94 protein-coding genes and 4 pseudogenes (2 of these 98 running past the window's edge) are annotated in these 115,343 nt (G+C 73.4%); 52 read left to right on the top strand and 46 right to left on the bottom strand.

The features are described from left to right. Positions 1-491 (top strand): annotated as a pseudogene (locus AB0946_RS14455) (SDR family oxidoreductase) (it extends 255 nt beyond the left edge of the window). Here AB0946_RS14455 and AB0946_RS14450 read toward each other — a convergent pair. The 4 genes from AB0946_RS14450 to AB0946_RS14435 form a co-directional block, all read right to left on the bottom strand. Next, positions 415-3,033 carry a SpoIIE family protein phosphatase gene (locus tag AB0946_RS14450; protein WP_366761094.1) on the bottom strand — a complete coding sequence of 873 codons (2,619 nt, stop codon included), beginning with the start codon at positions 3,031-3,033 and terminating at the stop codon, positions 415-417. The pseudogene AB0946_RS14455 and the gene AB0946_RS14450 overlap by 77 nt on opposite strands. 490 nt (positions 3,034-3,523) lie before the next feature. Beyond that, positions 3,524-5,800, bottom strand: coding sequence for a GMC family oxidoreductase N-terminal domain-containing protein (locus AB0946_RS14445; protein ID WP_366760901.1), 2,277 nt, complete (start codon positions 5,798-5,800; stop codon positions 3,524-3,526). Then, complete coding sequence (locus AB0946_RS14440; protein WP_366760900.1) at positions 5,797-7,284, bottom strand: hypothetical protein; 1,488 nt, start codon at positions 7,282-7,284, stop codon at positions 5,797-5,799. Before AB0946_RS14440 ends, AB0946_RS14445 begins: the two co-directional genes overlap by 4 nt. Beyond that, positions 7,281-7,997 (bottom strand): FCD domain-containing protein, encoded by a 717-nt coding sequence (locus tag AB0946_RS14435; protein ID WP_366760899.1) that lies wholly within the window; start codon positions 7,995-7,997, stop codon positions 7,281-7,283. Before AB0946_RS14435 ends, AB0946_RS14440 begins: the two co-directional genes overlap by 4 nt. A gap of 314 nt (positions 7,998-8,311) precedes the next feature. Between AB0946_RS14435 and AB0946_RS14430 the strand changes: the two genes are divergently transcribed. Further along, positions 8,312-9,385: a PP2C family protein-serine/threonine phosphatase gene (locus tag AB0946_RS14430; RefSeq protein ID WP_366760898.1), complete on the top strand. Its 1,074-nt coding sequence runs from the start codon at positions 8,312-8,314 to the stop codon at positions 9,383-9,385. Positions 9,386-9,395: 10 nt separating this feature from the next. Here the strand turns inward: AB0946_RS14430 and AB0946_RS14425 are convergent, their stop codons facing one another. From AB0946_RS14425 to AB0946_RS14415, 3 genes are all read right to left on the bottom strand, one after another. Continuing rightward, positions 9,396-10,205 carry a maleylpyruvate isomerase family mycothiol-dependent enzyme gene (locus tag AB0946_RS14425; RefSeq protein ID WP_366760897.1) on the bottom strand — a complete coding sequence of 270 codons (810 nt, stop codon included), beginning with the start codon at positions 10,203-10,205 and terminating at the stop codon, positions 9,396-9,398. A gap of 126 nt (positions 10,206-10,331) precedes the next feature. Further along, complete coding sequence (locus AB0946_RS14420; protein ID WP_366760896.1) at positions 10,332-11,120, bottom strand: SAM-dependent methyltransferase; 789 nt, start codon at positions 11,118-11,120, stop codon at positions 10,332-10,334. A gap of 459 nt (positions 11,121-11,579) precedes the next feature. Further along, positions 11,580-12,872: a ThuA domain-containing protein gene (locus tag AB0946_RS14415; protein WP_366760895.1), complete on the bottom strand. Its 1,293-nt coding sequence runs from the start codon at positions 12,870-12,872 to the stop codon at positions 11,580-11,582. Between the two features lie 422 nt (positions 12,873-13,294). On the opposite strand from AB0946_RS14415, the gene AB0946_RS14410 reads away from it, so the two are divergent. From AB0946_RS14410 to AB0946_RS14365, 10 genes are all read left to right on the top strand, one after another. Continuing rightward, the gene (locus tag AB0946_RS14410) at positions 13,295-13,585 is read left to right on the top strand and encodes a DUF6355 family natural product biosynthesis protein (protein ID WP_366760894.1); all 291 of its coding nucleotides are present in this window, start codon (positions 13,295-13,297) and stop codon (positions 13,583-13,585) included. Positions 13,586-13,907: 322 nt separating this feature from the next. Beyond that, complete coding sequence (locus tag AB0946_RS14405) at positions 13,908-15,161, top strand: helix-turn-helix domain-containing protein (protein WP_366760893.1); 1,254 nt, start codon at positions 13,908-13,910, stop codon at positions 15,159-15,161. Positions 15,162-15,371: 210 nt separating this feature from the next. Beyond that, positions 15,372-16,250, top strand: coding sequence for an alpha/beta hydrolase (locus AB0946_RS14400; protein ID WP_366760892.1), 879 nt, complete (start codon positions 15,372-15,374; stop codon positions 16,248-16,250). Between the two features lie 79 nt (positions 16,251-16,329). Continuing rightward, on the top strand, positions 16,330-17,145 hold the full coding sequence (locus tag AB0946_RS14395) for a helix-turn-helix domain-containing protein (protein WP_366760890.1): 816 nt from the start codon (positions 16,330-16,332) through the stop codon (positions 17,143-17,145). Between the two features lie 193 nt (positions 17,146-17,338). Further along, entirely contained in the window at positions 17,339-18,055 is a 717-nt protein-coding gene (locus tag AB0946_RS14390) for an alpha/beta hydrolase (protein ID WP_366760889.1), read from the top strand. Positions 18,056-18,125: 70 nt separating this feature from the next. Beyond that, complete coding sequence (locus AB0946_RS14385) at positions 18,126-18,389, top strand: WhiB family transcriptional regulator (protein ID WP_366760888.1); 264 nt, start codon at positions 18,126-18,128, stop codon at positions 18,387-18,389. 546 nt (positions 18,390-18,935) lie between these two features. Further along, complete coding sequence (locus AB0946_RS14380; RefSeq protein ID WP_366760887.1) at positions 18,936-19,508, top strand: DoxX family membrane protein; 573 nt, start codon at positions 18,936-18,938, stop codon at positions 19,506-19,508. Between the two features lie 158 nt (positions 19,509-19,666). Beyond that, positions 19,667-21,184: a hypothetical protein gene (locus tag AB0946_RS14375; RefSeq protein ID WP_366760886.1), complete on the top strand. Its 1,518-nt coding sequence runs from the start codon at positions 19,667-19,669 to the stop codon at positions 21,182-21,184. A gap of 128 nt (positions 21,185-21,312) precedes the next feature. Beyond that, positions 21,313-22,617 carry an AAA family ATPase gene (locus AB0946_RS14370; RefSeq protein WP_366760885.1) on the top strand — a complete coding sequence of 435 codons (1,305 nt, stop codon included), beginning with the start codon at positions 21,313-21,315 and terminating at the stop codon, positions 22,615-22,617. Further along, complete coding sequence (locus AB0946_RS14365; RefSeq protein ID WP_366760884.1) at positions 22,614-23,999, top strand: VWA-like domain-containing protein; 1,386 nt, start codon at positions 22,614-22,616, stop codon at positions 23,997-23,999. The genes AB0946_RS14370 and AB0946_RS14365 overlap by 4 nt, the downstream gene beginning before the upstream one ends. Before the next feature lie 9 nt (positions 24,000-24,008). Here the strand turns inward: AB0946_RS14365 and AB0946_RS14360 are convergent, their stop codons facing one another. The 4 genes from AB0946_RS14360 to AB0946_RS14345 form a co-directional block, all read right to left on the bottom strand. Beyond that, positions 24,009-24,905, bottom strand: a complete 897-nt coding sequence (locus AB0946_RS14360) for a LysR substrate-binding domain-containing protein (RefSeq protein ID WP_366760883.1) — start codon at positions 24,903-24,905, stop codon at positions 24,009-24,011. 140 nt (positions 24,906-25,045) lie between these two features. Continuing rightward, entirely contained in the window at positions 25,046-25,906 is an 861-nt protein-coding gene (locus AB0946_RS14355; protein ID WP_366761093.1) for an NAD-dependent epimerase/dehydratase family protein, read from the bottom strand. Between the two features lie 145 nt (positions 25,907-26,051). After that, positions 26,052-30,137: a discoidin domain-containing protein gene (locus AB0946_RS14350; protein ID WP_366760882.1), complete on the bottom strand. Its 4,086-nt coding sequence runs from the start codon at positions 30,135-30,137 to the stop codon at positions 26,052-26,054. 581 nt (positions 30,138-30,718) lie between these two features. Next, positions 30,719-31,603, bottom strand: a complete 885-nt coding sequence (locus tag AB0946_RS14345; protein ID WP_366760881.1) for a TIGR03619 family F420-dependent LLM class oxidoreductase — start codon at positions 31,601-31,603, stop codon at positions 30,719-30,721. Between the two features lie 228 nt (positions 31,604-31,831). Here AB0946_RS14345 and AB0946_RS14340 point away from each other — a divergent pair, with 228 nt between their 5' ends. Then, complete coding sequence (locus AB0946_RS14340) at positions 31,832-32,836, top strand: helix-turn-helix domain-containing protein (protein WP_366760880.1); 1,005 nt, start codon at positions 31,832-31,834, stop codon at positions 32,834-32,836. 171 nt (positions 32,837-33,007) lie between these two features. On the opposite strand, the gene AB0946_RS14335 is transcribed toward AB0946_RS14340, so the two are convergent. The 9 genes from AB0946_RS14335 to AB0946_RS14295 all read right to left on the bottom strand — a co-directional run bounded on the left by AB0946_RS14335 (position 33,008) and on the right by AB0946_RS14295 (position 43,120). Next, positions 33,008-36,838, bottom strand: a complete 3,831-nt coding sequence (locus AB0946_RS14335) for a S8 family serine peptidase (RefSeq protein ID WP_366760879.1) — start codon at positions 36,836-36,838, stop codon at positions 33,008-33,010. 165 nt (positions 36,839-37,003) lie between these two features. Beyond that, positions 37,004-37,276 carry a DUF6510 family protein gene (locus AB0946_RS14330; RefSeq protein WP_366760878.1) on the bottom strand — a complete coding sequence of 91 codons (273 nt, stop codon included), beginning with the start codon at positions 37,274-37,276 and terminating at the stop codon, positions 37,004-37,006. 29 nt (positions 37,277-37,305) lie between these two features. Further along, entirely contained in the window at positions 37,306-38,028 is a 723-nt protein-coding gene (locus AB0946_RS14325) for an FAD-binding oxidoreductase (RefSeq protein ID WP_366760877.1), read from the bottom strand. 2 nt (positions 38,029-38,030) lie between these two features. Beyond that, positions 38,031-38,630, bottom strand: coding sequence for a sulfite oxidase-like oxidoreductase (locus AB0946_RS14320; protein ID WP_366760876.1), 600 nt, complete (start codon positions 38,628-38,630; stop codon positions 38,031-38,033). A 275-nt stretch (positions 38,631-38,905) separates the two neighbouring features. Continuing rightward, positions 38,906-39,661: a class I SAM-dependent methyltransferase gene (locus AB0946_RS14315; protein WP_366760875.1), complete on the bottom strand. Its 756-nt coding sequence runs from the start codon at positions 39,659-39,661 to the stop codon at positions 38,906-38,908. Between the two features lie 86 nt (positions 39,662-39,747). Further along, positions 39,748-40,281 carry a DUF4863 family protein gene (locus AB0946_RS14310; protein ID WP_366760874.1) on the bottom strand — a complete coding sequence of 178 codons (534 nt, stop codon included), beginning with the start codon at positions 40,279-40,281 and terminating at the stop codon, positions 39,748-39,750. A 124-nt stretch (positions 40,282-40,405) separates the two neighbouring features. Continuing rightward, positions 40,406-41,092 carry a TetR/AcrR family transcriptional regulator gene (locus AB0946_RS14305; protein WP_366760873.1) on the bottom strand — a complete coding sequence of 229 codons (687 nt, stop codon included), beginning with the start codon at positions 41,090-41,092 and terminating at the stop codon, positions 40,406-40,408. A 230-nt stretch (positions 41,093-41,322) separates the two neighbouring features. After that, a complete protein-coding gene (wrbA, locus tag AB0946_RS14300) occupies positions 41,323-41,937 on the bottom strand; it encodes an NAD(P)H:quinone oxidoreductase (protein WP_366760872.1) in 615 nt (204 codons plus the stop codon). A gap of 208 nt (positions 41,938-42,145) precedes the next feature. Further along, on the bottom strand, positions 42,146-43,120 hold the full coding sequence (locus AB0946_RS14295; RefSeq protein ID WP_366760871.1) for a GlxA family transcriptional regulator: 975 nt from the start codon (positions 43,118-43,120) through the stop codon (positions 42,146-42,148). Between the two features lie 135 nt (positions 43,121-43,255). Here AB0946_RS14295 and AB0946_RS14290 point away from each other — a divergent pair, with 135 nt between their 5' ends. The 3 genes and pseudogenes from AB0946_RS14290 to AB0946_RS14280 all read left to right on the top strand — a co-directional run. Then, positions 43,256-43,894, top strand: a complete 639-nt coding sequence (locus AB0946_RS14290; protein WP_366760870.1) for an HD domain-containing protein — start codon at positions 43,256-43,258, stop codon at positions 43,892-43,894. After that, positions 43,875-45,173, top strand: a complete 1,299-nt coding sequence (locus tag AB0946_RS14285; RefSeq protein ID WP_366760869.1) for an MFS transporter — start codon at positions 43,875-43,877, stop codon at positions 45,171-45,173. Before AB0946_RS14290 ends, AB0946_RS14285 begins: the two co-directional genes overlap by 20 nt. A gap of 130 nt (positions 45,174-45,303) precedes the next feature. After that, positions 45,304-45,594, top strand: a pseudogene (locus AB0946_RS14280) (GNAT family N-acetyltransferase); the annotation flags it as partial. Positions 45,595-45,603: 9 nt separating this feature from the next. Here AB0946_RS14280 and AB0946_RS14275 read toward each other — a convergent pair. Then, a complete protein-coding gene (locus AB0946_RS14275; protein ID WP_366760868.1) occupies positions 45,604-46,413 on the bottom strand; it encodes a class I SAM-dependent methyltransferase in 810 nt (269 codons plus the stop codon). 63 nt (positions 46,414-46,476) lie between these two features. Here AB0946_RS14275 and AB0946_RS14270 point away from each other — a divergent pair, with 63 nt between their 5' ends. After that, positions 46,477-47,070, top strand: a complete 594-nt coding sequence (locus tag AB0946_RS14270) for a VOC family protein (RefSeq protein WP_366760867.1) — start codon at positions 46,477-46,479, stop codon at positions 47,068-47,070. Between the two features lie 12 nt (positions 47,071-47,082). Here AB0946_RS14270 and AB0946_RS14265 read toward each other — a convergent pair whose 3' ends face one another. From AB0946_RS14265 to AB0946_RS14255, 3 genes are all read right to left on the bottom strand, one after another. Beyond that, positions 47,083-47,655 (bottom strand): class F sortase, encoded by a 573-nt coding sequence (locus AB0946_RS14265; protein ID WP_366761092.1) that lies wholly within the window; start codon positions 47,653-47,655, stop codon positions 47,083-47,085. A gap of 166 nt (positions 47,656-47,821) precedes the next feature. Further along, the gene (locus AB0946_RS14260; protein WP_366760866.1) at positions 47,822-48,313 is read right to left on the bottom strand and encodes a sortase; all 492 of its coding nucleotides are present in this window, start codon (positions 48,311-48,313) and stop codon (positions 47,822-47,824) included. 275 nt (positions 48,314-48,588) lie between these two features. Then, entirely contained in the window at positions 48,589-49,494 is a 906-nt protein-coding gene (locus AB0946_RS14255) for an NAD-dependent protein deacetylase (RefSeq protein ID WP_366760865.1), read from the bottom strand. Between the two features lie 319 nt (positions 49,495-49,813). Here AB0946_RS14255 and AB0946_RS14250 point away from each other — a divergent pair, with 319 nt between their 5' ends. Then, the gene (locus tag AB0946_RS14250) at positions 49,814-50,701 is read left to right on the top strand and encodes an SDR family NAD(P)-dependent oxidoreductase (RefSeq protein ID WP_366760864.1); all 888 of its coding nucleotides are present in this window, start codon (positions 49,814-49,816) and stop codon (positions 50,699-50,701) included. A 182-nt stretch (positions 50,702-50,883) separates the two neighbouring features. On the opposite strand, the gene gap is transcribed toward AB0946_RS14250, so the two are convergent. The 5 genes from gap to AB0946_RS14225 form a co-directional block, all read right to left on the bottom strand. After that, complete coding sequence (gene gap, locus AB0946_RS14245) at positions 50,884-51,882, bottom strand: type I glyceraldehyde-3-phosphate dehydrogenase (protein WP_366760863.1); 999 nt, start codon at positions 51,880-51,882, stop codon at positions 50,884-50,886. A gap of 122 nt (positions 51,883-52,004) precedes the next feature. Next, on the bottom strand, positions 52,005-52,859 hold the full coding sequence (locus tag AB0946_RS14240) for a DJ-1/PfpI family protein (RefSeq protein ID WP_366760862.1): 855 nt from the start codon (positions 52,857-52,859) through the stop codon (positions 52,005-52,007). Positions 52,860-52,925: 66 nt separating this feature from the next. Next, on the bottom strand, positions 52,926-54,110 hold the full coding sequence (locus AB0946_RS14235; protein WP_366760861.1) for a cytochrome P450: 1,185 nt from the start codon (positions 54,108-54,110) through the stop codon (positions 52,926-52,928). A gap of 31 nt (positions 54,111-54,141) precedes the next feature. Next, a complete protein-coding gene (locus tag AB0946_RS14230) occupies positions 54,142-55,497 on the bottom strand; it encodes an FAD-dependent oxidoreductase (protein WP_366760860.1) in 1,356 nt (451 codons plus the stop codon). Further along, positions 55,487-55,696 carry a ferredoxin gene (locus AB0946_RS14225; protein ID WP_366760859.1) on the bottom strand — a complete coding sequence of 70 codons (210 nt, stop codon included), beginning with the start codon at positions 55,694-55,696 and terminating at the stop codon, positions 55,487-55,489. The genes AB0946_RS14230 and AB0946_RS14225 overlap by 11 nt, the downstream gene beginning before the upstream one ends. Positions 55,697-56,251: 555 nt before the next feature. Between AB0946_RS14225 and AB0946_RS14220 the strand changes: the two genes are divergently transcribed. Next, positions 56,252-58,636, top strand: coding sequence for a phosphoketolase family protein (locus AB0946_RS14220; protein ID WP_366760858.1), 2,385 nt, complete (start codon positions 56,252-56,254; stop codon positions 58,634-58,636). Positions 58,637-58,777: 141 nt separating this feature from the next. Continuing rightward, positions 58,778-59,653, top strand: coding sequence for a universal stress protein (locus AB0946_RS14215; protein ID WP_366760857.1), 876 nt, complete (start codon positions 58,778-58,780; stop codon positions 59,651-59,653). Positions 59,654-59,663: 10 nt separating this feature from the next. Here the strand turns inward: AB0946_RS14215 and AB0946_RS14210 are convergent, their stop codons facing one another. The 6 genes from AB0946_RS14210 to AB0946_RS14185 form a co-directional block, all read right to left on the bottom strand. After that, complete coding sequence (locus tag AB0946_RS14210) at positions 59,664-59,873, bottom strand: hypothetical protein (protein WP_366760856.1); 210 nt, start codon at positions 59,871-59,873, stop codon at positions 59,664-59,666. Between the two features lie 298 nt (positions 59,874-60,171). Further along, a complete protein-coding gene (arr, locus tag AB0946_RS14205) occupies positions 60,172-60,600 on the bottom strand; it encodes an NAD(+)--rifampin ADP-ribosyltransferase (protein ID WP_366760854.1) in 429 nt (142 codons plus the stop codon). A gap of 312 nt (positions 60,601-60,912) precedes the next feature. Continuing rightward, complete coding sequence (locus tag AB0946_RS14200) at positions 60,913-62,199, bottom strand: SGNH/GDSL hydrolase family protein (protein ID WP_366760853.1); 1,287 nt, start codon at positions 62,197-62,199, stop codon at positions 60,913-60,915. A 164-nt stretch (positions 62,200-62,363) separates the two neighbouring features. Continuing rightward, positions 62,364-64,781 carry a glycoside hydrolase N-terminal domain-containing protein gene (locus tag AB0946_RS14195; RefSeq protein WP_366760852.1) on the bottom strand — a complete coding sequence of 806 codons (2,418 nt, stop codon included), beginning with the start codon at positions 64,779-64,781 and terminating at the stop codon, positions 62,364-62,366. 110 nt (positions 64,782-64,891) lie between these two features. Further along, complete coding sequence (locus AB0946_RS14190) at positions 64,892-66,766, bottom strand: carbohydrate-binding protein (protein ID WP_366760851.1); 1,875 nt, start codon at positions 66,764-66,766, stop codon at positions 64,892-64,894. Between the two features lie 357 nt (positions 66,767-67,123). Next, positions 67,124-68,335, bottom strand: a complete 1,212-nt coding sequence (locus AB0946_RS14185) for an ROK family transcriptional regulator (RefSeq protein WP_366760849.1) — start codon at positions 68,333-68,335, stop codon at positions 67,124-67,126. Between the two features lie 613 nt (positions 68,336-68,948). Between AB0946_RS14185 and AB0946_RS14180 the strand changes: the two genes are divergently transcribed. Further along, complete coding sequence (locus AB0946_RS14180) at positions 68,949-70,172, top strand: PP2C family protein-serine/threonine phosphatase (protein WP_366760848.1); 1,224 nt, start codon at positions 68,949-68,951, stop codon at positions 70,170-70,172. A 28-nt stretch (positions 70,173-70,200) separates the two neighbouring features. Continuing rightward, positions 70,201-70,572, top strand: coding sequence for an STAS domain-containing protein (locus AB0946_RS14175; RefSeq protein WP_366760847.1), 372 nt, complete (start codon positions 70,201-70,203; stop codon positions 70,570-70,572). 21 nt (positions 70,573-70,593) lie between these two features. On the opposite strand, the gene AB0946_RS14170 is transcribed toward AB0946_RS14175, so the two are convergent. The 3 genes from AB0946_RS14170 to AB0946_RS14160 form a co-directional block, all read right to left on the bottom strand. Beyond that, the gene (locus AB0946_RS14170; protein ID WP_366760846.1) at positions 70,594-73,386 is read right to left on the bottom strand and encodes a SpoIIE family protein phosphatase; all 2,793 of its coding nucleotides are present in this window, start codon (positions 73,384-73,386) and stop codon (positions 70,594-70,596) included. 95 nt (positions 73,387-73,481) lie between these two features. After that, positions 73,482-74,000, bottom strand: a complete 519-nt coding sequence (locus AB0946_RS14165) for a DUF3291 domain-containing protein (protein WP_366760845.1) — start codon at positions 73,998-74,000, stop codon at positions 73,482-73,484. Between the two features lie 32 nt (positions 74,001-74,032). Next, a complete protein-coding gene (locus AB0946_RS14160; protein WP_366760844.1) occupies positions 74,033-74,749 on the bottom strand; it encodes a helix-turn-helix domain-containing protein in 717 nt (238 codons plus the stop codon). A 220-nt stretch (positions 74,750-74,969) separates the two neighbouring features. On the opposite strand from AB0946_RS14160, the gene AB0946_RS14155 reads away from it, so the two are divergent. After that, positions 74,970-76,427, top strand: a complete 1,458-nt coding sequence (locus AB0946_RS14155; protein ID WP_366760843.1) for a carboxylesterase family protein — start codon at positions 74,970-74,972, stop codon at positions 76,425-76,427. 123 nt (positions 76,428-76,550) lie between these two features. Here AB0946_RS14155 and AB0946_RS14150 read toward each other — a convergent pair whose 3' ends face one another. Beyond that, positions 76,551-76,778: a hypothetical protein gene (locus AB0946_RS14150; RefSeq protein WP_366761105.1), complete on the bottom strand. Its 228-nt coding sequence runs from the start codon at positions 76,776-76,778 to the stop codon at positions 76,551-76,553. Positions 76,779-77,035: 257 nt separating this feature from the next. On the opposite strand from AB0946_RS14150, the gene AB0946_RS14145 reads away from it, so the two are divergent. Both AB0946_RS14145 and AB0946_RS14140 read left to right on the top strand, forming a co-directional pair. Next, positions 77,036-77,179: a hypothetical protein gene (locus AB0946_RS14145; protein ID WP_366760842.1), complete on the top strand. Its 144-nt coding sequence runs from the start codon at positions 77,036-77,038 to the stop codon at positions 77,177-77,179. 149 nt (positions 77,180-77,328) lie between these two features. Then, positions 77,329-78,810: a protein kinase gene (locus AB0946_RS14140; protein WP_366760840.1), complete on the top strand. Its 1,482-nt coding sequence runs from the start codon at positions 77,329-77,331 to the stop codon at positions 78,808-78,810. Between the two features lie 137 nt (positions 78,811-78,947). Here the strand turns inward: AB0946_RS14140 and AB0946_RS14135 are convergent, their stop codons facing one another. Next, positions 78,948-79,553, bottom strand: coding sequence for an NAD(P)H-dependent oxidoreductase (locus AB0946_RS14135; RefSeq protein ID WP_366760839.1), 606 nt, complete (start codon positions 79,551-79,553; stop codon positions 78,948-78,950). 148 nt (positions 79,554-79,701) lie between these two features. Here AB0946_RS14135 and AB0946_RS14130 point away from each other — a divergent pair, with 148 nt between their 5' ends. The 23 genes and pseudogenes from AB0946_RS14130 (at position 79,702) to AB0946_RS14020 (ending at position 104,688) form a co-directional block, all read left to right on the top strand. Then, positions 79,702-80,550 carry a helix-turn-helix transcriptional regulator gene (locus AB0946_RS14130; protein ID WP_366760838.1) on the top strand — a complete coding sequence of 283 codons (849 nt, stop codon included), beginning with the start codon at positions 79,702-79,704 and terminating at the stop codon, positions 80,548-80,550. Between the two features lie 664 nt (positions 80,551-81,214). Next, entirely contained in the window at positions 81,215-81,544 is a 330-nt protein-coding gene (locus AB0946_RS14125) for a TcmI family type II polyketide cyclase (RefSeq protein ID WP_366760836.1), read from the top strand. Beyond that, positions 81,541-82,812, top strand: a complete 1,272-nt coding sequence (locus AB0946_RS14120; protein ID WP_366760835.1) for a beta-ketoacyl-[acyl-carrier-protein] synthase family protein — start codon at positions 81,541-81,543, stop codon at positions 82,810-82,812. Before AB0946_RS14125 ends, AB0946_RS14120 begins: the two co-directional genes overlap by 4 nt. Next, complete coding sequence (locus tag AB0946_RS14115; protein ID WP_366760833.1) at positions 82,809-84,026, top strand: ketosynthase chain-length factor; 1,218 nt, start codon at positions 82,809-82,811, stop codon at positions 84,024-84,026. Before AB0946_RS14120 ends, AB0946_RS14115 begins: the two co-directional genes overlap by 4 nt. Positions 84,027-84,116: 90 nt before the next feature. After that, positions 84,117-84,386, top strand: a complete 270-nt coding sequence (locus AB0946_RS14110) for an acyl carrier protein (protein WP_366760832.1) — start codon at positions 84,117-84,119, stop codon at positions 84,384-84,386. Positions 84,387-84,398: 12 nt separating this feature from the next. Next, positions 84,399-85,223 carry a 3-oxoacyl-ACP reductase FabG gene (gene fabG, locus AB0946_RS14105; RefSeq protein ID WP_366760831.1) on the top strand — a complete coding sequence of 275 codons (825 nt, stop codon included), beginning with the start codon at positions 84,399-84,401 and terminating at the stop codon, positions 85,221-85,223. An 83-nt stretch (positions 85,224-85,306) separates the two neighbouring features. Continuing rightward, positions 85,307-86,239, top strand: coding sequence for an aromatase/cyclase (locus AB0946_RS14100; protein ID WP_366760830.1), 933 nt, complete (start codon positions 85,307-85,309; stop codon positions 86,237-86,239). Positions 86,240-86,241: 2 nt separating this feature from the next. Beyond that, positions 86,242-87,678, top strand: a complete 1,437-nt coding sequence (locus AB0946_RS14095) for an FAD-dependent monooxygenase (protein ID WP_366760829.1) — start codon at positions 86,242-86,244, stop codon at positions 87,676-87,678. Further along, the gene (locus AB0946_RS14090) at positions 87,669-88,349 is read left to right on the top strand and encodes an antibiotic biosynthesis monooxygenase (protein WP_366760828.1); all 681 of its coding nucleotides are present in this window, start codon (positions 87,669-87,671) and stop codon (positions 88,347-88,349) included. The genes AB0946_RS14095 and AB0946_RS14090 overlap by 10 nt, the downstream gene beginning before the upstream one ends. Positions 88,350-88,362: 13 nt before the next feature. Then, positions 88,363-89,901 (top strand): FAD-dependent monooxygenase, encoded by a 1,539-nt coding sequence (locus AB0946_RS14085; RefSeq protein ID WP_366760827.1) that lies wholly within the window; start codon positions 88,363-88,365, stop codon positions 89,899-89,901. Beyond that, positions 89,901-91,115: a methionine adenosyltransferase gene (gene metK, locus AB0946_RS14080; RefSeq protein ID WP_366761091.1), complete on the top strand. Its 1,215-nt coding sequence runs from the start codon at positions 89,901-89,903 to the stop codon at positions 91,113-91,115. Before AB0946_RS14085 ends, metK begins: the two co-directional genes overlap by 1 nt. Further along, positions 91,112-92,071, top strand: a pseudogene (locus tag AB0946_RS14075) (carbohydrate kinase family protein); the annotation flags it as partial. The gene metK and the pseudogene AB0946_RS14075, both read left to right, overlap by 4 nt. 851 nt (positions 92,072-92,922) lie before the next feature. Then, positions 92,923-93,762, top strand: a pseudogene (locus AB0946_RS14070) (alpha/beta fold hydrolase). Between the two features lie 64 nt (positions 93,763-93,826). Further along, the gene (locus AB0946_RS14065; protein WP_366760826.1) at positions 93,827-94,330 is read left to right on the top strand and encodes a nuclear transport factor 2 family protein; all 504 of its coding nucleotides are present in this window, start codon (positions 93,827-93,829) and stop codon (positions 94,328-94,330) included. A 207-nt stretch (positions 94,331-94,537) separates the two neighbouring features. Further along, positions 94,538-95,560, top strand: coding sequence for a methyltransferase (locus AB0946_RS14060; protein ID WP_366760825.1), 1,023 nt, complete (start codon positions 94,538-94,540; stop codon positions 95,558-95,560). An 88-nt stretch (positions 95,561-95,648) separates the two neighbouring features. Then, positions 95,649-96,569: an LLM class flavin-dependent oxidoreductase gene (locus AB0946_RS14055; RefSeq protein ID WP_366760824.1), complete on the top strand. Its 921-nt coding sequence runs from the start codon at positions 95,649-95,651 to the stop codon at positions 96,567-96,569. 261 nt (positions 96,570-96,830) lie between these two features. Then, the gene (locus tag AB0946_RS14050) at positions 96,831-98,450 is read left to right on the top strand and encodes an ABC transporter substrate-binding protein (RefSeq protein ID WP_366760823.1); all 1,620 of its coding nucleotides are present in this window, start codon (positions 96,831-96,833) and stop codon (positions 98,448-98,450) included. A 49-nt stretch (positions 98,451-98,499) separates the two neighbouring features. Continuing rightward, positions 98,500-99,459: an ABC transporter permease gene (locus tag AB0946_RS14045; RefSeq protein ID WP_366760822.1), complete on the top strand. Its 960-nt coding sequence runs from the start codon at positions 98,500-98,502 to the stop codon at positions 99,457-99,459. Further along, on the top strand, positions 99,456-100,391 hold the full coding sequence (locus AB0946_RS14040; protein WP_366760821.1) for an ABC transporter permease: 936 nt from the start codon (positions 99,456-99,458) through the stop codon (positions 100,389-100,391). The genes AB0946_RS14045 and AB0946_RS14040 overlap by 4 nt, the downstream gene beginning before the upstream one ends. Beyond that, positions 100,388-102,319: an ABC transporter ATP-binding protein gene (locus AB0946_RS14035; protein ID WP_366760820.1), complete on the top strand. Its 1,932-nt coding sequence runs from the start codon at positions 100,388-100,390 to the stop codon at positions 102,317-102,319. Before AB0946_RS14040 ends, AB0946_RS14035 begins: the two co-directional genes overlap by 4 nt. After that, a complete protein-coding gene (locus AB0946_RS14030; RefSeq protein ID WP_366760819.1) occupies positions 102,310-103,362 on the top strand; it encodes an LLM class flavin-dependent oxidoreductase in 1,053 nt (350 codons plus the stop codon). Before AB0946_RS14035 ends, AB0946_RS14030 begins: the two co-directional genes overlap by 10 nt. Then, positions 103,355-103,741: a TIGR03618 family F420-dependent PPOX class oxidoreductase gene (locus AB0946_RS14025; RefSeq protein ID WP_366760818.1), complete on the top strand. Its 387-nt coding sequence runs from the start codon at positions 103,355-103,357 to the stop codon at positions 103,739-103,741. Before AB0946_RS14030 ends, AB0946_RS14025 begins: the two co-directional genes overlap by 8 nt. 80 nt (positions 103,742-103,821) lie before the next feature. Next, positions 103,822-104,688 (top strand): sulfurtransferase, encoded by an 867-nt coding sequence (locus tag AB0946_RS14020; protein ID WP_366760817.1) that lies wholly within the window; start codon positions 103,822-103,824, stop codon positions 104,686-104,688. Between the two features lie 55 nt (positions 104,689-104,743). Here the strand turns inward: AB0946_RS14020 and AB0946_RS14015 are convergent, their stop codons facing one another. After that, on the bottom strand, positions 104,744-106,366 hold the full coding sequence (locus AB0946_RS14015) for an LLM class flavin-dependent oxidoreductase (protein WP_366760816.1): 1,623 nt from the start codon (positions 106,364-106,366) through the stop codon (positions 104,744-104,746). Between the two features lie 15 nt (positions 106,367-106,381). Further along, positions 106,382-107,860, bottom strand: a complete 1,479-nt coding sequence (locus tag AB0946_RS14010; RefSeq protein WP_366760815.1) for an MFS transporter — start codon at positions 107,858-107,860, stop codon at positions 106,382-106,384. Between the two features lie 148 nt (positions 107,861-108,008). On the opposite strand from AB0946_RS14010, the gene AB0946_RS14005 reads away from it, so the two are divergent. Both AB0946_RS14005 and AB0946_RS14000 read left to right on the top strand, forming a co-directional pair. Next, positions 108,009-108,509, top strand: a complete 501-nt coding sequence (locus AB0946_RS14005) for a MarR family transcriptional regulator (RefSeq protein WP_366760814.1) — start codon at positions 108,009-108,011, stop codon at positions 108,507-108,509. A 146-nt stretch (positions 108,510-108,655) separates the two neighbouring features. Next, positions 108,656-109,459 (top strand): SDR family NAD(P)-dependent oxidoreductase, encoded by an 804-nt coding sequence (locus AB0946_RS14000; protein WP_366760812.1) that lies wholly within the window; start codon positions 108,656-108,658, stop codon positions 109,457-109,459. 70 nt (positions 109,460-109,529) lie between these two features. On the opposite strand, the gene AB0946_RS13995 is transcribed toward AB0946_RS14000, so the two are convergent. Further along, positions 109,530-111,041, bottom strand: coding sequence for an FAD-dependent oxidoreductase (locus AB0946_RS13995; protein ID WP_366760811.1), 1,512 nt, complete (start codon positions 111,039-111,041; stop codon positions 109,530-109,532). A gap of 503 nt (positions 111,042-111,544) precedes the next feature. Between AB0946_RS13995 and AB0946_RS13990 the strand changes: the two genes are divergently transcribed. Next, positions 111,545-112,249: a response regulator transcription factor gene (locus tag AB0946_RS13990; protein ID WP_366761090.1), complete on the top strand. Its 705-nt coding sequence runs from the start codon at positions 111,545-111,547 to the stop codon at positions 112,247-112,249. A gap of 12 nt (positions 112,250-112,261) precedes the next feature. Here AB0946_RS13990 and AB0946_RS13985 read toward each other — a convergent pair whose 3' ends face one another. After that, positions 112,262-113,344 carry a sodium-dependent transporter gene (locus AB0946_RS13985; protein ID WP_366760810.1) on the bottom strand — a complete coding sequence of 361 codons (1,083 nt, stop codon included), beginning with the start codon at positions 113,342-113,344 and terminating at the stop codon, positions 112,262-112,264. Positions 113,345-113,482: 138 nt separating this feature from the next. Beyond that, on the bottom strand, positions 113,483-113,638 hold the full coding sequence (locus tag AB0946_RS13980) for a hypothetical protein (protein WP_366760809.1): 156 nt from the start codon (positions 113,636-113,638) through the stop codon (positions 113,483-113,485). A gap of 317 nt (positions 113,639-113,955) precedes the next feature. Here AB0946_RS13980 and AB0946_RS13975 point away from each other — a divergent pair, with 317 nt between their 5' ends. Next, complete coding sequence (locus AB0946_RS13975) at positions 113,956-114,888, top strand: NADP-dependent oxidoreductase (RefSeq protein WP_366761089.1); 933 nt, start codon at positions 113,956-113,958, stop codon at positions 114,886-114,888. A gap of 323 nt (positions 114,889-115,211) precedes the next feature. On the opposite strand, the gene AB0946_RS13970 is transcribed toward AB0946_RS13975, so the two are convergent. Next, positions 115,212-115,343, bottom strand: the end of a protein-coding gene (locus AB0946_RS13970; RefSeq protein ID WP_366760808.1) for a TetR/AcrR family transcriptional regulator. 435 nt of this gene lie beyond the right edge of the window; the window shows 132 of its 567 coding nt (coding positions 436-567); its start codon lies beyond the right edge, outside the window; the stop codon is at positions 115,212-115,214.

Genomic DNA, 115,343 nt, shown 5'->3' with positions numbered 1-115,343 from the left:
GCGTCGGCCACATCGTGATCCTCTCGATCGCCGGCGTCGACCAGGTGCCGAAGCTGGACCACTACCGCGCCAAGGTGCTCCAGGAGAACATCCTCGCGGCCGGTCCCGTCCCGTACTCGATCGTCCGGGCCACGCAGTTCATGGAGTTCATGGACGACGTCCTGTACTGGACCACCGACGGCGACACCGTGCGGCTGCCCGCCGCGCCGATCCAGCCGATCGCCGCCAGGGACGTGGCCGACGCGATGGCGGAGGTCGCCACGGGCGCCCCCCTGGGCGGCACCCTCGACATCGCCGGTCCCGAGGTCTTCACCCTGGACGAGCCCGGCCGCACGATCCTGTCCCGCAAGGGCGACCGGCGCGGCGTCGTCACCGGTCCGACCGCCGGCATGTTCGCCGTCGTCCACCGGGACGTCAGATGCCCAGGACGTCCAGGAGGGCCGCAGGGTCCGGTTCCGGGGCGCCCTCCAGCCGCTGCTCCGCCCAGATGACCTTGCCCCGCGCCGCGTAACGCGTCCCCCACATCTCCGCGAACCGGGAGACCAGGAACAGACCACGGCCCCCCTCGTCCGTGCTGGCCGCGCGCCGCAGCCGGGGCGAGGTGTTGCTGCCGTCCGCCACCTCGCACACCAGGGTGCGGCCCAGCAGCAGCCTCACCCGGACCGGCGGGGCGCCGTAGCGGAGCGCGTTGGTCAGGAGTTCGCTGAGGATCAGCTCCGTGCCGAACGCCGTCTCCTCCAGCCCCCACTCGGCGAGCCGCCGGCTCACCTCGCCGCGTACCCGGGGCACGGCCTCGACGTCGAAGGGGACGTCCCAGGTCGCGACGCACGCCGGATCGAGCAGCCGGGTCCGGGCGACCAGCAGCGCCACGTCGTCGCTGGGATGCCCCGGCAGCATCGTCTCCACCAGGGCGCGGCAGGTCTCCTCGGGCGTCCGGTCCGCGCCGGCGACGGCCGAGGCAAGCATCGCCAGGCCCTCGTCGACGTCCCGTCCGCGGTTCTCGATCAGCCCGTCGGTGAACAGGACGAGACGGCTCCCCTCGGCCAGCTCCAGCTCACCGGCCTCGAAGGGATGACCCCCCACCCCCAGGGGCGGCGCCAGCGGGAGGTCGGGGAAGGACACCCGGCCCAGAGGGTCCACCACGGCGGGTGCGAGGTGCCCGGCGCGGGAGACGGTGCAGTGCCCGCCGACCGGGTCGTAGACGGCGTAGAGGCAGGTGGCACCGGTGAGCGGCACCTGGTCGTCGTCGGCGGCGGCGGTCTCGGTCTGGGCGTCCAGTCGCGTCACCATCTCGTCGAGATGCCCGAGCAGTTCGTCCGGCGCCAGGTCCAGGGAGGAGAAGTTCAGCACGGCCGTGCGCAGCCGTCCCATGGTGACCGCGGCCTGGAGCCCGTGCCCCACGATGTCCCCGACGACCAGCGCCACCCGGAAACCGGGCAGCGGGATGACGTCGAACCAGTCGCCGCCCACGCCGGACTCCGCCGGCAGATAGCGCGAGGCGACCTCCAGCGCGTCCTGGTCCGGCAGGCCCAGCGGCAGCAGATTGCGCTGGAGCGTCACGGCCAGCGCGTGCTCACGGGAGTACCGGCGCGCGTTGTCGATGGCGACGGCGGCGCGGGCCACCAGCTCCTCGGCCACGGCGACGTCCTCCTCCTCGAACCGGGGGGAGCCCGCACCACGCCAGAAGTTGACCATGCCGAGGACCACCCCGCGCGCCCGGAGCGGCACCGTGATCAGCGAGTGGATGCCGTGGTCCAGCGTCCGTCGCGCTCCCTCGGGGTCCTGCGCACGCCAGTCAGCGGCGGAGCGCAGGTCCGACACCAGGACGGCCTTGCCGCGCCGCAGTGCCGCCGCCATCGGCGTGTCGGCGGCCAGGAAGCGGATCACCTCGCCCACCGCCTGCAAGGGGTGTCCGCCCCGCGTGGCCCGCAGCGCGGTACGGCGCATCTCGCGGACCGCGCTCGTGGGCTCCTCGCCGCGCAGCACGGAGTCGAGGAGTTCGACGGTGACGACGTCGGCCATGCGGGGGACCGCCACCTCGGACAGCTCCTCCGCCGTACGCCGTACGTCGAGCGTGGTGCCGATCCGTACGCCCGCCTCGTACAGGAACGACAGCCGGCTCCGCGCCACCTCGGCCTGCCCGGTGAGCGCCCTCAGCTCCGTGGTGTCACGGAAGGTGGCGACCAGCCCCTGGGCACCGCCGTACGGGGCGGTGGGCCGGGTGTTCACCGCCAGCAGCCGGTCTCCGGCCCGGACGACCTCGTCGGACGCCGTCTCGCCCGACAGCAGCAGCCGCGTCAGGCCCGGTCCCAGCCGCAGCTCCCGCACATGCCGCTGGTCGGCGTCCCCGGGCAGGTCCAGCAGCCGGCGTGCCTCGTCGTTGGCCAGCACGACGCACCCGTCGCCGCCGACGATCAGCACGCCCTCGCGCACCGCGTGCAGCACGGCGTCGTGGTGCTCGTACATCCGGGTCATCTCGGCCGGCCCGAGACCGTGGGTCTGCCGCAGCAGCCGGCGGCTGATCAGTGCCGCCCCGCCGGTGGCCAGCAGCAGCGCCCCCGCGGCCATGCCGAGCAGCATCGGGAGCTGCTGGTTCAGCACCTGGCCGACGTTGCTGTACTTGATCCCGGCGGTGACTATGCCGGCCACGCGCCTGCTGGGATCCGTCACCGGTACGACCGCCCGCACGGCGTCGCCGGGCCGGCCGTGGAACGTCTCGGTGTACATCTCGCCCATGGCGGCCCGGCCGACGCCCTCCGCCTTCCTGCCGATCAGGGTGGGGTCGGTGTCGGTGATCCGGATCCCGCGCGTGTCGAGGACGCTGACGAAGTCGACGCCGGAGCCCTTCTGCACCCGCTCCGTCGCGGGCTGCAGCTGGGCGGCCGGGTGCGGCGACCGCAGTGCGAGCGCCGTTCCGGGTGCGTGCGCGAACGTCTCCGCCACGGCCAGGGAACGGTCCTCGGCGGTGCGCTGGGCGTCGTACCGCCCCTGCACCGCGAGGGCGGTGGCCCCCGCCGCCACCAGCATCAGCATGATCAGCGCCTGCAGCACGAAGACCTGCGCGGCGAGCGTGCGGACGCTCAGCGACGGCGAAAGACGGCGTCTGCGTGGCGGCCAGAGCCCGCGGCCACGCGCCGGACCGGATGACCCCCGTGAGCCGGGCCGCGGTGCCGCGCCCGCCCACGGCCAGCGGGAACGTCCGCTCATCTCCCTTTTCTAGCACTGCGCCGCCACGCTCGGCGACCGGTGCGTCCGCCGATGGGGTGGGGGCGTGCGGTGCCGGGGCGGGCGGCTGGGTCCGGGTGCCGGTGCGGCGGGGGCCGGCGCCGTTGCCGGTGCCGGGCTGCGGGCCGGGGCGGGCGGCCCCCTGGGCCGTGACGTGGCCGCCGGTGCGGGCGTGCGTGCCGGGTGTGCCACCGGCGGCGCGGGGACCGGGGCCGGGCTGTTCCGTGCCCTGCCGTGCCGCCCTCGTCAGCCAGACCCGTGGGCACCCCGCCGCGGGCCGCCCGTCGGCCGGGGACCGTCACGCGGCCCGTGTCACGAAACGCCGGGTGACGGCCAGGGCCGCGGCCATGATGCTCAGCTGAGGGTTCACCTCCGGACAGCTCGGCAGGACGGAACCGTCGGCGATCAGTACGCCGTGCACGCCCCGCAACCGCCCCTCCGGGTCGGCCGGCGACCACTCGGGGTCGGCGCCGGCCGCCGCGGTACCGGTGGGGTGGAACGCGGAGACGTGCAGATGGCGCACGCTCACCGTGTCGAGCAGGGCCTCCAGCTGGGCAGGGGTGCGGGCGCGCGGCGCGCGGGGCACGCCCGTCAGCACCTCCTCGGCGCCGGCGGCGAACAGCAGACGCCCCATGGCCCGCTGGGCCCGCAGCAGCCGCCCGGCGTCACGCGCCGCGAGGTCGTAGCGCGGCAGCGGACGCTCCCGGCCGAGGACACGGCCGGACGGACGGTCGGCGATCATCGCGCCGAGCGTCGCCAGCCGGTCCGCCTGTTCGAGTTCCCGCCGCAGTTCACGGCCGATTCCCGGCGGCACGAAGGAACTCATGCCCGGCGGCGCCGCGGTCGCCTCGATCAGGATGCCGTCCGCCCGCAGGTGCTCCACGCCGACGCTCTGCAGCACGCCCCGCCAGGCGGTGACCGGCCGGTCGAAGCGGCCCGCGACGCTGATGGCGGGGTGCACGCTGAGGTTGCGGCCGAGCCGCCGGTGCCCGCCCAGGCCGGAGCGGCGCAGCAGCGGCGGGGTGTGGAGGGCCCCGGCGGCGACCACGACCAGGGGGCTGAGGATCTCCAGTTCGCTGCCGTCCGGACGGCCTGCGACCACCCCGGCGGCCCGCGGACCGGCCGGCCCGTCGCGGTCGGTGAGGATCCGCCGTACCCGAGCGCCCGTCACGATGCGCGCGCCGGCCGCGCACGCCTGGGGGAGCACGGACAGCTGGACGCTCTGCTTGGCGCCGGTGGGGCAGCCGACGACACACTGGCAGGAACCCCGGCAGCCCGGGGCGTTGCGCCGCAGGGGCGCGGCGGTCCAGCCGAGTTCCCGGGCGCCGGCCAGGGCGAGCCGCCCGTTGGCGCCGAGGACGTCCAGCGGCTGCGGGGCCACCCGCAGAACGCGTTCGACCTCGTCCAGGCGCGTGGCGAAGTCCTCGGCGGCGGCGAATCCGTGCCGGCCGAGCCAGCGGGCGACGACGTGGTCCGGGGTCCGGTAACAGGTGCCCGAGTTGACGACGGTGGTACCGCCGACCGCGCGGCCCACGGGCAGGACCAGCGGTGGATTCCCCACGGCGACGGTCGCGCCGCCGTCCCGGTACAGGCTCATGAAGCGGTCGAGCGGCGCCCGTCGGCCGAACGACGCGGTGGAGTGGTGCTCACCCTCTTCGACGACGACCACGCGCATCCCGGCGGCGGCGAGCGTCCGCGCGGCCATCGCGCCGCCCGCCCCCGAACCCACGACGACCGCGTCCGCGGTGGACCGCGCGGGCCAGTCGGAGGAGGGCGTGCAGTCGAGCGGGGGATCGTCGGGCGCGTACGCCGAGGGCCTGGTGGGCGAAGGGGCGGGTTCCGAGGGGACGGGGCTGGAAGGCGTGCGCTCCGGGAGTGCGGGGGCCGAGGGCGTGGGGACCGGGGGTGTGGGGGTCGAGGGTGTGGAGGCCGGGGGTGTGGAGTTCGAGGGTGTGACGCCTGAGGGTGTGGGGTCCGAGGGCGCGGACTTCAAGGGTGTGGAGTCCGAAGGCGTGGGCCCCGAAGGCGTGGGCCCCGGGGGCGGGGGGCCCGGGGGTACGGATGGCGGGGGTGCGGTCTCCACGGGCGCGGGCTCGGGCGGCGTGGGCTCCGAGGGGGCGGGCCCTGAAGGTGCGGTCTCCGAGGGCGCGGACGGAGACGGAGCGGACCGCGCGGGCGTGGGCGGCTCCGCAGGCGTGCCGGCGAGCGGCGGACGCCCCGGCGCGGGCACCGGCGGGGTGGGACCGTCGTGCAGCATGCGTTCGGTGCCCGCGGCCAGCAGGACCGGTACCTTGAGCGCGTCCAGCAGCGGCAGCAGGGCCGGGCGTGCGGCGAGCGACGTCATGACCTGCTCGCGTTCCTCCGCGCCGAGTGCGGACAGCCGCCTGCCGGTACGGGCGACGGCGTACGCGTCGATCGCCACGGCGGCGCCGCGCACCGCCGCGCGGGCCGGGGCCGGCATGACGCCGAGCAGGGCGGCGACGCGCCGGGGTACGGCCCTGGTCCACTCGGCCGTGCCGTCGTCGGCGAGAACCGCGGCCACAAGTCCCGTCAGAGCCGGGGGAGTCGCGTTCATCGGCCCCCGACCTCCGCGTGCGCGGTGCCCGACAGCCGCCATGCCGCCTCCGGCCGCCACCGTCCCCACCAGCGCTCCACGCGCACGTCCGCGTCCGCCCGCTCGCTGTTGCGGCACACGGCGGCGGAACCGTCCGGGTCGGTGTAGTCGAGGGCGAGCGTCCCGTCCGGCGGCTGGGTCACCGTCACCCGGATGCGGCGCAGGCCCGCACGGCCCTCGACCCGCCAGCGCGGCAGGCCGATGTCCGCGCGGAACCGGCCGATGCCCGCCCAGCCCACGGCGGTCCGCTCCACCCGCCGGGGCCAGGCGCGGCCGTTCCGGTACAGGCGCAGGAACACCAGCGGGGGCAGCCGGTCGAGTCCGCGCCGCATCGACACGGCGGCGACGATCTCCAGGACGTCACCTCCTCCCAGGTCGGCGTGGAGCCAGGCCCAGCGGCGGGCGTTGCCGTGGCCGAAGATGCGCGCGCTCGCTCCGGGCGCGTCGGTGAGCCGCAGCTCGCGGGTCCCGTGGCGGACGGTTCCGGTGTAGCGGGCGCGGGCGGCGGGCAGCAGGTGCGTGGCCGGCAGCCAGGGGCGCCGCCAGGACCAGCGGGGGAACGTGTGCAGCGGCGGGCCCTGGACCTCCTCGGCGAGCGCCCAGGTGAACGGCCCCGCCGAACCGGTCAGCCGGCCGGGCCCGACACGGACGCCGCCGGCGACGAAGCCGTCGATCCGGCCGCCCGGGTGGCCGGTCAGGCTGTCGGTCCGCCCGGTCGGGCTGTCGGCCGGGCCGTGCGGCCGGCCCCCCGCCCACCCGTGGGTCCGTCGCCCCGCCCAGGGAACCGGGCCGAACCGGGCGTGCTCCACCGGGCCCTCCTTGGGGAACACGGCGATCCAGCCGTGCGCGTAGGCGGGTGCGCCGTCGTGGGGCGCGACGAGTTCGTGGTGCAGCCAGACACCGCTGCCGGTCGCCGGATCGGTCAGGGTCGTGTACCAGACCTCCGTCCGCCCCGGCGTGCCGTCCCAGCGCGGCGCCAGGAACCGGTCGGCGGCGGGCCCGGCCGCCCGCGGGAACCGGAACCCGGCGAGGAACGGCAGCAGGCCGGTGGCGAGGGGGAAGCGCAGGGTGCCCTCGCCGACGCGCGCGCCGTCCTCGTACAGCGTGTACGGCAGGACGGTCATCGAGGACAGGGGGCGCCTGAAGGACACCGACTTCCAGCCGTCCAGCAGCATCCGCCGGCCGTCCAGGTCGAAGCCGAGCCGGTAGCGGATCCGGCGGCGCGCCACCGGCGAGATCTCCAACTCGCCCTCGGCCGAGGGGTCGTCGGCCCGGCCCGCGATCCGCACGCGTCCCGTCAGCCGTGCCAGGGTGGTGCGGTGGGGCAGCATCAGGCTGTCCGCGCGGGCCAGCAGGTCCAGCCGTAGGGGGCGGTCGGCGGTGTCGCCGGCCAGCCGGACCCGGCCCAGCATCGTCTCCCGGAACACCGTTCCGCGCGGGGTCACGAGGCATCACCCCGGCGGGCGCCGGAGCGCGCGAGCCCTTCGAGCATGATGCGTTCCGTCGCCGACAGGTAGTGCCCGGCGGCGGTGCGTGCCGTGTCCGGGTCGCCGGCGGCCACGGCCTCCACGACCGGCGCCAGGCGGTCGTGCGCGGCCCGGGCGTCCTCGAAGGGTCCGGCCAGGGCGGCGCGCACCGGCAGGTAGGCGTTGAACAAGGTGTTGGTCAGCAGCACGTACACGCGGTTGCCCGTGGCCCGGGCCAGCGCCCGGTGCACCTCGGCGTCCGCGAGCTGCGCCGGGTCGCCGCCGTCCGCGTCGGCGACGGCCGCCAGCAGCCGGCGCAGTCCGGCGATGTCGGCTGCGGTGGCGCGGGCCGCGGCGCGTTCGGCGATCAGGGCGCCGATGCTGCGGCGGACCTCGAAGACCTCTCCGATCCAGTCGGGGCTGTGGCGCACGAGCATGGGCAGCAGATCGGCTCCGCCCAGCCGCAGGAAGTCCCGTACACGCGTCCCCACCCCGTGGCGCGTCTCCAGCAGCCCGGACTGCGCCAGCCGGCCGAAGGCGTGCTTGAGGGTGGTGCGGGTGACCCCGAAACCGTCGGCGAGTTCGCGCTCCGGCGGCAGATAGCTCCCGGCCGGGTGGCACCCGGCGAGGATGTCCTCGCGCAGCTTCCTCTCCAGTACGTCGACGATCGTCTCGCGGGGCAGTGCTCCCACTCCGGCCTCCAGCGACTCGGTGGTTACGCGGTGCGTGGTTCAGTGGCTCAGTGGCTGAGCCACTGAACCAGCGTGCGCCCCGGGAGTCAATGCCCGTGGCGGAACATGCCGTTGAGTGGAGCAATCACGGCGCGTCGCGGCCCCGCGCACCAGGCTGGACGTCTTGTCGAGTTCCTGTGACAGGAGTCCGTGTGCGAAGACCACGTATGCCGAGGGATGGACATACCGGTCGGGAGCCGGAGGACGGAGCCGGTGCGCGGACGCGGTTGTCGGCCCCTCCGGCGTGGATGCGCTGGCTACCGGCCCTGTACGTCGTGGCACTTCTGCTGCTGGAACCGGCGACGCCCGTGGAGTGGCCCGTCAGCTTCATGCTGATCGCCCTGCCGCTCGTGGCCGCCTTCGCCCACGGCCCGGCCGCCGTCGGCGGCGCCACCGTGTTCGCCGTCGTCCTGGAAGGCGTGCTGGCCGGTACCCCGTGCTGCGCGGGCCGTGAGGTCGGCTACCTGTGGGACCGCCACTACGTGGCCTCCTACATCTGCACCGGACTGGTCGGCGTCCTCGGCATGATCCTGGCCGCGCACCGCGTCCGCCGTGAGCGCACCCTGGCCGACGTACGCTTCGTCGCCGACATCGCCCAGCGGGTCCTGCTCCGGCCCGTTCCGCACCAGATCGGCAGCCTCCACCTGGAGAGCCTCTACCGGTCCGCCGCCGCGGAAGCCCGCATCGGCGGCGACCTGTACGAGGCCGTCCCCACCCGCTACGGCGTCCGGCTGCTCATCGGAGACGTCCGGGGCAAGGGGCTGCTCGCGGTGGAGACCGCCGCGGCGCTGCTCGGCGCGTTCCGCGAGGCGGCGCACGACGAACCCGCACTGCCCGCCCTGGCGGACCGGGTGGAGACGAGCATGGACCGCAGGGCCGTGCTGCTCGGCGGCAGCGAGGTGGGCGAACGGTTCGTCACCGCCGTCTTCGCCGAGATCCCCCTCGGGGAGCCGCTGGTCCGCGTCGTCAACTGCGGCCATCCGCCCCCGGTCCGCATCCGCTCCGGCGAGGTGTGCGAACTGGACAGGGGCCGTTCGGCGCCGCCGCTGAACCTCGGGGTGCTGCTGGGGGAGCCGTACCACGTCGACGCCTACTCCTTCCGGCCCGGTGACCAGCTCCTGCTGTACACGGACGGCATCACGGAGACCCGCGACGCGGCCGGCTCCTTCTATCCGCTGCTCCAGCGCCTGCGGTCGTGGAGCTCCCTGCCGCCCCGGGAACTGCTGGAACGGCTCCACCAGGACCTGCTGGCCTACAGCGGCGACCGCTTGCAGGACGACATCGCGGCGCTCGCCGTCCGCCTCCCGGCCGGCGAGCCGCCCCTGCCGGCCGCACCACCGCCCGGCTGAGGCCACCGGATCAGAAGGCCGTGTGCGCGACCCAGCGATCGAGGACCGTGACGTCCCCCGAGACGTCGAAGACGGGCTCCTGGTACGACCGCCGCCCGTAGACCAGCAGCAGGAGGTCCGCCGCCTCCCCGCGCACCGTCACCGTCTCCGGGCCGGACCCGGCGTCACCGCCGGCCGGCAGCAGCCGGAAGCCGTCCGCGTCCAGCCGTACCCGCCACTGCTCACCGGCCGCGCCACCGGGGCCCGTGCACCGGAAGGCGACGATCTCCCCGTCGCCGCGCAGCTTCGTCACACCGGGGGCGAAGACCCCCGCGTAGGGCAGGTTGACGAGGAACTCGTCCACGCCGTCCGCCGCCAGGACGGGATCGAGGTCCGGCTCCCGGCCGACGGCGCGCTCCGCGTCCACCCGGTGTACCAGCGTCTCGAAGAGCATCCGGCGGGCCCAGAACCGGGCGTGCCGGTCCCCGCCCCACGCCCACATCGCCGCGCCGGGGTCCGTGCCGCGCAGGACGGCCGCCACCCCGGGCACCCCGGCCGCCACCCAGTCGGCGTAGTCCCGTGGGTCGTCCGGCAGCCCCAGCTCCACGTCACGGCTGCGCGGAGGTTCCTGCACGCGCCGGGTCAGCAGGGTGCCGAACCAGCGCTGCAACGCTCCGACGTGCCGGGCGAGGTCGGCCAGCGTCCAGTCGGGACAGGAGGGCACGGCAGCGGCCGGGTCGGCGCCCCGCACCGCCTCGGCGAACCGGCGGGTCTCCCGCTCGATCGCCGCGCGGTAGGTGTCGTACGGCAGGGGATGCCCCGCCCCGTTCGTCGTCGCCATCTGCTGTCGCCGTTCTGCCCTGGCACGGAGGCCGGTCTTCTCGTCGCGATCAGTGTGGGGGCTGGAGTCCACTCGAAGGCAAATCGGCGCGGCGAGGTGGCGTATCGCCGCGGGACGGGACCCGGGTCACGGAACGCGGGCCACCGCCGCGTAGATCCCGCTCCCCTCCGGCACCGTGTCCGTACCCGACACGCCCCACTCCGTGGCGGTCACGAGGCCGGGCGGCACGAGCTCCAGGCCGTCGAAGAAGCGCTCCACCTCCGGGCGCGTCCGGAAGCCGAGCTTGATGCCGCCCTTGGCGTACTCGGTGGTGACCTGCGCGGCGAGCTCCGGATAGAGGTCGGACGCGGCGTGCGACAGCACCAGGTGGCTGCCCGGAGGCAGCGTGGCGACCAGGTTCCGGACGATTCCGTGGGCGTCCTGCTCGTCGGTGACGAAGTGCATCAGCGCGATCAGCGACAGCGCGATCGGCCGGTCGAAGTCCAGGACCCGCCGGGCGTGCCGGACGATGGACTCCGCCTCCCGCACATCGGCCTGGATGTAGTCGGTGACGCCTTCGTCGCTGCTGATCAGCAGCGCCTCGGCGTGGCGCAGGACGATCGGGTCGTTGTCGGTGTAGACGACCTTCGCCGTCGGCACGATCTCCTGGACGATCTGGTGCAGGTTGGGCTGGGTGGGGATGCCCGTACCGATGTCCAGGAACTGGTCTATGCCCTGCCCGGCGAGCCAGGCGGCGGCCCGGTGCATGAACTGGCGGTTCTGCCGCGCCGCGTCCCGCGCCTCGGCCGGCAGCCGCACCGCCACGGCCTCGTCGACCGGGTAGTTGTCCTTGCCGCCCAACAGCCAGTCGTAGACCCGCGCGGGATGCGCCTTGCTGGTGTCGATCTCCAGGGGCGCCGGTGAATCGGTCGTCATAGCAGCTCCGTTGCGCGGGGTGAGCGGGTCAGGCCATGTGTTCGATCATCCTACTCGCGCCCTCCACGTGCCTCGCGCCGTGCGGGGAGCGGGAGTTGGACCGCGGGCCCCGACGGCCGGTACGGCGCGCCTCGAACGCCCTCGCCGGCGCCGAGGAGGACCGGCGACGACGCCACGACAAGGACGAACTCCGCGGCTGGGACCTGGTCTCCGCGCAGCGTCTGTGGCGGCACGCCGGACGCCCGGGCCGAACCGGCCTGCGTTTCACCCCCGATGGCCCGACCCTGCTGGAGTGCGGCCACTCGCCCGCACGCTCACCTCCGACGCGAACGGGGCACCGCCCCCGGCCGGGCGCCGTGACGAGTGCCGCCCCGACGCGGTGTCCGCGGCTGTGTGGCGGACGTGGCATCGGGGCGGCGGTGTCCGGCCGGGGCGGGCGGGACCGGGGCGGACAGGTGATCAGGGCTGGGCGGCCAGTTGGAAGCTCTGGGCGCCGGAGCCGTCACAGGTCCGCTGGGTGAGCTGGACGCTGTCGGCGGCCGTGGCGGACGCGGTCAGGCACTTCCCGCTGTGCCGGGCGGTGAAGTGGTACCGCCCGGTGGCCTCCTTCACCGGCAGCCACTGCTGGTTGGTGCCCCCGCCGTAGGACCACAGCTGAAGCGGCGCGTTGTCGGCCGTGGAACGGTCGACGACGTCGACGACCTGCTGCGGATTGCCGCGAGCGGCGATGCGTGTGTAGCCGCTGTCGGTGGAGCGGAACTGGAACTGCTGTGCCGTGGTGGAGTTGCAGGTGTACTGCTGGACGACGGTCCCGTTGGCCGTGCCGGCGGCACGGGCGTCGGCACACGTTCCGTTGCCGGTGTTGCGCAGCGTGTACCAGGCGGTCTCGGAGATGCCGTCCGCGGGCGGCTGGGACGAGGCCGCCCCGCCCAGCCACTTCAGCCCGTCCAGGACGAACTGGTTCTGCGTGGCGCTGGCGAAGGTGGACGACAGGGCCGTGTTGGTGTCGTAGTTCATCGCGTTGTGGCCGAAGTTCGCGTACAGCATCTTGTACTTGGTGTTCGTCCACAGGATCGGGTAGTACCCGCTGTACCAGGTCTGGGCGGGGTCGGTGCCGAGCGGGAAGCTGCTGGGGTCGACGGAGGCCAGGATCTTGATGTCCGGGTTCTGCCGCAGGTCGTTGGACCAGCTGTACCACTCGCTCACCGACGAGGTGAAGGTGGCGGGCAGGTTCCGGGTCGAGGGGTGCGTACGGTCCTCCACCCGCAGGACCGCCGTGGTCGGACCCCAGGTGTTCGAGCGGAAGTTCCCACTGCCCAGGAACTGGTTGTGGTACCACGGCCAGCTCTGCGCGTCGGTCGTGAACGCCGAGACGTGGAAGCCCATCCAGGCGCCGCCGTTCCGCATGTACTGCTCGAAGCCCGCCCGTTGGGCGGCCGACTGGGGCAGGTCGTCGAGGAAGAGGACCACCTGGTAGCTGTTGACACCGCCGTTCGCGAGGAGGTCCCAGTTGTTGCTGGCGGTGTAGGTGAAGCCGTTCGCCGCCGCCTGCTGGGGGAACCACTGGTTGGCTTCGCGGACGAAACTGATGTGCGCGGCGTCCCAGGTGCCGTTGTACAGCGCCAGCACGCGGAACGGCTCCGCGGCTGCCGCGGCCTGGGCGGGTGGCTGCGCCGTCAGGCTGACCAGCGCCGCGAGGAGAAAGGCCAGCCACATGGGGATGTGTGCCGCGCCGGATCTCACCTTTTGCATCCGATGCTCCCTTCTCGGTCCGGCCCGGGACGGGGGCCAGGCATGAGCGAAGGCGTTCATGAACGTGAGTGCTGGTCGTATGCGTAGATGCTGCTGGCCGGTGAACCTAAAGGTCTGGACCACACCCGTCAAGAGCTGACGACGAGAAAGCCCTCGCGGGACAGGTGCGTTGAGTACGTGTAACCAACGGGGCAGGAAAAGAGGCGCCACTTTTCCCTTCCGCCTGCGCCGGTCCCGGGCCCGCGTCCGTAGGTGTGACCCGGATGGCGTAGCGAGGAAATGATTCGCCGGGTGAAAGAGGCGGGCGGGAGGCGTACCGGGCCGCCGCGGTCCGTGAGCATGGACACGTGTGCCGGGCGCGGGCGCCCCCGCCGCCCGGGCGGCCCGGCTTCTTCCCTTCCGCACCCCACGAGGAGTTCGTCGTGCGTGTCCGTCGTCAGCTGACCAGCACCCTCGGTGCCTTCGCCCTCGCCTTCACCTTCCTGGGCGCCGGCACCGTCACCGCGACCCCGGCGGCCGCCGATCCGTGCGGCTTCTACGAGACCGGCTCCGACGCCTACTACAACCACTGCACCTCCGACGGCTCCCACGTGGTGATCAAGGTCGAGGTGGCCTTGGCACCCGACTACGAACGGTGCGTCGCCCCGGGCCGGACCTGGCTGGGCTCCGCCACCAAAATCCAGGGCGCCCACTACACGGGCCGCACCTGCTGAACCTCGCGCGGCACCCCGGCCACGTGTTCTGCGAGCGCACCGGAAGTGTCCTGTGAGTGCACTCCCGCGCGGGTGCCGGCCGGCCGGCACCCGCAAGGGCGGCGGCTCTTCCGTGCGCTCGGGGACCAGAGGTCGTGCGCTGTGAGGCAAACACCCGGCGTTCCGCCGCCCCGTCGGGCCCGCCGAAGCGCCCCTGCCCCTCCGCACCGCCCCCACCAGGCGGTTCCCGCGGCCTCCGGCAAGGTGTTCCGCACCTTGTCGAAGATTTGAACCGCCCCTTTCACGGCTTGTAGAAAGGCCGGGTGAGCGGGAGGGAGACGCCATGGCCGAACGGCGACTGCGCGTCCGGGTGGGCAGCGACGCGCTGCAGGGACTGATCGAGCAACTCGCCGAGCGGCTGCGGCGGTCGGTGGTCGTCGACGACCCCCTGGTGCGGCTGATCTGTTCCAGCCAGCACTTCGGCGACGAGGACCCGGTCCGCATACGCAGCCTGCTGCGGGGCCGCGCCGACGACGTCGCCATCCGGTACGTCCTCGACCAGGGCGTGGCCCGCTGGACGAAGCCGGGTCTCATCCCGGGCCGCGACGACCTGGGGCTGCTCACCCGCTACTGCGTCCCGCTGCGCGAGCGCGGCGAACTGCTCGGCCTGCTGATGGTGGTCGCACCGGACGGGACACTCACCCGCGAGGAGACCGACAGCATCGCGCAGGCGCTGCCGGCCATCAGCGCCCAGCTCCGCGCGGACCAGCTCGCCGCCTCCGAGGGCGAGGTGGACCTCCACGAGACACTGCAGTCCCTCCTCGGCACCGGTGCGGCGGCCCGCGCCGCGGCACGCCGGCAGATCCTCGAGGGCGGCCTCCTGCCCGACGCCCCGCACGCAGTGGTGAGCGTCGTCCAGGTCTCCCGCTCGGCGGAGCCGCCCGGACAGGTGGAGATCGCGCTGCGCGCCTCCCTGGAGGGGTACGCGCGCACCCGCTCGGCGGACGGCGTCATGGCCGCCACACCGGACGGCGCCGTCCTCCTCCAGGTCTCGGCCCGGCCGTTGACGGCACAGGAACTGGGGGACCAGGCCCGAGCCGTCCGCGAGGCCCTCGCCGCCTACCTGGACGCCTCGGCCGCCCCCGTCCTCGGCATCGGCGGCACCCACGACGGCCTCGCCGACGCCTGGACCTCGCACGCGCAGGCCCTCGTCGCGGCCCGCGCCGCGCGCCGCCTGCCCCACCTGAAGGGCGTCGGCGCGTGGGAGTCGCTGGGCGACCTCGCCGTACTCCTCCAGGTACCCGACCACGCCCTGACCCCGTCACTGGTGCCCACACCGCTCCGCCTGCTGCTGGACAGCCCCGGCGGCCGGCGCCTCGAGGAAACGCTGCGGTGCTTCCTCGAACACGCCGGATCCATCCCGCGCACGGCCGAAGCCCTGCAGATCCACCGCACCTCGCTGTACTACCGGCTGCGCCAGATCCAGGAGATCACCGGCCTCGACCTCGACAGCGGCGGCGACCGTCTGGTCCTGCACCTGGGCCTGCGCACCCTCGAACTGCTCCAGGCCGAGAGCGACGTCCAGACCGCCGTCTGAACGGGTCACATGGGGGGGCGGAACCGGGCCCGCCCCACGGAATGACGAAATGCGCGCCGGCGGATCACTACGGAGCGCGGTGGTGCGCGAGGTGCCGGGTGGCACAGAATTCCGTACACGGGAGCCGTGCCGAGGCCGGCTCCGTGAATCAAAGCAGTAACCCGCCGCCGTGGAATGTGCCGTTGCGGCGGAGTACGAGGAGGAGTCGACGTGGGGGCCGTGGAACAGCTGACGACCGGCGACGGAGTGCGGCTGGTGTACCGGGACAGCGGGGGAGAGGGATTCCCCCTGGTCATGCTGCACGGCTGGGGGCAGACGCAGGAGATGTTCCGCCATCAGGTGCGGGGACTTTCCCCGGCGCACCGCGTCATCACCCTGGATTTCCGGGGACACGGGGTGTCGGACAAGCCGTACCACGGTTATCGCGTCGCTCGTTTCGCGGCCGATGTGCTGGACCTCGTCGACCACCTGGGTCTGGACCGGTTCGACGCCCTGGGCTGGTCGATGGGGGCCTCGGTGTGGTGGAGCTTCGTCGACCAGTACGGCACCGGCCGTCTGCGGCGCTTCGTCGCCGTGGACCAGCCCGCGGCCGTCGCCGCGGTGCCGTGGATGTCGCCGCAGGAGCAGCGGCAGTCGGGTGCCGTCTTCGACGTCGCCGGTCTGGTCGCGCTCGGCGCGCAGCTCGCCGGCCCGGGCGGTGAACAGGCACGATACGAGTTCGTCCGCGGCATGTTCTCCGGCGAGCCCGACCCCGGCCTCCTCTCCTTCGTGGCCGAGCAGATCAGCGCCACCCCCGCACACGCGGGCGTGCCGCTCCTCTTCGACCACTGCGCCCAGGACTGGCGGGACGTGCTGCCCCGCATCGACGTGCCCACGCTGGTCATCGGATGCGACGGCAGTCATGTCCACCCGCGGTCGCAGCGGTTCGTCGCCCAGCGCATCCCGGACGCGCGGCTCCACGTCTTTCCGGCCACGGTGGCCAACTCGCACTTTCCCTTCCTGGAGAACCCGCCCGCCTTCAACGACGTCGTCGGCGCATTCCTCTCCGAGCAGCCGCGTCCAGCGGATCACAGCGACGTGAACGCCTGAATGCGGCTGCCCTCCTGAAGAACCGAACACGAAAAGAAAACGACGGGAGCCCGATGTGACCCGGTCGCTCAGCCCTGCCATGCCCCGAACCCCCGGACAAGAACCGTCCGCTCCGTCCCCGGGAAATGATTCAGGCCCTTTCATCAACCTGCCCTGGCCGGCCGTCGGCGACGACGACGAGCACCTTTGTCTGGCCGTCAACGTCTGCGACGAGCCGGTGCTTTTCCCGCACGATTCCCCACCGAGGCTGGAGCCCGGCGACATCCTGCTCGGCGCCGCCTTCCCCCCCGACACGCTTTCCCGCAGCGAGAGTCTGGCCCTCTTCCGCATCCCCCTGTGCCTGCTGGACGCGTCGGCCGCCGACCTGCGCGAGGTCGCGCACACCCACCTCGACGGCCGGAGCGGCCTGACGTCCCTGGTGTCGCAGTTCCTGACCGCACTCGCCAGAACACCACGCCACCAGCGGGTGACCGGCGGCCGCCGCCTCGCCCTGAACACGGCCGACCTCGTGGCCCTCCTCGTCCGGGACGTCCTCCAGACACGCGGACGGCGCCCCGCCCCCGGCGGCCACGAGATGCTGACGCGCATCCAGCAGCACATCCAGGACAACCTCATGGACCCGGACCTCGCGCCCGAGTCGATCGCCCGGGCACACCACATCTCGGTGCGCTACCTGCACAAGCTCTTCCAGTCCGGCGGCACCACCGTGAGCGCCTGGATACGGCAGAGCAGACTCGACGCCTGCCGCGCCGAACTGCGCGGCAGGCGCCGTACCGTGGCCGCCGTGGCCCACAGCTGGGGCTTCACCAGCCCCTCCCACTTCAGCCGCCTGTTCCGGCAGACCTACGGCATCACCCCCAGACAGTGGCAGGCCACCATGTCCTCCGACGCCTGAGCCGCTCACCTCCCCGCGCCGGACGCACCCGCCGGCCCGCTCACCTTCACCTCCCGCCGCCGAAGCGGCGCATGCCGCCACTGCCCACGAGGCCACCCGTGCCACGCCGTCGAGGCCACCCGGCACGCCGCCGTCCGCCTCCTGCCCGGCCACCCCTCGCCGACACACCCGTGAACCGGGAAGGAACCCCGCCATGCCCCCCACCCCCACCGTCGTCCTGGTCCACGGGGCGTTCGCCGACACGGCGATCTGGTTCGGCGTCGTCGCCGAACTGCACAGCCACGGCATCCCGGTCGTCGCCCCGCCGAACCCGCTGCGCGGCCTCGCGGCCGACGCCGCGCACATCGCGTCGGTGGCCGCGCAGATCGACGGCCCTGTCGTCCTGGCCGGGCACGCCTACGGCGGCGCGGTGATCACCGAGGCGGGCACCGCCGACAACGTCGTCGCCCTGGTCTACGTCGCCGCCCTTGTGCTGCAGGAGGGGGAGAGCCTGTGCGAACTCCAGGGCCGCTTTCCGGCCACCGGACCGGTGGGCGAGCTCCGGCGGTGGAGCTACCCGGTCCCCGGCGGCGGTGAGGGCGTCGAGGTCACGCTCAGCGCGGAGGCGTTCGCGACGGTGTTCGCCGCCGACGTCTCCGGCCCGGTCGCCGAGGTGCTCGCCTCCTGTCAGCCTCCACTCGCCCTGGCCGCTTGCGAGGAGAGGGCCACCGCCGCCGCGTGGCGGACGAAACCGTCATGGGCCCTGGTGGCCGGCGCGGACCGGGTGATCGCTCCGGACGTGGAGCGCTTCGGTGCCGCGCGGGCCGGGGCGACCGTGGTCGAGATCGACGGCGCCTCGCACGCCGTCACCCTCTCGCAGCCCACGGCCGTGGCCCGGCTCATCCGCGACGCCGTCCACGCGGTGAGCTGACCCCGCACGCATCCGCCCACGAGCCACCCCCCCCCCGCACGAGAGCAGGGACGAAAGAAGGGACCACCCGATGACGACGCAGCTCAAACCGCTTCTGCGGACGTGGGAGTGGCAGGCCGAGGCCGCCTGCCGGGGCATGGACAGCTCGGTGTTCTTCTCACCGCCCGGCGAGCGCGGCTCCGCGCGGCGCCGGCGCGAGCGGAGGGCGCAGGAGATCTGCCGGCACTGTCCGGTGCGCGCTGCCTGCGCCGGCTTCGCCGCGGCCTCCGCACAGCGGTACGGCGTGTGGGGCGGCCGCACGGAGGCCGAGCGCCGCGCCGGTTCCCCGCGGTGAGGCCGGCCGGCGGAAGCGGCGCCGGCGGACGGGTGTGCCCGGGAGGGCCCGGGCACACCGGCCGTGGGTCAGGTCACCGGTGGCGGGCTCCATCGAGGCGACTCGCGGATCGTGTCGTGGGTTTCGCCGGGGTGCCGCGGCCACCGGGTGACGGTCTCGGCCGGCGTACGGGTGCGGTCGACCGCCGCCGGCCGGTTCCACCGGCGCGCACGACCGCCGCACACCGGTGCGGCGGACGGCAGCTGCCCGGGGCCGGTGGCCTTGACGACGATCAGGAGCGCGTCCGTGAACCCCCGGTCACTCGGCGTCCACCATCGGCGTGCCGTGGCCGCCGCCGGTCCTCGGCGTGTGAGCCCGAACGTCCGGCCGTGCCCGCCGTGGCGACGGGCCCCCAGATGCACAACGGGCCCCGCACCGCAAGGATCGCTTGTGAGGCGTGTGTGCCCGGTACTGGTGTGCGGCGCGCACCCACACGTCATCGGTTGCTCGGCATCCGCGCGAGCTGGGGGAATTCGCCCGTTTCGGCGCTCCGACGGGATCATTGCCATGTTGCTCAAACACATCCTGAACCGTTCTCCGCAGTCACCTCACCCGGCGGCGCACCCCACCGCCACGGCGGCCGCCGAACGGCCGGCGGTGACCGCGGCCGACTGTGGCCTGCTGCTCCTGCGGCTGACCTTCGGCCTGTTCATGGCCGCGCACGGCGCCCAGAAGGTCTTCGGTCTCTTCGGAGGTGGCGGCCTGACCGCGACCGGCAGGGCCTTCGAGTCCCTGGGGTTCCGCCCGGGCAAGCTCTTCGCCGTGATCGGGGGTCTGTCCGAGCTGCTCGGCGGTCTCGGCCTGGCCCTGGGGCTGCTGACCCCGCTCGCGGCTGCCGCCCTGATCGGCGTCATGATCAACGCGATGGTCACGGTGACCGCCGCCCACGGCGTGTGGGACACGGACGGGGGTGTGGAGTACAACGTGGCGATCGCTGTCGCCGCCCTGGCCGTCGCCGCCATCGGCCCCGGCCGGCTGGCCGCCGACCGCTTCTTCCGCTGGGGCAGGGGCGGCTGGGCGGAGGCTGCCGTCGCCCTCGGCCTGGGCGGCGTCGGAGCCGCCCTCTCCCTCGGCTTCTGAGGTCTTTCGTTCGGATCGGGCCGCATCAGGGTGGCGATCTCGACGCCTGGGGCGCGCGGAATTCGGGGACGGATCGTCAGCGGTGTGGTTACGATGCGGGGGATGAAGACCTTCTCCTCGTACGGATTGGGGGAATCGTCCGCGCAAGGTGAGTGCTGATGGCACATCACTTCGCGAACGACATCCCGTCCCGCCTGTTGATGTGGCAGCGCGTGCGCGAGTACGCCGTGCCACCGTCCATGACCGAGACCGCGACCGCGCGTCGTGCGGTCGGCGACTGGTCGGGGGCCTGCGCCGCCGCCCGCGTCGACGTCGATCTCGATCTGCGCGCCGTGCGCAACCGCCACGGCACCGACGTCGCCGCTCGGCTCCGTGCGGATCTGCGCCGGCTGGCGCCGGATCTGCTGCGCTGGCACATGCCCCGGATCGCTCCCGACGGACGGCTCCGGCCGGGCCTCACCCTCTCCCTCGCCCGTTACGGCAGCCCGGGCGGCACACCGCTGCACCTGGTGGTGCGGACACCACCGGCCTGGGCGGACGCCGGACAGCGCATGTCACTGACCCTGTGGGAGGGGCCCGGAGGCAGTGTCCCGGGGCACCACCCGCACCCCTACCCCGACCGGCGCCACCGCCTCGACCTGCACCGGCACCTCTGGGACTCGAGTCGAAGCGGCGAACTCGCGCGGCGATGCGGCGCGGACGGACCGCCGGCGCCGCCGCCCGGCCGCTCCGGGGGAACGCGTCGCCCGGCCCCGCCGGACCTCCGGGACCGGCCGGGTGATCCGGGTCGTCCGGACCGGCCCGGCGGCGACGCGTCGTGGGCGGTCTCCCGCTGGGCCGCCGAGGCGGAACTGCTGCTGCGGGCCGAGGGCCGCCACCCTCGCGGCGCCTTCACCGTGCGGCTCGGCGCCCGCGGCCGCGCCGTACTCGAACTCGTCGCCCCCGACGACAGCCACGCCCCGGTGTTCCGGCCGCTGCGGGAGCCACTGCCGTCCCAGCAGGTCGCCGCGCTTCCCGTGCTGCCGGAAGCGGCGGCTCGCGCCCTGCCCGATCTGGAGCTGCTGCGCGCCGGGCTCGTCACGGCCGATCGCCTGCACCCGCTCGTCGCCTCGGCACTGGCGGCGCAGAGCCCGGCCACGGCGACCGGACCGGCGCCCGGCCCCGACGACCCGCACCGGGTGCGGTGCCGGGGCGAGGTCCACCGGATCGCGCTGCGGGACGGGGTGCTGACGGCGGTCGACCACGATCCGGGCGCACTACGGCGGGAGGAACTGCTGGTGGCGCTCGGCGGGCCGGCGCTGCCCTGCCTGCGGGCCATCGACGCCGTGCACCGCAGCCCGGAGGCACTGCCCGCGGTCCGGGAGCGGCTCCTCCACGGTGACGTCACCGGAGCGCTGACCGTGGTCGAGAAACTCCTCGGCCCCGGCGCCCTGCTGCCCGACGGGCCGCTCCGGCGGGTACTGGAGTCGGCCGCGACCCGGCGCGTCGACCACGGTCTCTTCCGCTCGGGGCTGGTCACCGTGCACCCCGCCGCCCGTACCGCCGGAGGCGGAAACGTCTCGGACGCGGGTCACGCCGACCCGGGTCACCGCCCCCGGCTCGACCGCCGTTCCCCGCACGCCATGCTCCGCAAGCGGGGCAGCCGGGCCCGGCCGCGCACCGGCCTCATGCGCTGAGCGGGCATCGTCCGCTCGGCCCACCCGGCTCACCCATCCCACCCGGCGGTGCCGTGACCTCGGCGCCCCCTGCCCTCACGACCTCCGGACGGGCCCTCCCGTCCCCCCATCCCACCCAGGTGATGCCCATGACCTCCAGCACCCTCCCGCGGACCGCGGTCCCGGCCGTCGGCGCGCCCGCACCCCAGCCCGCCGGCCCGTCCGGCACCCGCGCCCGACTCGCCGTCGCGGACGACCTCCTGACCCTCCTGCGGACCACCACCACCGAGCCCCGCCCCGACGACCAGCTCGCGGCACTCACCCTGGCCGTCGCGGCCGACCTGCCCGTACTGCTCTGGGGTGAACCGGGCATCGGCAAGACCGCGGCCCTGACACAGCTCGCCCACTCCCTCGGCCTGCCGCTGACGACCGTGATCGCCAGCGTCCACGAGCCGTCCGACTTCTCCGGGCTGCCCATCGTGGGCGAGGACCCGGCGGTGCAGGGCGTGCCGATGGCGCCGCCGCAGTGGGCGGTGGAGCTGGTGCGGGCCGGACGGGGGCTGCTGTTCCTCGACGAACTCTCCACCGCCACCCCCGCCGTCCAGGCCGCACTGCTCCGCGTCGTCCTGGAGCGGAAGGTGGGCGCCCTGCAACTGCCCCAGGGCGTACGGATCGTGGCCGCCGCCAATCCGCGCGCCTCCGCGGCGGACGGGTGGGAGCTGAGCCCGCCGCTCGCCAACCGGTTCGTGCACCTGCACTGGGTGCACGAACCGGAGGTGGTGGTGCGCGGACTCGGCGGGATCTGGCCCCGGGCGGAGCTGCCCCGGCTGGCGCCCGGGCGGCTGCCGGAAGCGGTGGCCCACGCCCGGCGCGCGGTCTGCGGCTTCCTGCGGGCCCGGCCGACGCTGATCCACCGGCTGCCGGGCACGGAGACACGGCGCGGCGCCGCCTGGCCCTCGCCCCGCAGCTGGGACGCCGCGCTGACCCTGCTGGCCTTCGGCACGGCGGCCTCCGTCTCCCGCGAGGTGCTGGCGCTGCTGGTACGGGGCGCGGTGGGGGACGGCCCCGGGCTCGAACTCCTCGCCCACCTGGACCGGATGGACCTGCCGGACCCGGAGTCGCTGCTGGCCGACCCCGCCCGCGCCGAGCTGCCCGAGCGGGGCGATCTGCGCCAGGCGACGCTGGAGGCGGTGGTGGCCGCCGTCGGGGCGCGGCCGGAGCGGCACCGGTGGGAGGCGGGCTGGGCGGTACTGGTCCGGGCCCTGGAGACCGGCGCCCCGGACCTGTTGGTGGCCCCGGCGACGACGCTGGCGGCGCTGCGGCGCGACGACTGGGAGGTGCCGGAGGCGGTGGAGCGGCTGGCCGGGGTGGTCGGCCTCGTCCGGCGGGCGGAACAGTCCGTGGGACGGGCCACGGCGGCCGGCGCCGGGCGTGCGACGGGGACGCGCCGATGACCGGGGCCGCGAAGCGCCCGGGGCCGCTGCCGCGTCCTCTGCCCCGGCCCGCGCCGCCCCGCCCGGTACGGGCCACGGTGCCGCCCGAGCCGACCGCCTCCGGCGGGCCGTACGACCGTCCCGGGCTGCCGCTGGACCTGGAGAAGCTGCTCGCCGCCCGGCTGCACGCGGTGCGGGTCCGCCCCTACCTGGCCGCCGCCCTCTTCGCGCTGCACGTGGTGGAGGACCGCTCGGTGCCGACGATGGCGGTGGACGCGCACTGGCGCTGCTACGTCTCACCCGGCTTCGTGGCGCGCACCCCGGTGGAGGAGCTGGCGGGCGTCTGGGTGCACGAGGTCTCCCACCTGCTCCGCGACCACCACGCGCGCGGCGAGCGGTACGCACGGGAGCACGAGGACCACGGGCCGGGCGAGCGCGGCGGGACGGGGGCCCGCCGGGCCGAGAGCCGCGAGCGGCTCCGGCGGAACATCGCCGCCGACTTCGAGATCAACGACGACATCTACGGCGACGGCCTGCCCCGGCCCGCCGGAGCGGTGCACCCGTCCGTGCTGCGGCTGCCCGAAGGTCTCCTCATGGAGGAGTACCTGCGCACGGCGTCGCTGTCCGGGCTCACCGCGGACCTGGCCTGGCTGGACTGCGGCAGCGGTGCCGACGGGCAGGCCCGGCCGTGGGAGCTGGGACCCGACGGGGCGCACGGGCTGAGCAGGCAGCAGCGGGACGCGGTCCGCTTCCGGGTGGCCGAGGGCATCAGGGGCCGCCCCGGCCACGCGCCGGAGGGATGGCGTCGATGGGCCGAGGAGGTGTTCCACCCGCCCCAGCCCTGGCGGCAGTTGCTCGGAGCGGCGGTCCGCTCGGCGACGGGCGCGCCGGGGGCGGGCGAGGACCACGGCTACCGGCGTCCGTCCCGGCGCTCGGCCGGTGTCCCCGGAGTACTGCTGCCGAGCCTGCGCCGTACGCCGCCCCGGGTCTGCGTCGTGATCGACACGTCCGGTTCGGTGAGCGACGCCGAACTGGGCAGCGCGCTGCTGGAGGTCGCGGCGATCTCGCGGGCGGTGGGCGGACGGCGCGACCTGGTCTCGGTGATCTCCTGCGACGCGGCGGCCGGGATCGCCGTCCCCCTCTGCCGCGCCGAGAACCTCGCGCTGGTCGGCGGCGGCGGAACCGATCTGCGGTCCGGTTTCACCCGGGCGCTGCGCTCCCGTCCCCGCCCGGACGTGATCGTGGCCCTCACGGACGGACAGACCCCGTGGCCCTCCACCCAGCCGCCGTGCCGCACCGTCGTCGGTCTCTTCCCGCGTCCCGCCCACGCCGTGGACGAGAACGACCCCGGCTACGTCCCGGACACCCCACCACCCTGGGCACGGGTCGTGACGATCGGCTGAGCATGATCCTCAGCCGCCCGGCGGCGGTGTCCCGGGCCGGGTCCGGCCGAGGGTCTGTGCCGCGGCCTCCGCGAAGTCGTGGACGAGGGGCGAGCGCCGGGACGCCACCCACGCCAGGGCCACCTCGTTGGGGCCGATGTCCTCCACCGGCAGCGCGATCACGTCCGGGCGGGTGTAGAAGCCGGCGGTGGACAGCGGGAGCACGCAGATGCCCGCACCGGAGGCCACCAGTTCCAGCTTCTCCTCCACCTGGCGGATCACGGGCACCCCGGGCCGCCGCCGCTCACGCAGCTCCAGTGCCACGTCACGCCATTCGGGTACGGCGTCCGGGTCCTGGAGCAGGTGCTCGGGGGCGAGGTCGCCGACGGTCACCGACGCCCTGTCCGCCAGCCGGTGCCCGGCCGGCACCATGACGACCCGCGGCTCCCGGAACAGCGGCCGCACCTGGAGGCCCCGCCGGTCGACGGGCAGCCGCACGACGCCGATGTCCGCCCGGCCGTCGTGCAGCACCTCCACCTGGTCGTCCCAGCTGGTGCGCAGCAGACGCACGTCGACGCCGGGGCGGCGGGCGGTGAAGAGGGCCGTGGCCGGGGTGAGCGTGATGCCGGGCATGAACCCGACGGTCAGCGTGGGGGTGCCCCGCCCCGCCGTCCGCACCCGCCGCAGCAGCGCCTCGGCCGACGCGAGCAACGGGACGGCGTCCTCCAGCAACTGCTGCCCGGCCGCGGTGAGCAGCGTGCCGCGCCGGTCCCGTGCGAAGACCTCGACGCCCAGGTCGTCCTCCAGGCTCCGGATCTGCCGGGACAGCACCGGCTGCGCGACGTGCAGCCGCTCGGCCGCGCGCCCGAAATGCAGCTCCTCGGCCACGGCCACGAAATACCGGAGCTTGCGCAGGTCGACATCCACCCGGACTCACCGCTCACTCTCTCCGAGACCCTGTGGGACGATCGAGGCAGTCGTGACGAATCTACCCGTCCCGGCCACGGCTGCGGCCGTCCGGGCCGCGGCGAGCGTCGCGGACGGTGCCCGGCGCGTCCATGCCGGGGTCACTCCTCGCCGGCGAGGACGGCCAGCGGGTCGGTGTGCGCGGGCGTCCACCCCAGCTCGGCCTCGGCGCGCGCCGGGGTGAACTGCTGGTCCAGGGCGAAGGCGTCCGCGACCGGGCCCATCCGCTCACGGGCCTGCTCCAGGGTGAGGGAGGCGACCTTGCCGTCGAGGCCGACGGAGCGGGCCACGGCCAGCGAGCACTCCTTGGCGGTGGGGTTCACCCCGCCCACGCCGACGTACACCGAGCCGGGCGCCGCCTTCAGGGCGGCGACGTACAGCTCCGCGACGTCGTCGACGTGCACCAGCGCCCAGTGGTTCGCACCGTCGCCGATGTACGGAACGGCGCCCGCCTCCCTGCCCGGGACGGCGTAGAACATGTCGATCAGGCGGTTCTCGCCGCCGTACAGCAGACCGGGCCGCACCAGGACGGGACGGCCGCCCTGCCGCGCGCGCCGCAGCACGGCGTCCTCCACCGGCTCGCGCCAGGCGACCAGGGACGGCGGGTTCCAGGGGGCGGTCTCGTCCACGACCCCGTCCGTGTCGCCGTGGACCCAGGTGCCGCCGGTGTGCACGTAGGTGCCGGTGCCCACGCCGTCCTGCATGGCGGTGGCCGCCGCGAGGTCCTCGTCCCCGGTCCCGGCCTGCGCGAGGTGGATGACCGCCTCCGCGCGGGCCGCCGCCGCGTTCAGCGCACCGAGGTCGCCCAGTCCGCCGCGCACCGGTGTCGCCCCGAGGGAGGCGACGGTCCCGGCGGCGCGGTCGTTGCGGGCCAGCGCCTCCACGGTGTGCCCGTGGCGGACCAGCGCACTGATCGTGGCCTTGCCGATGTATCCGGATCCGCCGGTGAGGAAGATCTTCATGGTCACGGCTCCTGTCTTCCGTAGCTCGGTGATGTCGCCGACTTCGCTGATCAGCCTGCGCTCGGAGACGGGGCCGCGTCCAAGACCTCTTCCGGCGCCTGTGATACCCGGAGGGCATCACAGGCGCCGGACACACGGGCGTGGCTCAGCCGTGCAGGGTCGCGGCCGGGCCGTTGTACGCCTGTGCCGTCAGCACCGGGTGCCGTGCCGCGCCGGCCCCCTTCGGCCAGGACAGCCGGACGGTCCGGGACTCGCCGGGCAGCAGCCACAGGTAGTTGTCGCTGTACAGCGTCGGCAGCACCCGCCGGCCGTGCGCGTCCTCCAGCAGCGACAGCCGGACCATGGCGGCCACCGCCGAGCCCTGGTTGCGGACCACCGCCGTCAGCTCCTCGCGGTCGCCGGACCGCGACCGCCGGGTGATCGCGCCCGTGAGCTTCACCTGCTTCGCCTTGTTCAGCCCCCGCAGCGCGGCGGCCTCGCGGTAGCGCCAGTAGGTGTTCCGCGACAGCTCCCTGCCCCGGGAGTCCTCCAGCGTCAGCCGCAGCAGGTGCAGGTCCGGGAGGCCGTCCGTCCACGCGGCGGTGAACGCCTCGGCGGTGGACGCCCGTTCCACGTCCACCCGGGCCGTCCTGCTCCCGCCGAGCTGCCGGCCGGACAGGTCGTACAGCCGCGCGGTGACGGTGGCGCCCCGCAGGTCCGCCGACGTGTGGTTCACCGCGATGACCCGCCACTTCACCGGATCGGCCTGCACGTGCAGTGGCTCGCAGGCCGAACGGGCGCCGTAGTAGGTGCCGTTGACGTCGAAGTCGTAGTCGTACGTCTGCCAGACCGTGCTGTGCCAGGCCGGGTGGGACATCCAGAGCATCAGACCGGAGGCGTTGTCCCACAGGTTGGCGTTCCAGGCCTCGAACATGGCCCGCGTGTTCTCGTAGTTGACGAACTGCGCCTTGCGGGCGAAGTCGTCCAGGTCACCGGACTCGCCCAGCCGGGCCTCGATGGCGGCCTTGTAGTTCTGCGGCGCCTGGTTCCCGCGCTCGCTCCAGTCGTGGTAGTACCACGCGCCCCGGATCGGCCAGTCCGGCTCGTCGCCCGTCATGCTGCGGGTGCTCGCAGCGGTCGAGACGACGGGCATGCCGATCTCGGTGTGGAAACCGAAGTCACGGCTGCCGTAGGTCATCGGGTCGAAGTACTTCTCCGGTTCCACCCAGCCGTACGGGCCGCCGCCCGTGATGATGCCGCCCGCCGAGTTGTTCTGGTAGAGCACGCCGGGCACCTGCTGCTCCACCGCCTCCCGCATCCCCTTGTCGATGGCGGCCGGGGGGTTGCCCTCGTTCGCGCCGCACCAGACCACCACGGACGGGTGGATGCGGTACCGCAGCACGGTGTCCCGCGCGATCGCGTTGAAGGCGTCGTGGTCCGGCGGGTCCATGCCCCACGCGTTGGGGAAGTCGTTCCACACCAGGATGCCGTGCCGGTCGCAGGCGGCGAAGAACTCCTCCCGGTCACTGCTGCCGACCCAGTTGCGGATCATCGTGAAGTTCATGTCCCGGTGCATCCGCACCGCCGCGTCCATGCGCTCCGCCGGCATCCGGCGCAGCAGTTCGTCCCAGCCCCAGTTGCCGCCACGGGCCAGCACGCGCACGCCGTTGACGCTGATCTTCAGCGGGTCCGGGGTGTTCGACACGGTCTTCACGTCGGTCCAGGTGTCGCCGTCGTCGGAGACCTGGATCGTGTACGACTTCGGGTACGCGGTCTCCCAGAGGACGGCGACGCGGTCGAACGCCCGCGAGGAGCCGAGGTCCACCTGGATCCACTGGTGGTCCTCGTAGGCGGACGACCAGCGGCTGTTCGGGTTCCCGTCGGTGGCGTTCGACGCCGGGTGGTCGGACTCCTCCGTGGAAGCGGTGGCCTTCTGGCGCAGGGCGAGATCGGTGCCGGGTTCACTCCGGTCGACGACGGACAGCGACCACAACGAGTTGCCCCAACTGGTGTTGCGCAGACCGCAGCTCAGGCGGACGTAGCGCGCGGTCCGCCGGTCGAAGTCCTCCACCTGGAGACTGGCGTTGCCGTTGTTGAACGGCAGCGGCACCGCCCCGTTGTCCACCGACTTCACATCGGTCCAGTCCGAGCCGTCCGCGGAGACCTGGACCACGAAGGTCTTCGCGTACGCCTGCTCCCAGGTGAGGTCGACCCGGTCGAAGGACTGGACGGAGCCGAGGTCCACCCTGATCCACTGGTCGTCCTCGTAGGCGGAGGACCAGCGGGTGCCGGGGTCGCCGTCGGTGGCGTTGGCCGCGCCGTTGCCGTCCTGGTCGGTGCTGGACGCCTCGGCGTGGGCGTGCAGCGCGAGGTCGGTGTCCGGCCGGGTGCCGTCCCGGACGGACAGGGTCCACAGGGAGCTGCCCCAGGAGGTGGCCCGCGTCAGGCAGCGGACGCGGACGTGCCGGGCCTGCTGCTGGTCGAAGGTCACGGTCTGCGTGTAGGCGTCGCCGGACGCGGTGAACACGAGCGGTACGTCGTACTCGTAGCCGAACTGGCGGATGCCGAAGCGGGTGGTGCGCCGGTCGCTCTCCTGGCCGCCGGCCGTGGCGGTGAGCGTGAGCTCGTGCAGGTGCGCCTCGCCCAGACCGTTCGGCCACCACAGCTCGGGCTCGTGCAGCCTCAACTGGCCGAAGGCGTCCGGCGTGAAGACGACGTCCAGGTTCGCGCCCGCCTTCACGGTGACCGTCCTCGACACCCGCACCCCGTCGAAGGCGGCCGTGACCGTCGTCTGGTGGTCGGCGGTGTCCGCGTTGCGCACCGGCACGACGATGGTCAGCTCGGCCACCGACACGTCCGGCAGCGCGGGCAGCACGGTGTCCACGCGCGGGTCGCCGATGACGACGTGACCGGTCGATCTCAGCCGGACGTGGTTCCAGATGCCCGCCGCGCGGTCGCGTACGGCCGGCATCCAGTCCCAGCCCGAGGAGGCCAGGTACGTCGGGGAGTTGAGGTTCATCTGCTGCGCGCCGGCGTCCACCCAGGACTCGCCCAGCGGCCCCTTGTCACCCGGGCTGCCCGGCACCGGCATCGGCGTGATCCTCACCGCGAGCGCGTTCTCGCCGCTCTCGGCGAGCTGCCGGGTGACGTCGAAGGCGGCACGGGCGAACGGGTAGGTCAGGTCGCCGGCCCGCTTGCCGTTGAGCCACACGTCGGCCTTGTGGTTGACGCCGTCGAACTCCAGCCAGACGTGCCGGCCGGCCCCGGTGCGCAGCCCGCGCGGCAGCGCGAAGTCCCGCTTGTACCACCAGGAGTGGCGTGACAGCGCCTCCGGTACCCGCAGGTTGTTCAGGCCCGCCACCGGGTCGGGCAGCTTGCCCTGCTCCACGAGCGAGCCCAGCACCGTGCCGGGAACGGTCGCGGGCAGCCAGCCGCTGGTGTCGACGGACGTCTTCGACAGACCGGCGCCGTCCGCACCGGCCCAGTCGTCCATGGTGAGCCGCCAGCCCGACTCCACGGGCACGGTCCCGTCGTCGGCGACCGTGAGCGCCGGTGCCTCGTCGTGCCGGGTGCCCCAGTCGGTCCAACCGGTGGCCGAGGGGCGGTGGCCCCGGGCGGTGCCGTACACCTCGAAGCCGTTGAGGCCGAGGGGCAGCGGGCTGGAGCGCTTGCGCGACGTCATGCGCACCCAGCGCGCCGACACCGGGTGGGGAAGCTGGACGTCCACGACGCCGCCGGTGCCGGCCGTGGTGCTGTACACCGTCGTCCAGGACTCCTGGTCCACGGACGTCTCGACCACGAAGACCAGCGAGAAGCTCGACTGGATCTCGTCACCGGTGGTGCCGCTGTGCACATTGCCGGTGGTGGGCGGCGTGTACACCGGGTCGGAGGCGTCGGCCTCGAAGGTGAGGCGGACCCGCGTGACCTCGCAGGCCGCCTGGAGGTCGACGGCTATCCACTGCGGGTCACCGCCCTCGGCACGCCAGCCGCTGCCCTTGACGCCGGGGGAGGAGAGGCGGTCGACCACGAAGGAACCGGGGGTGGCGGCGTAGGCCGTCGACGAGACCGTGACCGGCCGGTAGAGCGCCAGCTCACCGGGGGAGGCGGCGGAGTCCACCGGCGCGCCGCCGGGCGCGGCGACCGCACCCGGCGCAGGAAGCAAACCGAGGCCGAATCCGGCCAGCAGGGTGGTACCCGTGGTGACGATGGCCCGTCGCGACGGATGGCGCGACGGATCCGACTGATCTGTCATGAGCGTGACGTCCCATCAAAAAGCGGTGCGGTCCGGACCTCTCCGGGTCTGACGCAGGAGGAATGACAACGTTGCCAAAGGCTGGGTGGCGCGGCGGCTCGTGTCAACCCCTGATGCGTGGATCGATGTCTGACCGGTTCCGCCGTCTTGTGACGGGTTCCGGCGGACCATGGCTATAGCGAATGAGGGAAGGGCGCGGTCGTTGGTCCGTGCGCCCGCGGGTGGGCGGGGGTTTGATGCTGCGGTAGCCAGCGCGAGGCATGGGGGATTTGAGCGGATTCCCAGGCGTCGGACTCCGCCCGCGCGGCCCTTCGTGGCGCGGGGCGTCACCCGGCCGACCGTGGCGAGGCGGGGCGGGAGGCCGCCGTGAGGCGCAAGGTGGTTGCAGATGTGATCGGTACCGGACGGCGGTGTGGCGACGGGACACATCGGCCCAAGGAGGGGCGTGAGCGCTGGGACGCCGGTCCGGCGGCACGTCGTCGGGGCGGGCCCGAGGCGGTGCTGTCCGGTCGCGTGGCACCAGGCGGACGCCCCCTGGAAGCGTCGGCCCGATCAGTCCGGCGGCCTCCCCTGCCGCGGCGTCAGGTCAGTCGCGGCGCCACCTCGGCCGCGACCCACTCCATGGCCCTCTCGACATGCTCGGCCGCGACGGGCAGCCACAGGGTGCACGCGGTGAGACCGGCCTCGGCGAGCCGCGCGAGGTCGTCGGCGACACTCGCCGCAGTGGGCACGGCACCCCCGAGCGGCCGTCCCGGTGGCGGGACCACCGCGGGGAGGCCGGGCGGAGTGAGGAAGGCGGCCGAAGCGAGCGTCACCCGGTCGGAGTTCTCCGCGCCGGCGAGGTCGCGAAGGCGGCGCTGGACGTCGGTGACCTCGGCCGCGTCGGCGCCCGTGCCGTACCAGCCGTCGCCGAGACGCAGCGTACGGCGCAGGGCGGCGTCGCTGTGGCCGCCGACCCACACGGGCGGACCGCCGGCGGTGACCGGAGGCACCCCCAGGTGCGCGGCGCGCAGTGTCGTGAACGGCCCGTCGAAGTCCGCGGGCCGCCGGGCCCACAGGGCCTTGGCGGCGGCCAGGTGGTCGTCGGTGCGTGCACCGCGTTCACGGGCGGGCACCCCGACGGCGCGGAACTCGTCGGGATTCCAGCCGGTGCCGACGCCCAGGATCAGGCGGCCGCCGGACACGACGTCCAGGGTGGCCGCCTGGTTGGCGAGCACCAGTGCCGGATAGTACGGCGCGACCAGTACGGATGTCAGCAGCCGCAGGCGCGTCGTCGCCCCGGCGACGGCCGACAGCAGAACGAGCGGGTCCGTGTCGAGGCCGAAACCGCTCTCCAGGAGGCGGTTGCCGACCGCGACGTGGTCGAAGCCCAGATCCTCGGCATGGCGTGCGGCGCGGAGCACACCGGCTCCGTCATCGAGCGGCCAGCGAGGTTGGAGGGAGACACCGAGGCGCAGCGAGGACATGAGGTTGCCTTTCGACGGCGGTCCGGCCCGACACGACGATCACCGACCGCCCTGTCGTCACACCCAACTCCCGCACCGCCTCGCTTTCATCCCCGGCCGTACCGCCCACCCGGGAGGAGAGGGCCCCGGTGGCCCGACGCCCCGGCGAGCACAACGAGGCAGCGGGGCCGCAGGACCCAACGTAGTACGATATTCAAACGGTGGATTCCAAGATTCCGGGAGGCGTCCGTGGCGCTGGAGGCGGCTGGCGTCTCGCCCGAGGAGGAAGCCCTCTACCAGATGCTCGTGACGTCCGGCCGGGCCACCCGGGAGGACATCGCCCAGCGGGCCCGCCTGACCGGCGCGGAGACCGGGCGGATCCTGGAGTCCCTGGTCGGCAAGGGCCTCGCCACCCACACGGACGGCACCCCGCGGGTGTTCCGCCCCGCTCCGCCCGAGGTGGCGCTGCTGCCCCGGCTGAAGCGCAGCGCCGACGCGCTGGACCTGGCCCGGTTCGAGGCCGCACGTCTCATCGAGTCCTACCGGGAGACGATGCGCAGGCATGACGCGGGCCAGTTGCTGGAGGTGGTCACCGGCGCGGAGGCCCTGCGTCAGCAGCTCCGGCAGATCCAGTCGAGCGCCCGCCACGAGATGCTGTGGTTCTGCAAGGCCCAGTACGTGGCCATGCCGTCGGGCACCAACACCGAGGAGTTCGAGGCGCTGGCCCGGGGCGTGCGCTACCGCGTGGTGTACGAGAAGGCGTTCTTCGACGACGAGGGGGCCCTGGAGAACGTGGTGGCGGGTGTGCGGGCCGGTGAGGTGGCCCGTGCCGTACCGCACCTGCCGCTGCGTCTGGCCATCGCCGACCGCTCCGTCGCCGTCTTCCCCCTCGTGGCCGGCGGACCGCACGGCAGCCCGGAGGAACCGACCACCGCGCTGGTCAGGGACAGCAACCTGCTCGCGGCCCTCCTCGCCCTCTTCGACTGCTACTGGGAGGACGCCGTCCCCTTGGATATCGACGGCACCGGCACGCTCGCCGGGGCCGACGGTGCCGGTCCGGCCGACTCGCTCTCGGCCACCGACCGCAAGCTGTTGTCGCTGCTCGTGGCGGGGGTCGCCGACAAGGCGATCGCCTCGCAGATGGGGCTGAGCCGCCGGACGGTCCAGCGCCGCATCCAGGGGATGATGGAGCGCGCCGGCGCGGTGACCCGTATGCAGCTCGCCTGGCAGGCGTCGCGACGCGGCTGGCTGTGACCGGGGCCGCCCGGCGCCACCCGCACCAAGGGCACGCGGTCCGCGGGCGCGTGCCGGCCGCTGTCACGGTTCGCCCCGTCCTCCGACAGGCGCGGCGGGTGCCGGGCCCGTCATGGGCCCGGCACCCGCCGCAGCGAGTGTCCGCGCGAGCGCGTCAGCGTCGTCCGCGCGTCACGCCGTACCGCGGTGCAGGTACGCCCGCTCCACGGTCTGGCGCACGCTGTCGCCGGCCGAGTCCGTGGCGGTCACGCGGAGCGTCACGTAGGCGTCACCGCGCACCTTCGACGGCCGCTCCACGGTGGCCGTGAACTGCCGGCCGTCGCCGTGCCGCTCGGTGCGCGCCGTGGTCCAGGTCTTCCCGCCGTCGTACGACGCCTCGGCCTTCAGGCGTACGCCGCGCGGGGCGGCCATGCCGTCCTGCATGCGGACGGTGAAGCCGAGGCGATGTGCCCGCGCCCTGCTCACGGCGCCCTGCGCGTCGGCCGGTACGGCGTAGTCGAGCTGGAGCAGCGGCAGCCGGACGGCGCCGGCCGTGGTGTCCGAGCGGAACGTCCACGAGGTGTGCGTGCGCACGCCCAGCCGCCAGTCGTCCGAGGCACGGGCGGTCGTCAGGTCGAGCCGGAACCGGGCGTCGCCCGGGGCCACTTCGAAGCTGCCCCACGCGCCGTTGTCGGAGGTCGCGGTCTGCTTTCCGTCGCGGTACAGCACCGCCGAGGCGACGTCGTCGGCGGCGGCCGCCCGGCCGGTGCCGAAGCCGCTCGACTCCGCGAACGACCAGTGACCGGCGTCGGAATCGGTGAACTCCGGGACGTACACGTTCAGGGTGTCACCGTTGCGGACCGAGGGCATCGTCCAGCCGCGGGGAACGGACGGACGGACCGGCGCTCCGAACCACCGCTCCGTGGCGCGCTGGCCGGGACGGTAGGTGCGCGGCGCGTTCCGCATGCCGGCCGCCAGCGGCAGGTCGGGAACGTCCACGACGTCGTGGTGCACGACGTGGTTCCACAGGGTGTCCCCGCCGGTCACGTACTCGACGCGCTCGCGGCCCACCGGGACGTACCTGCTGTACTGGTTCCACGCGGTCTCCTGGTACGGCCGCCACGCGAAGCGCTGCTCGCTGGCCCACGCCGAGGCACCGGTGCGGGTGTACGTGCTGCGCACCACGGCGCTCTCCCGCTCCGAGACGGTGTGCACGACCTGCTTGGGGACGAAGCCCTTCGACACCTGCACCACGTCGTACAGGTACGGGCTGCGCACCGTGCCGGAGAACGTCACCGTCGTGGTGCCCTTCGCCACGCGCCGCAACAGGGCGGTGCCGTCCTTCCAGGAGGCCCGCATGCCGGGCAGCGCCGTCCGCTCACCCGTCGGCTGCCACCGGGTCCAGACGCTGCCCTGGTCCTCGGGCCACACCATCAGCAGCGCCTTGGCCCCGGCCTTCGCGGCGGACCGGGCCAGTTCGGGTACGGAGACGGAGAAGTCGTACCGTACGACGGCGAGTTTCCCGCGTGCGCGGCGGAAGTCCGGCGCCGACGACGTGCCCGCGTCCACGGCGGTCAGCCGTGCGCCGCGGTCCGGGAAGACGGGGGAGTCGGCCTCGTAGAACGGGATGAACTCCCCGGATCCGCCGGAGACCTTCGCCCGCAGTTGCGGAGCCACCAGCTGCCAGCGCGAGGAGAACTCGAAGTCGCCGTCGGTGACCCGGGAGGTCGGGCTGACGTAGAGGTGTGTGACGTCGTCGAAGTACATGACTCCCTGGATCAGTCCGTGACCGTCGATCCGGCGGTACACGGTCGTGCTGAGGATGCCGTGCTGTTCGGCCGGGCGAGGTGTGCGGATGCGCACCGGGGTGGCCTGGGCGGCGTTCAGCGTCACCGTCCGGTCCCCGGTGACCTTGACCTCGGGGACGACGACGGTGCCCGCCTCGCCGCCGTGGTCGGTCATGTCGTAGAAGGCCGAACTGACGTAGTACGTGCCCTCTTCCACGAGGGCGACGTGGGCCTGCCTGTCCGTGTAGTCCACGAATCCGTCGGGGCCCCAGATCGTGGGCAGCCAGTCCGGCATCACCTTGCCGTCGCGGTCGCGGTAGAACACGGTCAGCTTGTGCTGCGGGGCGTGCACCGCGAGGGAGACGGTGGTGTGGGTGAGTACGGTGCCGTCCGCGGACTTCGCGGTGAGGTACCCGTAGTAGGTGCCGCGGACCGCGTGCCGGGCGTCGGTGGTCAGCGGCACCTCGGCCGTGGCGCCGGGGGCGAGCCGCACCGTGTCGGCGCCGAGGCCGACCACCCCGTCCGGGAGCGCGCGCCCGGATTCCGTGGCCAGGCCGAGGGCCAGGGAGAGCGTGACGGGACGGTCACCGGAGTTGGTGTAGCGGACCGTGGCCGACTGCTGCCGCCCTGCCGGGCCGCCGGTCCGCAGCGGGGCGAGGGTGACGGATCCGCTGGCCCGCACCGGGCCCAGGGCCGTCGCCACGTCGATACGGCCGCCGCCCTGTTCGGTCACCCGCGTGCGGGGCACGGTGTGCGCGGTGCTGATCAGCGCGTCCTTGAGCTGCTGGGCGTCCCAGTCCGGGTGCCGCTGGGCCAGGAGCGCGGCGGCACCGGCGACGTGCGGGGTGGCCATGGAGGTCCCCGACAGGGCGACGTAGTGGGCGTCGACCGGGTCGCCCAGGGTGGTGCCGGAGGCGCGGGCGGCGACGATGCCGACCCCGGGGGCGGTCACGTCGGGCTTGACCGCGCCGTCGCCCAGGCGCGGGCCGCGGCTGGAGAACGGGGCGAGGGAGTCGTCACGGTCGACGGCCCCCACGGTCAGCGCGGCGTCGGCCGCACCCGGCGAGCTGACGCTGGACGGGCCTGCCTCCCCCTCGTTGCCCGCCGCGACGACGAAGAGGGTGCCGCTGGACGCGGTGAGGGAGTCGACCGCCTGGCTGAGCGGATCGGTGCCGTCGGTCGGGGACCCCGACCCCAGGCTCATGTTGACGACCTTGGCGTGTTCGCGTGTCGCCCACTGCATGCCGTCGATGACGGCCGACTCGGTCCCGTAGCCGTCGTCGCCCAGGACCTTGCCGATGAGGAGGTCGGCCCGCGGCGCCACACCCCGCCGGGTCCCGCCCGACGCGGCCCCGCTGCCGCCGACGATCGAGGCGACGTGCGTGCCGTGGCCGAAGTGGTCGTCCGTGTTGGAACTCCCGGAGAAGTCCTCGGCTTCGGCGATACGACCCGCCAGGTCGGGATGGCTCGCGTCGACACCCGTGTCGAGCACGGCCACCTTGACGCCCTGGCCCTCGTCACCCGCCTTCCAGGCGGTGGGGGCGTTGATCTGCGCGGTGCTGCGGTCCAGCACGGCCTTCACCCTGGCGTCCAGCGAGACGCGCGGCGTCACCGCGGCACGGGCGACGCCGGCCTTGCCGCCGGGGTTCAGCGTCTTCCAGAAGTCGCCCAGTCGCCGGTCGGCGACCCGCAGCGACCGGGCGTGGATGCTCGGCAGCTTCCGGGAGCCGGTCCCCGGTGTGCTGAGCGCCAGGAGTCGGTCGGCGGTGGCCGCGGCGGCGCGTGCCGCCTCGGCGGTGACCCTGGCCCCCGCCCGGGACGGCTCCGAGGAGACGATCAGCGGGAGCGCGGAGGTGTGTGCCTCGTCGTAGCCCTGTGCGATCAGGGCGGTCACGTCGAACAGCCGGCGGTCCAGTGCGCCCGCGGACACCAGGGCCTCGGCGTCCCACGGCAGCACGGTCAGCGACTTGTCGTCCTGCTCGAACGTCTCGAAGGGGATGTGCTCGCGACCGGGGCCGGGCCGTACCGACGCGGTGCGCCGTCCGCCGGGCAGCGAGGTCACGGTCACCCGGTCCCCGGTGACCAGCCGTACGGTCGTGGAGCGTGCGCCCGGTTCCGCCGTGGGACGAGTGACGGTACCGCTGGTCGCCGTCCGCGCCACGGCGGTGCTGGGTACGGCGCCGGCAAGCAGTACCAATCCTGTTGATATCGCCGCCGTGAGGCGGAACTTTGCCATCAGGGAAACACCTTTCGAACAGCCGTAGATCACAACTGTCCGAAATCATTTGGCGAGAAGGCCGGACCTGTCACGGGCGCGAGCTGTCACAGCTGCGACATGTCCCAACGGCGACACGCGGGAGCGTTCCGCCGGTGCGCGCGGGTCGTGCCGCCGCGCCCCCCTTCAGGCGGTGCGGAACCGGAAGGCGCCGGTCCCGCTGCCCAGCGTCAGCCAGATGTGGTCTTCCTCCCTGACCAGACGCAGGGCGACATAGGAGCACCCCGGGCAGCGAGCGGTGATCCCGGGTTCGGGCCCGTACAGGTGCAGTTGCGCCAACGACCCCGCCTGCTTGCAGTGCGGGCATCGCCACCAGGCCGTGGTGGGCTCCACGGAGAGGATCTCCGACAACGGACCGGCAAGAGCGTTGCCGTCGAGGAAGGTGCCGGGGTCTCCCATGAGAATCTCCCCTGTCCGGAGCAGAAGGGTCAGCCGAAGCGTTCGGTGCGGATGGTCGCGGGTTCCTTCCCCCGGCCCGCGAACAGCTCGACCAGCAGGTCGCCGACGGTCTCCACGAAGCCGGTGGAACCGCAGACGTAGACGGGACTCACCGGGTCCAGGCGGGCCGCCGGCTCCCGCAGGTCCGCCGCCGTGATCCGGCCGGGCGCGCGGGCGGCGCCGTGCGGGCTCCGGCGGGTGTGGAGGAGCCGTATGTCGAGGAACGGGCCGCCGTCCTCGAGCTCCTCCCGGTACCAGACGTCCTCGGGATCGCGCACCGAGTACACCAGTTGGAAGAGGCTGCGCGAGCCGGCCGAGCGGTGGGCGCGGATCATGGCCATGAGCGGTACGACACCGGAGCCGCCCGCCACCGAGAGCACCGGTTCGGTCTGCTCCGGGCGCCACACGAACCAGTTGCCGAGCGGTCCGCGTATCTCGACCTGCTCGCCCGGCGGCAGCCGGTCGGCTAGGTAGGGCGAGACCTCACCGTCGGACACGGCCTGCACACCCAGTTCCAGCCGGTCGTCGTCGGCGGGCGCCGCCAGGGAGTAGCTGCGGACGGCCTGGTAGCCGTCGTCCGCGGTGAGGCGGACGTCGACGTGCTGGCCGGGCAGGTGACCGGGCCAGCCGGGCACGGTGAACTCCAGGGTACGGGCGGTCGCGCTCTGCGCCCGCCGTCCGACCAGCCGTGCCGGCAGCCAGGCGAGGGCCACGGTCAGTCACCCCGGTGACGCTGCTCGCGCCACGGGTCGCCGTAGGAGTGGTAGCCGGCGGACTCCCAGAAACCCGGGTCGTCTTCGTGTGTGAGCCGCAGTCCGCGCACCCACTTCGCCGACTTCCAGAAGTAGAGGTGCGGCACCAGCAGCCGGGCCGGCCCGCCGTGCTCGGGCGAGAGCGCGTAACCGTCGTAGGTGTGCGCGATCCACGCCCTGCCGCCGAGGAGGTCGGCGAGCGGAAGGCTGGTGGTGTAACCGCCGTAGCTGTCGGCCACCGCGTACCCGGCGGTCGTCTCCAGCCCGTCGAGGAAGACGTCGAGTGACACTCCGCGCCAGCGCGTGTCGAACTTGGACCAGCGGGTGACGCAGTGGATGTCCGTCACCGTGTCCTGCTGGGGCAGGGCCATCATCTGGTCCCAGGTCCAGCTCCGCGTCTCGCCGAGCTCGGTGGTGACGGTGAACGACCACGCCTCGGCCGCCACCCGCGGAGTGGGACCGGCCGACAGGACCGGGAACGACTCGGTCGGATACTGTCCGGGCGGCAGCCGTTCCGCCAACGAGTGGGGCCGTCCTCGGAAGCCGGGTGAGAAGGAAGTCAACGTCGTCTCCTGCGCGCTGTGACCCGCCGCTGGAGGAGCACGGAGGCTCCTCCTCCAGTCTCGGACGGCGGCGGTGGCTTGACCACTCGGGCCGGCGGGCGGCGGCGCAGGCGGGGAATTCTTGTGCTCCCCCGGGGTGGACATTCCGGCCACCAGGGTGGGCTTCGGGCGAGCTCGGCGGATCGCCGACGAACCTCGTGCGGGCAGCGGCCGGACGGCGTGCCGTGTCCCCGGCGCGAACGACCGTGTCGACGAGACCCGCGGGCCGGGACGACTCAGGCATCCGTCCCCTCTGCCCGGTCGTGAGGCGGGCGTCGTGCGAGGAAGACGAACTCCCTGCCCGGCCGGTCCGGTGCGTCGCGGACGTCCTGCACCTCGTAGCCGTGTGCGACCAGGTCCGACTCGACCTCTTCCCGGTTCCGGAAGCGCAGGGTCGAATCCGATGTCAGCACCTGTCCGTCCGCCGCGAAGGCGTACGTCCAGCGGAAGGTCACGAGCGGCTCGCTCACCTCGATCAGCTCGACCCAGTTCTCGACGGCACCGACACCGGGGATCTCCGTCACGCGGTAGGAGTTCTCGCGGGTCCACTCCTCCCAGCCGCGTCTGGCCGGATCACGGGTCTCGAAGACCAGGAGGCCGCCGGGCCGCAGCGCTCCGTGGATGCCGCGCAGCGTCTCGTGCCAGGTGTGCGGATCGACGATCGCCTGGGCGACGTTCGCCGTCATCGTCGCGAGATCGGCCTGGAGCGGCGGCAGGCTCGTCGCGTCACCGCGGATCCAGCGCACCCGGTCACTGCCCGGTTTGCCCCGGGCGACGTCGATCGACGCCTGGGCGGGATCGACGCCTACGACCTCGATCCCGCGCTCGGCCAGGAGCAGGGCGAACACCCCGGTGCCGCAGCCGATGTCCAGGACCTGTCGCGCCCCGGACTCCTCCACGATGCCGAGGTAGGCATCGAGATCGCTGCGGTCGGGGTCGAGGGGATCGTAGATCGCGGCGAGTCGTGGATGCGCGAAGCATTCGTCAGCCATGCGGCCGAACGTACGCAGAACCGGCCCCGAAGAGCTACCGGGTTTCGCCGGACCCGGCCGGCGGTGCGTCCTCACCCGGACACCTCCTACGCGGCCGCACCGGCCGACCGGGAGGGGCGGATGTCGTACGAGATGCGTCCGGCGGGGAGGTAGAAGAGGGCGATCAGCGCGCCTCCGCGCACCTCGGGGTAGTGGTGGCTGCCCGGAGCGGGCGCGGTCCAGCCCGCACCCTGCCAGCCGCTCGGTCCGGCCAGTTCGGCGCCGGGGTCGACGGGGACGACCAGGTTCAACTCGCCGTAGGGGTGCGCGTGGTACTGGCCCCGGTAGCGCTCGACGCTGTTCATGTAGACGGCGGTGATGCTGAAGTAGTGGGTCTCCTCGGCCGGTCCGGCGATGAGGCTGCGGCGGTAACGCGGGCCGTCCACCTCGGTGTTCGCCGCCCAGCCCGCTTCCAGCACACCGATCTTGATCAGGCGCGCCAGGTCCTGGTAGAGCTCGCTCTCGGGGCCGTAGGTGGCGTTCAGCCAGCTCTCCAGGTCCTTGCCGGCCGTACGGTTCCTCACCTCGGCCAGGAACGGGATGCTGCGCTCGATCAACGCCTTGCGGCTGTCCTCGCTCATGCGCGGGTCCTCTCGGGTCGCCACGGGGTCCGACTGACCCGAACACCATCCCTCCGCGTTCCATTACAGTCAGTAGCTGTAACGAAACCAGGGCTGCCGGGCGAGCGGAACCCGAAGATCCGCCTCAGGCCGAGGAGCCCTCCCCGTCCACGGCGAGCACGGGCCACACCGCCGCGACGATCCGCTCGGCGAAGTCGGCCGGCACGTCCCGGCCGGTCCGCAGGTAGTCGGCGAAGTAGCTGCCGAAACAGAGGGTCACGATCATGTCCAGGTCGACGTCCTCACGCACCGCGCCCCGGCGCCGCAGCGAGACGAGCGTCTCCAGCAGCTCCTCGCAGCGAGGCCGTACGCCGTGTTCGCGCAGCTGCTCCAGCAGCCCCGGCGCCCGCTCGGCCTCGGCCATGAAGTTGCCGTGCAGGGCCATGGCCCGCTCGTTGTGACAGCGCGGGTCCAGACGGCGCACCGCCTCGACGAACGCCTCCCGCGGAGCGAGCCGGTCCAGGTCCAGCGGAGGGTACGCCTCGCGCTGCTTGCGCAGTCCGTACCGCAGGGCGTCGACGACGAGGTCGTACTTGTTCGCCCAACGCCGGTACAGGGTCGGCCGGGTGACACCGGCGTCGGCGACGATGTCCCCGATCGTCATGGACGCGTAGCCGTCCGTGGCCAGCCGCTCGCGCGTGGCCCGGATGATCGCCTCCTCGATCGCGGGATCCCGGGGCCGGCCACTGGCGGGCGCCGCCCGCCGCGCGTCCGAGCGCCCCCCGCGCTCGCCGGCTCGCCCGTCGGAACGCGTCGTCCTGGCCTTCGCCATCTCATCCCTTCCCGGCACACAGGGTCAGTCGGAGCCGGGCGCGTATCCGCTCCCCGCCGCACCGGCACCCTATGCGCCAGCACCTTACGCGAGAGCGGGAAGCCCCCCGGACGGGCCGGGGGCGCCGGGGGCGGAGACGACGACGTGCGGGGCGTTCCTTCCGCCCCATCTTGCGGAAGGAACGCCCCGCACGTCGCACCCGCGCGCGGCAAGCCGACGCGTCGGGTGTGTCAGGCGAGGCCGGCCTTGAGGGCGGCGGCCACCTGGACCACGCGCTCGGCCTGGTGACGGGCCGCGTTGCGGGTCTGCTCGCCGACCGGGTTGTTGCCCTGGGCGTCGACGTGCGACGTGCCGTAGGGGTTGCCGTCGACGAACTTGACGGGGTCGGTGTAGCCGGGGGACACGATGATCCCGCCGAAGTGGTGGATGGAGTTGTACAGCGCGAGCAGCGTGGACTCCTGGCCACCGTGCGCGGTGGCGGTGGTCACGAAGCCGCTGTAGACCTTGTTGGCCAGCTTGCCCTGCGCCCACAGGCCGCCGAGGGTGTCGATGAACTGCTTCAGCTGGGACGAGATGTTGCCGAAGCGGGTCGGGGAGCCGAAGACGACCGCGTCCGCCCACTCGACGTCGGCGGTCGTGGCCTCGGGCACGCCCGCGCTCTCGGCGGCGTGGGCGGCCCACGCCTGGTTGGAGGCGATGGCGGCCTCGGGAGCCAGCTCGGCCGCCTTCAGCAGGCGCACCTCGGCGCCCGCCTTCTCGGCCGCCTCCGCGATCTCCTTGGCGATCTCGGCGGAGAAGCCGGTGGCGGAGTAGTAGATGACGGCGAGGCGGACAGGGGTGGTCATGAAGTCGTCTCCGATCCTGAGGATGCGTGCGGTGCGCCGGGGCGGACGCAGCTCACCCGGGGTGCGGGCGGCGTGCGGCGCCTCGTCCGACGCGATAGGTGAATATTAAACGAGTTCGTTCAATCGTCAACCACCAGCATCCCCGGTCCCGGAACCGGAGGGCGCTCCGGCGGCACCGAGCGGTCCCGCCCGCGCCGTCCGGCGGTCGCTATTCGGCCCCGGCGCGGTGGGCGGTGGCGAACCGGCGCTGGTAGGCGGCGGGGGAGATGGCCAACTCCCGGGCGAAGACGCGGCGGAGACTCTCGTAACTCGGGAAGCCGGCCAGGGACGCCGCCTGCGTCGCGGTGTAGCCCTGGTCGAGCAGCGACTTGGCGATGTCGAACCGGATGGACTCCACGTAGCGGGCCGGCGTGGTGCCCAGTTCCTCCCGGAACAGTCTGGTGAGGTGACGCGTACTGAGGTTGAGGTGCCCGGCGAGTTCGGCGAGGGAGTGGTTGCCGGTGGGGTCCGCCGTGACCAGGTCGACGACCCTGCGCAGGGCGGGTGACCGGGGCGGCGGTCCTTGCAGGGGGGCGGAGAACTGGGACTGGCCGCCCGCCCGTTGCAGGTAGACCACCAGGGAACGGGCCACCTCCCGGCTGACGTCGGGACCGTGGTCCTCCTCGACGAGGGCCAGCGCCAGGTCGATGCCGGCGGTGACCCCCGCCGAGGTGTACGTCGTGCCGTCGCGGACGTAGATGGCGTCGGGTTCGACGCGGGTCCTGGGGTGCCGGGCGGCGAGTTCACCCGCGATCTTCCAGTGGGTGGTCGCCCGCTTGCCGTCCAGGAGGCCCGTCGCGCCCAGGACGAAGGCACCGGAGCACACGGAGGCGACCCGGCCGGATCGGCCCGCCAGATCCCTGGCGGCCTCGACCAGCTCGCGCGTCACCGGGGTCCTCGGGTAGATGTCTCCGCCCGGCACCAGGAAGGTGCCCGGGTCCGCCTCGGCCGCGGCACCGCCGTCGACGGCTATCCGCATGCCCATCGAGGAGGCGACATCGGCACCCGTCGCCGACACCAGGTCGACGCTGTAGTCGGCACCGAGGAGGTTCGCCTCCCCGAAGACCTCGGCGGGGCCGACGACGTCCAGCAGTTTGACCCCGTCGTAGACGAGGATCGCTACGCGATGCGTGTCGGAGCTCACAGAGCCATCCTGAGGTGACTGGATTCGAGTGGTTCATGGCCGGACCGAGGCGGCGCCGCGGGCCGCGTGGTCGGCACCGTGGAGAACGGACGCACGGTCCACTCGTAGCACATCGCACCGGAAAGCACGGACATCATGACCGACATCATCGCAGGCGTGGAAATACCGGAGACATCGGCTGTCGCGGAGGCCACGGAATTCCTCCGGGAGCGGACCAACCCGCTGATCTTCCACCACTCGCGGCGGGTGTTTCTCCTCGGTTCCCTCCACGCGCGGAAGCTGGACCTCCGGCCCGATCCCGAGTTGCTCTACATCTCCGCGATGTTCCATGACACGGGCCTGCTGATCCCGTTCTCCGACACACAACAGCGTTTCGAGGTGGACGGCGCCGACCACGCGCGGAAGTTCCTGCTCGACCGCGGGTTCTCCGAGAGCGCCGCCGAGGTGGTCTGGATGGCGATCGCCCTGCACACGACGCCGGAGATTCCCGGCCGGCTGGGCCCCGAGATCGCCGCCACCAACTACGGCGTGCTCACCGACGCGATCGGCTGGGGCATGGACAGACTGGAAGGCGACCAGCTGGACGAGATCGTCGCCGCCCATCCGCGCGGGGATTTCAAGAAGGAATTCCTGCAGGCATTCGTCGACGGCCTCAAAGACCGTCCGGACACCACCTACGGCACCGTCAACTCGGACGTCCTGGAACACTTCGTCCCCGGATTCCGCCGCACGTCCATGGTCGAGCGCGTCAACAATGCTCCCTGGCCGCGATGACCCCTCGGCGACCGGGCACCAGCCGCCGCGACCGCCGCGTCCTCGCCGCACCCCCCGCCGTCTGAGCCGACGCGCCGCCTTCGGCGTGCTGACGGTCACCACGGTCGTACTGATGGCGGCCGCGAGCGCGCCCTCGCCGATCTATCCCCTGTACCGGGAGCGCTGGGACTTCTCGGTCACCATGGTGACGGTCGTCTTCGCCGTGTACGTCGTCGGGCTCCTCGGCGCCCTGCTGACGCTGGGCCCGGTGAGCGACCGCCTGGGACGCCGTCCCGTGCTGCTCGCCGCGCTCCTGCTGGCGGCGGCCAGTACGGCGATCTTCTGGACGGCCGGCGGTGTCCCGTCCCTGGTGATCGCACGGACGGTGCAGGGCGTCGCCACCGGGACCGCCGTCGGAGGGCTGGCCGCCGGGCTCGTCGACTTCTCCCCGGCGCGGCGCCCGCACGCGGGGACCACGGTGACGGCGGTGGGGACGAGCGTGGGCCTGGCGGCCGGCGCCGCCGGCGTGGGACTGCTCGTCCAGTCGGCCGCCCACCCGGACACCTACGTGTTCTCCGTCCTCACCTGTGTCTTCCTGCTCCTCGCGGTGGCGGTGTGGCACATCCCCGAGACGGTCGGACCGCCGGCGGGCGGGCGGACCCGGCTCCGCCCGAGGGTGTCCGTTCCGCCCGGCTCCCGGCACCGGTTCCTGGCCGCCGTACCGGCCCTCGTGGCGGGCTGGTCCGTCACCGGGCTGTTCCTCGCCCTGACCCCCTCCGTGGTCACCGGTGTCCTCCACGTCACCTGGGGGGCCGCGGGCGGGCTCGACATCGCCGCGCTGTTCCTGGCCGGCGGGCTGGGCGGCATGTGGTCCGCACGGCACACGGTGCGATGGGCCACGCTGCTGGGCGCCGCCGCGCTGACCCTGGGATCGGCGGGACTGGCCGTGGCCATCGCCCTGCCGTCCCCGGTCGTCTACGCGTGCGGGGCCGTCGTGGCGGGGTCGGGCGTCGGCCTGACGTACAACGGCAACCTCCGCGCCATCGGCGAGGTCACGACCGCGCGGGCACGATCGGAGGTGTTCTCCGCCGTGTACGTCGTCAGCTATGCGGCGCTGAGTCTTCCCGCCCTCGGCGCGGGCCTCCTGGCACCGGTGTGGGGCCTGAGGACCACCGGCTTCCTCTACGTCGCGTTCGTCGGCTCCGTGTCGCTGCTCGCGCTGGTCCGCGCGGCCCGGTCGCGGGCCAGCGCCCCCACGGCGCGCGCTCCCAGCCGGCCGGGCACGTCCACGCCGAGGTGAGGGGCGTCGGTCGGGCCGCGTGCGGGGCGCCGACATGCTCGAAGCCCCCGCCCCGGCTCAGCAGCGCCGGTCCGGGACGGAACGACAACGACCAAGGGCTGCCGATACGTTACCCGGCATGACCGAAACCGGGCGGCGACCCGGCTCCTTCGTGGTCGGTCTCGACGGGGCGAAGACTGGGATGGCCACGCTCGACAGACTCGACGCAGCTCGTCCGGGTCACGCCCGGCCCGGTGCCGGGAAGGCCGTGCTCGGCTACATGTTCCTGCCGGAGGCGTGGGGACGCGGGTACGCCGCAGAGGCGTGCGCGGCGGCACTCGACTGGTTCGCCGACGCGTTCCCCGGTGAGCCGCTGGGGTTCACCGAGGCCGGGTGGTTCGAGGAGTACGGCGCCGAGCAGTGGTTCGGTATGCGGTCCTGAACGGGACGGTCATCGAGACCGTCCACCGTCTCCTGCCGCCTCGCCCGCACCCTGCTTGCCGGCACGGGCCACCAGCAGCGGCTGGAAGAAGCCCGTCTCCTCAGGCATCCGCCACCCGGGCTCGACGAACCCGGCTTCGGCCGCCAGGCCGGCCAGCCGGCTCCGGCCGAGCGCCCAGTAGACGGTCCGGCGAACCTTGACGCGCCATTCCCCGCCTTCGGGGAGGAGCTGGAAGTGCTCCATGTCGTAGTGCTCACCGTCGTCGTGCCAGCGCCAGAGCTGGAAGGTGACGGTCCGTTCCTTGTCGTCGGCGCTCCGGTGCACCTGGGGAGGCGTCGAAGAGGGCCGGTCGCGCAGCACGTCTTCGTAGGGGCGCGTGCTGACCAGCAGCAGACCGCCCGGACGCAGCACGCGGTGCATCTCGGCCAAGGCGGCGCGCACCTCCTGCTCGGTCAACAGGTGAGGCAGCGCGTTGTCGGCGCAGACGACGGTGTCGAACCGGGCGTCGGGAAACGGGAGACGACGCATGTCGGCGGCGGCCGTGCGCACGCTCAGGCCCCGGCGGGCGGCCTCACGGGCCGCGCGGGCGGCTGAGCGGGCGCTGACGTCGGTCCCGGTGACGCTGTGCCCGTGCAGCGCGAGGCCGATGGCCTGCGTGCCAATGCCGCAGGAACAGTCGAGCACCGCCGCGCGGTCCTGGCCGATCAGGGCGTCCAGGGCCGCTCCCTGCCGACGGATGCTCGCGTCCCAGTCCGGGTAGATCAGGTGGTAGTCGTCGGCCAGTTCGTCGTAGAAGTGCGCCACTGACGTCTCGGGCATGACCCGAGATTACTGTGGCCCGGCGGCCGCGTGGCGCCGGATGCGAGGGCTCGGGGGAACGGGATGCTGACCGGGATCGTGATCGACGCGCTGGACGTCGCGCGCATGGAGCGCTTCTGGTCCGACGCGACGCGGGGCCGGACGGGTGGCCTGCACCTGCGGTTCGTGCCGGCCACGACACCGAAGACGGCGCTCAAGAACCGGCTCCACCTCGACTTGGCCGGGGGACCGGACTGGGAGGCCGAGGTGGCGCGCCTGCTCACCCTCGGGGCGACGCGGGCCGACATCGGCCAGGGCGACGTCCCGTGGGACGTGCTGGCCGATCCGGAGGGCAACGAGTTCTGTGTGCTGCGTCCCGGTCACCCCGGTGTGCTCGCCGACTGCGGCCTCGTCGCGATCTGCCTCGACGTGGCGGAGGAGGATCGTTGCGCGCAGCGGGCGTTCTGGCAGTCCCGGGCCGGCTGGCACGCGGTCGAGTCCCACGACTGGGGTGTCCGGCTGCGCCGGACGCCCACGAGTACGGTCTCGCTGGTGATGGGGCCGCCCGCGGCGCCGAAGGAGACGCGGAACAGGCTCCGTCCGGAGGTCACCCAACGGGGCGGGGAACCCGGCGAGTTCCTCGACACCGGCGGGAACGAGTTCCACGTCACGGGGTGACCGTCCGGGCGGCTACGTCACCGCGGTCAGCGTCGCGTAGACCACGACGTTGCCCAGGTAGCCCGTGCGCTTGGTGTAACCGCCACCGCAGGTGATCAACCGGAGCTCGGGGCGGCCCGAATCGCCGTAGACCTTCTTGCTGGGGAACTCCTCCTTGTCGTACAGCTCGACGGCGTCGACGGTGAACACCGCTGTCCGCCGGTCGGCACGGCGGACCTCGATGGTGGCTCCCTCGGTCAGGGCGCCGAGGTCGTAGAAGACTCCGGGGTCGCCGCTGGGTGTGTCCACGTGCCCCGTCGCGACGGCGGTGCCCGCCGAGCCCGGCGGAGTGCCGTCGCCGTACCAGCCGGCGAGGGCGGGTTCGTCGGCCGGGGGAGTCCGTGGTGCCCCTGCCGCATCGAGGCCCACCCGTGTCATCGGGGCGTCCACCCCGATCTCGGCGATCCGGAGCCGGACCGGATCGGCGGGGGGCAGCGGGCGGACGGTGGGACGTGCGGAGGTGGAGAAGGGCTGCGCCGCCGACGGCTGCGGTGGTGAGTCCCTGTCGTGCACGGCGCTGACCAGCAGCACCACACCGGCCGTCATCGTGCAGACCAGAAGGAGCACCGCGAGGACGAACGGAACTCGGGGAGGGCCGGTGTGGTGTCTGAGTGTCATCGCGTTGTGTCTTTGCTTCACGGCGGATGCGTCGCAGCGGGTGGGAGGGTCCGCACGGGGCCGGCCGGCGGAACGGGACGATCGGGTCCGGCGGTCAGCTGCGGTCGTCGTTCGGGCGGCGGCACAGCCAGACCGCACCCCCGGCGGCGGCCGTGACGAGCAGTCCGCCCCCCAGGGGGAGCCCCACATCTGTGTCGTCGGCCGGTCCGAAGCCGGCGCTGACCGAGCCGCTCGGAGTGCGTCCGATGACCCGGTAGGTCTCCGTGACCTTGGTCAGGGGCGGACATTTCACGGTGACCGTGTCCTCGCCCGGCCGGGCTCCCTCCGGGATCTGGAACTCGCCCGTGAGCTCCCCCTCCTCCTCGCCCGCGAACAGATGGAAGTCCCCGCCCAGCTCCGAGCGGCCCTTGCCGTAGTCCGCGTCGGCGTCACAGGCACTCGTACTGACCGTGACCGTGGAACCCGGTGGGGCGTTCCACGGTTCGATACGGAGGTCCGGGTCGTCGGCGGCGGCAGCGGCCGGGATCTGCAGCCCGAGGGCACCGAGAGCCAGGCCGATACCCGCACCCACGTGTCTGTAGCGCATGCGCATCCTCCAACGGAACGGTGACCGGCCTGCTGCGCGGCACATCTCGTGTGTTCCGCTCACGAGGCAACCGACAGACCGTCAGTTCCGCAACCCGACGAGTCGCCGAACGTGTCACCCGGTCAGGCGCAGGTGCCCTCCGTCTTGATCGCTTGCGCAGGTCACCGAGGCGGAGACCACCGGTACGCGTCACCCGCCGCCCCGTCCCCATAACGGTGAACGTCGACCGGGCCGTCGAGGCTCGGCCCACGCCGCACCGCCGACGGGGCGCAGGTTCAGGTCAGGGGCGTGGTCTGTGCGACGACGGGGATGTCCAGCCGCCCGGCCACGGTGGTGAGGGCCTCGCCCAGCGGGAGCGCGACCCTGGTCAGGGCGTGCCGGTCGCCCCGGGTCTGGTCGCGGTTGACGATGAGCACCGGCTTCCCGGCCTCGGCCGCCTGGCGGACGAACCGCAGTCCGGACATCACCGTCAGGGAGGAACCGAGGACCAGCAGCGAGGCCGCCTCCCGGACCAGCTCGCGGCAGTGCTCGACCCGCTGCGGTGGAACCGCCTCGCCGAAGAACACGACGTCCGGTTTGAGGATGCCGCCGCATCTCACGCAAGGCAGGACGCGGAAGTCCTTGACCTGCTCGTCGGTGAGGTCGGCGTCACCGTCCGGGTTGATTCCCGCGGCCACCGGCTCGAAGTCCGGATTGGCCGCCTCCAGCCGCTGGGCGAGTTCGCGGCGCGGACCGAAGGCACCGCACCCGAGGCAGACGACCCGGTCCAGGCTCCCGTGCAGTTCGACGACGCCCTCGCTGCCGGCGGCCTGGTGCAGCCCGTCGACGTTCTGGGTGATCACGCCGGCGAGCAGGCCGTGCCGCCCGAACGCGGCCACGGCCAGGTGCCCGGCATTGGGGCGGGCACGGCCGAAGGTGCGCCATCCGAGGTGGCTGCGCGCCCAGTACCGGCGCCGGGCCTGGGCGCTCGCGGTGAACTCCTGGTAGGTCATCGGGGTGTGCCGGCTCAGGCTCCCGCCCTCGCCCCGGTAGTCGGGGATGCCCGACTCCGTGGAGATGCCCGCTCCACTGAGCACCAGCACACCGCCGGCGCGCAGCGCATCGGCGACCGGCTCCGGATCCGTGGTGCCGGGCGGCATGTCCTCGACAGGGGTCCAACTCAGAGTGGGGCGCATACGCATGCCGCAAGGGTACGAAACGGGTCGCCGCCGGGGAGTCCGGTACGTCGTCCGCCCTCGCGCACCCGGACCGCGAGGGGAGGGCTGAGCCCCCTAGACCCTGGTGCAGGGGCTCAGGAGCGCACGCTTCCCCTCTTCCCTCAGGTCACGAGCGCTCGTCCGGGCGCATCGTCCCGAACCCTCACCACTCCTTCCGGTACGACGGCGCCATCGGATGCGGGGCATGGGCGGACGGCGAAGCCCCTGCCCATGACGTTCGCGCATACCGGGCGTGCCGAACTCTCGTTGGACGCATCGTCGTGCGCTTCCTAGCGTGGCAGGCATGAACGCACCCCGAATCGCCCTGGTCACGGGCGCCAACCAAGGGCTCGGCCGCGCCCTCGTCGAAGGACTGGCGGCCCGCATGAACGCGGACGACCTGGTCCTGCTCACCGGCCGCAGCCACCGGCGCGTGACGGACGCCGCACGCGAGGCCGGCCGGCTGCCCGGCACCCGGGCCCGGGTCGAGGGCCGGGTCCTGGACGTCACCGACACCGGCGCCATCGCCCGCCTCGCCGAGGAGCTCCGAGTCCGGTGCGGAGGCGTCGACGTCGTCGTCTCCAACGCGGTGGCCCGCGTGCGGCCCGAGGAGTCACAGGCCGGCCGGGCCGACGAGTTCATCGCCGTCTCCAACACCGCCACGCACGCGATCCTGCGTTCCTTCGGTCCCGTCCTGCGTCCGGGCGGCCGGCTGCTCGTCGTCGCCAGCAGTCTCGGCACCCTCGGCCACCTCGACCCCCGGCTGCACCACCTCTTCGACGGCGCGAGCCTCGACCAGGTCGAACACGCCGTCGAGTCATGGCGCAGCGCCATCCACCACCGGACCGCGCGGGAGGCCGGCTGGCCCGTCTGGCTGAACGTCCCCTCGAAGGTGGCTCAGGTCGCCGCCGTCCGCGCCGTCGCCGCCGAACGCCGCGAGAGCGATCTCGCCGACGGCACACTCGTCGCCGCCGTGTGCCCCGGCATGGTCGACACCGCCACCTCCCGCCCCTGGTTCAGCGACTACAGCCAGGCCCGGTCACCGGCCGAGGCCGCCGAGGCTCTGCTCGACCTGGTCCTCGCCGACCACGTCGATCCCGCCCTCTACGGCGAACTCGTCCGCTTCGGCGAAGCCCTGGACTGGTACGGCGGTACACCCCTGGCGGAGCAGGACCGCATGCTCACGCCCTGAACCCTGTCGCCCCTCTCGCGGTGGGCCTGGGAGCGAGTCGAGCAGGTTCCGGTGCAGCTCGCCGCGCTGCACCTCGGTCGCAGACGCCGCCGGCAGAGAGCCGACGGCCCCGGCACCGGAACGGCACCGGTCCGTCGCCGATCTGCCGGGGCACCGTGGGCCGCCGTCCCGCCCGCCCTGCGTCAGCGGGTGGCGAGGAACTCCAGGGTGTCGATCACCCGGTTCGAGAAACCCCACTCGTTGTCGTACCACGCGACCACCTTGACGTGGCGGCCGTCGACGCGGGTGAGGGCCGAGTCGAAGATGGACGACGCGGGGTTGCCCGTGATGTCGGACGACACGAGCGGGTCGTCCGAGTACTCGAGGATGCCGGCGAGCGGCCCCTCCGCCGCGGCGCGGTAGGCGGCCAGCACCTCGTCGCGCGTCACGTCGCGGGCGACGGTCGTGTTGAGCTCCACGATCGAGCCCACCGGGACCGGCACGCGGATCGAGTCGCCCGACAGCTTGCCCTCGAGGTTGGGCAGCACCAGGCCGATCGCCTTGGCGGCGCCGGTCGTGGTCGGCACGATGTTGATGCCGGCGGCCCGGGCGCGACGGGCGTCACGGTGCGGGCCGTCCTGCAGGTTCTGCTCCTGCGTGTAGGCGTGCACCGTCGTCATGAACCCGTGCTCGATACCGGCGAGTTCGTCGAGGACCGCGGCCAGCGGGGCGAGCGCGTTGGTGGTGCAGGAGGCGTTCGAGACGATCGTGTGCACGGCCGGGTCGTAGGCGTCGGTGTTGACTCCGAACGCGAGCGTGACATCGGCGCCGTCCGACGGCGCGCCGATCAGGACCTTCTTCGCACCGGCGTCGAGGTGGGCGCCGGCGGCCTTGGCCGAGGTGAAGCGGCCGGTGGCTTCCAGGACGATGTCGACACCCAGTTCGGCCCAGGGCAGCCGCGCCGGTTCCCGTTCGGCCAGCACCGTGATGCGCCGGCCGTCGACGACGAGGGTGTCGCCGTCGACGGTCACCGGGCGGCCGAGCCGGCCGGCCGTGCTGTCGAAGGCGAGCAGCCGGGCGAGCGCGGCGGGCTCGGTCAGATCGTTGACGGCGACGATCTCCAGGGCACTGTCGCGCTCCAGCAGTGCGCGCAGCACATTGCGTCCGATGCGGCCGAATCCGTTGATGGCGATGCGAGTCATGTGTGGTGTCCCTTCCTTTCGCCACCAGACTCGTCCGCGGGCCGTGCCGCCGACAGTGGCGGGATCGCCATGGTTCACAAGGATCTCGCCAGGACTCGCCGACGCGCGTGGTGCCCGGTGGGTCACTCGCCCTGGGTGAAGGTGCGCCGGTACTCGCTCGGAGTCGTGCCGAGGATGCGCTGGAAGTGCAGTCGCAGGTTCGCGCCGGTGCCGAGCCCGACGTCGGCGGCGATCTGCTCGACGCTGCGCTGCGAGCGTTCGAGCAGTTCGCGGGCCAGGTCGATGAGGGTGAGGGGTTCACCGAGCCGGTGCAGCGCCCACTCGCGGGTGGCGGTGAACCGCTCGCCGAGCGGCTCGGGGACGCTGCGCGGCACGTACTGGGCCTGGCCGCCGCTGCGGTAGGGGGCCGCGACCAGACGCCGGGCCGCGTGGTTGGAAGCGGCCACTCCGAGGTCGCCGCGCAGGATGTGCAGGCACAGGTCGATGCCGGAGGCGGCGCCGGCCGAGGTGAGGACGCTGCCCTCGTCGACGAACAGCACGTTCTCGTCGACCTGGACGAGCGGGTGCCTGGCCGCGAGTGCGCGCGCGTAGTGCCAGTGCGTCGTGGCACGCTTGCCCGCGAGCAGACCCGTGGCGGCGAGGGCGAAGGCGCCGGTCGAGATGGCGGCGAGCCGCGCCCCCCGGTCGTGGGCCGCGATCAGTGCGTCGATCACGGCTCGCGGGGGGTCCTCGCGGTCCGGGAACCGGTAGCCGGGGACGAAGACGATGTCGGCCCACGCGAGCGCGTCGAGGCCGTGGGCGACGTGGTACGCGAGGCCGTCGCCGCCGGTCACGAGACCGGGTGCCGCCCCGCACACCCGCACCTCGTACGGCATGCTCGCGCGGGTGGTGAAGACCTGCGCGGGAATGCCGACATCGAGCGGCTTCGCGCCCCCGAGCACGAGGACGGCGACGCGACGGAGGCGGGAGGGCGGCACAGGAAGAGGTTACGCCGAGCGGCACGCGTGCCGGCCACGTGTGCCGCGGGCGTCGGGCCGGTCGCCTCACAGCTGGAGGGGCAGGTGGCGGGGGCCGCGGAGCATGGCGTTCTGACGGTAGGGAGGCGGGTCCTGGACCAGCTGCGCGGTGCCGAGGCGGGGGAGCAGGGCGCCCAGCGCGGAATAGGCCTCGATGCGGGCCAGGGGACCGCCGTAGCAGAGGTGGATGCCGCTGCCGAAACCGAAGTGCTGGTTGTCCGGACGGGTCGGGTCGAACCGGTCGGGCTCGTGGAACCGCTTGGGGTCGCGGCTGCCGGAGGCCAGCACCAGGACGACGGACGCGCCTTCCGGGAGGGTGGTGCCGGCGACGTCGACGTCGGCACGCGGGATGCGCTCGCGCATGTGGACCGGTGGCTCGAAGCGCAGCAGTTCCTCCACCGCGCGGGGCAGCAGTTCCGGTTCGCGGCGCAGCAGGTCGAGCTGGTCGGGCCGGCGCAGCAGGGTGAGCGCACCGTTGGTGATGAGGTTGACCGTGGTCTCGTGCCCGGCGATGAGCAGCAGGATCGCCGTTTCCGCGAGTTCCTCCCGACTGAGCCGCAGCGCCGGGTCGGGTTCGTTGACGAAGGCGGAGAGCATGTCGTCGCTGGGTTTGCCGCGGCGCTGTTCGGCGAGGTTGACCAAGTAGCCGCCCATCTCCATCTGCGCCTGTTCACGGGCCTTGTCGGTCTCGGTGGTGTCCGAGCCGGGCCTGACGTCGGCGGCGGCGACCAGGACGTCGGACCAGGCCCTGAACAGCGGCTCGTCCTCATGCGGCACGCCGAGCAGGCGGCAGATGACCGTGACGGGCAGCGGGTAGGCGAAGTCGTCGACGAGGTCGATCTGCCCGCCCGGCCGGAAGGAGGCCAGCAGTTCGTGGGTGATCCGGTCGATCTCCTCGCGCATGCCGTCGACGCGGTGGGGGGTGTGCGGTGGACCGAAGGGCCGCATGGCCAGGGTGCGCAGTCTGTGGTGTTCGGGGTCGTCGAGGCGCAGGAACGGCAGTTGCTGCACCTCCGCGCCGCGGGTGCGGGGATCGACACTCATCCGCGGGTCGTGGAGGAGGGCGGCGATCTCGTGGTAGGTGCCGACCAGGTAGCTGCCGTCGGCCTGCCGGACCACGGGACCGGCCTCGCGGAGCTCCGCGTACAGCGGGTACGGGTCGGGGCGGCTGGAGTAGTCGGTGATGCGTGCCAGGAGGGTCTCGGAGGCCATGGCGGCTCCTCGTGGTCGAGCGGGACGTGGGCTACACCACGGTCAGCCGGCGGTCGGGAAGGTGACCGGTGAGCGCGACGGTCGGGCCGTGGGACAGCACCGACGGGTCGGGCACGTCGGAAGGGATCGTGACGTCGGCCGCGATCGCCCGGTCCGCGGCGCCCGGCGGGGGCGGGAAGGCGGCGGCCGTCTCGATCAGGTGCCGGTAGTAGTCGAGCGACTTGGCCATGTCCACGGTGACGGCCGCGGTGACCCGGCCCTTGTACCCGTAGACCATGGCGAGCCGGCGCGCCTCCAGCGAGCCTTGCGCGATGACCACGTGGTCGGAGTAGGTGGGCACGCCCACGGACTTGATGTTGAGTCCGAACTGGGTCGACCAGAACACCGGGACGGCCAGGTGCGGGCGTTGCAGGGGACCGGGGTTGACCATGTTGTGGGCCGCCACCTCGGCCTGCTCGACCGCGTTGCCCCAGTGCTCCAGGGACAGCAGCTGGTAGCCGAAGAGCGGGTGCGGGAAGCGGGAGACGTCGCCCGCCACGAAGACGTCGTCGGTGACGATCCCGTACATGTTGAAGGCGCGGCATCCGGCGTCGCACGCGATCCCGCGCGGGCCGGCCGCCAGCCCCGAGTCCGCCAGCCATTCGACGTTGCGGATCGCTCCCAGCGCCGCGACGCACACGTCCGCGTCGACCCGGCTGCCGTCGGACAGCTCCGCACCGGTGAAGGCCCCGTTGCCGTTCAGGGCGGTGACCGTCACGCCGGTGCGCAGGTCCACGCCGTTGTTGCGCTGCATGACGGCCGCGAGCTTCGACAAAGTGCCGCCGAGTGCGCCGACCAGCGGAGCGGGGCCGCGCTCGGTGACCGTCACCTGCACTCCCAGTTCCCGGCAGGCCGAGGCGATCTCCGAGCCCGTGAAGCCGCCGCCGATGACCAGCACGCGCTCCGGCCGCTGGGCGAGCCGCTCGGCCAGCCCCGCGCCGTCCTCACGGGAACGCAGGGTGAACACCCCGTCCAGCGCGGCCTCCTCCTTGTGGGGCCAGGGCCGCGCGCGGGTTCCCGTGGCGATCAGCACCCGGTCGTACGGCAGTGACTCCCCGTCCTCCAGCAGTACCCGCTTCCCCAGCAGGTCCAGGCCCGTCGCGCGGACGCCCAGCCGCCACTCGGCCTCCGGGTCCCGGCGCATCGGCAGCTCGGTGCTCTCCGCCGTGGCCTGCCCGAGCAGCACCTGCTTGGACAGCGGCGGACGGTCGTAGGGTGCGTGGGGTTCGTCCCCGACCACGGTCAGTGAACCGGTGAAGCCTTCCTCACGCAGGGCTTCCGCGGCCCGCAGGCCGGCCAGCGACGCACCGACGACGACGATGCGGCCGCCCTTGAGGTCAGCGGGCACCGCTGCTCACCTCTTCGCCCAGGAGTATGGCCTGGACCGGGCAGGCCGCAGCGGCCTGGCGCACGCGTTCCTCCTGGCCGTCCGGTACGGCCGTGGCGTAGAGAAGGCCTTCCTCGCCGTGCAGCTCGAACACGCTCGGCGCGAGGAACACGCACTGTGCGTATCCCTGGCAGCGCGTGAGATCGACAACGGTCCGCATCTTCACTACCTCCTCGGCCGTCACACCCCCCTCACCTCCAGCATGGGCGGCAACCCGTCGGCCCGCACGGTGACCACTTCGCGGGCGCCGCCGGTGAGACGTCACTCCGGGACGCCGGGCAGCGCTGATCACGACGCGGTGGGTGAACGCGAGGGAAACGGTGCTCAGTTGCGTGCCCGTGCGACGGATCTGCCCGGCGTACAGGTCGACATGGCCGGCGCACAGCCGGCGCCCGCGCCGTCGCTCGTCCGGCCAGGGGCGACGACGGACCCGGCCCGGCCGCGGCGGGCCCCGTCAGCCACCCCGCGGTCCAGCACCCCGTCCGCCCGGTGGCCGTCGCTCCCGTCCCTGGGCACCGCGCGGCACCGCCGGCCGAGCGGACGGGTGGTCCGACCGGGTGGCCGCCGGGGAGGTCAGGCCCCTCGGGAGCGTCCACGGTGCCACCGGTGGCCCGAACGGCCCTGTCGGGAACCCGGCGCGTCGATGGAAGGTGGTCCTGCACGGGCCGAGACGCACGAAGCCCCCGAACGCCGTCCCGACATGAAAGGGATCCGGATGTCCGTCGACACGCACACGGCGCCCGCCGAACTCTCGGACGAGGAGCTCGTCTCCCTGGACGCCCACTGGCGCGCCGCGAACTACCTCGCCGTCGGCCAGATCTACCTCATGGCCAACCCCCTGCTGAGCGAGCCGCTCCAGCCCGAGCACGTCAAACCGCGGCTGCTCGGCCACTGGGGCACCTCACCCGGCCTGAACCTGGTGCACACCCACCTCAACCGCCTGATCAAGGCCCGTGGCCTGGACGCGCTGTGCATCTGGGGCCCCGGACACGGCGGCCCGGCCGTGCTCGCCAACTCCTGGCTGGAGGGGTCGTACACCGAGACCTATCCGGACGTCACCCGGGACGCGGCCGGCATGGCCCGGCTGTTCAAGCAGTTCTCCTTCCCGGGCGGGGTGCCCAGCCACGTCGCCCCGGAGACCCCGGGCTCCATCCACGAGGGCGGTGAACTCGGCTACTCCCTGTCGCACGCCTACGGCGCGGCCTTCGACAACCCGGACCTGCTGGTCGCCTGCGTGATCGGCGACGGGGAGGCCGAGACCGGGCCGCTGGCCGCCTCCTGGCACTCCAACAAGTTCCTCGACCCCGTCCGCGACGGCGCCGTACTGCCGATCCTGCACCTGAACGGCTACAAGATCGCCAATCCGACCGTGCTGGCCCGGCTGCCGGAAGCGGAACTGGACGAACTCCTGCGCGGCTACGGCCACGACCCCGTCCACGTCACCGGTGACGACCCGACGGCCGTCCACCGCGCGATGGCCGCGGCGATGGACGACGCGGCCGACCGCATCGCCGGCTTCCAGCGCGCCGCCCGCGAGGACGGTGCCACGGACCGGCCCCGCTGGCCCGTGATCGTGCTGCGCACGCCCAAGGGCTGGACCGGTCCCGCCGAGGTGGACGGACTGCCGGTCGAGGGCACCTGGCGCGCGCACCAGGTGCCGCTGGCCGCCGTGCGGGACAACCCGGAACACCTGCGGCAGCTGGAACAGTGGCTGCGCTCCTACCGTCCCGAGGAACTGTTCGACGAGCACGGCACCCCCCGCGCACACGTGGTGGCGTGCATTCCGGAGGGCGCCCGGCGGCTCGGTGCCACTCCGCACGCCAACGGCGGCCTCCTCGTGCGGGAACTGCCGCTTCCGCCCCTGGAGAAGTACGCCGTCGAGGTGGACAAGCACGGCGCCACCCTGCACGAACCCACACGTGTGCTCGGCGACATGCTCGAGGACGTCATGCGGGCGACCACCGACCGCCGCGACTTCCGGCTCGTCGGCCCCGACGAGACCGCCTCCAACCGGCTCCAGGCCGTCTACGCGGCCAGCGGCAAGGCCTGGCAGGCCGCCGTCCTCGACGTCGACGAGCACCTCGACCGCCACGGCCGGGTGATGGAGATCCTCTCCGAGCACACCTGCCAGGGCTGGCTGGAGGGGTACCTCCTCACGGGCCGGCACGGGTTGTTCTCCTGCTACGAGGCCTTCGTGCACATCGTGGACTCGATGGTCAACCAGCACATCAAGTGGCTGCGCACCACCCGCCGCCTGTCCTGGCGCGCTCCCGTCGCCTCCCTGAACTACCTCCTCACCTCCCATGTGTGGCGGCAGGACCACAACGGCTTCTCCCACCAGGACCCCGGCTTCGTGGACCACATCATGAACAAGAGTCCCGAGGCGGTACGGGTCTACTTCCCGCCGGACGCCAACACGCTGCTGTCCGTGGCCGACCACGCCCTGCGCAGCCGCGACTACGTCAACGTGATCGTGGCGGGCAAACAGCCCTGCTTCGACTGGCTGTCGATGGAGGAGGCGAAGGTCCACTGCGCCCGGGGCGCCGGCATCTGGGAGTGGGCCGGCAGCGAGGACGGCACGCGTGAACCGGACGTGGTGCTCGCCTGCGCGGGTGACGTGCCGACCCAGGAGGTGCTCGCCGCGGCCCAGTTGCTGCGCCGGCACCTGCCCGACCTGGCCGTGCGCGTGGTCAACGTGGTCGACATCGCCCGGCTGCTGCCGAGCGAGGAACACCCGCACGGCATGAGCGACTTCGAGTACGACGGACTCTTCACGGCCGACAAGCCGGTGATCTTCGCGTACCACGGCTACCCCTGGCTCATCCACCGCCTGGCCTACCGCCGTACCGGGCACCGCCACCTGCACGTGCGCGGCTACAAGGAGATCGGCACCACGACCACCCCCTTCGACATGGTGGTCCGCAACGACCTGGACCGCTACCGCCTGGTCATGGACGTCGTCGACCGCGTCCCCGGCCTCGCCGTCCGCGCGGCCGCCGTACGCCAGCACATGGAGGACGCCCGCCAGCGCCACCACGTCCACATCCGGGAGCACGGCATGGACCTGCCCGAGGTCGCCGACTGGACGTGGGACGGCTGAGCCGCCCCGCCGGAGGAGCCCGGCGGAGCATCGCCCCAAGCCGGTGCGGGCAGCCGTGGAGCGGGTGAGGGACCATGAAGTCGTGGTACGGCGCCCTCATGGTGTGTGCGGCAGGCGGCCCCGGGAAAGGCGGTGGGGACGATGACCCTCCCTCTGGTCGTGGGAGTCGACGGATCGGAGCCGAGCCTCGTCGCGGTCGACTGGGCCGTGGACGAAGCCGCCCGCCACGGTCTCCCGCTCAGGCTGGTCCACGCCTCCCTGTGGGAGCGCTACGAAGCCGGCCTGTCCCCGGCGGGTCCGGACCGGCCCTCCGAGCGGGTGCTGGCCGAGGACGTCGTGGCCTCGGCGGCCGACCGGGCGCAACGACGCGACCCGGATGTGAAGATCACCACCGACATCGTTCCCGAGGAGGCGACGGCGGCCCTGGTGCGCGAGGGCGGCGCGGCCTTCGCGCTGGTGACCGGGTCACGGGGCCGCGGCGAGCTGAGGGGACTGCTGCTCGGGTCGGTGGGTCTGGCCGTGGCGGCCCGGGCCCCCTGCCCGACGATCGTGGTCCGCGGCGACCGGGTCGGCCTGGCGGGTGCGCACGGGCGCATCCTGCTCGGCCTCGGCGAAGCCGGCTCCGGCGCGGAGGCCGTCCGTTTCGCCTTCCGGGAGGCCGAGGTGCGCGGCTGTGTCCTCGACATCGTCCGTGCCGGGCGCAGGCCGGGCCATGACGAGAGCGGAGACCGGTCCCAGGCCGAGGGACCGCTCGACACGTCCCAGGAACGCGCCTCGTCCGTCGTCGACGCCCGGCTCATGGCCGCGACCGGGGAGCATCCGCGTGTCCGGACACGCCCGGCGGCTGCCGAGGGACCGCCCGGCAAGGTCCTCGTGGACCGGTCGGCCGCGGCGGACCTGGTGATCGTCGGGGCACGGCGCGGCAAGGGACACTTCGGACTCCAGGTCGGCCGGGTGGGCCATGCCCTGATCCACCATGCCCAGTGTCCGGTCGCGGTCGTGCCCGAACGGCGGTGAGCGGCGGGCCTCACCCGAACAGGCTGCGCACCCTGATCGTCTCGACGCGTCGCCACGTGCCGCCGGGCAGCAGCATCCGCTCGCCGTCGGCGCTGCGAGCGCTCGGCCGGCCCGAACCGGCCGCCCGGGCCGCCCGCCGCCGCGTCTTCCTCGCCGAGGGCAGCGCGGGACCGCGGCCGGTCCGCTCGGCCCGCGCATCAGGTTGAGTGCGTCGGCTCATCGGCCCTCCCGTTCGCGAGCAGGGGTGGTCTCCGGAACGCCGGGCCCTCCGTGGCGGCCGGCTCGCCCCGATGCCCGGGAAGCCGTCGGCCACACTCCCAGCATGCTCCCTGTATACCCGCAGGTGGGGCCGAATCCCACAACCGTGGGAGCGAGGGGAACCGGCTGGGGCGGTCCCCCAGGCGGGGGGAACGGGCTCGGACCGGCCTGACCGGGCGAGCGCGTCGGCAGGGCGGTGTGTGCCGCGCGGGAGGAGGCGCGGGCCGATGACGCGGCTTCCGGGGGCCCGGCGGCCCTCGTCAGTCCAGGATCGTGGCCATGCCGCGGCGGCGGAGGTCGGCCAGCCCGTTCAGCATGGCCTCGATCTGCTCCGGCGAGTGCCCGACCCAGCCCTCGAGCTCCGACACGATGCGCACGGGCTCACGGGTGCGATAGGAGCGGGTGGGGTTGCCGGGGAACTTCTTGTCGGTGACGTTGGGGTCGTCCTCCAGCTCACCGGTCGGCTCCACCACGTAGATCCGGCCCGGGCCGTCCCCGGCTGCGAGCTCGGCGCCCCACACGGCGGCGTCCAGGGTCTCGGAGACGTAGACGTGGCGGGACGTGCGCTCCTCCTCGAAGTTGGACGCGTACCCGGGGACCAGCAGATCCCCCGGGGCCAGGGCCGCCTTCGTACCGTGCAGATAGGTGCCGGCCTCGTACACCTGGAAGGGGACAGGTGCGATGGTCATTGGCTGCTCCTCGGGGCGCGGACTCGGGGTAACAGGAAACCACAGCGGCTGCGGGCACGTTGACGCCGGCGACGACCCCGTGCACACGGCGGCGGACACCGTGTGACTGACCTGGACCCCGATCGAAGATCAGCGAAGGTGACCGAACCTGGCCCGCCTCGGCCTGGGCCCGCGATGAGCGCCGCGCTCCGGAGGACCTGGTCGTCACCGGTTACTGTCCGCCGCCTGGCTCGGACGCCCCGGAGGACGGTCTCGGTTTCCTGCGGCGGAGCTGGGTGCTCACCTACCCGGCGGCGGACAGCGGTTGACCGGTCAGGTGCGCAGCAGCCGCAGGTCGATCGCGTCGGCCATCGCCTTCATGCCTTCGTCGTTGGGGTGGATGTGGTCGCCCGAGTCGTAGGCCGGGTTGAGTGCCGCCGGGTGCGCGGGGTCACGCATTGTCCGGTCGAAGTCGATGACGCCGTCGAACGCGCCGCTGGTGCGGATCCACTGGTTGACGCTCTGGCGGAGCCTCTCGGCGTCCGGCGTGTAGTACCCGTTCCCCTCGTCGGGCATCAGCGTCGCGCCGATGATGTTGACGTGGGCGGCGTGGGCCTGGCCGATCAGGGTGCGGTAGCCGTCGATCAGGTCCTGCGCGGTCAGTGGCCGGCCGTCCGGCCCCGCGTTGTTGCCGATGTCGTTGATGCCTTCGAAGAGGATGACGTCCTTGACGCCCGGCTGCCCGAGGGCGTCGTGGCCGAAGCGCTTGAGGGCGCTGACGCCCTGCCACAGGTTGGGGACGTCGGTGAGCACGCGGTTGCCGCCGATGCCGGCGTCGACGACGCTCAGTTTCTGCGGGCCCGGTCCGGAGCCCAGCCGGCGTCCGAGGAAGTCGGGCCACCGGGTGTAGGTTCCGTTCGAGGAGTGGTAGCCGTCCGTGATGGAGTCGCCGAAGGCGACGACGGTGCCCCTCGCGGTCGGTGACAGGACGTCCATCCCCGCCAGGTAGTACCAGGAGGTCGTGGTGGTGCCGAACGCGGCGGCGCTGTCGTCACCGGTGTGGTTGCCGGAGGCTATGTACGTGGTGTCGAACGCGTCGGAGTGCCAGGTCGACGTTCCCGTCGCGCCGGGTGCGTAGAGGCTGACGAGCAGGTTCTCGCCGGCGTCGACCGAGATCGGGACGACGTCGCTGACCGCCTCCTCGCCGGAGGGGATCGTGACACGGCGCGAGCTGCCGAAGGTGACGTTCCGAGTGGTGCCGCGCGTCGCCTCGCCGCCGCTCGCCTGGACGGCCAGGTCCACGGAGCCGAGGTCGAGCGGCGCGGTGCCGTACCGGTTCGACAGGGTGATGCGTACGCCCGAACCCGCGACGCTGCTGTGCACCACCATGCGTATGGTCTGGTTGTCGAAGGACGGGCCGCCGGTCGTCATGCTGGGTGACCAGGCGCTGACCCGGGTGCCCTTGGCCTGTGGGGACGATGTGGCGGCGGTGGTCGCCGCGTGCGCGGTGCTCAGCGGAACGACCGTGAGGATCATCCCGGTCACGGCGCCGAACACGGACAGCAGGGATCTGCGACGCGGCCGGCGATCCGCCGCCGTGCCTTCCTTTTCCTGGGACATCGTTGTTCTCTCCACTCTCCGCGTCGTCCGCGGCGGGCCGGCTCCGCGGGGAGTCCGGCCCGGTCCCGCCCCGCCCGGGACGGACGGATTCCGGACGGCGGGGCGGTCCGCTGACGACGGGTCATCGGGGGTTGGCTGGGGGACAGGTGTGAGCGGCAGAGGCCTCAGCCGAGGTTGTTCAACGTGACGGACCCGCCGGGCTTGAGGCTGATCCGGCGCGAGGTGCCGCCCGCGAACACGGTCGTGTCCCGGCCGCCGACGCTCTTCAGCGTCAGCTGGGTGACCTTGCCGTTCCTCCAGCTGAGATCGGCGGTGAAGCCGCCGCGCACGCCGACGCCGGACACCGAGCCGGACGCCGCCCACGCGGCGGGCAGTGCGGGCAGCAGCTCGACGTGGCCCGGCCGCGAGTACACCAGCATCTCGATCATGGCGGAGGGGGTGCCGAAGTTGGCGTCGATCTGGAAGATGCCGCGGCCCTCGCCCATGTCCATGATGTCGAAGAGGTTCGGTGCGGTGCCGTTGCTGCCGCCCGCGGACGGCTTCAGGTTGTTGACGACCAGCTGGTAGGCCTTCTCCGCGTTCTTCAGCCGGGCCCAGCACAGGCTGCGCCAGGCGTTGGCCCAGCCGTAGCTGTTCATGCCGCGCGCGGTCAGCAGGGCGGTCGCGCCGGCGAGGATGTCCTTCGGCGTGGAGTCGTCCGGACGGATCCGGTCGCCCGGGAAGAGGCCGACGAGCGGGGACAGGTGCCGGTGTGTGGTCTCACCCAGGTTGTCGGGCGACATCCACTCCTCCAGCCAGCCGGTCTTGGGGCTGACGACGGGCAGGTACAGGCGCTCGCGCAGTGCGTCGACTCTCTGGCTGTAGGCGGTGTCCCTGCCGAGCACCCCGGTCGCGGTGCGGTAGTTGCCGAAGAGGTTCCACACCAGCTCCTGGGCGTAGGTGATGCCCTTGGCGTCCAGCGGTCCCTGCTCGGGGGACCAGTCGCTGTCGGCGATGAGGACCTCGCGTGAGGAGCCGGAGGCGTCGGTGACGGTCGTGGTGACGAGGCGGGCCTCCCAGAACTCCACGGCGCCCTTGAGGAGGGGGTAGATCCTCTCCAGGTGGGCGCGGTCCTGGGTGTACTCGTAGTGTTCGAACAGGTTCTGGCAGATCCAGGCGTTGCCGGCCGGGTGCCACCACCAGCCGCCTCCGCCGTAGGGGTTGGTGGAGATGGCCACGGTCCAACCGGCTATGTTCCCGCTGGAGTTGCGGTACCTGTTGTCCGGGCTGTTGAACAGCCGCCGCGTGACGTCCGTCCACGAGGGCAGTTGCGCGAGGCAGTAGTCCGTGAAGGCGTCGAAGCAGTCCGACAGCCCGGCGCGATCGGCCAGCCAGTAGTTCATCTGGACGTTGATGTCGGTGTGGTAGTCGCCCATCCAGTCCGGGTCGTTGCCGTCCAGCCACGGGCCCTGGAGGCCCATCGGCAGGACGCCCCGCGACCCCGAGATCATCAGGTAGCGCCCGAACTGGAGGTAGGCGGCCTCGAGTTCCGGGTCCGGGACGTCGTCCCGGTAGCGGGCCTGTACGCGCTGCCAGGTGTCCAGCTTGCGCTGTGCGGTGGACGAGGTGCCGAGGTCGACGGCGAGTTGCTCGAACACCGGGCGGAAGTCGGCGACGTGGGTGTGCAGCAGGGTGCTCGCGGAGTGGCCGGCCGCGTCCTGCACCTTGGTGCGGGCCAGGCGCTCCGGGTCCAGGGCCGGGTCGCGGAACCCGGTGGCCGCGTCGGGCGCGTAGTTCGTGCCGCCGCTGACCACGACGGTGAGGTCCTTGCAGCCGCTGAACCTGATCGTGGTACCGCTGACGGTCACCGTGCCGGTGCCGCTGGTCGCCGTGACGGCGGCGCCGTACTTCAGGCCGTTGGCGAGGGAAGCCCCGAACGAGGCGCAGCGCCGTGTGCCGTCCGCGGTGGTGTGCTCGCCGTGGGTGCCGGCCAGCGTGACGGTGCCGGTGTAGGTGCCGCCGCCGAGCTGGGAGAAGTACACGACGATGACGTCGTCGGGCCGGCTGGCGAAGATCTGCCGCTGGTAGGTGACGCCGGACAGCTCGTAGGAGGCGCTGACGAGGCCCTGGGCCAGGTCCAGGGTGCGGCGGTAGTCGTCGACGGAGCCCAGGTCGTGGCCGGGGATGTCGACGGTGAGCTGGGCCAGCAGGGTCAGCGAGCCGAAGTCGTCCCGCCCGTAGGGGAACTGGCCGTCGCTCTGCAGGGTGTCGTTGGCGCCGCCGGTCCACAGGGAGGCGTCGGTGATGGTCAGCAGTTCGCTGGAGGGGTCGTTGCTCACCAGCGCTCCGAGGCGCCCGTTCCCGACCGGCAGGCCCTGCCGGATCATGGAGGTGGGGGAGCCGGGAGCCCGCCACCACAGCTGGTTCTTCGCGGCGGCGGCAGCGGACAGCATGGGTGAGGAGACGGGGCGGGAGGGGGCCGCCGACGCGGTGAAGCTTGGCAGACCGCCGAGTGCGGCGGCGGCGCCGGCGGTGGCGGCGAGGGAGAGGAAGCCTCTGCGGCTGGGACGGTTGTCGCGCGATTCGGTGTGCTGGGTGTCCACGTGGTGCACTCCATGTCCGGGGAACGGCGCATGCGGGAACGACGGATGCGGGACCGTCGGGTGTGGTGCGGGGAGGGTGGGCCCGGAGCCGTACCGGGCCCACGTGCGGGTCAGGCGGTCCTGGGGACGTCGATCCTGTCGATGTCGGGGGAGTAGTCCCAGCCGCTGTCGAACGTGATGCTGTTGGAGCCCGCCTTCAGGGCCAGCTGGACGCTGACGGTCTGGACCGTGCTCCAGTCACCCGTGGAGGGGAACTTCAGCCGGGTGCCGTTGCCGCTGTTGGAGTAGACGGTCACCGAACGGGGGTCGCCGCTGACGTAGGCGACGTCGACGGTGTAGATGCCGTCCTTCTTCACCGTGACGTCGTTGAACTGCAGCCGGCTGTCGAGGTAGAGGTTGCCGACCTTCTTGCCGCCGGAGCAGGCGTCGCACGAGGCGAGGGAGGCGTTCCCGGTCAGGGTGTTGTTCCCGGACTCGGCCTCGTAGCGGGTGGTCGACAGCGCGGGGCCGCCGGGCTTGACGGTGAACAGCCGTGAGCCGTGCGCGGGCAGCGTCGCGGTGATCCTGTTCTTGTACGTTCCCAGGTTCTGGTGCCTCCACAGGTCGCGTACGGAGGCCGCGCCGGTGAAGCCGAACGACGCCCAGTCGGCGGTGACGGAGGCCGACGAGTCGCCGAGGTTGAACAGGGCGACGGTGTAACTGCCGTCGGCGTTCTTCGTCCCCCAGACCTGCTGGTCGCCCATCGGGGTGACGGGGCGTGCGACGGGCGAGCCGTTCTGGTCGACGGCGATGACCTCCTGGTTGGTCAGCAGGGAGAGCCCGTAGTCGTCCAGCCGGGTGAGGTCGTCACCGGTGAACAGCGGCGACTTGTTGATGGCCCACAGGGTCATGTAGCTCTGCCGCTCGGCCGGGGTCAGGCCGTCCATCTCGCCGTTGCCGACGTCGACCGCGTCGAGGTCGTTCCAGCCGCCGGGGCCTGCCTTGCCGCTCCACGCGGGGGCGTCGTTCCAACGGTCGTTGACCGAGTTCTCCCAGGTGACCAGGGTCTTGCAGTAGCACTCCACATCGGTGTCGATGCGCCAGCCGTTGGAGTACTTCTTCCAGTCGGCGGCGTGGCCGATGTCCAGCGACCAGGACAGTTCCAGGTGCATCGGGCGGCCGGTGTCACCGATGGCCTTGTGCCAGGCGGCGATGTCCGGGACGTTGTCGTAGTTGTCGCCGGACTTGAACGAGCCGGGACCGACGCCGTCGAGCTTCAGGAAGTCGTAGCCCCAGTCGGCGAGCATGTGCGCCTGCGAGTCGATGTACTTCTGCGCGCAGGGGTTGCCGAAGTCCAGCTTGTAGGCGCTGTCCCAGCCGTTGGTGGTGCGCAGGTCGGGGTAGACCACGTCCGCGGTGGTGCAGCCGGGGGCGTCGGCGATCGGCACCTTGCCCTCGCCGTAGGCCCCCTTCTCCAGGCCGACGGGCAGGTAGATGCCGGCCTTGAGGCCCTTGGCGTGGATGTGGTCGGCGACGGACTTCATGCCGTGGGGGAACCGGACCGGGTCGGGGGTCTGCCGGCCGTACTGGTCGAACTCGGACGTCCAGTTCTGGTCCATCCACCAGCCGGCGTCGATGTTGACGTACTCGTAGCCGTACTTCTTCAGGGTGGTGGCCAAGGCGTCCGCCTGCTTCAGCACGTTGGCCTCGGTGAGGTAGCTGTAGCTGCCGTTCGGATTCAGCCCCGGGTACTGGGAGGACTGCATGCTCCAGCTGGACCAGCCCATGTAGGGCTTGGCCGCGAGGCCGGAGGTCGCGTCCGCCGTGGTCGAAGCGGAACGGACGGCCGGGGCCGCGGACCCGGCGGTGGCGGCCATGGCCTGGTCGACGGCCGGGACCGCTGTGGCCAGTCCGGCCGTGACGGCCAGCACCAGCGTCGCTCTGAGGGTACGGCGCGGGAAGCCGGGGCGGGTTCCGCGCAGGGCTGTGTACGGGGATGACCGCATGGGTCGCCTCCTGGGGGTGGGGTGAGCGGAATTGCGGTGGTACCCGGTGGGGGCGGGCGGCGGATCGGGCAGGACGCCGGGCGCGGGCGGCCGAGCGGCCGCCAGGGCGTCGGATCGGCGGCTCTGTCCTTGCCCGGGCCGATGGGAGCCCGCTGATGCGCTGTCGCCGTGGCGGGCGGCGCATCAGGAGCGGGGGTCGCGGTCAGGGCGGCGCCTGCCGTGACGAACAGGGGGAGGGAGCCGTCTTCGGGCCGGGCCCCGCGCCGCCGACGGCGGGAGCGGGCGGGGCCGGGCTCGGGGCGGTCCCGGCACCGGACGGCGTCCGGGGGCCGTCCGGCGGCCGGACGCGTCGGCGGTCTACGGGCTGCGGCTCTGCAGCGTCATGGGCTGCTCCTCGTACGTGTCCGATCCCATGAAGGACTGGATCGCGGTGGCCGCGGCCCCGCGCGCCCACTCCTCGAAGGCGAGCGGACGTGTCACCACGTCACACCGCGCGGCCGTGCCGAAGGCGGACGCGGCGAAGGAGTCCCGGATGCCCTCGGCGAAGAGGTCGTAGGCGGCCAGGCCCTCCCCGGAGATGATCACTCGCTCGGGACCGAGGAGGTTCACCAGCGAGCCGATCGCCCTGCCGATGGCCTCACCGGCCTGTGCGTAGACCGCCCGGGCACCGGGGTCCCCGCGGCGGGCCAGGTCCAGCGCCCCGGCGATGTCGGCCACCTGCTCGCCGGTGGCCGCGCGCACCGCCCGCACGATGGCGGGGTCCGCCGCGATCGCCTCCACGCACCCCCGGTTGCCGCAGTGGCACGGCGGGCCGAGCGGGTCGAGGGACAGATGTCCGATCTCGCCGGCCACGCCGTGCGCGCCCGACACCACCCGTCCGTGCACCACCAGGCCACAGCCGATGCCGGCGCCCACGGTGACCAGGGCGAAGTGCGAGAGTCCGACTCCGGCCCCGAACCAGTGCTCGGCGACCGTGAGCGCCCGCACGTCGTTGTCGACCGTGACCGGCAACCCGGTCGTGGCCGCGACGAGTTCGGCGAGCGGTACGTCCCGCCACTCCAGGAAGGGCGAGTAACGGACCACACCCTCGGCCCGGTCCACGTCCCCCGAGATCGCGATGCCAAGCCCCCGTACCCGCACGCCGAATCCGACGGCCTCGGTGAGCAACTCCTGTACCAGCGCGGTGATGGCGGGGAGCACCGCCTCCGGCGCGCGGCCCGTGAGGTGCACGTGCCGGGACATCCGGATGCGGCAACACAGGTCGGTCAGTACGCCGATGATCTCGTCGCCGGTCACCTTGAGCCCGATGAACAGCGCCCTCCCGCCGTCCACCCACACCAGGCTGGCCGGGCGTCCCACGGCGGGCGGCGCCTCTTCGTCCACTCCCTCGACCAGATAGCCGAGTTCCATCAGCGGACGCACCGCCTTGGTGACGGCGGCGGCGGAGAGGCTGGTCCGCCGCGCGACCTCTGCCCGGGTGAGCGGGCCATGGGAGAGCAGCGTGGTGAAGACCAGGGAAGCGGCCGGAGTCATCGTGGGGACCGACTCACGGGGGGAGGTCGGGCGCATGGCCGGAAACCTAGGCGCGACTCTTTTCCGCTGTCAATGAAAAAACCACACTTCTTCTGAAGTGCTCACTGGGGGATCTCTCAACCTATGATAGGGCGGCTGATACAGGGTTGTTGGCGGTGTATCCAAGGTGGTGACCCGGAGGGTGCCGGCAGTGTCTCGGTGCTCGGTGTACCGGTTTCCCCTGTGGTCCCGCTGCTGACGGCCCGCGGCACGTGCGTCGTCTTCGTCAGCCACGAGATGTGGCCACGCACCCCGGACCGTACGGCCGCCCCGGTCCTCGCGCCCGGCGGCGTCTCCGCCGCCGGCGGCCACCAGGACGTCTCGCCGGAGGTGCGGCCCGGCGAGATCGTCGGTCTCTACGGCCTCGTCCGCGCCGGACGCAGCGAACCGGTCGGAGCCGTACTGGGCCTCGAACGGATCACCGCCGGTGAGATCAGGAGGCGCAGTGCCCCGGTCCGGATCACCTCGTCCCGTCCACCGGAACATCACGGTCACCGTGTACGAGAAGCCGGCCAAGCCCCGCCGGGTTCGCGCGTGCCGTCCGGAAGCGGGTACCCGTTACCTGCCCGAGGACGGGTACGACCCGAGCGGCCAGGAAAGAGGGGCGAGGGTGACCGACAGCACCGGGGCGTCGCTGTTGCGGCTGATGCAGGCCAGTCACACGGCCACGCTCGAAGAGCTTCCGGGGATGATCGCCGACCACGCCGCCGTGGCAGGTATGCACGACGTGGCCCTCTTCGTGGTGGACATCCGGGAGACGGTGCTGCGCCGGCTGACCGGTCACGGGCCGGATGCCGGACGCGGCGGGCAGGAGTTCACCGTCTCGGGCAGCCTGCCCGGCCAGGCCTACCGGCGCGTGGAACTGCTGCCCGAACCGGCACGGGAAGGAGAGTGCGACCGGCCGGGCGGGCGGCGCTGGTGGGTGGCCGTCACCGACGGTGTGGAACGCCTGGGTGTGCTGCGGGCCGACACCGACACCGACGACGAATCCGTCCGCCGAGCCCTGCGCGACCTGGCGTCGATGACGGCCCTGCTGTTGCTGAGCAAGCGGTCCTACAGCGACTCCTACGCGCGTCTGGTGCGTACGGAGCCGATGAACGTGGCCGCGGAGATGCAGTGGAACCTCACCCCGCCACCCGCCTACGCGGGTCACGCGGTCACGGTCGGCGCGGTGATGGAGCCCGCCTACCAGGTGGGTGGCGACGCCTTCGACTACGCAGTGGCCGGCAGCACCCTCCATCTCAGCGTCTTCGACGCCATGGGCCACGACACCACCGCCGGCATCACCGCGAACGTCGCCGTGGCCGCCTGCCGCAACGCCCGCCGCCAGGGTGCCTCGCTTACCGAGACCAGCCGGATGGTGGAGGAGACGCTCATCGGGCAGTTCGGCACCAGCCGCTACGTCACCGGCGTCCTGGCCGACCTGGACATGCGAAGCGGCCGGCTGACCTGGATCAACCGCGGTCAGCACCTGCCCCTCCTGATCCGCGGCAACCGCTGGACCACCGAACTGGTCTGCCCCCCGGCCGGTCCCATGGGCGCCGACCTCGGCCTGTCGGTCACCATGGCCACCGAGCAGCTGGAACCCGGCGATCGCCTGCTGCTGTACACCGACGGCGTCGTCGAGGCCCGCGACAGGCACGGGACGGAGTTCGGCCAGGAGCGGTTCGTCGACTTCATCCGCCGCCACCACTCCGGCCGGCACACCCTGCACGAGACCCTGCGCCGGCTGATGGCCGCCGTCATGGAACACCACGACGGCAAGCTCGACGACGACGCCACCGTACTGCTCACCGAGTGGCGCGGCGGCCACCAGCAGGAGCTGACCCCGTGAAGCCCGGTCCACGCCGAAGGAGGCGGCCATGAACACCGACCGGCCCGCCTTCCGCGATCACCAGCACACCCTCCAGGTGCGCGTCCGCCGTCTGAGCACCGGCCGTCAGCTCGTCACGGTCGCGGGCGCCCTCGACCTGCACACCGCCTCACACCTCGCCGACGTCCTGCAGCCCCTGGTGCTCACGGGTGGGCAGAGCGTGCTCGTCGACCTGTCCGGCGTCGGCTTCCTGGACTCCAGCGGGCTCACCTGCCTGATCGCGGTCTACCGCACGGCCCGCAGCACCGGCGCCCGCCTGGCGCTGATCGCACCCAGTGAACGCGTACGGCGGATGCTCGCGCTGACCGGAACGGACCGGGTACTGCACAGCTACGCCACCGTGGACTCCGTACCCGACTGACGGGCCGCGACCGCAGGCGGGTCAGCCGGGGTCGTCGAACATGGCCAGCAGTGCCTCCTCGTCCGTCCCGGGCGCAGGCTGCTCCGGCTGCGGAATCTGCTCGGCCCACACCGTCTTTCCCTGCGGCATGTAGCGGGCACCCCAGCTCTTGGTGTACTGCGCCACGAGGAACAGGCCGCGCCCGCCCTCCTCGGTGGTGGCCGCGCGTCTGATCCGCGGAGAGGTGTTGCTGCCGTCGGAGACCTCGCAGATCAGTGAGTCGTCACGCAGCAGCCGCAGGCCGACCGGCCCCGAGCCGCCGTACCGCACGGCGTTGGTGACCAGCTCGCTGACCACGAGCCCGGTGTTGAAGTCCAGCTCCGACATGCCCCAGGCGGCGAGCTGGGCACGGGTCGACGCCCTGGCACGGGCCACGGCCGCCGGGTCGGACGGGAACTCCCAGCACGCCATCCGGTCCTCGGGCAGCGCGTGCACACGGGCCATCAGCAGGGCCACGTCGTCGGACGGACCGCTGGGCAGGAGCGCGTCCGTGACCCGGTCGCAGGTGTCCTCCAGCTCCGGACCGGCGAGGCGCAGGGAGGCCAGCAGCTGGTCGGTGCGCGCCTCGGTGTCCTCGTAACCGCGGCTCTCCTTCAGCAGTCCGTCGGTGTACATCGTCAGCAGACTGCCCGCGGGCAGGTCGACGGTGGCGGACTCGTACGGCTGGAGCCCGCCGAGCCCGAGCGGCGGACCGGTCGGGAGGCCGATCAGCCGGGCCTCACCGTCCGGAGTCAGCAGAGCCGGCGGCGGATGACCGGCCGTCGCGGCCGTGCACCGGCAGGACACCGGGTCGTAGACCGCGTACAGGCAGGTCGTCCCCGTCGCCGGGTCCTGGTCGTCGGCGTCTTCCTCAGGGGTGCGGCTGACCAGGTCGTCCAGGTGGGCCAGCACCTCCTCCGGCATCAGGTCGAGACCGGCCAGCGTCCGCACCGCCGTACGCAGCCGGCCCATGGTCGCCGCCGCCTGCAACCCGTTCCCGGGCACGTCACCGACGACCAGCGCCACCCGCATACCGGACAGCGGGATCGCGTCGAACCAGTCCCCGCCCACCCCGGACCTGGCGTCCGCGGGCAGATAGCGCGAGGCGAGGCCGACGGTGCTCAGCCGGGGCAGGGCATGCGGCAACAGGCTGCGTTGCAGGGTGAGGGAGGCGTGGTGCTCCCGGCGGTAGCGGCGGGCGTTGTCCATGCTGATCGCGGCGCGCGCCGCCAGCTCGCCGGCCAGCGTCAGGTCGTCCTGCTCGTACGGCCTGGTCCTGCCGCGGCGGTAGAACCCCGCCAGACCGAGGACGGAGCCCCGCGCGGTCAGCGGAGCGCCCAGATAGGAGTGCGCGCCCTCGCCGAGGAGGCCGACGGGGTGCGCGCGGCCGGCCGGGTGCCCGGCCAGGGCGGCCGTCACCACCGAGTCCGTGACCGGCTGCCCGGTCTCCAGGCACCGGGCCTGAGGAGTACCGGCGGGGTAGCCGGCCGGCGCGTTCACCCCGTCGGCCGGGAGGCCGCGGGAGTCCTCGCCGGCCCAGGCGGCCACCCGGCGCAGCGGCACGCCGGGACGCAGCGGTCCGGGCGGGGGCTCCTCGCCCGCCAGCACGCTCTCGACCAGGTCGACGACGACCAGGTCGGCGAAGCGCGGCACGGTGATCTCCGCCAGCTGCTCGGCGGTGCGCCACAGGTCCAGGGTGGTGCCGAGCCGGACACCCGCCTCGTTCAGCAGGGCCAGCCGTCCGCGCGCCTCGGCGGCGAGCCGGCCGACACCGGGCTCGCCCACGAGCAGCAGCCACGCGTCGGTTCCGCCGGCGTGCGGTCGCGCCGTCTCGGCGGGGCGGTCCTGGAGCGGCGCACCGCCACCGGGGCCGCTCGCGGCAGCCCGACGTGCCGTGCCCGTACCTCCGCCGTTCTCGAAACTCACCTCGACCGCCGCCCCCTCCGCGTCGCCGTGGTGCAGCTCGCGTCGGCGCAGGACCGCCACACGGTTGCCCGCGAGGGGCACCTCGGCGAACGCCTCACCGTTCGAGGAGATCAGGTCGACGGCACGCTCCAGCAGTGTCAGCCGTTCCTGCGAGGCAAGCCGGGGCGGCGGTCCGGCGCGCCGGGACAGCTCACCCGACTCGAGGTCCAGCTCGGCGTGCCCGCCGCGTTCCATGGCCCGGCGGAAGGAGTGCGTGAGTTCGAGCTCGCGGGCCGTGCTCAGCTCCAGCAGGCGTTCCCCGATGCGTTCGGTGGCGTCCTGGAGGACCAGCGCCATGCCGGGGTCGGCCAGCTCCCGGGGCACCGAGAGGTTGACCGCGCCCCGCACGATGCCGCCCACCGGGTCGCGGACCGGCGCGGCCATGCAGGTGAGCTCCTTGAGGTCGTGCAGGAAGTGTTCGTGGCCCACGACCACGAACGGCGCCCTGGTGCTCAGTACCATGCTGACGCTGCTCGTTCCCATGAACCGCTCGTCGACGTTGGCGCCCGGCACCAGGGAGGCTGCGTCCATCAGGTCCAGCCCCGCCGGGTCGCCCCACCGGTCGACGATGCGCGCGCGGGAGTCGGCGAGCGTCACGGTCACCGGTACGCCCGAGAACCGTTCGTACAGGCGGGTCAGCACCGGTGTGGCAGCCCTGACCAGCCGGGTGTCGGGATCGAGGTCACTCTCGATCGGCAGGACCGCCCGCTCGCGGTCGATGCCGAGGGACTGCGAGCGCTCCCAGGACGCGAGGATCTCCGGGCGTATTCCGGTGCCCAGCGGGGCCCGTTCGCCGTGATCGCTGCCCGAAGCAGCTGGGTACGACTCCACCGCTCCAGAGTAATCGGGCAAACAGGGCATCTGCTTGGGTACGGCCGCCCGGTCACGGGTGTTCCGGGCTGTCCGGTGTCCCAGGTCGGCGGGCCCTAGCCGATCCGGACCGCCGCCGGGTCCGCCGCCGGTTCCGGCCGGGCGCGCAGGCCGGCCTCGGCCGCGGTGCGGGGGGAGGCGAAGGTGAACGCGCGCGGGGACGGCCCGTGGGCCCGCAGGTCCGCCAGTCGCTCCAGAGCCTCGCCGACGGTCGGGAGGTGGCCGGCGGGGATCCACCAGAGCACCAGGTGCGCCTCGACGTGCCGGTGGAACCATTCCCGGCGCCGCCGCAGTGCTTCCAGGTGCCCGCTGCGGTAGGTGAAGTCCCACAGCGCTTCCCGGCTCTCCCACACGGACAGGTTGACGATGACGTCCTCGCCCGCCGGGCGCAGGCCGGTGGCGTCGGCCGCCCCCTCCTCCACGAGCCGCCACACGAAGCCGGGCGCGCCGTCGGCGGCGGCGTTGACCGGGGCGAGCATCTCGACGAACGGCGTCGTGCGCGGGTCGTCGAGGGGGTGACGGAGCGTGGCGACGTTGAGCTGGGCGAGATGGGCGGCAGGCGCGGATGCGGTCATGTCCTCATCCCAGCACGCCCTCTCTTTCTATGTCAATCGTCGTTGTTTTTAGAGTCCTCGACCACCACGCAGCATTCACCCGGGCGGGCGTCCATGCGGGCGCGGACGGGGCCGTCCGTGCCCAGCAGCCCCTCCAGCAGCGCGAGGTTCATGCCGCAGACGAGGGGCGGGAAGCGCTCGGCGACGGCGTGGAAGGGGCAGTTGCGCATGCGGACGACGCGGGCGGCTGTCGTGGCCGTCGCCCCGGCGCCTTCGGCGGCCTGGACGTCCCCGGTGGCCTCGGCGCCTGCCAGATAGGGTTCGTAGCCGCGGGCGGCCAGTACCTCAATGGCCTCCTCGAGCCCGCCACAAGGTCCCCCCGGGCCGCGCAGGCCCTCCCCCCGGCGGCGGGCGGCCGCGCAGAGCCCGGCGTCCAGTCCGGCCTGCTCGGCTGCCTCGGCGAGCAGTTCCGCGGCCGTGCGGTAGTCGCGGGCGGGCAGCGACACGGAGCGCTCGCCCCGGGCCCGCGTGTACACCTTGGCGGGGCGTCCGGCCCCCGGTCCCGAGCGGCCCGTCAGGCGGCGGCTGCCGCATTCCAGCAGCCCGGCCTCGGTCAGCTTGTCCAGATGGTGCGCGGCGAGCGTGCGTGCCACTCCGGCCGCCTCGGCGGCCTCGTTGCGGCCCACCTCGCGGCCCTGTGCCACCACGTACTCGTACAGGCGGCGCCGCACCGGATCCTGCAACACCGCGATCGAGTCGATGTCCTTCACGCCACCCAGTCTAGGAACAACCCACGTTGGAGATAGAAAGGCGGGTCCGCAGGCTGATGCCGCCCGCGGAGCGCCCGTGGGCGGCCGTACCGTACCCGGCGGCTGGCCGGCCGCGGCGACGGCCGGCGCGCATGAAGCGGCCGGCTCAGATGGTTAAGGTTCTCGCTCCGGCCCAAGAACATCTACGTGCAACCGGGACGAGGGAAGGCAGGTGGGCCCGATGACCGCTGGTGGCGAGCGCACGGTCGTGGACACCGACCGGGGCGGGGTCAGAGGGATCGCGGAGGGCGAGGCGGTCGCCTTCCGGGGAATCCCGTACGCGGCGTCGCCGGTCGGCGAGCTGCGGTTCGCCCCGCCGCAGGCGCACCCCGGCTGGACGGACGTGCGGGAAGCGGCCGTGGCCGGTCCGTCCGTCCCGCAGGCTGCCTCCCGGCTGGAGCGGGTGCAGGGGCGGCGCGTGCCGGACTGGAACGAGGACGGCAGCCTGACCGTCAACGTCTTCACCCCGCGCCGGGCGCTCGCGGACGGCACGGCCCGACCGGTCCTGCTCTGGTGGCACGGCGGCGGCTTCACCAGCGGCTCAGGCGGCTGGGACTGGTACGACGGCGGCCGCCTCGCCGCCCTGGGCGACATCGTGGTCGTCACCGCCAACTACCGGGTGGGACCGCTGGGTTACCTCTACCTGCCGCAGATCGGCGCGGCCAACCTCGGCTCCCAGGACCAGGCCGCCGTCCTGCGCTGGGTGGAGGACAACATCGCCTCCTTCGGCGGCGACCCGCGCACGGTCACCGTGGGCGGGCAGTCCGCCGGAGCGTACTCGGCCCTGTCGCTCGCGCTCGATCCCGGGACGAACCGATCAATCACCCGGGTGCTGCTGCAGAGCGGCCCCTTCGGCCTGAGCCCGCAGCAGCCGGACCAGGCCGCCGCGCACGCCGACGCCTACCTGCGCCTGCTGGGCGTCCCGGCCGGCGCCGACCCGGCGAAGGCGCTGCGCGCGCTGCCTGCCGAGCGGTTGCTGGACGCCTACGGCCGGCTCTCCGCGCAGCTCGCGGCTCCGGGCAACGCCGCACCGCCGATGTATCCGGTCCTCGGGGCGCCCGGTATGCCCCGTACCCGGCAACAGGCCCTGGCCGACGGCGCCTTGGAGGGCAAGGCACTGCTGATCGGCACGACCCGTGACGAGGCGACGGCGTTCTTCGCCTTCGACCCCCGCGTCCGGAACCTCACCGCCGCCACCGCCCTGGACGTGCTCGCCGCCCAGATCGGCCCGGAGGCCGCCCAGGAGGTCTACCAGCGGCACGCCGCCCGGCTCCCGCAGGCGACACCGGCGCAGATCTTCACCGCGGTGCAGACCGACGTGCTCTTCCGCGACGGCTCACTGGAGATCGCCGACCAGCACGCGGCCGGGGGCGACACCACCTACGTCTACCGGTTCGACCACGCCCCCGCCGACGACGTGTACGGCCTGGGCGCCACCCACTGCGCCGAACTGCCCTTCCTGTTCAACACCTTCGACGCCTACCCCGACAGCCCCGTACTCGCCGGTGCCGGCGACGCCGAGCGCGCGCTGGGCCACGCGTTCGCAACCGCTCTCGCCCGGTTCGTCGCCGCCGGAACCGTCGATGACTGGCCGCCGTACGCCCCGGCGTCCGCCGCCCGCGTCCGCCACTTCGGCTGAGCGCGTGGACTCGCGGTGCCCGTGGAGGAACCGCGGGCACCGCGAGTCGCCGTGAGGCGGACGGCGGCCGGCTCGGGGCCGTCAGGCCAAGGTGACCTCCACCGGGGTCCTCCTGCTTGGAGATCAGGTCGGTGCCGGTGCCGCCGCGCCGCTGCCGGGCCGGGCCGGTTCGCGGCCGTAGGCGAAGACCTCAAGGGAGGCGGGGGAGCGGAAGGGCGGGTCGCGGTACTTCCCGCCCTCCTCGCTGACGCTCGCGCCGAACTGCCGCCGGAGCAGGCCGCGCAGGGCGCGGTGGCACCCGGACGTCCCGAAGGTGCCGACGGCGCGGGATCCGTTCTCCGCGCCGGGCACCTTGCCGCCGCGCAGGTCGCGGACCGGCGCACGGTGAGTCCGGCCCGGCCCACGTCGGTCAGTGGGACGGATGACGGACCGTCGACGGCGCCGGCCGCTTCCATCGGTCGCTCATCAGGAGCGGGCGGGGAGCGCCGGCCGTCCGCTGTTCGCCTGCGGCTTGCGCGGTGACTCTGCGATGCTGCCGGAAGGGCGGCGCCTGCTGCGCGGCGGCAGGCGCCGGCGGACCGAGCTCGGTACTTCACACGGGAGTTCACATGCGTCTGTGCAAGCGCGCGCTGGCCTTCACGTTCCTGGCCGTCATGGCCGTCACCACCCTCGGCCCGCAGGCCGTTGCCGCACCCGTGCCCGGGGGGACCAGCACGGTCACCGTGCGGTGCGCGCCCCCCTGTTACCAGTAGGCCGCTGTCCCGGGAGCGCCCGCGCGGCACCAGGGGCCGCACCCGACGAGCCGGCGCAGGGGTACACCGGCCCCTCAGGGGTACGCGTGTGCGGCGCCCCCTCGCAGGCGCACCCGTGGGCAGCACCTCGAGAAGCAGAGGGAGATGGCATGAGGCTCCGCCAGTCGGCTCTGGCACCGTTGCGGTGTTCCGCGCACGTACTGGGCGGACGCTATCGCCTGGACGCGGTCATCGGCTCGGGTGGCGCCGGCGACGTCCACCGCGGCTTCGACCTGCGTCTCAAACGCCGGGTGGCGGTCAAGGTCTTCCGCGGCGGTGCCGGCGGCGACGCGGAGGACGGCTTCCACAACGAGGCGGTGATCCTCGCCCGGCTGCGGCACCCCGGCCTGGTCACCGTCTACGACGCCGGCCGGCACGACGGACGCGCCTACCTGGTGATGGAGCTGATCGAAGGCCCGACGCTGAAGGCGCGCATCGCCACCGGTCCCCTGACGCCCGGGGAGACCGCCGCCCTCGGAGCCGACCTCGCGCGTGCTCTGGCCCACGCGCACGACGCGGGGATCGTGCACCGTGACGTGAAGCCCTCGAACATCATCCTGGACGCGTCCGGTTGCCCCCACCTGACCGACTTCGGCATCTCCCGGCTGCTTGACGCCACCACTCGTACCACCACCGGCACCCTCGTCGGCACGGCCGCCTACCTCTCCCCCGAGCAGGTGCTCGGCCGGCCCGTCGGCCCGCCCGCCGATGTCTACGCCCTCGGGCTGGTGCTCCTCGAATGCGTCACGAGCCGGCTCGAATACGACGGTACGCCCCTGGAGGCCGCGATCGCGCGACTCCACCGGCGGCCCGAACTGCCCGATTCCCTCACGGCGGAGTTCGCCGCCCTGCTGGCGGACATGACCGCGCTGGACCCCGAGGCCCGCCCGTCGGCCGACGACTGCGTGCGGACGCTGGCCGCCCTGGCGGAGCCGAACGGTCCCGGGGCCGTCCCACCCCCGGCCGAGGTCACGAGCCTGGTCCCCGAGCAGGTGCCGGCGTGGGCCGACCGCACGCACCCGCACGCGACCGGCACGGCCGTACCGACGAAGGCCGCGCCCGCGCCCGCGCGCGGGCGCCGTCTGGTCGCCGGCACGGCCGCCGCGCTGGCGGCCGCCGTGGCCGCCACGGTCGCCGCGTCCGACGGATCGCACCACGCGGCGGCACGTGCCGTGAGCAGCCCCTCCGCGAGAGCCGACGCACCGGGCGCGTCCGCGTCCGGTCACGAGGCGGGATCCGCCCCCGCCAAGCTCTCCGCCCGCGATGTGCCGGCGGGGCAGCTTCCCGACCTCACCCCCAGTCAGACACCCAGCCCCGCCTCGGCTGTGCCGAGCCGGGCGGCGGGCGCCGGCACGGGCGCCGCCCACGGCGGCACGCCCCCGCCGTCACCCGTCACCGCCCAGGGCATACCGGGCAGCGCGGTCACACGGGTGTCCGAGACCGCAGCACACGACACCAGGGGAGCGGCCCGGCCCGGCGAGCGGCCCGGCAAGCCCCGGAAGGCCGAAGAGGCGCATCAGAAGAAGGGGGACAAGAAGGCCGGGAAGAACGAGGGCGGGACGAACGAGGCCGGGAAGAAGCACGCGCACTGAGAGCCCGCCCCTGGCGGCGCGGGCCCGGTTCGCACGCCACTCCACCTCCGACCCGTCCACGTCCGGCCGCCGGGCGGGCCGTGCCCAGTCGGTGATCGCCGTCTGAGCCGGCGGCCACGTCGGCCGAGGCCGGGAGTCTACCGGCCGGCGATCTGCGGGCGGTCGCGGCGGGCGTCGTGGAGGACCGAGCCCCACCACAGCAGCTGATCGAGCATGGCCCTGGCGGCGTCCTCGGGGCCCTGCGGGTCCCGGAGCGTGCCGTCGGGGGAGAACAGGAGGTAGTAGCTGGGGAAGGCGACGTAGTCGCGTACGGTGTGGGCGTGCAACTCGCTGAAGACCTGCCGCAGTTGCTCGATCGCCAGCAGACCGCCGCTGAGTCCGCTGTACCCGACGAAGCCGATCGGCTTGGCCTTCCACTGGGTGTAGTGCCAGTCGATGGCGGCCTTCAGGGACGCGGGGAAGCTGCGGTTGTAGTCGGGGGTCACGATGACGACCGCGTCGGCCGCGTCGAGCCGCCGGGTCAGTTCGGCCATGCCCTCGGGACGTGGCAGGTCGGGCTGCAGGGCCGGCGGGGTGGGCGGAAGCGCCAGCGGGAGGTCGACGTCCGCCAGATCGATCAGGTCGATGGTGAACTCGTCGTGGCGCTTGGCCTGTTCGACGAACCAGTCGGCCACCACCGGACCGAAGCGGCCCTCCCGGACACTGCCGACGATCACCGCGAGATTCAGTCGTGCGCTGGACATGGGTGTGCTTCTCCTACAGGAATGGATACCGCCCCGGCCGGGGCATGCACTCCACGGTGGCGGACGGGCCGCGGAGGAGGGAGGCCGGGCGGAGGGTGGTAGTGGCAGGGCCACGATCCGCCGGGGCGACGGGTGTTACGTTCGCGGGATGAGCGACAACGAGCTCGGCCTCTTCCTGCGGCTGCGCCGGGAAGCCGTGACACCGGCCGAGGTGGGACTGCCCGTCGGGCCGCGCCGTCGTACGCCGGGGCTGCGCCGCGCGGAACTGGCGACGCTGGCCGGGGTGAGCGTCGAGTACGTGACCAGGCTGGAGCAGGGGCGGGACCGCAGGCCCTCGGTGCAGGTGCTGGCTGCCCTGGCGGACGCGCTGCTGCTCACCCCCGGTGAACGGGTCCATCTGCACCGGCTCGCCAAGGGGGCCGACCCCGGCTTCAGCTGCCGGGGCGGGGCGGGACCGAACAGGGCGGTCAGGCCCACGGTGCGGGCGCTGCTGGAGCGGCTGGAACCGGCGCCCGCCGTGCTGGTGAACCGGCTGAGCGAGATCCTGGCCTGCACGGACGGGTACCGGCGGCTGGCCGAACCGCTCGGCCTGCTGGACGGCGTCCGGCCCAGCCTCGCCCGCTTCGTCTTCACCGACCCGCGGGCGCGCTCGGTGTACCCGGACTGGGACACGGTCGCCGACCAGCAGGTCGCGGCCCTCAAACAGGGACCGGGGCAGACCGACGTGCATGTCGGCGCGCTCATGGACGAGTTGACGGTGTCCTCCGGGGAGCCCTTCGCCGGCCGGCTGCGGACGCTGCCGGGGCTGCCGCGGGCCAACGGGGTGGTGCGCATGGTCCACCCGCACGTGGGCGAGGTGCGGCTGGCGTACGAGACGCTGGGGCTGCCCGCCGACGACGACCAGCACCTCGTCGTCCACCTGCCGGCCGACGACGCGAGCGCCGCCGCGCTGGACCGCCTCACCGGCCGTCGCCCGGGCGCCCTCCGGGTGGTCTGAGCGGTACACCGGCAGCCGCGTCGACGAGCCGAGCGCACCCGGGCGAGCCCGGGTCGACCCCGGACTCCGGCCGACCAGGACGCGCGGCTCGGTGCTTCCGGCAGGCGCGGCACCCTGGCCCCTGCCGCGCTTCCGGCATCTGCCGACCGCGTCGGCACATCGGGCACCACGGCACTTCCGCCCCCTCCGCCACCCAGGCCCCCTCGCACCGCCCCGCTCATCCCGCTGACGCCGCTCCGCCCCACCGCCCGGCGCCCGCCGCGGAGATGACGCGGGTCGTCGCTGCCGACGGCCGGCCTCACGCACTCCTCGGCGATCCCCGTCCCGGCCCGGCCACCGGCCCGGCCGCGCGCCTCCCCGGTCGCAACCCACGGCACCGTCATGCCCGTCGCCACCGGCGAACCGGCACTCGCGCGACGCTCGTCTGACGTTCCCCTGTCCTTCCCGCCCGTTCCTGCGCAACCCGTGCACAAGATGACGCAGTCCTGAACAGGCGCACCTTGATCGGCTGTCGGCGGCCGAAGAGTCTTGAAGCCGGGAAACGGGACACCGCTCCTCACCCGCCGCCGGCCCCGACACCGGACCGGCCCCGTACGTCCGGCCCCGCACACCTCGCCCGCGCACGTCCGCCGTCCGGCATGCCCGTACCGAAGGAGTGTCACGTATGCACAGCACGCTGATCGTCGCCCGTATGGCGCCCGAGGCCAGTACCGAGGTGGCGCAGCTGTTCACCGCGTTCGACTCGACCGAGATGCCACACCTGATGGGGACACGGCGCCGTCAGCTGTTCACGTACCGGGGACTGTACTTCCACCTCCAGGACTTCGACGCCGCCGACGGCGGGGAGCGGATCCAACACGCCCGCAACGACCCCCGGTTCGTCGGCATCAGCAACGACCTCAAGCCGTTCATCGAGGCCTACGACCCCGCCACCTGGCGCTCCCCGGCCGACGCGATGGCCTCCCGCTTCTACTCCTGGGAGGCCTCCGCATGACGGCGCGCCGCGTGGTCGTCACGGGCGTGGAGGTCCTCGCGCCCGGCGGGATCGGCACGAAGGACTTCTGGAACCTGCTCAGCGAGGGCCGGACCGCGACCCGGCGCATCACCTTCTTCGACCCCACGCCGTTCCGCTCCCGCGTGGCCGCGGAGATCGACTTCGACCCCTACGCCCACGGACTGACCCCGCAGGAGGTCCGGCGGATGGACCGGGCCGCCCAGTTCGCCGTGGTCGCGGCGCGCGGCGCGGTCGACGACAGCGGGATCGACCTGACGGCGCTGGACCCCCACCGGGTCGGGGTCACGATCGGCAGTGCCGTCGGCGCGACGACCGGACTCGACGCGGAGTACCGGGTGGTGAGCGACGGCGGGCGGCTCGACCTGGTCGACCACACCTACGCCGTGCCCCACCTGTACGACCACTTCGTCCCCAGTTCGTTCGCCGCCGAGGTGGCCTGGGCCGTCGGCGCGGAGGGGCCGGGCACCGTGGTGTCCACCGGATGCACCTCGGGCATCGACTCCGTGGGCCACGCCGCCGAACTGATCCGGGAGGGCTCGGCGGACGTGATGGTGGCGGGGTCGTCGGACGCGCCGATCTCCCCGATCACCATGGCCTGCTTCGACGCCATCAAGGCCACCACCCCCCGCTCCGACGATCCGGCCACCGCCTCGCGCCCCTTCGACAAGACCCGCAACGGATTCGTGCTGGGCGAGGGCGCCGCCGTCTTCGTCCTGGAGGAGCTGGAGAGCGCGCGCCGCCGTGGCGCCCACGTCTACGCGGAGATCGCCGGCTACGCGACCCGCAGCAACGCCTACCACATGACGGGCCTGCGCCCCGACGGCGCGGAGATGGCGGAGGCGATCCGCGTCGCCCTGGACGAGGCCCGGCTCAACCCGGACGACATCGACTACGTCAACGCCCACGGTTCGGGCACCCGGCAGAACGACCGGCACGAGACAGCCGCCTTCAAGCGCAGCCTCGGCGACCACGCCCACCGGACCCCGGTCAGCTCCATCAAGTCGATGATCGGGCACTCGCTCGGCGCGATCGGCTCCCTGGAGATCGCCGCCTCGGTCCTGGCCATGGAGTACGACGTGGTGCCGCCCACCGCCAACCTGCACACCCCCGACCCGGAGTGCGACCTCGACTACGTCCCGCTGCACGCCCGGGACCAGCTGACCGACGTGGTGCTCACGGTGGGCAGCGGATTCGGCGGCTTCCAGAGCGCGATGGTGCTCGCCGAGCCGGGACGGAGGCGGATGTGACCGGCACCGCGGTGGTCACGGGTCTGGGCGTCGCCTCGCCCAACGGACTGGGCACGCCCGCGTACTGGGCGGCCACCCTGGCCGGCCGCAGCGGCATCGGCCGGATCACCCGCTTCGACCCCGGCCGCTACCCGGCCCGGCTGGCCGGTGAGATCAGCGGCTTCGTGGCCGAGGACCATCTGCCGAGCCGGCTGATCCCGCAGACCGACCGGATGACCCGGATCGCCCTGGCCGCCGCCGACTGGGCCCTCGCCGACGCGGGGGTGCGCCCCGGCGAACTGCCCGAGTTCGACATGGGCGTGGTCACGGCGAGCGCCTCCGGAGGCTTCGAGTTCGGCCAGAACGAACTGCGCAAACTGTGGAGCCAGGGCAGCCAGTACGTGTCCGCGTACCAGTCGTTCGCCTGGTTCTACGCCGTCAACAGCGGCCAGATCTCCATCCGCAACGGCATGAAGGGGCCCAGCGGCGTCGTCGTCGGCGACCAGGCCGGGGGCATCGACGCCCTCGCGCAGGCCCGCCGGCAGATCCGCCGGGGCACCAGGCTGGTCGTCTCCGGCGCGGTGGACGCCTCCCTGTGCCCGTGGGGCTGGGTCGCCCAGCTCGCGGGCGGCAGACTGAGCACCGCCGACGACCCCGACCGGGCCTACCTGCCCTTCGACCGGGCGGCGCGCGGGCACGTACCCGGCGAGGGCGGTGCCCTCCTCGTCCTGGAGGAGGCGCAGGCGGCCCGCGCCCGGGGCGCGCACGTCTACGGCGAGGTCGCCGGGTACGGCGCCACCCTCGACCCGAAGCCGGGCTCGGGACGTCCGCCCGGACTGCGCAAGGCCGTCGAGACCGCCCTGGCCGACGCGGGGACGGACCCCGCCGACGTGGACGTCGTCTTCGCCGACGCGGCCGGCGACCCCGGCCTCGACCGGGCGGAGGCGGAGGCCCTCACCGCCGTCTTCGGCCCCCGGGGCGTCCCCGTGACCGCTCCGAAGACCATGACCGGACGCCTGTACTCCGGCGGGGCCCCGCTCGACGTGGCCGCCGCCCTGCTCGCCATCCGGGACGGCGTCGTACCGCCCACCGTGCACAGCGATCCGGCGCCGGAGTACGACCTCGACCTCGTCCTGGACCGGCCGCGCACCCTGCCCGTGCGCACCGCCCTCGTGCTGGCCCGCGGCCAGGGCGGCTTCAACTCCGCCCTGGTGGTCCGCCGCGCCGCCCGTTAGCCGCGCCGGTCCACCGACCCCATGACGCTCCTCACCCCGCGTTCCGCCTCCCATCCGAGTCCCGCCTCCCACCCCCCGAAAGGACCCTTGGTGGCCACCGACGTTTTCACCCCCGACGCGCTGCGGCGCATCCTGCTGGAAGCCGCCGGCGCCGACGAGGCCGTCGACCTGGACGGCGACATCCTCGACACCGACTTCACGGCCCTGGGCTACGAGTCCCTGGCCCTGCTGGAGACGGTCGGCCGGATCGAGCGGGAGTACGGCGTCTCGCTCGACGACGACGTGCTCTCCGAAGCCCCCACCCCCCGGACCCTGGTCGACCTCGTCAACGAGCGGCTGTCGGCCGCCCGGGCCGCCTGAAAGGGGATCACCATGACGACCGAGACGACCGAGACGAGCGCGCATCCCCGGACACCCGGGCCGACCGCGCCGGTCGCGCTCGTGACCGGCGGTACCAGCGGCATCGGACTGGCCGTGGTCCGGCTGCTGGCCGCCGGCGGACACCGTGTGTTCCTCGCGGCCCGCGACGCCGGCCGGGTCGCCGCGACCGTGAAGGAACTGACCGCCCAGGGACTGGAGGTGGACGGCACCGCCTGCGACGTCCGGGACCGGGCCGCCGTGGAGCACCTGGTCCGGGCCGCCGTGGACCGCTTCGGCAGCATCGACGTCCTCGTCAACAACGCGGGCCGGTCCGGCGGCGGCGTCACCGCCGACATCGAGGACGCGCTGTGGGAGGACGTCCTGGAGACCAACCTCACCAGTGTCTTCCGGGTCACCAGGGAGGTGCTCAATGCCGGCGGCCTGCGGCACAAGTCCCGGGGCCGGATCATCAACATCGCCTCCACCGCGGGCAAGCAGGGCGTGGTCCTCGGCGCCCCCTACTCCGCCTCCAAGCACGGAGTGGTCGGCTTCACCAAGGCACTGGGCAACGAACTCGCGCCCACCGGCATCACCGTGAACGCGGTGTGCCCCGGCTACGTCGAGACGCCGATGGCCCAGCGGGTGCGCCAGGGATACGCCGCCGCCTACGACACGACCGAGGAGCAGATCCTCGAGAAGTTCCGCGCGAAGATCCCCCTCGGCCGCTACTCCACCCCCGAGGAGGTCGCCGGGCTGGTGGGCTACCTGGTCTCCGACAGCGCCGCCTCCATCACCGCGCAGGCGCTCAACGTCTGCGGCGGACTCGGCAACTTCTGACCCGGCCCCGGGACACCGCCGCACCCCTCACGCGCCGGGCCCCGCGCCCCCGTACCCACCGCATCCGCCGAGGAGACACCGCCATGACGACCCGCGAGGTCGAGCACGAGATCACCGTCGGCGCGCCCGCGCCCGCCGTCTACCGGCTGCTGGCCGACGTCGCCCAGTGGCCCCGTATCTTCCCGCCCACCCTCCACGTCGACCAGGTGGAGCGCGGCGGGACCGAGGAACGCATCCGCATCTGGGCGACCGCGGGAGAAGGCGCGAAGAGCTGGACGTCCCGCCGCACGCTCGACGCGGACGCGCTGCGCATCACCTTCCGCCAGGAGATCACCGCACCGCCGGTGGCCGCGATGGGCGGCACCTGGATCATCGAACCCGTCACCGACGACACCGCCCGGGTACGGCTGCTGCACGACTACCGCGCCGTCGACGACGACCCCGACTCCCTCGCCTGGATCGACCGCGCCGTCGACCACAACAGCCGCACCGAACTGGCCGCGCTCAAGGACAACCTCGAACGCGCCCACGCACACCAGGAGCTGACCTTCTCCTTCACCGACAGCGTGACCGTCGCCGGCGCCGCCAAGGACGTGTACGACTTCGTCAACGACGCGGGGCTGTGGCCCGAACGGCTGCCGCACGTCGCCTCCGCCCGCCTGACCGAGGACACCCCCGGGCTGCAGACCCTGGAGATGGACACGCGGGCCAAGGACGGCTCCACGCACACCACCAAGTCGTACCGGGTGACCTTCCCGCACCACCGCATCGCCTACAAACAGGTCACCCTGCCCGCCCTGCTGACCCTGCACACCGGGCTGTGGACCTTCGAGGAGTCCCCGCAGGGCACGGTCGCCTCCTCCCGGCACACCGTGACCCTGAACCCGGACAACCTGGCCGTGCTCGGCCCGGACGCCACCCTCGAGGACGCCCGCGCCTACGTCCGCGGCGCGCTCGGCGCCAACAGCCTCGCCACCCTCGGCCACGCCCGCGCGTACGCCGAAGGGAAGGCCTGACCGTGGCCGGGGCCCGGCTGGACACCCAGGTCGTGGTGGTGGGCGCGGGGCCCGTGGGCCTGCTGCTCGCCGGTGAACTGCGGCTCGGCGGCGCCGAGGTCGTCGTACTGGAGCGCCGGCCGGAACCCGCCACCGAGTCGCGCGCCTCCACGCTGCACGCCCGCACCATGGAGATCCTCGACAGCCGCGGTCTGCTCCCGGCCCTCGGCGACCCGCCGCGGCAGCCCCGGGGGCACTACGCGGGAATCCCCCTCGACCTCACCCTGCCCGGCCCGTACGCCGGGCAGTGGAAGGTCCCGCAGTACGACACCGAACGGCTGCTGGAGCAGTGGGCCCGCGCCCTCGGCGCCGACATCCGGCGCGGCCACGACGTGCACACCGTCACCGCGGGCGCCGCCCCCTACGTCGAGACGGCGGCCGAGGGCCCGGGCGGCGCCCTGCGGGTGCGCAGCCCGTACCTCGTCGCGTGCGACGGCGAGGACAGCACGGTCCGCCGGCTGCTGGACGCTCCCTTCCCCGGGCACGACGCCCGGCGGGAGCTGGTCCGCGCGGACGTCGCCGGCATCGACGTGCCGGACCGGCGTTTCGAGCGGCTGCCCGACGGCTTCGCGGTGGCGGCCCGCCGGGCGGACGGGGTGACCCGTGTCATGGCGCACGAGTTCGGCGTCCCGCCCCGGCCGCGCACCGGCGCACCGGAGTACGCGGAGATCGCCGAGGTGTGGAAGCGGGTGACCGGCGAGGACATCAGCGGCGGCACCCCGCTGTGGGTGAACGCCTTCGACGACACCAACCGTCAGCTCGACGCCTACCGGCACGGCCGTGTCCTGTTCGCCGGGGACGCCGCCCACCGTCAGATGCCCATCGGCGGCCAGGCGCTCAACCTCGGCCTGGCGGACGCCTTCAACCTCGGCTGGAAACTGGCCGCACACGTCACCGGCCGCGCCCACCCGGACCTGCTCGACACCTACCACCTCGAACGGCACCAGGTGGGCCGGCGCGTCCTGGCCGGCATCCGCGCCCAGGCGCTGCTGCTGCTCGGCGGCCCCGAGGTGCAGCCGTTGCGTGAGCTGATGACCGAACTGATCGCCCTGGAGCCCGTGCGCGCCCACCTCGCCGGACTCGTCAGCGGCCTCGACGTCCGGTACGACGTCGGCGGCCCCGCCCACCCCCTGCTGGGGGCACGCCTGCCGCACCTGGCCCTCGACACCCCCGGCGGGCGCACCAGCACCACCGAACTGCTCCGGGCCGGCCACGGACTGCGGCTCGGCGGGCCGCACGGCGGCCCGGGCCCCGGCGCCGACGGCCCCGTGCTGGTACGCCCCGACGGCCACGTCGTACGGGCCGGGCCGGAGCGGGCCGACGACGAGGCGACGGCACGCGCCCGCTGGTTCCCGGCCGGCGCGACCCTCCCCACCACGGAAGGAACACCATGCCCCTGATCCAGCCCGACGACGGCCACCTCACCGTCTTCAACCTCTTCGAGACCGACACCCGCGCCCTCCAGGACGACGTGCTCGACGCGATGCGCGACATCATCGACCACGCGGACTACCCGGGCTGGATCTCCTCCACCCTGCACGCCGGCATCGACAGCCCCGGCACCGCCAACTACATCCAGTGGCGCAGCCTCGCCGACCTCGAAGCCCGCTACCAGGGCCAGAAGTTCCAGCAGAAGACCGTGCCCCAGTTCCACCGACTGGCACGGACCGTACGCCTGTTGAAGACCGAGCTGGAGTTCACCCAGCACCACCCGGGGCTGGGCGACGGCATAGAGATCTCGCCCGACCGGGACGACTACACCGTCCTGATCGTCCTCGACACCACCCCCGACCGGCAGAAGGAACTCCTCCACACCCTCGCCAAGCCCGACGAGTGGATCACCACCGTGCCCGGCTACCGCTCCCACACCTACTTCCGCGGCCTGGACGGCACCTTCGTCGTCAACTATGCGCAGTGGGACAGCAAGGAGCTGTACGACGCCTTCCACCACCTCCCCGAGGAGCAACGCCCTGCGGACGTCCGCGCCGGACGCGTCCGCGCCCGGGAACTGGTCACCGGACGCCAGGCCAACACCTACCGGGTCACCCACTCGCGTTCCGCGACGGGCTGAGGGAGGCGCGGCCATGGACACGGACGTCATCGTCGTCGGCGCCGGGCCGACCGGTCTGATGCTCGCCGGCGAACTGCGCCTGGGCGGCGCCCGGGTGACCGTCGTCGAACGGCTCGCCGCACCGACCGGGCAGTCCCGCGGCCTCGGATTCACCGCCCGCGCCATGGAGGTCTTCGACCAACGTGGCCTGCTGCCCCGCTTCGGCCGCGGCCCGGTCCCGCCGATCAGCCCGGTGGGCCACTTCGGCGGCGTCCGGTTCGACTACACGGTCCTGGAGGGTGCCCACTTCGGGGCCCGCGACATCCCGCAGTCCGAGACGGAGGCCGTGCTGGAGGAGTGGGCCACGGAACGGGGGGCGGACGTCCGGCGGGGCCGGGAACTGACCGGCCTCACCGCGGACGACACGGGCGTCGAGGCCGTCCTGCGCACCCCGGCCGGCACCGAACGGCTCCGCGCCGCCTACCTGGTGGGCTGCGACGGCGGCCACAGCACCGTCCGGGACCTGGCCGGCTTCGGCTTCCCGGGCACCCCCGCCACCCGCGTGATGTACCTCGCCGACGTCGCCGGCCGCGCCCTGCGCCCCCGGCCGCTGGGCGAACGGCTGCCGAACGGCATGGTGATGGCCGCACCACTCGGTGACGGCGCGGACCGGATCATCGTCTGCCCGCACGGCTCCCCGCCGGACGCCCGCACCGGACCGGCCGGCTTCCCCGAGGTCGCCGCCGCCTGGCGGCACATCACCGGCGAGGACATCAGCGACGGCCACGCCACCTGGGTCAGCTCCTTCACCGACGCCACCCGGCAGGCCGACCGCTACCGGCGCGGCCGCGTCCTGCTCGCCGGGGACGCCGCCCACATCCACCTGCCCGCCGGCGGCCAGGGCCTGAGCACCGGGGTGCAGGACGCCGTCAACCTGGGCTGGAAACTGGCCGCCGTGGCACGCGGCACCGCGCCGGAGTCCCTGCTCGACACCTACGACGACGAACGGCGCCCGGTCGGCGCACGGCTGCTGATGAACACCCGCGCCCAGGGCCTGATCTTCCTCGGCGGTGCCGAGGCGGACCCGCTGCGCGACCTGTTCACCGAACTGCTGGAGTACGACGACGTCAAACGCCATCTGGCGGGCATCGTCAGCGGACTCGACGTCCGCTACCCGGCCGGCCCCGGCCACCACCCGCTGCTCGGCCGCCGCGTCGGACACCGCGAACTCGTAGGAGCGGCGGGCGGCACCAGCACCACCGAACTGCTCCACCCGGCGCGCGGCGTCCTGCTCGACCTGGCCGGCGAACCCGCCGTCCGGGCCGCCGCCACCGGCTTCTCCGACCGGGTCACGGTGGCCACCGCCGTGCCCAAACCCGTGGACGGCACCGACCCCCTCGCGGGCACCACCGCGCTGCTCGTCCGGCCCGACGGCCACGTCGCCTGGGCGGCACCCGGCACCGGCGATCCGGCGGCCGGCCTCCAGGACGCGCTGCGGACGTGGTTCGGCCCGCCCCGCGCCCCCGCCGAGACCTCCCCGACCTCCCCGACCTCCCCGACCAAGGACGCATGATGGCCTCACGCCTGTTCACCTCGGAGTCCGTGACCGAGGGTCACCCCGACAAGATCGCCGACCAGATCAGCGACACCGTCCTCGACGCGCTCCTGCGCGAGGACCCGTCCTCCCGGGTCGCCGTGGAGACGCTGATCACGACCGGCCTGGTGCACGTGGCCGGCGAGGTGACGACGAAGGCGTACGCGGACATCGCGTCGCTGGTGCGCGAGAAGATCCTGGAGATCGGCTACGACTCCTCGAAGAAGGGCTTCGACGGCGCCTCCTGCGGCGTCTCCGTGTCCCTCGGCGCGCAGTCCCCGGACATCGCCCAGGGCGTGGACACCGCGTACGAGAGCCGGGTCGGGGCTGCCCGCGGGGACGACGAACTGGACCGCCAGGGCGCGGGCGACCAGGGCCTGATGTTCGGCTACGCGACGGACGAGACCCCGGAGCTGATGCCGCTGCCCATCCGGCTCGCCCACCGGCTCTCCCACCGCCTGACCGCCGTACGCCGCGACGGGACGGCCCCCTACCTGCGGCCGGACGGCAAGACGCAGGTCACCGTCGAGTACGACGGCGACCGCGCCGTGCGCCTGGACACGGTCGTGGTCTCCGCACAGCACGCGAGCGACATCGATCTGGAGGGGCAACTCGCCCCGGACGTGCGGCGGTTCGTCGTCGAGCCGGAGCTTGAGGCACTGGCGGAGGACGGCATCAAGCTGGACACCGCCGGCTACCGGCTGCTGGTCAACCCGACCGGGCGCTTCGAGATCGGCGGGCCGATGGGCGACGCCGGCCTGACCGGCCGGAAGATCATCATCGACACCTACGGCGGCATGGCCCGGCACGGCGGCGGCGCCTTCTCCGGCAAGGACCCGTCCAAGGTGGACCGCTCGGCGGCCTACGCGATGCGCTGGGTGGCGAAGAACGTGGTCGCGGCGGGCCTGGCCTCCCGCTGCGAGGTCCAGGTCGCCTACGCCATCGGCAAGGCCGAGCCGGTGGGTCTGTTCGTCGAGACCTTCGGCACCGGGACCGTACCGGTGGCACGCCTCCAGGCCGCCCTCACCGAGGTCTTCGACCTGCGCCCGGCCGCGATCATCCGCGACCTCGACCTGCTCCGCCCGATCTACGCCCGCACGGCGGCCTACGGCCACTTCGGCCGCGAGCTGCCCGAGTTCACCTGGGAGCGGACCGACCGGGTGGACGCGCTGCGCGCGGCGGCCGGCCGGTGAGCGGGCCGCGGCGCGTCCTGGTCACCGGTTCCGTCGCCACCGACCACCTCATGGCGTACCGGGGACGCTTCGCCGAACAGATCGTCCCCGACCGGCTGGACCGCGTCTCGCTGTCCTTCCTCGCGGACACGCTGGAGGTCCGCCCCGGGGGAGTGGCCGCCAACATCGCGCTCGGACTGGCCCGGCTGGGACTCTCGCCGGTGCTCGCCGCGGCCGCCGGGCGGGACTTCGGCCCGTACGGGAGCCGGTTGCGGGACGAGGGCGTGGAGACGGGGGCCGTACGCGTCAGCGACACCCTGCACACCGCGCGCTTCGTGTGCACCACGGACACCGAGCAGAACCAGATCGCCACGTTCTACGCCGGGGCGATGGCCGAGGCGCGGTACATCCGGATCGCCGACGTCAGCGCCCGCCACGGTCCCTTCGGCATGGCCCTGATCGGCCCGGACGACCCCCGCGCGATGCTGCTGCACACCGGGGCGTGCCGCCGGCAGGGCATCCCGTTCGCCGCGGACCCCTCGCAGCAACTGGCCGTACTGGACCGGGAACAGACCCGGAGCCTGGTCACCGGATCGCGGTTCCTGTTCACCAACGAGTACGAGGCCGCCCTGCTCCAGGAGCGCACGGGCTGGACGCACCAGCAGGTCCTGGACCGCACCGGCACCTGGATCGTCACGCGCGGCGCCGACGGCGTCGACCTCACCGGCGCCGGACACCCACCGCTGCACGTCCCCGCGGTTCCCCCGGGGGCACCGGGGGAACCCACCGGCGTGGGCGACGGCTTCCGGGCCGGATTCCTCGCCGCGACCGCGTGGGGACGGCCGCCGCGCGACGCGGCCCGGCTGGGCTGCGCACTCGCCACGGTCGTGCTGGAGACCGTCGGCCCCCAGCAGTACGTCCTCGGCCCCGATGACCTCGGCCGGCGCCTGCGGCATGCCTACGGCCCTGCCGCGGCACGGGCGCTCACCCCCTGGCTCAACCGCCTCGGCGGAGACACGGGCTCCCTCCGGGGCGGCGACCGGCACGCCGGCGGTGACACCGGTTCGGACCGGGACGGGGGCAGGCATGCCGCCGGTGACACGGGTTCCGACGCGGCCGGGGACCGGTGGGCCGATGAGGAGACGCGTTCCAGCCGGGAAGGTGGCCGGCGCAACCGCTTTGGCGCGGGCTCCGGCCGGCGTGCCGACCAGGGCGGGCGTTCCGTCGGGGGTGGAGACCGGCGTGCCGATGAGGAGATGCGGCCCTACCGGCGTGCTGACGCGGGCGGGCGTTCCGTCCAGGGCGGGGGCCGGCGTGCCGGCGCGGGCACCGGCTCCGGCCGGCGCGCTGACCAGGACACGCCTGCCGTTCGACTCGCGAACGAGGGGACGCGTTCCCTCCGGGGCGCGAGCGAGGGCACGCGTGCCGTCCGGAGCGACGGCCGGCTCGCCGGAGGTGGCCCGCGCCCCGTTCCGGGCGGGGGCACCGGGCGGGAGCGGCCGGCCGACGCGGGGCACACGGCGCCGGCCGGCGGGTCCGGCCGCGGCCCCGTGCTCCCCGCCCTGCCCGGTGGGCTGGTGCCCTGGGCCGGGAACATCGGCGCGGCCGGAGCGGGCGGCGGCGAAGGCGCCGGGCGGCCCGCCGCCACGGGCGACCGGACCGGCACCCCCGGTCCCCGTCCGGCCGGCGGATCCGTCCGGCCGCGGTCCGGGCGGCCCGCAGGCGGCGCACCGTCCCCCGGGACGGCCGCCGCCGGGGGAGCGGCGTGAGCCGGGCGACCGTCGCCGCCGGCCGGGCGGCGACGGCACCGGCACCCGTGTCCAGGGGCGTGCGCCGCATCGAGCTGGACGCGGCCGGCACCGTCCTGTCCGCCCTGCTGAGCGAACCCGCGCGCGGTGCGCCGCGGGCGACCGTCGTCGCCGTCCACGGTGGCGGTCTGCGCGCCGGCTACTTCGACGGGCAGGCCCATCCGGACGTGTCCCTGCTGACCCTCGGCGCCCGGCTCGGCTGCTCCGTGCTCGCCGTCGACCGCCCCGGTTACGGCCGGTCGGCGGCACAGCTGCCCGCCGGGCTGCCGCTGGCCACGTAGTCCGTACTGCTGCGGGCGGCCCTCGACGACTTCACGGCCCGGCACCCGGCCGGCGCGGGCCTGTTCCTGCTCGGCCACTCCTTCGGCGGGAAACTCGTCCTGCGGGCCGCCGCCGACGGATTTCCGGCGCTCGGCCTGGACGTCTCCGGGTGCGGCCACCGCCCCGCCGTACCGCTCACCGCCCCGCGGGCGCACCACGGGGCCCCGGCATGGACCCGGTACTGGGGGCCGCCCGGCCTCTACCCCCCGGGCACGTTCCGCGCGTGCGAGGCCCTGACGGCGCCGGTGCCCTCCCAGGAGGCGGCGGAACTCCCGCACTGGCCACGGTACTTCGACCGGATCGCACCGCTGGTCAGGGCCCCGGTGCGGCTGACCTTCGCCGAGCACGAGCGCTGTTGGCGGCACGGCCCGGAGGACCTGGCCGACCTGGCGGCCCGGTTCACCGGGTCCCCGCGCGTCCTGGTGGAGCGGCAGCCGGCCGCGGGCCACAACATCAGCCTGGGCTGGGCGGCCCGCCCCTACCACCTGCGCGCCCTGGCCTTCCTGGAGGACTGCGTCACCCGTTCCGCACCACGCTGACCCCCTGCCGCACACCGTCGTACGCCCGCAGACACCCGACCCCGCCCCTTCGGAAGGGAACGCCATGTCCACCGCCTCCGTCCCCGCCTCCACCGCCCTGTCCGCGGAACTGCGGGAGCTGCGCGGCCAGGTGCGGCTGCTCGCCGACCGCGCCGAACTCACCGCCCTGGCCGACCGCTACCTCGCCCACCTCGACCACGACCGGGACCGCGACGACTGGTTCGGCTCGGTGTTCACCGAGGACGCCCACCTGGTCTTCCCGATGGGCGAGTACCGGGGGAGCGCCGGACTCGCCCAGTTCCAGCAGCTGGCCCGCACCACCTTCGAACGGACCCACCACCAGGGAACCAACTACGCCGTCGACATCGACGGTGACCGCGCCCTCATCCGGGCCCACCTCACGGCCGTCCACGTCGAACGGGCCGCGGAACCCGGTGCGCACTTCGACATCGGCGGCCACTACGAGGCGGAGGCCGTACGCACCCCGGACGGCTGGCGGCTGCGCCGCTTCGTCTTCGACCTCGTCTGGCACGCGGGCAGCGGCCCACTCACCAAGGGCGGCCACTGACCGCTCCACCCGGCATCCCACCGACCGCCCCACCCCGGCCGGCCGCCACCGCAGCCGTGCCCGGCCGCTCTGCGAAAACCTGACGCGAGTTCACCAAAACCTGACACAGGACCGCCTTGAACGGGCCACCCGCAGCGAAGAGGCTTCAGGTGGGACCCGTCGGGTGCGTCCCGGTCCGCTCATCCGGTACTCAGGAGGAAGTTCGTCATGCCGTCAGACACCTCCCGCCTCCCCGCACCCGCCCGCATCCTGAACCTGCTCGCCGGCGGCTGGCTCGCCCAGGCCGTGAGCGCGGTCGCCGAGCTGGGCGTCGCCGACGCGCTGGCCGACGGCCCGCGCTCCGTCCACGACCTGGCCGCCGCCACCGGCACGCACGCGCCCAGCCTCCACCGGCTGCTGCGGACCGCCGCCGACGCCGGCCTCCTCGAGGAGCTCGACGAGCAGGCCTTCGCCCTGACCGAGCTGGGGCAGGCGCTGCGCGAGGACAGCCCGGGCTCCCTGCGCAACTTCGCGATCTGGACCGGGCTGCCCGCCGAACGCCACGCCTGGACCGGGCTGGCCGACGCCGTGCGCACCGGCCGCACCGCCTTCCCCGACGTGCACGGTGCGTCGGTCTGGGACTACCTCGGCGAGCACCCCGACGTCCTCACCGTGTTCGACAAGGCCATGACCGAGGCGTCCCGGGGCATCATCGCCCCCGTCGTGGCGGCCTACGACTTCGGCGCCTTCCGTACCGTGGTCGACGTCGGCGGCGGCCGGGGCGCGCTCCTGGCCGCCGTCCTCGACGCCAACCCCGGGGTGAGCGGCACCCTCTACGACCGGCCCGAGGTGGTGTCCCAGGCCGAGGACACCCTGCGGGCCGCCGGAGTGCGCGACCGGGTACGGCTGGTCGGCGGTGACTTCTTCGACACGGTGCCCGGCGGCGGCGACGCCTACGTCCTGTCCAACATCATCCACGACTGGGACGACGAACTCTCCCGGCGCATCCTGCGCAACTGCCGTACCGCCCTCGGCGACGACGGCCGGGTGCTGCTGGTCGAGGCCGTCCTGCCGGAACGTCCCCGTCCGACCCCCACGGTCTCCCTGATGGACCTCGACATGCTCCTCGTGGCCGGCGGGAAACAGCGCACCGCGGGCGAGTTCGAGGTCCTGCTGGAGAAGTCGGGCCTGCGGCTGACGCGGATCGTCCCCGGCGGCCACTGCAGCGTGGTGGAGGCCGTAGCGGCGTAGCACACCCGCACCGGGTGCCGGCGCACGCTCCCGGCCCTTCCCCCGGCACACGTCCTGACCCATCCAGCGAAAGAGGTACGCACCAGCCATGCCAGAACGGCTCGCACGCAAACTGTGGTTCGGATACGGCCCCGGCTCGACCCTCGCCGAGGCCGACGAGATCGTGCGCGGAGTGGAGCACGCCGACCGCGCCGGACTCGACTTCTTCGCCGTGTCCGACCACCCCTACTACGGCAGCCGGCTGGAAGCGTACGCCACCCTGGGACTGCTCCTCGGCCGCACCCGCGCCATCACCGGGGTCGTCACCGTCACCAATCTGCCGACCCGGCCGGTGCCCCTGCTGGCGCGCACGCTCAGCACCCTCTCCGCGCTCGCGCAGGGCCGTGTCGTCCTCGGCATCGGAGCCGGCGGTTACTGGGACGACATCGCGAGGTTCGGTGTGCCCCGGCTGGAACCGGCCGCCGCCGTGCGCGCCCTGGAGGAGGCCATCGGCCTGGTCAGGTCGCTGTCCGGCGGCGGTGCGCCCGTCACCTTCGACGGCGAGTTCACCCGGGTGGAGGCGCTCGACCCGGCCCCCGTGCCGGCTCCGCCGGTGTGGACCGGCTCGGTCGGGCCCAGGTCGCTGGCCGTCACCGGCCGCCGGGCCGACGGCTGGATACCCGGCAACGCGGCCGACTGGCACAGCCCCCGCTACCAGGCATCGCGGCGGATCGTGGAGGAGGCCGCCGTCGCCGCGGGCCGCGACCCGGCGGACATCGCCACCATCTTCAACCTGCCGGCCCGCATCACCGACCGGCCCGTCGACGCACCACGGGACGAGACCGGACGGTGGACCGGCGGCTCCGTCCAGCAGTGGATCGACGAACTGACCGAAGCGGTGCTGGAGCACGGCGCGTCCGGCTTCGTGTTCTTCGCGGCGGGCGATCCGTCCCGCGCGAAGGGCCTGGAGCGCTGGACGCAGGAGATCGTCCCGGCCGTACGCGAAGCCGTGGCCAAGGAAGTGGGCTGACACACCCCGTACAGGAAAGCGTCCACTCCGCCGCACTCCCGGCACCCCCGGCCCGCGTTCCTCCTCCGGAGGCCACCGCGCCGGCCCGCCCGCACGAGCCCCCACGCCAGTCCCCTCCGTCCCCGCGTGAGCGCCACGTGACCGCCCCACGCGAGTCCCCCCACATGCGAGTCCCTGCACCGCGCACGCCGCGGCACCGCTCGACCAGGGCGGCGCCGCAGGCGTGCGCCGCACGTCAGTACGTCCCAGAAAGGGCCTTGGATGTCCAGAAGCCGAACCGGTCCGAGCCACTCCGACCGGCTGCCCCTCCGCCCGGCACTCGCGCTGCTCGCGCTGGCGCTCACCGCCACCGCCTGTTCCGGGGACGGCTCCGGCACCTCGGCCGGCGGCCCGGCCGGCGCACCGCGCGACGGCGGCACCCTGGTGGTCGGCGCGGAAGCCGACCCCGCCTGCCTCGACCCCCAGCAGACCGGGCAACTGGCCGCCGTGGACATCACCCGCTCCATGGTCGACACCCTCACCGACCAGGACCCCAGGACCGGCAAGATCGTGCCGTGGCTCGCCAGGTCCTGGAAGCGGAGCACCGACGGCCGCGACTTCACCTTCGTCCTGCGCGACGGCGCCACCTTCAGCGACGGCAGGCCCGTCGACGCCCAGGCTGTGAAGCTCACCTTCGACAACCTGATCAAACAGCCCGCCAACGGCGCCCCCGCCTACATACGCGGCTACCGGGGCACCACCGTCAGGGACGCGCACACCTTCACCGTCCGGTTCGACGCGCCCAACGCACAGTTCCTCCAGGCCACCTCGGGCGTCGGTCTGGGCATCCTGTCACCGGCCACCTTCGAGAAGTCCGACGCGCAGCGCTGCCGCGGCCAGTTCCACGGCTCCGGCCCGTACGTACTGGACCACTACACCGCCAACCAGGAAGTCGTCCTCAAACGGCGCAAGGACTACGCCTGGCCGTCCTCGCTGGACGACAACCGGGGCGCCGGCCACCTCGAAGAGGTGAAGTTCACCTTCGTCTCCGAGGCGGGCGCGCGTACCAGCGCCCTCAGCTCCGGACAGGTCCAGGTCGCCAAGAGCGTCCAGCCCACCGACCAGGCGCAGTTCCAGGGCAACGGCTTCCACCTGCTGTCCAAGCCCGCCCCCGGACTGGTGCCCCCGCTCTCCCTGAACCACGTCGGTGCCCTCGCCGACGAGAAGGTGCGCAAAGCGCTGCTGGTGGGCATCGACCGCGAGCAGCTCGTCGACACCGTCTTCAACTCCTCGTACAAGCCCGCCACCAGCGTCCTGGCCTCCACCACCCCCTACTACACCGACGCCGGCGACAAGCTGGGCTACGACCCGGACGGCGCCGCGCGGTTGCTGGACGAGGCGGGATGGAAGAAGGGCGAAGGCGGCATCCGGGCCAGGAACGGCAAGCGGCTCACCCTGACCTGGCTCATCCCCGCGCCGATGCCGCCGGTGGACGAGTACGTCCAGCAGCAGCTGCGCAAGCTGGGCGTGGAGGTCAGGCTCAAGGCCGTCCAGCCCGCCGCCTACGTCGAGCAGCAGCAGAAGGGGCGGTTCGACATCACCGCGGTCGCCGTGACCCGGGCCGACCCGGACGTGCTGCGGAACATCTTCTACTCCAAGGGCTCCAACCTCTGGCACCTGCCGGCGAGCCGGCTCGACACCTACCTGGAGCAGCAGGCGTCCGCGACCGACGACAAGGCCCGCCGCGAGGCCGTCACCAAGGCCACCGACTGGATCCTCGACCACGCGGACACCGTCCCGCTGTACGAGGGCTCCCTGGTGCACGGCGTGTCCGACAAGGTGCACGGCCTGACCCTGGACGCGTCGACCCGGCTGAACCTCCACGACGCGTGGCTCGGGTGACGCCGGTGCGACCTCCACACAAGGCCGGCACCGTGCCCGGCGGTGCGCCATGACCCCCGCGCGGTACCTCGCGGGACGTGTGCTGCGCGCGGTGTTCGTCGTCTGGGCGGCGTTCACCCTCGCCTTCGCCGCCCTGCGGCTGCTGCCCGGCGACCCCGTCGCGCTCATGCTGAGCGGGCGCGGCGGGTTCGACACCCTCAGCCCGCGGGACATCGCCCGGGCCAAGGCCGAACTCGGCCTGGACCAACCGCTTCCGGTGCAGTACGGCCACGCCCTCGTGGACGCCCTCCACGGTGACCTCGGCGCGTCGCTGCAGACCGGGCAGCCCGTCACCCGCATGATCGCCGACGCGCTGCCGTCCACGCTGGCACTGGGCGGCACCGCCCTGGCGCTCGCGCTGACGGCCGGGTCGGCGCTGGCGGTCTCCGCCCACCTCGCGGTCTCCCCGGCGGTGCGGCAACTGCTGCGCTCCCTCCCCGCGTTCGCCGTCTCGCTGCCGTCGTTCGCCGTCGGACTGCTGCTGATCCAGCTGCTGTCGGTCAGGTGGCACCTCTTCCCGTCGCTGGGCGGCACCGGGGCGGCCGGACTCGTGCTGCCCGCCTGCACCCTGGCCATCCCGGGCGCGGCGCTGGTGGCGCAGGTGCTCGGCAAGAGCCTGCACACCGTCCTGCGGGAACCGTACGCCGACACGGTCCGCGCCACCGGCGCGGGCCGGGCCCGGCTGCTCCTCGGGCACGGCCTGCGCAACGCGGCCATCCCGGCGGTGACGGTCGTCGGTCTCCTGGTCGGCTACCTCATCGGCGGCGCGGTCGTGGTGGAGACCGTCTTCTCCCGGCCCGGCATGGGCCGGATCACCCAGGCCGCCGTCGCCACCCAGGACCTGCCCGTCGTCCAGGGGGTGGTCGTCCTGGCGTCGTTCGTCTTCGCCGTGGTGAACCTCGGCGTCGACCTGCTGTACCCGGTCCTGGACCCGCGGATCCGGGTGACCGGCCGGCTGGTGGCGTCATGAGCGCGCACGGCACGGCCCCCGGCGCCGTGGCCGACCGGGCCCCGGCCGATGACGCCGCGCCGGTGCCGTCCGGGTTCGGGGCCGTGGTCGGCCGCCGTCTGCGAGGCGCGCGGGACAAGACGGTCCGGCACGTGCCGCGCTCACCCGGCGCCGCACTGTCCGTGCTGGTGCTCCTGCTGGTGCTGGGCTGGGCGGTCGCACCCGAGTGGTTCACCCACCAGAGCCCCACGACCGGGACACCGGCCGAGCGCTTCCGGCCGCCGAGCGGCGCGCACCTCTTCGGCACCGACCAGCTCGGCCGGGACGTGTACGCCCGGGTGGTGCACGGGGCGTCCCTGTCGCTGCGGGCGACGGTCGTCGCGATCGCCGTGGCCCTGGTCGTCGGCATCCTGCTGGGCCTGGCCGCCGGATCCTTCGGCCGGTGGGCGGACGCGGTGATCATGCGGCTGGTCGAGGTCATGCTCTCGGTGCCGCCGGTCCTGCTCTCGCTGACCATCGTCGCGGCCATCGGTTTCGGCACCGTCCAGGTGGCCGTCGCCGTCGGTGTCACGAGCGTCGCCGCGTTCGCCCGGGTGATGCGGGCCGAGGTGCTGCGGGTGCGCACGGCCGGCTATGTCGAGGCCACGATCCTGCTGGGCTCCCGCTGGTGGCGCGTGCTGTTCCGCTACGTCCTGCCCGCCGCCGTCGGCCCCGTACTGGCCCTCGCCGCACTGGACTTCGGGCTGGTCGTGCTGGCCATCGCCAGCCTCAGCTTCCTCGGCTACGGGGAACCGCCGCCCGCCCCGGAGTGGGGCGCCCTGGTCGCCGACGGCCGCAACTACCTCGCCACGGCGTGGTGGCTGACGACCCTGCCCAGCCTGGTCGTGACCGCCGTGGTCCTCGCCGCGAACCGGCTGTCGAGGATCCTGGAGAACCGAGGAGAACGCCCATGACCTCCGCACCGGCCGGGACGACCCGTCCCGAGGCCGTGTCGCAGGACACCCCGGTGCTGCGGATCACGGACCTGCGGGTCGGCTATCGTACGGCCGCCGGCACCCGGACCGCCGTCGACGGCCTCGACCTGACGGCAGCGCCGGGCCGCATCACCGCCGTCGTCGGCGAGTCCGGATCCGGCAAGAGCACCACCGCGCACGCCGTGATCGGCCTGCTGCCCCCGGGAGGCCGGGTGGAGCACGGTTCCGTCCGCCTGGAGGGCGAGGAACTGACCGGACTGAGCGAGCGGGCGTGGCGGGACGTACGCGGCCGGCGCATCGGCTTCGTGCCCCAGGACCCCGGCGTGTCCCTGGACCCGGTGAAGCCGGTCGGCCGGCAGGTCGCCGAGGTGCTGCGCGTCCACCACCTGGCCACCGGGCGGGGCGCCGCGGAACGGGCCGTCGACCTCCTCGCCGGGGCGGGGCTGCCCGACCCCGCCCGGCGGTCCCGCCAGTACCCGCACGAACTGTCCGGCGGCATGCGCCAGCGCGTGCTCATCGCGATGGCGACCGCGGCCCGGCCCCGGCTGCTCGTCGCGGACGAACCCACCTCCGCCCTGGACGTGACGGTCCAGCGGCACATCCTCGACCACCTGGAGGCACTCGCCGCGGACACCGGCACCGCCGTGCTGCTGATCACCCACGACCTGGGTGTCGTTGCCGACCGGGCCCAGCACGTCGTGGTGATGTCCCGGGCGAAGGTCGTGGAGGCCGGACCGACCCGTGAGGTGCTCGCCGACCCACGGCACCCGTACACGCGCCGGCTGCTCGCCGACGTCCCCCGCCTCGCCCCCCGCGCCCGCCCGGCCGCCCCGCCGGCGCCCCCGGCCGCGGCGCCCCCGCCCACGGCGGCACCCGTGCCCCGGACCACGCCCGTACCGGCCCGCGTGCCCCGACCGACCGCCCTGTCCGGACCGACTCCACCGCCCCCCGAACCCCGCGCGGCGTCCGCGACCGGCCCGTCCGGCGGCGCACCGGACCCCGGCGTGCTGCTGCGGGTGCGCGGTCTCACCCTCTCTTTCCCGTTGCGCGGCCCCGGCCCCCGGCGCCGGCACCTCGCCGTCGACGGGATCGGCTTCGACATCCCGCGCGGCCGCACCCTCGGCCTGGTCGGCGAGTCCGGCTCCGGCAAGTCCACCACCGCCCGCCTGGTGCTCGGCCTGGAACGGCCCGAGGCAGGCACCGTCGAACTGGACGGCGTCGACGTCACCGCGGTACGCGGCGCGGCCCGGCGCCGCCTGCACCGCCGCGTCCAGCTCGTGCACCAGAACCCGTACGCCTCCCTCAACCCCCGCTTCACCGTCGAGGAACTGCTCACCGAGCCCCTGCGCAACCACCGCGTCGGCGACCGTGCGCAGCGCGCCGCGACCGTACGGCGGCTGCTGGACGACGTCGCGCTGCCGGCGGACGTGCTGCGGCGCAGGGCCGCGGAGCTCTCCGGGGGGCAGCGCCAGCGGGTGGCCATCGCCCGTGCCCTCGCCCTCGGCCCGGACCTGCTGGTCTGCGACGAACCGGTCTCCGCGCTCGACGTGACCGTGCAGGCGAGGATCCTGGAACTCCTGCTCGGACTCCAGGAACGCCACGGGATGGCCTATCTGTTCATCTCCCACGACCTGGCCGTCGTCGGACAGGTCAGCGACCGCGTCGCGGTCCTGCGCGCAGGACACGTCGTCGAGGAAGGCGCCACCGACCAGGTCCTGCGCGCACCCCGGCACCCCTACACCCGCGAACTCCTGGCCGCCGTACCCGGACGGAGGACCCCGCACACGCCGGACGCTGGGGACACTCCGGATGTCCTGGGGGAGGAGCCGGGGGAGACACCGGGGGAAGCCGCCGCCCGCACCCCGCACCGCCACGACCGTCCCACGGAGGACACCTCATGGAGCTAGGCCTCATCACCTTCGGCAGCCTGCTGCCCGACCCGGTCACCGGGACCATCCTCACCCAGCGGGAACGGCTGCGGGACGTCGTCCGGGCGGCGGCCGAGGCGGAGCGGCTCGGCTTCTCCTGGTACACCCTCGGAGAGCACCACTTCGGGGAGCGGGACGTCATCCCCTCCCCGGCGCTGGTCCTGGCCGCGATCGCCGAACACACCTCCACCATCCGGCTGGCCACCGGCACCACCCTGGTCGCCAACCGCGACCCGGTACTCGTCGCGGAGGACTACGCGCTGCTGGACCTGCTGTCCGACGGGCGTCTCGAGATGGTCATCGGCGGTTCCTTCTTCCCCGAGCCGTACGCCGTCTTCGACCAGGCACCCGAGTCCAAGGCGGCCCGCAAACGCGAGAACACCGAACTGCTGCTGCGGCTGTGGACCGAGGACCGGGTGACCTGGCAGGGGCGGTTCCGTCCGCCGCTGGACGACGTGCTGGTGCAGCCGCGCCCCCTGCAGCCCCGGCCGCCGTTCTGGATCAGCGGGGGAGTGGGCTCGGAGTCGGTCGGGCTGGCCGTCGACCACGGGCTGCCCCTGGTGGTCGGCACGACGGCGCGCCGCCCCGACGTCTTCGTCCCGGTGTTCGACTCCTACCGCGCGCTCTGGAAGGAGCGGCGGACGGAGCCCACGGGCCGGCTGGGCGCCGCCAGCCACGTGTTCGTCGCCGAGACCTCGCAGGAGGCCCGAGCCCGCTGGGCCCCCTACATCGAGACCTATCTGACGGTGAGGAAGCCCGGCGACGTCGGGCCCCCGGCCCCGCCTGACTTCGACACCTACGTCGGCCCCGACGGCCCCGCGATCTGCGGCAGCCCCGCCGAAGTCGTCGACAGGCTCGGGCGGTTGCAGGAGCTGTGGGGTCACGACCTGCACCTGCTCGCCATCGATGTCGGCGGCCTGCCGTACGCCGACGTCCAGGCGGCGACGGAACTCGTCGCCTCCGAGGTACTGCCCCAGGTGCGCGCCCTGGGGCGGGACGACAGGGTGGTGGCCGGTGCTTGACGACGACGTCCGTGAACTCGCCCTCGCCCGGACCCTCGGCGTCTTCACGACGCTGATGCCGGACGGCGGACCGCAGACGAGCCTCGTGTGGCCGCACGCCGACCGGGAACACATACTCGTCGGCACCAACACCTCGCGGCAGAAGTACCGCAACGTGGTCGCCGACCCCCGCGTCAACATCCTGCTGCTCGACTCGGAGAACAGCCGCCGGTACATCGAGGTCCGGGCCCGGGTGGTGGAGATCGAACCGGGCGAGGCCGCGCTGCGGCTGGCCCGCACCACCTTCGGCAAGTGGACGGGCAGCGAGCGGGTGCGGCAGGCCGAGGGCGAGCGGGTACTGCTGCGGCTGGAACCCGACCGCGTCCACCGCAAGGAATGACCGCCGGCCGCCGGACGCGCACCACGCCCCTCCCGCCGCGACGGCCCCGCCACCGCCCTGATCCGAGAGGAAGACCCCACATGACCGTTTCCCCCGCACCGCCTCCCGCACCGCCGTCCGCCGTCGTCGACGCCGGCTGGGTGCGGGAGCACCGCGGGCGGATCGTCCTGGCCGACGTCCGCTGGTACCTGGACGGCCGCGACGGACGCGAGGCCCACCTCGCCGGACATCTGCCCGGCGCCGTGTGGGTCGACGTGGACACCGTGCTCTCCGCGCCGCCCAGCGCGTCGGGCGGACGCCATCCGCTGCCCGACGAGCGGGAGTTCGCCCGGGCACTGGGCGCGCTGGGCATCGGCGACGACACGACGGTGGTCGCCTACGACGACAACGGCGGCGCCTACGCGGCACGGCTGGTCTGGCTGCTGCGCCGCACCGGAGGCCGGGCCGCCCTGCTGGACGGCGGTCTCCAGGCCTGGGACGGCGGCCTGGAGACCGGTCCGGTCGTCCCCGCGCCGGCGAGCCGCACCCCGGTGGCCTGGCCCGAGGAGCTCCTCCGGTCGGCCGACGAGGTCGAGGCGTCGCTCGCCGCGGGTACCGCGGTCGTCCTGGACGCCCGCGCCCCCGACCGGTACTCGGGCGCCACCGTGCTGCCCAGCGACGTGCGCTCCGGACACATCCCCGGGGCGCGGAACGCCCCCTGGGCCGCCAACCTCACCGACGAGGGCCGCTTCGCCCCGGCCGCACGGCTGGCCGCGCACTACGCGGCCCTCGGCGTCACCCCGGGCACCGACGTCGTCGTGTACTGCGGCAGCGGTGTCACCGCCTGCCACGACCTGCTGGCGCTGGAACTGGCCGGCGTGCCCACCGCGGCCCTTTACCCCGGCTCGTGGTCCGCCTGGTCGGCGGACACCTCGCGCGCCGTGGCGACGGGCGAGGAGCCGCGGTAGCGCGCCCCCGGGCAGCGAAGCCCGGGGCAGGGCCGGGGGCACACGGCCGGCGGATTCACCAGCCGGTGCCGAGCCGGGCCATCGGTTCGACCAACTCGCGCTCCTCGTAGGCCAGATGGGACAGCAGCGCGTCGGTGAGCAGGTCCACCGCCGCGCGCAGTCCCCCCGGCCGGGCCGCGGCACCCGGCCCGGCCTCGATCCGGGCGACCAGCTCACGGTCGATGCGCTCGATCACCCCGTGGATGGCGTGGTGCTCCTCGGTCAGCCGGTCGAGCACCGGCGCGAGCCGTGGGTCCCCCCGCCGCAGGTGAGGGAAGAGATCCTGGTCCTCCCGGGTGTGGTGCACGGTCGTGATCCGGCAGTACGACGCGCAGTAGGCGCCCAGCGTCCAGGAGTTCTGCCGCAGGCTCAGCTCCTGGAGCCCGGACCGCGCGTCGCCGGGGTCCAGGGTCTCCGCCAGCACCTCGTCGACGATCTCGCGCAGCCGCGCCAGGTCCGCGCGCAGCTGGTCGTGGGCGGCGACCAGGTTCCTGGCCGGGGCCTGCCGCGCACGCGAGTAGCGCCGCCCCGGATCCGGTGCGGGACCGGTGGGCCGGTGCTCCTCGTCCCACAGCCGCTCGTCGCTCAGCCACTCGGCGGGCGCGGGTGTGGGTTCGACGAAGAGGGAGCGTCCGGCCGTCGCACTCTCCACCGCGGCCGGACGCTGCTGGGGGAGCGGGTCCGCGGCCGCCCCGGAGGCGCCGGACGCGACCGACGCAACAGCCGCGACGGACGCGGCGGACCGCGCGGCGGCCACGGTGGGCCGCTCGCGTGCCGCGGCGACCAGTGCGCGGGTGGCCGGGGCGACCTCCTCGCCGAAGATCCGCAGCAGCTCCGGGTGGTGCGCGGGCAGCAGGTAGGCGCTGATGCCCACGTCGACGGTGAGCGCGGCGAGCTGCTCGGGCCAGTCACGCGGACCGCCCCGCGGGAAGCCGCCCTCCGCCCCGGGCGAGAGGTTGTACAGCCGCCGTACGGCCGACGGCTCCCGCCCCGCGGCCGCGGCCCCCTCGTCGACGAGCCGCTGGCCCGCGGCGAGGCGGGCCGGTGGCACATGCGGCACGCTGGGCAACCAGCCGTCCGCCAGTTCGCCCGTCAGCCGCAGCATCCGGGGGCCGACCGCGCCGATCCACACGGAGATGCCGTGGGCGGGCGCGGGCCCGGCGGCGGCCCCGTCGAGCGCGTAGTGCTTCCCGTCGCTGCGTACCCGCCCACGGCCCGACCACAGGGCGCGCAGCACCTCGACCGCCTCCCGGGTGGCGGCCAGGGCCTCACCCGGGGTGCGCCGGGGACCGCCCTCGGCGGCGATGTCGTCCCAGTACGCCCCCGCGCCCAGCCCGAGTTCGACCCGGCCGCCGCTGAGCAGGTCCAGGCTCGCGGCGGCGCGGGCCAGGGCGGCGGGCGGCCGCAGGGGGAGGTTGGCGACGTTGGGGAAGACCCGGATCCGGGAGGTGACGGCGGCCATGATCGCCAGCACCGTCCACGCGTCCAGGAACTCCGGCCGGTAGGGGTGGTCCGGCACGCTCACCAGGTCCAGCCCGGCCCGCTCCGCTGACCGGGCCGACGCCACGGCGTCGTGCGGCTGTCCGGAGGAAGGCACCAGGACGGTACCGAAGAGCAGGTCGTGCCCGTAGTCGGTCATGTGCGTGTCCCGTCCTCAGCTCGCGGCGGGGCCGCTGGTCTCGGGCCGGGGTCCCGCCGCGGCCGCCTTCGCCGGGGTCCGCCACAGTGCGCCCGGCCCGGAGAGCGCGGCCAGCGTGGCCACGCCCAGGGCGATCGCGGACATCACGAAGGCGGTGGTGTAGCCGGACTCCGCCGGCAGGCCGCTGCCGGCGAGGGTGTGGGAGGCCACCAGCGAGGCGGACACCTGTGCGCCCAGCGATCCGCCGATGGTGCGCATGATCGTGTTGATGCCGGTCGCCTCACCGGTCTGCCGGGGGTCGACCGCGGCGACGACGAGGTTGGCGAGCGCCGCGAAGGCGAAGCCGACGCCGATGCCCAGGATGCCCGAACCGACGTACAGCGCCCACTCGGTGTCATGGGCCCCGGCGTACACGGAGAAGCCGACGACGCCGATCAGGCAGGCGAGGACGAGGGGCAGCTTGAAGCCGACGGCGGCACCGATCCGGCCCGCCAGCGGGCTGGCGACCAGCATGGTGGCCGCCATGGGCACCATGAACAGTCCGGCTCCGGTGACCGAGGCGCCGAACCCGTAGCCGGCCTGCGGAGGGGTCTGGGCCAGCAGCGGCACCAGGGTGAACGCGCCGTACATCCCGAAACCGATGATGAGCGCGGTGACATGGGAGGCCGCGACCGCCGGACGGCGCAGCAACTCGATGTCGATGAGCGGTTCGGACAGTCGCCGTTCCACCAGGACGAACACCGCGAGGAGCAGCACCGCCGCCACGAACAGACCGATCACACCCGCGGACGCCCAGCCCCATGACTTGCCCTCGCTGATGGCGAGCAGCAGGGCGACGACTCCCGCGCTGAGCAGGACGACACCGGTCCAGTCGATCCGGCCGGGGGAGCGGACGGGCGACTCCTCGACGAAGGTGACGACGGCGAGGATGCCCAGGACGATCACGACGAGACCCAGCCAGAAGATCCAGTGCCAGTCCAGGGCGTCGACGATCGGTCCGGGAATGACGAGCCCGACGCCGAAACCGATGCCGAACGTCGAGCTGATGAGCCCGATGGCCACGGGCACGCGTTCGCGCGGGAACTGGTCGCGGACGATGCCGAACGCGAGGGGGAACGCGGCGGAGCCGACGCCCTGCACGGCGCGGGCGGCGATGAGCAGTCCGATCGAGTCCGACAGGGCCGCGAGCAGCGTCCCGACGGCGAACACGGTGAGGCTGGCGACGAGCACGCGCCGCTTGCCGAACATGTCGCCGACCCGGCCGAGCAGCGCGGTGGCCACCGAGGCCGTGAGGAGGAAGGCGCTGAGCACCCAGGAGACCACCGGGGTGCTCACGTCGAACTCCCGCCGCAGGTCCGGGAGCGCGGGCACGACCATCGTCTGCATCAGGGAGAAGGAGAGCACGGCGATCAGCAGGGCGGTGAACGGGGCCGCGACGCCCCGCCGTTCCTCCGTGACCGGCGGGTGGGCCGGGGTGGTCGTCGGATCGGTCATGGAAAGGTCCTCCGCTTCGATCGGCGGGTACGGGGGCGCGGGCGGCGCCACACGCCGGGCACCGGCACCGGCGAAATCGTGTCGTGTCGTAATGATTACATCGCGACATGCTTACGTCCAGTGGCTTTCCGTGGTTATGCTGCGCTGCATGAACGACGCCTCGGACTGCGGACCGCAGACCCCCCGGCCGGACACGGAGATCCGCCCGCCGAGCCTGCTCGCGCTGCCCTCCTACCTGGTCAGCCATGTCGCCCGGCTCGGCCACGACGTACTGATCGCCGCGGTCGCGGAGCACGGCCTGAGGCTCCCCCACTTCGCCGCGCTCACGGCGCTCGCCGACTTCGGCCCGCTCCCGCAGCACGTCCTCGCCGACCGGCTCGCCCTCAACCGCAGCCACCTGGTCGGCTACCTCGACACCCTGGAGCAGCGGGACCTGGTCCGGCGCACCCGCGACCCCGCCGACCGCCGGCGCCAGGTCGTCGAGCTCACCCCGGCGGGTGAGGATCTGCAGCGCCGGCTGCTGGTCGTGGCCGAGCGCTCCCAGGAGGCCTTCCTGCACGACCTGTCCCCGGCCGAGCGCGCCACCCTGATCGCCCTGCTGCGCAAGGTCCTGGTCGCCGAGGACCACCACGCGCCGGCAGGAGGCTGAACCCGCACCCCGCCACCCCTCAGGGACGCACCGTCCACCCCACCCGCGAACCGGATCGATCGCGACACGTTTCCGCAGCACGGCCTTCACGCGAGCCCGCCAGAATCGGGGGCGGCTCCCCGTCCCGAACGAGAGGTCGTCGACCGATGGGCAACGCAACGCACTCCCTCGCCGGCAAAGTGGCCGTGGTCACCGGCGGGGCGGGAGGGATCGGCGTCGCCACCGTGGAGGCGCTGGCCACGGCCGGTGCGGACGTCGTACTCGCCGATGTCGCCGAGGCGCCGACCCGGGCCGCCGCCGCGGAGCTGGCCGCCAAGGGTCTGTCGGTGGTCGGGCACACCGTCGACATCGCCTCGGAGGACAGCGTCAAGCGCCTGGTGGACTTCGCCGTGGACACCTTCGGCGGCATCGACGTACTGGACAACAACGCGGCCCTGACCTCGGCGATCCGGCAGGACCGGGACGTGGTGTCGATGTCCGTGGAGCTGTGGGACGAGGTCCTCGCGGTCAACCTGCGCGGCCCCATGCTGCTGTGCAAGCACACCGTGCCGGTGATGATCGAGCGCGGCGGCGGCTCCATCATCAACATCACCAGCGGTCAGGGCCTGTCCGGCGACCGCGTGATGGTCGCCTACGGCAGCTCCAAGGGCGGACTGGTCGCGCTGACCCGCTTCGTGGCCGCCGCGTACGGTACGGACGGCATACGCTGCAACGCCGTCGCGCCCGGACTGGTCCGCACCCCGGCCCTGGAGGCGGACATGCCCGTGCCGGTGCAGCGGATGTTCCAGAGCGCGAACCTCATCCCGCGGCTGGGCACCCCGGACGACGTGGCCCACCTGGTGACCTTCCTGGCCTCGCCCGCCGCCTCCTTCATCACCGGGCAGGTGCTGTCCGTGGACGGCGGCTTCCTCGCCCACCTGCCGACGCTCTCACCGCTGCCGCCACGCTGAGAGCGCGACGGGCCGGGCGAACGGCCCCGGAGCGGGGCCGTTCGGCGAGGGTTCCGCCGGACCGGCGCGGTCATCCCACCCACGGTCCGACGCCGGCCTCGATCGACGGTCCGTCCGCCGCTCCGGCCCAGGCGTAGTAGCCGTCCGGCCGCACCAGGACCGCCTCCCGTCCGGCGTCGCCGCCGTCCGCACGGCGGGCGAGGACCAGCCGCCCCCGCCGGCCGGCGATGTCGAGCCCGGCGGGGCCGCCGGACGCCCCGTCAGGCGGCAGGACCAGGACGAACCGCCCCTGGCGCAGCACCTCGTAGAGCCGCCCGCCCTCCAGTTCCAGGTCCGGCGCCCGTCTGCCCGCCAGCGGGTGCGCCCCGCGCGCGGCGGGGTAGGAGTGGCCGATTCCGGTGATCTCTCCCACCGCCTGCCGCGTCACCGGCGGCACATGGGTGACCACCAGCTTCCGCACCGTGCGCAGCGCGATCTCCAGCGGATTGTGCGCCATGGCCAGCCGAAGGTTGAGGCCGCTGCTGCGCAGCACCGCCCGGCCGATCGGATGGCGCTCACTGTGGTAGGTGTCCAGCAGCGCGTCGGAGGCCCAGCCGCCGAGCACCGCCGCCAGCTTCCAGCCGAGGTTCACGGCGTCCTGGAGACCGGTGTTCATCCCCTGCCCCCCGGCCGGCGAGTGCTGGTGGGCGGAGTCGCCGGCCAGCAGCACGCGGCCCACCCGGTACCGGGGCACCTGGCGCTCGTCGCTGTGGAAGCGCGAGATCCAGCGCGGGTCGTGCATGCCGAAGTCCGAGCCGAAGGCACGCTCGATGAGGGAGCGCAGCTCCTCGAACGCGACCGGGGAGTCGTCGGGCTCCCCCCGATGGGCCCGGTCCCAGCCGCCGACCCGCCAGTAGCCGTCGCCGAACGGGGCGATGAAGCCGAAGGCGTCGCCCGTGCCGTGCACCTGCACCACCAGGCTGGGCCGCTCGGTGAACTTCACGTCGGCGAGCGCCACCGACCGGATCACCACCTTTCCGGGGAAGGGGAGCCCGAGGGCCTGGCGCACCGCGCTGCGCGTCCCGTCCGCGCCGACCAGATAGCGGGCCCGCAGGGTCGTCTCGCCCCCCGCGTCGCGCACCGAGACGCTGACACCCCCGTCGTCCTGGGAGAGACCGAGCACCTCGGTCCCGTAGCGGATGACCGCACCGTTCTCCAGGGCCCGGCGCAGCAGCAGCTTCTCCACCTCGTACTGCGGAGTGACCAGCAGGAAGGGGAAACGGGAGGGCAGCGCGCCGATGTCGAACGGTATCGCCCCGAACAGCCGCAGCTCGCGGATGACCTGCCCGGTGGCCACGAGTTCGTCGGCGAGACCGCGGGCGTCGAGGAGTTCGAGGGTGCGGGCGTGGACACCGAAGGCGCGGGTCAGGTTGCTGATGCCTTCCGGACGCTTCTCGACCACCACCACGTCCACGCCGGCCGCCGCGAGGTCTCCGGCGAGGAGCAGCCCGGTGGGACCGGCCCCGGCCACCACGACCGAGCGCGGGCCGGGGGGCGTCGTCCCGGGGCCGTCGGCGGCGGGGGACTGAGAGGTGTGCGACATCCGCAACTCGCTTCCTGTGAGAGGGAATCGGGTTCATGCCCTGGGCCGCCGGCGCCGGGGGTCGGACGCACCGGCCCCCGGCCGTGTCCATCCTGCACGGCGCGTGTGAAGCCGGTACTGCGGCAGCGTGACGGACCGGTCGCCCGCGCCCCTTCCGTCACGGCCGTACGGCGCGCTCGGCGGGGCCCGCGCATTCCCCCCGGCGGACCGCGGACTCTCTCCACGACCGGTCGGCGATAAACCCGTGCGCACGTCAGAAGGCCCCGCACAACGACAAGTAGATGACTATGTAATGCACCTTCATGAACCCGCAACGATGTATTTACGACAGAAGTCTTTGAATGGACTACAAGCGACCGATAAATTTTCGAGCGCAGGTTCGACATCCATGCTGACCGGATGAGCCGGGGGAGGCCATGGGTCCATACTCATCAGCGGTGAAGCCGGAGAACCATCCGCCCATCGAGCGCGTCGCACGCGGACCGCAGACCGTGCTGGAGGACATGCCGGGGCCGGCACGGACGGTGCCCGCTCCTGCGGCCGGCTGGCAGATCCTCTTAGTGGAGAGCGACTCCGCCGACGCCGAGTCCCTGGCGGCAGGACTGCGCAGACACGGACACGAGGTCACCCACGTGGCCCTCGGCGTCGCCGCCCTCGAAGCCCATGAGGACGCGGACCTGATCCTCCTCGACCTGGAGCTCCCGGATCTCGACGGACTGGAGGTGTGCAAGAGCATCCGCTCCGTCAGCTGTGTGCCGCTGCTCGTCGTCACCAGCCGCGGATCCGAACTCGACCGTGTGCTCGGGTTGCAGGCCGGCGCGGACGACTACCTCGTCAAGCCGTACGGATTCCGCGAACTGATGGCACGCATCGAGGCCGTGATGCGCCGCACCCGCTCCTCACGCACCGTCGACCGGGAAATCACGCACGGCCCCCTGCACATCGACGTGAATGCGCGGCAGGTCAGCCTAGCCGGCCGCGGTGTGGGGCTGACCCGAAAAGAATTCGACCTCCTGTGCATTCTCGCCTCGCACCCGGACACCGTGATTCCGAGGAAACGGCTGCTGCAGCAGGTGTGGGGCGATTCCTGGTCCAGGCGAACCGTCGACACGCACGTCAGCAGCCTCCGCACCAAGCTCGGTGACAGCGACTGGATCATCACGGTCCGGGGCGTGGGTTTCAAACTGGGCACCGGCTGCTCCGTGTGACGTGCCAGGTCGTCAGGAGGCGCAGGGCGGCGGGAGCGGTCCGGCTGAGCGCCCGGGGTTGCGGCGCACGACGCGGTTCGCCGCCGTCTTCTGCAACAGCCCGTAGGCGAGGACCGGCAGGAGCAGGTGGGGCTTGTCGGGCAGCGTGGTGGTGAGCAGGACGGCGCTGGCGCTGCTGTTGTTCATACCGCAGGCCAGCGTGAGGGACGACGCCGCCGGGGCGTCCAGCCTCAGCAGGCGTGCGGCGCCGTGACCGAGGGCGAAGGACAGCAGGCAGACCAGCGCCGCCACGGTCAACGCGGCGGCGAGCAGCAGCGGTCGCGGGCGTGCGAGGAAGGAACCGAGGGCGCCACTTGCATTGACGTAGGTCAGGAGCAGGGAGCCGGCCAGGGCGGTCGGCACGACGACGCCGAGCACCCGGTCGAGCAGCGGCGCGGGCAGTGCCAGGCGGCACAGCATGCCGACCGCGCAGGGCAGGACGACGCCGAGCAGGGCGAAACCGCCGTGGGCGTCCGCGATCCTGCCGAGCGTGGACCCGTAGCCGCCGCCGAGCAACGGCAGCAGGGCCCCGATGACCAGCGGGGTGGTGAGGGGGCTGAGGAGGGTGGAGGCGAGGACGAGTCCGACCATGGTCGGCTGGTCGCCGTCGCCCTTGCCGGTCCACACGGTGGCTCCGGCGGCGACGGGCATCGTCACGATCAGGATCATCGCGGTGACCAGGCCGCTGCCGCCGTCGGTGTCGGGGGTCCGGCGCAGCAGGAACGCGACGGCCGGGATGGCCAGCAGCGGGATCGACAGGTGCAGGGCCAGCCCGGCCAGCAGGGCGACCGGGCGCCGCAGCAGGGTGCCCAGCGCGCTCAGGGGGACCTGGAGGCCGGCCGAGAGGAGCACCAGGGAGAGCAGGAACTGAGGGGTGGGCAATGGCAGGGCGCGTCCCCAGCCGAGCGGCAGCGCGTGAGCCCGGCGCAGCCACAGTCCGGGCCCCGGCAGGAGCAGTGCGGCGGCGTAGGCCAGGACGACCGCGCGGCCCAGCCGGTGCCGCAGCCAGCCCGTGGCCCGATCGGTCGGTGAGGGGGCGGGAGTTCGGGTGTACACGGCGACCCTCTTCCGTCACTTCTTGCTGTGGGTGTCCGGCGGCGCGGCCGCTGCCCATGGCGCGTGAGCCGTCCGGGACGCCGGCGGTGTACGGGGCCGGAGGATCACCGGCCGCGTCGTCACCGAAGAGTCATGAGGTCAGCAGCAGGGCACCCAGGCGCCGGGTGGCCAGCCGGCGTGCCACGGCCGCGGACTGCCGAAGAGCGGGGCGCTGGCAGCGGCGGCTATCGCCGTGTGGATGCCGGGGAAGGACCGGTCGGGCCGGTCGGCGTCCGGGTACGGGGAGCGGGTCATGGGGGCCTTCCGTACGGAACGGGCGCACAGGGGCACCCGGAACCAGACGACTACAGCGAGGTAGACCGTCTACCGAACTGTAGACGAACGGCGGCCGGTGCGCGCTCCGAGCGGTGCACCCGTGCAACGGCCCCTTCGACGACAGCGCGCGCCCCGGCGGCGGCTGCGCCCGACCAGCCGGTCGGGCGCCGTCAGGACCGGGAACCGTGCCGGGTGTCAGCCCTCAGGCGCGTTCCACGGTTCCGCCGTGGAACCGAGAGGGCGGCGGAATGATCGTTGTCGGGACCGTGTTGCCCATGGGCATGAGCGAAGCAGTAGTGGCGAGCGCCTACGGCGGCCCTGAGGTCCTGTCAGTGATCGACGTGGCTGTCCCGGAGCCCGGGCCCGGTCAGGTGCGCATCGCGGTCCGTGCCGTGGGTGTGAATCCCTTCGACTACAAGATGTACAGCGGCGCCTTCGGGGCCGATCCGGCGAAGCTGCCGCTGCGGCTGGGCAGCGAAGCGGCCGGTGTCGTCACCGCGGTCGGCGCCGACGCGACCGGCCCGGCGGGCCCCGTCCGGGTGGGCGACGAGGTGATCGTGTACCGCGCGCCCGGCGCGTACGCCGCGGAACTCCTCGTCCCGGCCTCGTCCGTGGTGCCGAAGCCGGCCGGCCTGTCCTGGGAACAGGCCGGCGGGCTGATGGTCGCCGGCGTGACCGCCGTACACGTCCTCGAAGCGGTGGGACTCGCCAAGGGCGAGACGGTGCTGGTCCACGGGGCCGCGGGAGGGGTCGGGCTGGTGGTCGTCCAGCTGGCCGTGGCACGCGGCGCCACCGTCGTCGCGACGGCGAGCCCCGCCAAGCACGAACTCCTCGGGGAACTGGGCGCGGTCCCGGTCGCGTACGGGCCCGGCCTGGCGGACCGCGTACGCGCGGCGGCGCCGGAGGGGATCCACGCGGCGGCCGACCTGGTGGGCACCGACGAGGCGGTGGACGTCTCCCTGGAACTCGTGAGCGACCGCTCCCGCATCGCCACCATCGCGGCCTTCGAGCGCGGCGCCGAGGCCGGGATCAAACTTCTCGGCGGCGGGCCCGGCGCCGACCCCGGCACCGCGATCAGGCAGGCCGCCCGCCTCCAGCTCACCGAGGCTGCGGCGGCGGGGCGACTGCGCATCCTGGTCGCGTCCAGCCACCCGCTGCGCGAGGCTGCCGCCGCCCACCGCGAGAGCATGGCCGGCCACACCACCGGCAAGATCGTCCTGCTGCCGTAACCCGTCTCGGTCCGGCCATCTGGGGCCGCCTCAGCCGCTCGCCCGTGCGATGACCGCGTCCAGCAGGGACCGGTTCAGCTCGTGGGCGGAGCGCTGAGGCGGACGAGGCGCGCCCGTGCGTCGCGTGGGGCGGCGAGCGTGAAGCAGGCATCCCCGCGAGGCTCCGGATCGGCGGGCGAGGCACTGGCGTGGCAGGCCGTTCGGGCCGTACCCACACGCTGACGCGCGGCGGTCCGCCGTGCGGGCGGCACGGCCGTCGAACGCGGCTCCCGCCGGCACCGTCTTCGCCCGTGAGCAGCCCCCTGGTCCCGGGGGAGCGGCGTTCACCCGGTTCCGGTCCTCGCCGGGCTCGTCACGATCGCGCTCGCGACGACCTCGAAGAGGTGGTCCGCCCGCGGTGCGAGCGAGGGCTGGTCACCGAGCCACGCGAGCGCCGCCACCAGCGCGAACAGATC

Origin of the sequence: Streptomyces sp. NPDC046870 (assembly GCF_040704595.1) — a bacterium.
GTDB classification, from domain to species: domain Bacteria; phylum Actinomycetota; class Actinomycetes; order Streptomycetales; family Streptomycetaceae; genus Streptomyces; species Streptomyces argyrophylli.
This window is presented reverse-complemented; position numbering and strand designations above follow the sequence as displayed.

Coding starts and splice junctions, on each gene's coding strand:
- AB0946_RS14315 (WP_366760875.1), bottom strand. CDS start 39,661: ATGGCTGACGAATGCTTCGCGCATCCACGACTCGCCGCGATCTACGAT.
- AB0946_RS14305 (WP_366760873.1), bottom strand. CDS start 41,092: ATGGCGAAGGCCAGGACGACGCGTTCCGACGGGCGAGCCGGCGAGCGC.
- AB0946_RS14270 (WP_366760867.1), top strand. CDS start 46,477: ATGCTGACCGGGATCGTGATCGACGCGCTGGACGTCGCGCGCATGGAG.
- AB0946_RS14125 (WP_366760836.1), top strand. CDS start 81,215: ATGCACAGCACGCTGATCGTCGCCCGTATGGCGCCCGAGGCCAGTACC.
- AB0946_RS14090 (WP_366760828.1), top strand. CDS start 87,669: ATGCCCCTGATCCAGCCCGACGACGGCCACCTCACCGTCTTCAACCTC.
- wrbA (WP_366760872.1), bottom strand. CDS start 41,937: ATGACCACCCCTGTCCGCCTCGCCGTCATCTACTACTCCGCCACCGGC.
- metK (WP_366761091.1), top strand. CDS start 89,901: ATGGCCTCACGCCTGTTCACCTCGGAGTCCGTGACCGAGGGTCACCCC.
- AB0946_RS14365 (WP_366760884.1), top strand. CDS start 22,614: ATGACCGGGGCCGCGAAGCGCCCGGGGCCGCTGCCGCGTCCTCTGCCC.
- AB0946_RS14450 (WP_366761094.1), bottom strand. CDS start 3,033: ATGCTGATGCTGGTGGCGGCGGGGGCCACCGCCCTCGCGGTGCAGGGG.
- AB0946_RS14010 (WP_366760815.1), bottom strand. CDS start 107,860: ATGACCGATCCGACGACCACCCCGGCCCACCCGCCGGTCACGGAGGAA.
- AB0946_RS14085 (WP_366760827.1), top strand. CDS start 88,363: ATGGACACGGACGTCATCGTCGTCGGCGCCGGGCCGACCGGTCTGATG.
- AB0946_RS14060 (WP_366760825.1), top strand. CDS start 94,538: ATGCCGTCAGACACCTCCCGCCTCCCCGCACCCGCCCGCATCCTGAAC.
- AB0946_RS14405 (WP_366760893.1), top strand. CDS start 13,908: ATGGCCGAACGGCGACTGCGCGTCCGGGTGGGCAGCGACGCGCTGCAG.
- AB0946_RS14015 (WP_366760816.1), bottom strand. CDS start 106,366: ATGACCGACTACGGGCACGACCTGCTCTTCGGTACCGTCCTGGTGCCT.
- AB0946_RS14040 (WP_366760821.1), top strand. CDS start 99,456: ATGAGCGCGCACGGCACGGCCCCCGGCGCCGTGGCCGACCGGGCCCCG.
- AB0946_RS14210 (WP_366760856.1), bottom strand. CDS start 59,873: ATGAGCCGACGCACTCAACCTGATGCGCGGGCCGAGCGGACCGGCCGC.
- AB0946_RS14275 (WP_366760868.1), bottom strand. CDS start 46,413: ATGCCCGAGACGTCAGTGGCGCACTTCTACGACGAACTGGCCGACGAC.
- AB0946_RS14200 (WP_366760853.1), bottom strand. CDS start 62,199: ATGTCCCAGGAAAAGGAAGGCACGGCGGCGGATCGCCGGCCGCGTCGC.
- AB0946_RS14100 (WP_366760830.1), top strand. CDS start 85,307: ATGACGACCCGCGAGGTCGAGCACGAGATCACCGTCGGCGCGCCCGCG.
- AB0946_RS14375 (WP_366760886.1), top strand. CDS start 19,667: ATGGCACATCACTTCGCGAACGACATCCCGTCCCGCCTGTTGATGTGG.
- AB0946_RS14130 (WP_366760838.1), top strand. CDS start 79,702: ATGAGCGACAACGAGCTCGGCCTCTTCCTGCGGCTGCGCCGGGAAGCC.
- AB0946_RS14120 (WP_366760835.1), top strand. CDS start 81,541: ATGACGGCGCGCCGCGTGGTCGTCACGGGCGTGGAGGTCCTCGCGCCC.
- AB0946_RS14395 (WP_366760890.1), top strand. CDS start 16,330: ATGCCCCGAACCCCCGGACAAGAACCGTCCGCTCCGTCCCCGGGAAAT.
- AB0946_RS13980 (WP_366760809.1), bottom strand. CDS start 113,638: ATGACCCGCTCCCCGTACCCGGACGCCGACCGGCCCGACCGGTCCTTC.
- AB0946_RS14390 (WP_366760889.1), top strand. CDS start 17,339: ATGCCCCCCACCCCCACCGTCGTCCTGGTCCACGGGGCGTTCGCCGAC.
- AB0946_RS14260 (WP_366760866.1), bottom strand. CDS start 48,313: ATGCGCTACAGACACGTGGGTGCGGGTATCGGCCTGGCTCTCGGTGCC.
- AB0946_RS14020 (WP_366760817.1), top strand. CDS start 103,822: ATGACCGTTTCCCCCGCACCGCCTCCCGCACCGCCGTCCGCCGTCGTC.
- AB0946_RS14345 (WP_366760881.1), bottom strand. CDS start 31,603: ATGTCCTCGCTGCGCCTCGGTGTCTCCCTCCAACCTCGCTGGCCGCTC.
- AB0946_RS14030 (WP_366760819.1), top strand. CDS start 102,310: ATGGAGCTAGGCCTCATCACCTTCGGCAGCCTGCTGCCCGACCCGGTC.
- AB0946_RS14140 (WP_366760840.1), top strand. CDS start 77,329: ATGAGGCTCCGCCAGTCGGCTCTGGCACCGTTGCGGTGTTCCGCGCAC.
- AB0946_RS14380 (WP_366760887.1), top strand. CDS start 18,936: ATGTTGCTCAAACACATCCTGAACCGTTCTCCGCAGTCACCTCACCCG.
- AB0946_RS14065 (WP_366760826.1), top strand. CDS start 93,827: ATGTCCACCGCCTCCGTCCCCGCCTCCACCGCCCTGTCCGCGGAACTG.
- AB0946_RS14055 (WP_366760824.1), top strand. CDS start 95,649: ATGCCAGAACGGCTCGCACGCAAACTGTGGTTCGGATACGGCCCCGGC.
- AB0946_RS14185 (WP_366760849.1), bottom strand. CDS start 68,335: ATGCGCCCGACCTCCCCCCGTGAGTCGGTCCCCACGATGACTCCGGCC.
- AB0946_RS14000 (WP_366760812.1), top strand. CDS start 108,656: ATGGGCAACGCAACGCACTCCCTCGCCGGCAAAGTGGCCGTGGTCACC.
- AB0946_RS14385 (WP_366760888.1), top strand. CDS start 18,126: ATGACGACGCAGCTCAAACCGCTTCTGCGGACGTGGGAGTGGCAGGCC.
- AB0946_RS14005 (WP_366760814.1), top strand. CDS start 108,009: ATGAACGACGCCTCGGACTGCGGACCGCAGACCCCCCGGCCGGACACG.
- AB0946_RS14220 (WP_366760858.1), top strand. CDS start 56,252: ATGTCCGTCGACACGCACACGGCGCCCGCCGAACTCTCGGACGAGGAG.
- AB0946_RS14265 (WP_366761092.1), bottom strand. CDS start 47,655: ATGACGGCCGGTGTGGTGCTGCTGGTCAGCGCCGTGCACGACAGGGAC.
- AB0946_RS14035 (WP_366760820.1), top strand. CDS start 100,388: ATGACCTCCGCACCGGCCGGGACGACCCGTCCCGAGGCCGTGTCGCAG.
- AB0946_RS14445 (WP_366760901.1), bottom strand. CDS start 5,800: ATGAACGCGACTCCCCCGGCTCTGACGGGACTTGTGGCCGCGGTTCTC.
- arr (WP_366760854.1), bottom strand. CDS start 60,600: ATGACCATCGCACCTGTCCCCTTCCAGGTGTACGAGGCCGGCACCTAT.
- AB0946_RS14235 (WP_366760861.1), bottom strand. CDS start 54,110: ATGGCCTCCGAGACCCTCCTGGCACGCATCACCGACTACTCCAGCCGC.
- AB0946_RS14145 (WP_366760842.1), top strand. CDS start 77,036: ATGCGTCTGTGCAAGCGCGCGCTGGCCTTCACGTTCCTGGCCGTCATG.
- AB0946_RS14165 (WP_366760845.1), bottom strand. CDS start 74,000: ATGACCGCATCCGCGCCTGCCGCCCATCTCGCCCAGCTCAACGTCGCC.
- AB0946_RS14425 (WP_366760897.1), bottom strand. CDS start 10,205: ATGGCGACGACGAACGGGGCGGGGCATCCCCTGCCGTACGACACCTAC.
- AB0946_RS14155 (WP_366760843.1), top strand. CDS start 74,970: ATGACCGCTGGTGGCGAGCGCACGGTCGTGGACACCGACCGGGGCGGG.
- AB0946_RS14290 (WP_366760870.1), top strand. CDS start 43,256: ATGACCGACATCATCGCAGGCGTGGAAATACCGGAGACATCGGCTGTC.
- AB0946_RS14045 (WP_366760822.1), top strand. CDS start 98,500: ATGACCCCCGCGCGGTACCTCGCGGGACGTGTGCTGCGCGCGGTGTTC.
- AB0946_RS14420 (WP_366760896.1), bottom strand. CDS start 11,120: ATGACGACCGATTCACCGGCGCCCCTGGAGATCGACACCAGCAAGGCG.
- AB0946_RS14330 (WP_366760878.1), bottom strand. CDS start 37,276: ATGGGAGACCCCGGCACCTTCCTCGACGGCAACGCTCTTGCCGGTCCG.
- AB0946_RS14370 (WP_366760885.1), top strand. CDS start 21,313: ATGACCTCCAGCACCCTCCCGCGGACCGCGGTCCCGGCCGTCGGCGCG.
- AB0946_RS14255 (WP_366760865.1), bottom strand. CDS start 49,494: ATGCGTATGCGCCCCACTCTGAGTTGGACCCCTGTCGAGGACATGCCG.
- fabG (WP_366760831.1), top strand. CDS start 84,399: ATGACGACCGAGACGACCGAGACGAGCGCGCATCCCCGGACACCCGGG.
- AB0946_RS13995 (WP_366760811.1), bottom strand. CDS start 111,041: ATGTCGCACACCTCTCAGTCCCCCGCCGCCGACGGCCCCGGGACGACG.
- AB0946_RS14355 (WP_366761093.1), bottom strand. CDS start 25,906: ATGAAGATCTTCCTCACCGGCGGATCCGGATACATCGGCAAGGCCACG.
- gap (WP_366760863.1), bottom strand. CDS start 51,882: ATGACTCGCATCGCCATCAACGGATTCGGCCGCATCGGACGCAATGTG.
- AB0946_RS14135 (WP_366760839.1), bottom strand. CDS start 79,553: ATGTCCAGCGCACGACTGAATCTCGCGGTGATCGTCGGCAGTGTCCGG.
- AB0946_RS14335 (WP_366760879.1), bottom strand. CDS start 36,838: ATGGCAAAGTTCCGCCTCACGGCGGCGATATCAACAGGATTGGTACTG.
- AB0946_RS14225 (WP_366760859.1), bottom strand. CDS start 55,696: ATGCGGACCGTTGTCGATCTCACGCGCTGCCAGGGATACGCACAGTGC.
- AB0946_RS14250 (WP_366760864.1), top strand. CDS start 49,814: ATGAACGCACCCCGAATCGCCCTGGTCACGGGCGCCAACCAAGGGCTC.
- AB0946_RS14310 (WP_366760874.1), bottom strand. CDS start 40,281: ATGAGCGAGGACAGCCGCAAGGCGTTGATCGAGCGCAGCATCCCGTTC.
- AB0946_RS14215 (WP_366760857.1), top strand. CDS start 58,778: ATGACCCTCCCTCTGGTCGTGGGAGTCGACGGATCGGAGCCGAGCCTC.
- AB0946_RS14175 (WP_366760847.1), top strand. CDS start 70,201: ATGAACACCGACCGGCCCGCCTTCCGCGATCACCAGCACACCCTCCAG.
- AB0946_RS14190 (WP_366760851.1), bottom strand. CDS start 66,766: ATGCGGTCATCCCCGTACACAGCCCTGCGCGGAACCCGCCCCGGCTTC.
- AB0946_RS14285 (WP_366760869.1), top strand. CDS start 43,875: ATGCTCCCTGGCCGCGATGACCCCTCGGCGACCGGGCACCAGCCGCCG.
- AB0946_RS14050 (WP_366760823.1), top strand. CDS start 96,831: ATGTCCAGAAGCCGAACCGGTCCGAGCCACTCCGACCGGCTGCCCCTC.
- AB0946_RS14350 (WP_366760882.1), bottom strand. CDS start 30,137: ATGACAGATCAGTCGGATCCGTCGCGCCATCCGTCGCGACGGGCCATC.
- AB0946_RS13990 (WP_366761090.1), top strand. CDS start 111,545: ATGCCGGGGCCGGCACGGACGGTGCCCGCTCCTGCGGCCGGCTGGCAG.
- AB0946_RS14415 (WP_366760895.1), bottom strand. CDS start 12,872: ATGCAAAAGGTGAGATCCGGCGCGGCACACATCCCCATGTGGCTGGCC.